Origin of the sequence: Streptomyces sp. ISL-96 (genome assembly GCF_018614035.1) — a bacterium.
Classification (GTDB): domain Bacteria; phylum Actinomycetota; class Actinomycetes; order Streptomycetales; family Streptomycetaceae; genus Streptomyces.
In genome coordinates this window covers 1-90,992 of sequence record NZ_JAGGPA010000048.1, presented here as the reverse complement: position 1 = coordinate 90,992, position 90,992 = coordinate 1, and the positions used below count along the sequence as shown (strand labels likewise).

Below are 90,992 nucleotides of genomic sequence, written 5' to 3'. Positions count from 1 at the left end.
CGAATTAACCAACAGCGTCCGTATCGGTCCGGGGCCTTCGCGCTTGCCGCACTGTCAGTGGGGTCTGATAGGAATTTGGCTGTGAGCAGGAACGATGAGCGGTCCGACGAGCAGCCCGGGGGCGGGGCCGGGGTGCCGGAGCAGCTTGCGCTCATTCGGGAGAGTGTGCGGAAGGCGAAGGTTCCGAAGGCCAAGCCGCGGACGTGGCGGGGGGCGCCGCTCGCCAAGGAGCTGCCCGTTGCCCGGGTGTTGGTCAACAAGGGTGTGCTGCATCTCGACCAGTACTTCGACTACGCCGTGACGGAGGAGCTGGACGCCGTCGCGCAGCCGGGGGTGCGGGTGCGGGTGCGGTTCGGGGCGGGGGCGCACAACGTGCGGGGCGGCCGCCGTGAGGGCGGCGGGATGATCGACGGATTCCTCGTCGAGCGCCGGGCCGAGTCCGACTACGCAGGGCCGCTGGCCGCGCTCGCCTATGTGGTGTCCCCCGAGCCGGTGCTCAGTCCGGAGCTGCTGGCGCTCTCGCGGGCGATCGCCGACCGGTACGCGGGGAGCCTCGCCGACGTACTGCAGCTGGCTGTTCCGCCGAGGAACGGGCCGGCCGAGGCGAAGCCTTCGCCCGAGCCGCTGCCGCCGCCGGATGTGCCGGGGGCCGGGACGTGGGAACGGTATGCGCACGGGCCCGCGTTTCTGCGGGAGCTGGCGGGGGGCGGGGCGCCGCGGGCCGTGTGGAACGCGTTGCCGGGGCCGCACTGGCCGGACGAGCTGGCGCGTGCGGTGGCCGCGACGCTCGCCTCCGGGCGGGGCGCGCTGGTTGTGGTGCCGGACGGGCGGAGCGCGGCCCGGGTGGACGCCGCGCTCACCGCGCTGGTGGGGAAGGGGCACCACACGCTGCTCACCGCAGACGCCGGGCCGCAGAAGCGCTACCGGCAGTGGCTGGCCGCGCGGCGGGGGTCGGTGCGGGCGGTGGTGGGGACGCGGGCCGCGATGTTCGCGCCGGTGGCGGACCTGGGGCTGGTGGTGGTGTGGGACGACGGGGATTCGAGTCACGCCGACGATCACGCGCCGTTTCCGCATGTGCGGGAGGTGCTGGAGCTGCGGGCGCAGCACAGTAAGTGCGGATTTCTGCTGGGGGCTGTCAGTTGCACGGTTGAGGCGGCCCAGCTCGTGGAGAGCAAGTGGGCCGTGCCGCTGCGCGCGGGTCGCGAGCAGGTGCGGGCCGCGGCGCCGCTGATTCGTACGGTGGGCGATGAGGAGGTGGCCCGGGACGGGGCGGCACGGGCCGCGCGGCTGCCGAGTCTGGCGTGGCAGACGGTGCGGGACGGGCTCAAGTCCGGGCCGGTGCTGGTGCAGGTGCCTCGGCGTGGGTACGTACCGAGTCTGGCCTGCGAGCGGTGTCGTACGCCGGCGAGGTGCCGGCACTGCGCGGGGCCGCTCGAAGCGGCCGACCAGCAGGAACTGCACTGCGGGTGGTGCGGCCGGGACGCGGCGGGGTGGCGGTGCGGCGAGTGCGGGAGTGTCCGGCTGCGGGCCCGGGTGGTCGGGGCGCGGCGTACGGCGGAGGAGCTGGGGCGGGCGTTTCCGGCTGTCCCGGTGCGTACGTCCGGGCGCGACCATGTGCTGGAGAGCGTGCCGGGGGTACCGGCGCTCGTCGTGAGTACGCCGGGAGCCGAGCCGGTGGCCGAGGGCGGTTACGCGGCAGCGCTGCTGCTGGACGGCTGGGCCATGCTCGGGCGGCAGGACCTGCGCGCCGGGGAGGAGGCCCTGCGACGCTGGATAAGCGCCTCGGCGCTGGTCAGGGGGCAGGGGGAGGGCGGCGGCACGGTCGTCGTGGTCGCCGAGCCGACGCTGCGGCCCGTGCAGGCGCTGGTGCGGTGGGATCCCGTGGGGCATGCGCAGCGGGAGCTGGCGGAGCGGGCCGAGCTGGGCTTTCCGCCGGTGTCGCGGATGGCGGCGGTGAGTGGGCGTCCCGAGGCGATCGCCGCGTTCTTGGCGAGCGCGGAGCTGCCGGGCGAGGTTGAGGTGCTGGGCCCTGTGCCGTTGCCCGTCGCGGAGCCCGGTCGGCCTCGCCGGCCGGGCGATCCCCCGGTGGGCGAGGTGTGGGAACGGGCGCTGCTGAGGGTTCCGCCGGGCAGTGGGGCGGCTCTCGCTGCGGCGCTGAAGGCCGCGCAGGCGGCGCGGATGGCTCGTGGCGGGGGCGGCGACTTGGTGCGGATCAGGATCGATCCGCCGGACATCGGCTGAGGGGGCTGGTGCGGCTCGGCGGGTGCGGGTTGCCTGCGGCGCTGTTCCCCTACCCGCCCTTTCCCGAAACTGGGGGCAAGCCCCCAGACCCCCCGGGGCGCCCTACGGGCGTGTCCTCAAACGCCGGACGGGCTGGATTTTGGTGCGCTTGGGGCTAAGCCCTCAGCTCGGCTGAGCCCCCTGGGCAACTTCAGCCCCTCCGGCGTTTGAGGACCGGGGGTTGGGCAGCGCCCCAGTTCGGGAGGCTTGGCCGTCCCGTTGTGGCGCCGTTTCGGCGTGGTGGCGGGACGGCCGGGCGAGGGTCAGCCGTTGCGGGGGCCCGGGAAGGCGTTCGGGCGGATCTCCTCGCGCAGGGAATGGGCGGCGGCCGTCGGCTGCGGCGGCATGGACCGGGTGGCGGGCACGGACGGCACCGGGGATGGGACGGGAAGAGTGCGGGTAGCGGTTGCCGTCTCGACCGCCGGGAGTTCGGCCTCGGCAGGCGTACCGGTCTGCGTCGCCGCCCGCCGCGCGCCGTAACGGCGGTGCACCGCCTGCTTGGTCACCCCGAGCGCCGAACCGACCGCGTCCCAGGAGAAGCCGAGCGATCGGTCGAAGTCCACGGCGGCGGTCACCAGCGTCTCGACGCTGTCCCGCAGCTCCTGCGCGAGGCGGACGGTCGGCGCCGGGGCCCGGCCGTAGACGACGAAGCCCGTGGAAGGGCCGGAGCGACGCGGGCGGTAGACGTTGCCGAGCTGGGCGGTCAGGGTCCGCAGGGCGTCCACCTGCCGGCGGACCCGCTCGATGTCCCGTACCAACAGATGCAGGCTGGCCCGTGCTTGGGCGTCGTGGGTTGCGTGGTCGGCCATGAACAAGCCTCTCGAACCGGCGTGAAAGAAGGGGCGGAAGAAGGGAAAAGAGCCGCGTGTGCGGGCCGTTTTGGTCAATCTCTCTTGACCAACGCGTCACCCGGTACCGGGGTCACGCTGCTGGGGGCGTATGTGCATCTGCGCGGGGCGCGCGGATGGGCGTACGCCCCCTGGAGCCATGGCCTTCGGAGGCCCATAGACTGGTGCGCCTCCTGCCCGCCGCCACCCGTTCCGCCCCCTTCCTGCCCGAGAGGCCCGCGCCACCGATGAAGCTCGTCTTCGCAGGCACCCCCGAGGTCGCCGTACCCGCCCTGGACGCCCTGATCGCCTCCGGCCGGCATGAAGTTGCCGCTGTCGTCACCCGGCCCGACGCCCCCGCCGGGCGTGGCCGCAGGCTCGTCGCCAGCCCCGTCGCCGCGCGGGCGGAAGAGGCCGGGATCGAGGTGCTCAAGCCGGTCAGGCCGCGCGACGAGAACTTCCTCGCGCGGCTGCGCGAGATCGCGCCGGACTGCTGCCCCGTCGTCGCGTACGGCGCGCTGCTGCCCAAGACAGCCCTCGACATCCCGGCCAAGGGGTGGGTCAATCTGCACTTCTCCCTGCTGCCGGCCTGGCGCGGCGCCGCCCCCGTCCAGCACGCGATCCTCGCGGGCGACGAGGTCACGGGTGCCTCGACGTTCCTGATCGAGGAGGGGCTCGACTCCGGGCCGGTGTACGGAGTGGTGACTGAGCGGGTACGGCCCACCGACACCAGTGGTGACCTCCTCACCCGGCTCGCCTTCGCCGGCTCCGGGCTGCTCGCCGCCACCATGGACGGCATCGAGGACGGCACGCTGCACGCCGTACCGCAGCCCACCGAGGGCATCACGCTCGCACCCAAGATCCGCGTCGAGGACGCGCAGGTCGACTGGACGGCTCCCGCACTGCGCGTCGACCGTGTCGTGCGCGGCTGCACGCCCGCTCCCGGCGCCTGGACGCTGTTCCGCGGCGAGCGGCTCAAGCTGGTCGCGGTGAAGCCGCTGCCGGAGCGGGCGGACCTGGGCCTGGCTCCCGGCGAGCTGGCCGCGGCGAAGAAGAACGTGTACGTCGGGACCGGATCGCATCCTGTCGAGCTGCTCTGGGTGCAGCCGCAGGGCAAGAAGCCGATGCTCGCGGCCGACTGGGCGCGCGGCGTGCGCATCGCCCCGGGCGAACACCTGGGCTCGGCGGACGTACGCTGAGAGGGTTCGTCCCCCTCTCAAGCGGAGCACCTTTTTCGTGAGTGACCAGCCAAGCAGCAGTGCAGCCAAGCGACCCGCCAAGCGTCCGGCCAAGCCGCACCGGCGTCCCCAGAAGGACCCGGTCCGCTTCCTCGCGTTCGAGGCGCTGCGCGCCGTCGACGAGCGCGACGCGTACGCGAACCTCGTCCTGCCACCGCTGCTGAAGAAGGCCCGTGCCAAGGGCACCTTCGACGAGCGCGACGCGGCGCTCGCGACCGAGCTGGTGTACGGGACGCTGCGCCGCCAGGGCACCTACGACGCGGTCATCAGGGCCTGCATCGACCGGCCGCTGCGCGAGGTGGACCCGCCGGTGCTCGACGTACTGGCGCTCGGCGCGCACCAGCTGCTCGGCACCCGCATCCCCACGCACGCCGCCGTCTCCGCGAGCGTGGAGCTGGCGCGCGTGGTGCTCGGTGAGGGGCGCGCGAAGTTCGTCAACGCTGTGCTGCGGAAGATCTCCAAGCAGGATCTGGACGCCTGGGTGGAGCAGGTCGCTCCGCCGTACGACGACGACGCCGAGGAACACCTGTCCGTCGTCCACTCGCACCCGCGCTGGATCGTCTCCGCGCTCTGGGACGCTCTGGGCGGCGGCCGCGCCGGCATCGAGGACCTGCTGGAGGCCGACAACGAGCGGCCCGAGGTGACGCTCGTCGCCCGCCCCGGCCGCTCCACCGCCGACGAGCTGCTGGATGTCCTGGGCGAGGATTCGGGGCTGCCGGGCCGCTGGTCTCCGTACGCCGTACGCCTGACCGAGGGCGGCGAGCCGGGGGCCATCGCCGCCGTTTCCGAGGGCCGCGCCGGCGTCCAGGACGAGGGCAGCCAGCTGGTCGCCATCGCCCTGGCCAACGCGCCCGTCGACGGGCGCGACGAGCGCTGGCTGGACGGCTGCGCCGGGCCCGGCGGCAAGGCAGCCATGCTGGCCGGGCTCGCCGCTCAGCGCGGCGCCGCGCTGCTGGCCGCCGAAAAGCAGCCGCACCGGGCGCGTCTTGTCGAGCGGGCGCTGGTGGGCAACCCCGGCCCGTACCAGGTGATCGCCGCTGACGGCCTGAACCCGCCGTGGCTCCCGGGCTCGTTCGACCGGGTCCTGATGGACGTCCCGTGTTCGGGGCTCGGCGCACTGCGCCGCCGCCCGGAGGCGCGCTGGCGCCGCCGCGCCGAGGACCTGGAGGGCTTCGCTCCGCTCCAGCGGGGGTTGTTGAGGGAGGCGCTGAACGCTGTCCGCGTGGGCGGAGTGGTGGGGTACGCGACCTGCTCGCCGCACCTCGCCGAGACCCGGATCGTCGTCGACGACGTACTCAAGGGGCGCGGTGGGCACGCGCCGGTCGAGGCCGAGTGGATCGACGCCAGGCCGCTGATGCCCGGCGTCCCGGCGCTGGGCGACGGCCCCGACGTACAGCTGTGGCCGCACATGCACGGCACGGACGCGATGTACCTGGCCCTGCTGCGCCGGACCGCCTAGCCACCACCAGTGACGGACCGCGGTGCGAACTGTCGGAGGATGTGGCGACCACACCTGCGCCAACTGCCTTGCGCGCGCGCCGAATCGTCACCGATTGCGTGGACTGTACTGATCCCGGGCGCCTCTGGTACGTACCCAGGGGCCTACCGAGGGCAGGAAGAGCCCCGGAACATGGCAGGCTTGGCCCATGGCTGTTCAGATCAATCCCAGTATTCTCTCCGCAGACTTCTCCCGCCTGGCGGAGGAGGCGAAGGCCGTCGAGGGCGCCGACTGGCTCCACGTCGACGTGATGGACAACCACTTCGTGCCCAACCTGACGCTGGGCGTACCCATCGTGGAATCTCTCAGCCGGGCGACGGACATCCCCCTCGACTGCCACCTGATGATCGAGGACGCCGATCGCTGGGCCCCGCAGTACGTCGAGGCGGGCGCCGGATCGGTTACCTTCCACGCCGAGGCGTGCGCCGCCCCCGTCCGGACGGCGCGCGAGATCCGTGCCAAGGGCGCCCGCGCATCGATGGCGCTGAAGCCGGCCACGCCCATCGAGCCGTACGAGGACCTGCTCCCCGAGCTCGACATGCTGCTGATCATGACGGTGGAGCCGGGCTTCGGCGGCCAGGCGTTCCTCGACATCATGCTGCCCAAGATCCGCCGTACCCGTGAGCTGATCTCCAAGCACGGCCTGGAGCTGTGGCTCCAGGTCGACGGCGGCGTATCGGCGTCGACCATCGAGCGCTGCGCCGAGGCGGGCGCGGACGTCTTCGTCGCCGGCTCCGCCGTCTACGGGACGGACGACCCGGCCGCCGCGGTGCGCATGCTGCGCAGCCAGGCGACCGAGGCCACCGCCGGTGCCGGCTGGGCATGCGACCACTGAGCCACGGCTCGGTGAACGCCGCCCTTCGGGGCTGATCAAGGTCTCGGTGATCTGACAGGATGAACAGCGAGCCCAGAGTGTGAACAGCAGTGAGGAGAACGCGGTGTCTGCAATGTCGGCGGGCCGGTCAGCCCTGCGGATGGGACCCGCAGAGCTGGTCCAGGCGGCGGCCATGGCCCGCCGCTTCTACCTGGAGGGCAAGTCCAAGATCCAGATCGCCGAGGAGTTCGGCGTCAGCCGTTTCAAGGTGGCCAGGGTCCTGGAGACGGCCCTGGAGCGCGATCTCGTACGCATCGAGATCAGGGTGCCCGCCGAGCTGGACGCGGAGCGCTCCGACGCGCTGCGTGCCCGCTACGGCCTGCGGCACGCGGTCGTCGTCGAATCCCCGGCCGACGCCACCGAGGACGCCCTCCCTGGCTCTCCCGGCTTCGCCGGGAGCGCGCCCACCGACCCGGAGAACCTGGGCGAGGTCGCGGCCGACCTCCTCGGCGAACTGGTGAACGAGGGCGATGTGCTGGGCCTGGCCTGGGGCCGGTCCACCATCCACATGGCCGCCGCGTTGCACCAGCTGCCGCCCTGCACGGTCGTACAGCTGACAGGTGTGTACGACGCCGGGACGGCGGAGCGCGGCTCGGTCGAGGCCGTACGCCGCGCCGCTCAGGTGTCCGGCGGTGAGGCGCACCCGATCTACGCGCCGATGCTGCTGCCCGACCCGGCCACTGCCGCCGCGCTGCGCAACCAGACCGGCATCGCGCGGGCCTTCGAGTACTTCGACAAGGTGACCGTCGCGGCCGTCTCCATCGGCTCGTGGGAGCCGGGCATTTCGACGGTGTACGACATGCTCTCGGACGAGGAGCGCGCGCACTACGCGTCGCTCGGTGTCGCCGCCGAGATGTCCGCGCACCTCTTCGACGCGCAGGGCCGCCGGGTCGGGCGTGACCTGGGCGAGCGCTGCATCACCGTCGAGGCGGACCGGTTGCGACGTATCCCCGAGGTGGTGGCGATCGCGGGCGGACTGCGCAAGGCGTCCGCCATCGACGCCGTGCTGAGATCCGGGCTGGTGACCAGCCTGGTCACGGACACCGCGGCGGCCGACTATCTGCTCAGCGAGACGGGCACGGCGCCGCGGCCGGCGCTGGACCGGGCCGACCCCGACGACTGATTCCGTTTGGATGATCTGACGAGTGCACCCGCCGCGGCCTGGATGTTCGGCCCGGAGGGTGTATCGGCATGGGCATGGGACACTGAAGTACGTGCGTTTTTCCCCGGCTGAAATGCCCGGGGGCCAACTCCGAACGACTGGGATGTTCAGCACGTGCGTTTCCTCAACGATCTGAAGCCGCCGTACGACCTCACGTACGACGACGTATTCATGGTGCCGAGCCGCTCGGCCGTCGGTTCCCGCCAGGGCGTGGACCTCGCGGCCCCCGACGGCACCGGCACCACCATCCCGCTGGTCGTCGCGAACATGACCGCGATCGCCGGCCGCCGGATGGCCGAGACCGTGGCCCGGCGCGGCGGGCTCGTCGTCATTCCGCAGGACATCCCGATCGAGGTCGTCACCGAGGTCGTCTCCTGGGTCAAGTCGCGCCACCTGGTGCTCGACACCCCGATCGTCCTGGCCCCCTCGCAGACCGTCGCCGACGCGCTGTCGCTGCTGCCCAAGCGGGCGCACGGCGCGGGCGTCGTCGTGGACGCAGACCGTCGCCCCATCGGCGTCGTCACCGACCACGACCTGACCGGCGTCGACCGCTTCACGCAGCTGTCCGAGGTCATGACCAGGGACCTGGTCCTGCTCGATGCCGACATCGACCCGCGCGAGGCCTTCAACCGGCTCGACGCCGTCAACCACAAGTACGCCCCCGCCGTCGACAAGGACGGCCGTCTCGCCGGTGTCCTGACGCGCAAGGGCGCCCTGCGCGCGACCCTCTACACCCCCGCCACCGACGCCAGGGGCAAGCTGCGCATCGCGGCAGCTGTCGGCACCAACGGCGACGTCGCGGGCAAGGCCAAGCAGCTTCTCGACGCCGGTGTGGACACGCTCGTCGTGGACACCGCGCACGGTCACCAGGAGTCGATGATCGCCGCGGTCAAGGCCGTGCGCGGGCTCGACCCGCAGGTCCCGATCGTCGCGGGCAACATCGTCGCCGCCGAGGGCGTGCGCGACCTCATCGAGGCCGGCGCGGACATCATCAAGGTCGGTGTGGGCCCCGGCGCCATGTGCACCACCCGAATGATGACCGGCGTGGGCCGCCCGCAGTTCTCCGCCGTCATGGAGTGCGCGGCCGAGGCGAAGAAGTTCGGCAAGCACGTCTGGGCCGACGGCGGTGTCCGTCACCCCCGCGACGTCGCGATGGCGCTTGCCGCCGGCGCGTCCAACGTCATGGTCGGCTCCTGGTTCGCCGGTACGTACGAGTCGCCCGGCGACCTCCAGCACTCGGCCGACGGCCGGGCGTACAAGGAGTCGTTCGGCATGGCGTCCGCCCGCGCCGTACGCAACCGTACGAGCGAGGAGTCGGCGTACGACCGGGCCCGGAAGGCGTTGTTCGAGGAGGGCATTTCCACCTCGCGCATGTTCCTCGACCCGACCCGTCCGGGCGTCGAGGACCTGATCGACTCGATCATCGCGGGCGTCCGTTCCTCGTGCACGTACGCCGGTGCCGGCTCGCTGGGGGAGTTCGCCGAGAAGGCGATCGTCGGTGTGCAGAGCGCCGCCGGTTACGCCGAGGGCAAGCCGCTGCACGCCAGCTGGAGCTGACGGCTCCGGAACGCTCCAACCCTGGCCGGTCCCGCTTCCGCGGGGACCGGCCAGGGATTTTTCGGGGGTGTCCCGGCTAGAGTCCCGGGTACGACACGACGAGGGGGGAACCTGTGGCGCAGGTCAACATCAGTCTCGATGCGGAACTGGTGGTGGAGGTGATGGTGCTGGCCGGGGTGGGCTCGCCCCAGGACGCCATCGAGGCCGTCGTACGCGACTACATCGCCCGTGGCCATCGCACAGAGGCGCGAGCCGAGCTCAAGGACCAGAGCCGGCGGGACGCCGGGACGAAGCCGCCGGAGCCGCAGGGCTGAGCCCTTCCTGACCGTTGAGTGCCCCACGTCGTGATGGTGTGACGAAACGCGCCTCCCGCAGGGCGGCGGCGACCGCGTCGGCCATCAGGGCGTGGCCCGCGTCGTTGGGGTGCAGGCCGTCCGTCAGGTGTTCCGGGGTGAGGATGCCCAGGCCGGGGAGCAGTGCCAGCCGGTCGTCGCCCGCCGCGATGCCGGCCAGGACGGCCTCCTCCAGGGCGGTGCGCAGGGCGGCGAGGGTGGCGCCGAGGGCGTTGGGGGTCCGCTCGGCCTCGGGGCGCAGGACGGGGGAGAGGACCAGCATCGGGGTGTCCGGATGCCCCCGGCGTACGAGGGTGATGAAGGCCCGCACGGTCTCGTACAGCAGCGGAGCCGAGAACGGGGTGCGGGACCAGCAGTTGGTGCCGAAGGCGAGGGTCAGGAGATCGCCGGGCAAGCCTGCGAGCTGCTGGGCGACGGCGAGTTCGCCGCGGCCGGCTCCTGCCTGGCCGAGGTTCACCGCGTCCAGGCCGAGTGTACGGCCGGCCACAGCGGGCCACGCGTGGGCGGGGCGGGTGGACCACCAGCCCTCGGTGATGGAGTCGCCGTACACCAGCCAGCGGGGCTGCGGCGGGGCAGGGGAGATGGGGCCGCCGACCGGACGCAGCCCGAGGATCTCGGGGCACTGGCTCTCCGGTGGATGGACCGTGAACCGGCCCGGGCCGTCCGGCAGGCCGATCCGTACGACCGTCTCCCGCGCCGGATCCTCGGTCACTTCCGACACGAGGGCTCCGTCGTGCCACAGCGCGAAGGTGTGCGCGAGGTCGCGCAGGGCGTCGGCGGGGCCGGGCAGGGCGGCGCGGTAGCGGAGGTCGACGGCGGTGGCGCCGCGGGCCGTGAATTCCAGCCGTACGCCGACGGGGACGGCGCAGCGCTCCACGATGTCCCACGGCAGCCGGTCCAGGTCCGCGGGGTCGGCGCGCACGGCCCGGCGTCCGTCGCGCCAGGCGACGCCGCGCAGGAAGGGGGCGGGGTCCAGCCATCCGTCGATCATGATTCGCCTCCGGTCGTCGGGTGCGGGTGCGGCGTACTCCGGAACGGACAAAAGGGATATCGAAAGGGGAGGCGCAACAAAGAGCCATCTGTCGCGGTTGTGCGCAATGATCGTCCGTCGGTACGCAAGGTTGCTGCATTACGCATGCGAACGCGCACCTCGTAGGCTTCGCGCTGTACGTGGAGTGGCGGGGACCGCCTGCTCGGCGGTTCCCAAGCTCCGGGTTATTTTTTTACGCCCCGAGCGGACCGCTGCGGTCGCCGCCTTCCCGATCGGCAGCGATAAGGAGCCACCCCAGTGTTGGACGCAGCGCCACCCGTCACCCCCCAACCGGAATCCGAGCGTCCGAATCTCGGCAACCGGCTGATGCGGCGCAAGCCCGTCGAGCAGCTCGTCGCGGAGAGCGGCCAGGGCGAAGGCGGTGCACTCCGCCGCTCGCTCACCATGTGGCAGCTCACGATGATCAGCATCGGAGCCACGCTCGGCACCGGAATCTTCGTCGTACTCGGTGAAGCTACGCCGCTGGCCGGTCCCGCCGTCGCGATCTCGTTCGTCATCGCCGGACTCACCGCCCTCTTCTCGGCCCTCTCGTACGCGGAGCTGGCTGGTTCCATACCGGTCTCCGGTTCCTCGTACTCCTACTCGTACGCGACCATGGGCGAAGTCGTCGCATGGATCTGCGGCTGGTGCCTGGTCCTGGAGTACGGCGTCTCCGTCGCGGCCGTGGCCGTCGGCTGGGGCGAGTACCTCAACGAACTGCTCGACGGCACGCTCGGCTTCACGATCCCAGAGAGCGTTTCCGCCCCGCTGGGCGAGGGTGGCTACATCAACCTCCCGGCCCTCGTCGTGGTGCTGCTCGCCATGGTCTTCCTGATGGGCGGCGCCAAGGAGAGCGCCCGCGTCAACACGATCATGGTCATGATCAAGATCACCACGCTGGTCCTCTTCTGCGTCATCGGCTTCATGGGCATCAAGGCGGGCAACTACACCCCGCTCGCCCCGCTCGGTGTCACCGGAATCAGCGCCGCCGCGGCGACCTTGTTCTTCTCGTACATCGGATTCGACGCAGCCTCCACCGCCGGTGAGGAAGCCAAGAACCCGAAGAAGGACCTGCCGCGCGCGATCATGCTGTCGCTGCTGATCGTCACTGTTCTCTACTGCCTCGTCGCCCTGGTCGCCGTCGGCGCCATGCCGTGGCAGGACTTCGAGGGCACGGAAGCCGCGCTCGCCCAGATCATGAAGGACGTCACGGGCCACAGCTTCTGGGGCGTCGTCCTCGCGGCCGGTGCGGTTGTCGCTATCGCGAGCGTTGTCTTCGCGGTGCTGTACGGGCAGACCCGCATCCTCTTCGCGATGTCGCGCGACGGCCTCGTTCCCAAGGTCTTCGCCAAGATCGACACGCGTACGGGGACGCCGAAGGCGAATGTCGTGATCGTCTCGCTGTTCTGCGGCGTGCTGGCGGCCACCATTCCGCTCGGTGAGCTCGCCAACGCGACCAGCATCGGCACGCTCTTCGCGTTCGCTCTGGTGAATGTCGCGGTCGTTATCCTGCGGTACAAGCGGCCCGACATGGCACGGACCTTCCGGGTCTCGCTGTTCCCGGTCACTCCGGTGCTCGGATTCGCCTTCTGCGCCTACATGATGTTCAGCCTCCCGGGCGTCACTTGGGCTGTTTTCGGTGGCTGGATGGTCGCCGGGCTCGTGTTCTACTTCTTCTACGGCCTTCGCCGCTCCAGTCTGGCCACCGCAGAGAAGTGATCCACGCGCAGTGCGACTGAACGAACTCGACGAACGCATCGTCCACGCCCTCGCTGAGGATGCCCGCCGCTCCTACGCGGACATCGGCTCCGAGGTCGGGCTCTCCGCCCCCGCCGTCAAACGGCGGGTGGACCGGCTGCGCGCCGAGGGAGCGATCACCGGGTTCACCGTACGGGTGGACCCGGCGGCGCTCGGCTGGGAGACCGAGGGGTTCATCGAGATGTACTGCCGCCACAACACGTCGCCGGAGGACATCCGGCGGGGGTTGTCGCGGTATCCGGAGGTGGTGTCCGCGTCTACCGTCACCGGTGACGCGGACGCCGTCGTTCAGATCTTCGCGTCCGACATGCGGCACTTCGAGCGGGTGCTGGAGCGGATCGCGGGGGAACCGTTCGTTGAGCGCACCAAGTCGGTGCTGGTGCTGTCGCCGCTGCTGAGGCGGTTCTCGTCGGGCGCGCCGGCGTAGGGCTGCGCGCCTGCGGCGGGCTTTCCCCTACCCGCCCCTTCCCGCTGTGACATTCTGCGGCTCCGCCGCGTGAGGGGCGCTGCCCCAGGCCCCGGTCCTGAAACGCCGGACGGGCTGAAGTGGCCAGGGGCGGCGGCTGGGGCTCCGCCCCCCCCACAGGGCCTACCGACCGTATGACCGCAGACCCATCGGCGTACGCGCAATGAATCGCCGCCACCCGCGCTGATTGCGCAACAGATCGGCGGTCGGTCCGCAACGGTCGCGTCTTGTCCCGGTGCGGGAGCGGAACGTACCGTCATTACGTCTCCCCGAAGTCCCCTCCCCACCTGCCCGAGGTCAGCCATGCCGCCGTTGCGCACCGCACTGCTCCAGAGCTCCGGCCGTCCCGGCTCCGTCGACGCGAACCTCAAGGTTCTCGACGAGGCCGCCGGCCGTGCGGCGGCCGCCGGTGCCGGGCTGGTGGTCTGCCCGGAGATGTTTCTGACCGGGTACGCCATCGGGGCCGACGTGCACCGGCTGGCCGAGCCCGCCGACGGAGAGGCCGCCGACGCCGTCGCGGACATCGCCGTACGCCACGGACTGGCCGTCCACTACGGCTACCCGGAGCGCGACGGGCAGGACGGGGATGTCGTGTACAACTCCGCCCAGCTCATCGGGCCCGACGGCACGCGACTCGCGAACTACCGCAAGACGCACCTCTTCGGCGGCTTCGAGCAGGAGTGGTTCACCCCGGGCCAGGACACGGTCGTACAGGCTGAGCTCGGCGGGCTGACCATCGGCCTCATGATCTGTTACGACGTCGAATTCCCGGAGAACGTCCGTGCCCACGCGATCGCGGGCACCGACCTGCTGCTGGTGCCCACCGCACAGATGCACCCGTTCCAGTTCGTGGCCGAGTCCGTGGTCCCGGTGCGGGCCTTCGAGAATCAGATGTACGTCGCCTACGTGAACCGGACCGGCCCCGAGGGCGACTTCGAGTTCGTCGGGCTCAGCTGCCTGGCCGGTCCGGACGGGGCCTCCCGCGCCCGCGCCGGCCGCGGCGAGGAGCTGGTGTTCGGCGACGCCGACCCCGAGTTCCTGCGGGCCTCGCGCGAGAACAACCCGTACCTGCGCGACCGCCGCCCCGGGCTGTACACCTCGCTCGCCTGACGCCGCCCCCCCGCTTCGCCCCTTTCTTTCGTTTTCGCAAGGAGTCCGACCCCATGACGTCCACGGTGCCCACCGCCGTCCAGCACACCGACGCGCAGCCGCCGATCACCATGTTCGGGCCGGACTTCCCTTACGCGTACGACGACTTCCTCGCGCACCCGGCCGGCCTCGGCCAGATACCGGCGACCGAGCACGGCACCGAGGTCGCGGTCATCGGCGGCGGGCTCTCGGGCATCATCGCGGCGTACGAGCTCATGAAGATGGGCCTCAAGCCCGTCGTGTACGAGGCCGACCAGATCGGCGGCCGGCTGCGCACCGTCGGCTTCGAGGGCTGCGACGAGTCGCTGACCGCCGAGATGGGCGCGATGCGCTTCCCGCCGTCCTCCACGGCGCTCCAGCACTACATCGACCTGGTGGGACTGGAGACCAAGGCGTTTCCCAACCCGCTGGCGCCCGAGACCCCGTCGACCGTCGTCGACCTCAAGGGCGAGTCGCACTACGCCGTCACCGTCGACGACCTCCCGCAGGTCTACCGCGACGTCATGAACGCCTGGAACGCCTGCCTCGAGGAGGGCGCCGACTTCTCCGACATGAACCAGGCCATGCGGGAGCGCGACGTACCGCGCATCCGTGAGATCTGGGCCAAGCTCGTCGAGAAGCTCGACAACCAGACCTTCTACGGCTTCCTCTGCGAGTCGGAGGCATTCAAGTCCTTCCGGCACCGCGAGATCTTCGGCCAGGTCGGGTTCGGGACCGGAGGCTGGGACACCGACTTCCCGAACTCCATTCTTGAGATCCTGCGGGTCGTCTACACCGAGGCCGACGACCACCACCGCGGCATCGTCGGCGGCAGCCAGCAGCTGCCCGTCCGGCTGTGGGAGCGCGAGCCGCAGAAGCTCGTGCACTGGCCGCTCGGTACGTCGCTGAAGTCGCTCCACGAGGGCGAGCCCAAGCCCGCCGTGACGCGGATGCACCGTACGGCCGGCAACCGGATCACCGTCACCGACGCCTCCGGTGACATCCGGACGTACCAGGCGGCGATCTTCACCGCGCAGTCCTGGATGCTGCTCTCCAAGATCACCTGCGACGACTCGCTGTTCCCCATCGACCACTGGACGGCGATGGAGCGCACTCACTACATGGAGTCGTCCAAGCTGTTCGTGCCCGTCGACCGGCCGTTCTGGCTGGACAAGGACGAGGAGACCGGCCGCGACGTCATGTCGATGACGCTGACGGACCGGATGACGCGCGGTACGTACCTGCTGGACGACGGCCCGGACAAGCCGGCCACCATCTGCCTCTCGTACACCTGGTGCGACGACAGCCTCAAGTGGCTGCCGCTGTCCGCGAACGAGCGGATGGAGGTCATGCTGAAGTCCCTCGGCGAGATCTACCCGAAGGTCGACATCCGCCGTCACATCATCGGCAACCCGGTGACCGTGTCGTGGGAGAACGAGCCGTACTTCATGGGCGCGTTCAAGGCGAACCTGCCCGGCCACTACCGCTACCAGCGCCGCCTCTTCACCCACTTCATGCAGGACAGCCTCCCCGAGGACAAGCGCGGCATCTTCCTTGCGGGCGACGACATCTCCTGGACGGCCGGGTGGGCCGAGGGCGCCGTACAGACCGCGCTGAACGCGGTGTGGGGCGTCATGCACCACTTCGGCGGTACGACCGACCCGACGAACCCGGGTCCCGGCGACCTCTACGACGAGATCGCCCCGGTCGAGCTGCCGGAGGACTGAGCGGCTACCGGAAAACGTGCCGCTCGGGGCCGGTCGCGATCCGGCCGGCCCCGGGCGGTCATCAACAGCCCTGCCCGGTCATTCCCCCAGGCGGTCGGGGGATCAGCCGCCCGTCGTACGATCGCGCCGGTCGTACGATCAGCCGTCGCCGGGCAGCGGCGTCAGCAGCATCCGTCCGACCAGGCCCACCCCGGCGTCCAGCCGCTCCGTGAACTCCTCGGTCAGCTCCGGCAGTTCGCGCAGTCGCCACAGGAGCCGGGCGGCGGACCAGGCGGCGTCGCGGGCCCGCTCAAGGCTCCACGAGCCGAGCAGATGCGTCAGCGGATCCGCGATCTCCAGCAGATCGGGCCCCGGCATCAACTCCTCGCGGATACGCTCCTCCAGCGCCACGAGCGTGTCGCCCACCCGGTCGAAGTCCCCCTCCAGATCGGCCGGCCGGCAGCCGAGCGCATGGCAGGTGTCGACCACGGCCAGCGCCAGATCATGCCCGATGTGCGCGTTGATCCCGGCGAGGGCGAACTGCAGCGGGCGTACGCCCGGATGGCGCCGGTACTGCAGCAGAGGCCGCCAGCAGGCGGGCCCCCGCCGCCCCGCCGACGAGGCGTCGACGGCGGCCAGGTAGCGCTCGGCGAAGAGCACGTCGAGGGTGGCGGCGGTGCGGGCGTCCGGGAACAGGCCGCCGTCGATACGCCGGTCGATCTCCTCGGTGACCGCCAGATAGACCCGGTTGAAGACCGCGAGCCCGTCCGACGGCGGCCAGCCGCAGCGGAAGGAACGCATCCGCGCCACAACAGTGTCGACCGAGGTCCGGGAGCGGTCCGTCTGAGCTGGGAAGTGCTCGATCTGCGCCATACGGGCAGCGTCGCAGCCCTAGGCTTTTCACCGGGTGCCGAAGGCCCGGGCTTCCCCACAACGGGGGAATGCGCGGTGTCGCGGGCGCCGGGGGATGGGCCATTCGGGGGGAGTGCCTAGGGTGCCAGGCTTACGTGCGCAGCGCCGGATCGAGCGCGCCGAGCGGCGGCGCGCCAAGCGCCGCAACGCCATGGTCGTCGCGGCTTCGGCGGTCGTCGCCGTCGGTACGGTGACGGGCGTGATGTCCGCGGTGGCGGGCGAGGGGGACCACCGGAACACCGCACGGCCCGAGACGACCAGAACGCCGGCTCCGGCGCCGCTGCCCGCGCGGCCGAGCCCTTCGCCGACGCCGACGCCGACGCCGACGCCGACGCCTTCGACGAAGGCGCCGGCGTCGCGCCCGGCCTCGCCCTCGCCCTCGTCCTGGTCGCCTTCGCCGTCGAAACCCACGAAGAAGCCGACGTCCCGGCCGCAGGCCTCAACACCTTCCGGCGCCGCCCTCTACCGGCACCCCGAGTCCCAGGTGCTCGACTGGGTCAGGGCCAACCGCGACGACCCGAGGCACCCGCTCATCAAGTCCCGGATAGCCGACCGGCCCGCCGCCGTCTGGTTCGCGGCGTACAACCCGGGCGCCGTCACCGCGCAGGTCAGATCCGTCACTTCGGCCGCTGCGGGGGCGGGACGGGTCCCGGTTCTGGTGCCGTACGCGATACCCGACCGGGACTGCGGAGGCGCGTCCCGGGGCGGTGCGCCGGACCTCGTGGCGTACGACGACTGGATCGGCGACTTCGCGGCGGGGCTCGGCAGCGGCGAGGTGATCGTCATCCTGGAGCCCGACGCGATCGCGCTCGCCGACTGCCTCTCGGCGGGTGAGCGCGAGGCGCGTTTCGCCTCACTCGCACGTGCGGGCCGCACCCTGCACGCCGCCAATCCCAGGGCCAAGGTCTATTTCGACGCGGGCCACTCCGGCTGGCACTCCGCCGGGAAGCAGGCTGCCGCCCTGCGCGCGGCGGGCGCCAGGTCGAGCAGCGACGGCATCTTCACCAACGTGTCCAACTTCCACCGCACCGCCGATGAGGCGGCCTACGCCCGGCGCGTGCTCGCCGCGCTCGGCGGTCCGGCAGGGCTCGGCGCGGTCATCGACACCAGCAGGAACGGCAACGGGCCGCCGGCCGCCGGGCAGTGGTGCGACCCGGCGGGCCGGGCCCTCGGCCGGTCACCGACGACCCGGACCGGCGAGGCCGGGGTCGACGCCTACCTGTGGATCAAGCTGCCGGGGGAGTCCGACGGCTGCAAGGGCGCGGCGGGTACGTTCACACCGGACTACGCCTACCAACTGGCGCGGGGCGACTGACGCATCCGCGGTTGTACGACGGTTTCGACGCGGGCGCGCGCCCCTACTCCTTCGTCACTGCCGCCCGGGCGCGCGCGTCGCTTCCGCCGGCGACCGAGACGCGGCCCGCGCCGCGCAGTACCCCCGCCCCCACCACCAGGCCGAAGGCCAGCACCGTCACCACCCCGAACGACACCACCAGCGACGTCGCGTCGGCCACCGCTCCGATCGCCGACGGGGCGATCAGCCCGGACGTGTACGTGATCGTCGCGACGCCCGCGATCGCCTGGCTCGGGTTCGGCCCACTGCGCCCCGCCGCCGCGAACGCCAGCGGAACGACCACCGCGACGCCGAGCCCGATCAGTGCGAAGCCGGTCATCGCGAGCGCCGGATGGGGCGCCGCGACGACCAGTGCGCCGCCGGCCGTCGCCGCGGCCCCGCCCACGCGGACCGTACGTACCGGACCGAACCGGTCGACCACGCGGTCTCCGGCCAGCCGCGCCACCGCCATCGTCAGCGCGAACGCAGTGGTCGACGCGGCGGCGGCACCCGCCGACGTGTCGAGAACCTCCCGCAGATAGACCGCCGACCAGTCCAGGCTCGCCCCCTCGGCGAAGACCGCGCAGAACCCGATCGCGCCGATCACCAGCGCCGACTTCGGCGGCAGCGCGAACCGCGGCGGGGCCTCCGCCTCCGCCGCGCCGCGCAGGTCGAGGACGCCCTGGCAGGCGGCCAGCCCGAGCACGGTCAGCGCCGCCGCGGCCAGCGCGTGGTGCAGCCGCGCGTCACTGCCGAGGTGCGCGGCGACCGTACCCGCCGCCGAGCCGATCAACGCGCCCGCACTCCACATGCCGTGCAGCCCGGACATGATCGACTTGTCGAGCCGGTTCTCGACCTCGACGCCGAGCGCGTTCATCGCCACGTCCGACATGCCCGCCGTCGCTCCGAACACGCAGAGCGCGCCGCACAGCGTCAGCAGATTCGGGGCCAGCGCGGGCAGCGCCAGTGCGAGCGTCCACAGCGCCAGCAGCCCGCGCAGCGCGCCCCGAGCCCCGAACCGGTGGCTGATCGCGCCGGCCAGCGGCATGGCCACCGACGCGCCGATCGCCGGAAAGGCCAGGGCCAGGCCGAGCTGACCCGCACTGACGCCCGTGTGGTCCACGATCCACGGGATACGGGTCGCGAAACTGCCGGTGACGGCGCCGTGCACACAGAAGACAGCGGCCACGGCGTACCGCGCCCGCTTCAACTGCCCCTGACTGAAGACCATTTCGCCCGACATCCGTCGCGCCCTCCCCGTTCGTCCGTCACGTCCAGCGTGCCGGAGTAAACTATCAGGAACCCTGCCTGATAAATCTAGTGATTAAATCCGAAATCTGAGAGGATCCGTGGCATGCCCGCATCACCGAGCACCGCCCGGGCCATCAACGACCGATCCGCCCTGAAGCTGCTCCAGGACGAGGGCCCGTTGACGGCAGGACAGCTCAAAACGCTGACCGGACTCTCCCGCCCGTCCGTCGCCGACCTGGTCGAACGGCTCCAGGGCGCAGGCCTGATCACGGTGGTGGGGGAGTCCGGGGCGCAGCGCCGAGGACCCAATGCCCGGCTGTACGGGATCGTCGCGGACCGCGCGCACCTCGCCGCGCTGGATGTACGAACCCAGGGCGTCTCCGTCGTCGTGGCCGACCTGCTCGGCACGACCCTCGCCGAGGCGACCCTGCCGATCGACGGCGACGCGACCGGCACCGAGCCCGCCGTTGAGCAGGCGGTGGCGCTCCTGGAACGCACGGTCCGCGACGCCGGCGCGCGGCGCCTGCACAGCGTCGGGATCGGCGCGCCCGGCCTGATCGACCCGGCCACCGGGGAACTCCGCCACACCACTGGGCTCCCCGCCTGGCACCGCAGACTGGTCACCGCCCTCCAGGACCGCCTCCCCGCCACGGTGCTCGTGGAGAACGAGACCAACCTCGCCGCCGTCGCGGAACAGCGGCTCGGCGCGGCCCGGGACCGCGACACCTTCGTACTGCTCTGGCTGGGCCACAGCGTCGGCGCGGCCCTCGTGCTCGACGGCAGGCTGCGCCGCGGGGCGTCGGGTGGCGCGGGCGAGATCGGGTTCCTGCCGGTGCCGGGGACCGTGGGGCTGCCGTCGGCGACGGACTGCGGCGGCGGGTTCCACTCGCTGGTCGGCGGCGCCGCGATCGGTGAACTCGCCGCGCGGCACGGCATCACGACGGCCGGGGACACCTCTGCCGCCGCCGGTGTACGGGCGGCCCTCGCGGCGGGACGGCGCGGCGAGCCGTTCCTCGACGCCCTCGCGACGCACCTGGCCGTCGGCGCGGCGGCCGTCACCGCCGTCCTCGACCCCGGCTGTGTCGTCCTGGGCGGCGAGAGTGGCCACGCGGGCGGCGCGGCCCTCGCGGCCCGGGTCGCCGACCGGCTGGCCGCGATGTCACCGCTGCGCACGGAGGTGCGGGCAGGGGAACTGGGCGACGCGGCGGTACTTCAGGGCGCGCTGCTCGCGGCGCGGGACGCGGCCCAGGACGACGTATTCGCGCCGCAGAGTTGAGTTGAGAAGTTTCCGGCCTCGGAGCTGAGAAGTATGGACCCGGCGGCGGGAAGGGCCGGTCACCGCCGCCGGGCGTTCGATCGGGGGGCTGGTCAGCAGGCTCCGAGGTCCTGCCAGACGCCCCACTCCCCGGTACTACCCGGCTCTTCGCCCTTGGTCCACCACTTGGACTTCCAGTGGTGTGACTTGTGGGAGACCGTCGTACCGCTTCCGTACTCCGAGGAAGCGCTCCAGGCGGCTGCCGTGCACGGCCCGCCCGGGCTCGGCGTGGGGCTGGGATCAAGACCCGGACCGGGACCCGCCCCCGGGTCCACCACCGTCGTACCGCGCGCCAAGTCCCCTGCCAGGGCGTAGGACTGGCCGCTGAAGGTCACCGTCCAGTTGGACGGGGTCGACGTCGGCAGGTAGTAGACGAAGTCCAGCTCCACCGAGGCGCCGGGCGCCAGCGTCTACCACGCGTGATTGGTCGTGAGTGTGATCCAGGTGGGTGCTCATCCGGCCTGCAGCGGCGTTGGGCGACGGGGTGTGTCCGGCCGGTAGGGGGGAACGGGAGTTCCTGGGGCGAATGGGTGACCTTGTGGCGGGCCGCTCGTTGGTTGTGGTGGCAACGTGCGGCGGCCGGAGGGGGGTGAGTGGGTTGCGGGAGTTGGCGGCTTCGTTCGTGGTGCGGGGCCCTTCGGGTGTGGCGGTCCGGGACCGACTGCGTGTGTCGGATGCGGATGCGGCGGTGCTGGGTGAGGTCGGGGCGTTCCTCGGTTCGCTGGCCTCGGGTGATCTCGCCGCCCGCGTCCGTCAGGGACTGGGCCACGACGCGTCCTCGTGGGCGGTGCGGAAGCGGGAACTGACCGGCCGGTCGTCGTCGCGGTGGGCGGGCAGCATCACCAAGGCCACCCATGACCAGTGGGCGCTGGCCAGGCGTGGGCAGGGTGCGCACGTTGTTTCGCTGCGGGCGGGGATCGCGGCGATCGAGGCGCGGTTGGCAAGGCCGTTGGGGGCGAAGTCGAACAAGCGGGAAGGTGTCCCGCGCGGTTACGGTTCGCGCGCCGAGTGGCATGCCAAGTCCCGCCGCCTGCACGCGCTCAAGACGCGCCTTGCGGCAGTCGAGGCCGACCGGGCCGCGGGCCGGGTTCACGTCGTACGTGGTGGGAAGCGTTTGGCGAACACCCGCCACCACCTCGATCAGGCCCGGCTCGACGTTCCCGGGTGGCGGGCGCGGTGGGATGCGGCGCGGATGTTCCTGGCAGCGGACGGTGAGACGGGCAGGCGCTTCGGCAACGAGACGATCCGGATCACCGACACCGGACAGATCGCGGTCAAACTCCCCGCCCCACTGGGCCACTTGGCTAACGCCCCGCGCGGTCGCTACGTCCTGGATGCCACCGCGGCCTTCCCGCATCGGGGAGCGGAGTGGCGTGACCGGATCAGCATGAATCGAGCGGTCGCCTACCGCATCCACCATGACGTGGACAGAGGGCGCTGGTATGTGACCGCGTCCTGGCAGCGCGCGTCCGCCCCTACTCTCCCGCTGGAGGCAACCTTGACGCGGGGAATGGTGGGGGTGGACATGAATGACGATCACCTGGCCGCCTGGTGCCTCGACGTCCACGGCAACCCGGTCGGTGACCCGCAGCGCTTCTTCTACGACCTGTCGGGCAATGCCGCGCACCGCGACGCGCAGATCCGCCACGCTCTGACCCGGCTGCTGCACTTCGCTCAACGCCGCGGGGCGGCAGTGATTGGTATCGAGGATCTCGATTTCACCGACGGCAAAAGCCGGGAGAAGCACGGCCGCAACAAGCGGTTCCGCCGCCTGATTTCCCGCTTCCCTACGGCGAAACTTAAGGCCCGGCTGGTGTCGATGGCCGCCGAACAGGGCATGACGATCGTCGCGGCCGACCCGGCCTACACCAGCAAGTGGGGCGCCCAGCACTGGCAGAAGCCCTTACGGACGCCCCGCCGAAAGCCGTCCCGCCACGATGCCGCCAGCATCGCGGTCGGGCGACGCGCTCAGGGATACCTGATCCGGCGACGGACGGCACCGCCCCCGCAGCACCAGAGTGATACTGCGGGGCATCGGACCGCCCAGGCCCGACCGGAGATCTCAGGGCGTGAGGGAATCCACCCACCCGCCACGGACCGGCTCCCCAGAGGGCCGTCGCCGAGCGGGACGAGAAAGCGGAGACCCAGCACGCCCAACACCGTTCGGGGCGCGCCACTGACCATGAGTCCTGGCAACAGGACGCACTTAAAACTCAGTGTTCAGGAACTGTAGTTTGAGTCTCCGAGCGGGGACTGGCCGCAGCCCAGGCCGATGTCGATCGCCTTGGGTTCGCGTTGCGGGCAGACTTAAGAGGACTAGACCAGCGCGTCAATAGGTATGGACCAATCTCCTGTGAGCTGGCCCACAGGAAATCGGGTGCATGGCGCTCGGCCGGGCATGGCACACTGACCGTGTACCAGCAGCAGCGCACTCCGGGGTCGGTGTAATTCCGAACCGGCGGTTATAGTCCGCGACCCGGTCACCTCCAGTGACCGGTTGAACAGGTGAAATTCCTGTACCGACGGTGAAAGTCCGGATGGGAGGCAGTGCGCGGCGGGCCGTCACAGGTCATGGGTACGCCGCTGTCGGCAGTGTTCGGCTCGTCCTCCCAAGGGCGAACCCTCTGTTCCGGCTACGGCGTCCCGTACCCGTTGGCGTTTTCTTCCCGCTCTCTGTCGTCATCGACAGCCCCGGAGTCCGTGCCCGAAGAGGCAGGAGGACCCGGTGGCCACCGCAGCCGAAGCAGCCACGACCGACGCGAACGCCATGCGTCGCGCGATCGCGCTTGCCGCACGCGGACTCGGCTCCACCAGCCCCAACCCGGTCGTCGGGTGCGTCGTTCTCGACGCCGCCGGCCAGGTCGCGGGCGCCGGATTCCACCAGCGCGCGGGCGGCCCGCACGCCGAGGTGCACGCCCTGCGGGAAGCGGGGGAGCGGGCGCGCGGCGGTACGGCGTACGTCACCCTCGAACCCTGCAACCACACCGGCCGCACCGGCCCCTGCGCCCAGGCCCTCGTCGCCGCCGGAATCACCCGCGTCGTGTACGCCGTGAGCGACCCGAACCCGCAGGCCACCGGCGGCGCGGACACCCTGCGCGCGGCCGGAATCCAGGTCGGGCAGGGCCTGCTCGCGGACGAGGCGGAGGCGGGCAACATCGCCTGGCTGACGTCCGTACGCCTCGGCCGCCCGTACGTCCGGTGGAAGTACGCCGCGACGCTCGACGGCCGTATCGCCGCGGCCGACTCCACCAGCCGCTGGATCAGCTCCGCCGAGTCCCGCGCCGACGTGCACCGGCTGCGCGCCGAGGCGGACGCCGTGATCGTCGGCTCCGGCACGATGCGCGCCGACGACCCGCACCTCGCGGTGCGCGGCATCAACGGCGTAACCCAGCCCCTGCGTGTGGTCGTCGACACCAACGCCACCGCCGTCAAGCCCGGCGCCCGCGTCCTCGACGACGCCGCGCCCACGCTGATCGCGGTCGCCGAGAACGTCGAGAACTCTGCCACCGCGCACCTGACCGAAGCGGACGCGGAAGTCGTACGGCTGCCACGCGCCGCCGCCGGTCTCGACATCCCCGCGCTGCTCGCCGCCCTGCACGCCCGGGGCGTCCGCTCCGTACTCCTGGAAGGCGGGCCGACGCTCGCCGGCGCCTTCGTCGCCGCCGGCGCGGTGGACGCGGTCACCGGCTACCTCGCCCCCGTACTGCTCGGTGCGGGCCCCGCGGCCCTCTCCGACGCCGGAATCACCACCATCACCGAGGCGTTGCGGCTCCACATCAGCGAGAGCGTCCGCATCGGCCCGGATCTGCGCATCACCGCTGTCCCCGCCACCCCCGTATCGAAGGAGCACTGAGTGTTCACCGGAATCGTCGAAGAGCTGGGTGAGGTCACCGCCGTCGAGAACCTCGGTGACGCCTCCCGTTTCCGACTGCGCGGGCCCCTCGTCACCGAGGACGCCAAGCACGGCGACTCGATCGCCGTCAACGGCGTCTGCCTCACCGTCGTGGACTTCGGGGACGGTGAGTTCACCGCCGACGTGATGGCCGAAACGCTCACCCGCTCCAGCCTCGGTGCCCTCACCGTCGGCTCCCGCGTGAACCTCGAACGCCCCATGGCGCTCGGCGGCCGCCTCGGCGGGCACCTCGTCCAGGGGCACGTGGACGGCACGGGCACGATCATCGCCCGCGAGCCGTCCGAGCACTGGGAGATCGTCAAGGTCTCGCTCCCCACGGACCTCGCTCGTTACGTCGTGGAGAAGGGCTCCATCACCGTCGACGGCGTGAGCCTCACCGTCGTCGAGGCCGCGGACGACTACTTCACCATCAGCCTCATCCCCACCACTCTCGCCCTCACCACCCTCGGCATCAAGCAGGCGGGGGACCAGGTCAACCTGGAAGTGGACGTACTCGCCAAGTACGTCGAGCGGCTGCTGGGCGCGGACAGCAAGGAGACCGTGAAGTGAGCGCCGTGTCCTGGCTCAACACCGAGGCCTTCACGGCCTTCGACCAGCACATCCTGTGGTCCGACATGATCGGCAACACCATCGGCCTGATCGCCCTCGCGCTCGGCTGGCGCCGCTCCATATGGACCTGGCCCGCCCAGTTGATCTCCGGCGTCATCCTCGTCGCCGCGTACCTCTCCGCGAACCTCAGCGGCGGTGTCGGCAAGCAGCTGCTGGTCATCGGCGTCGCCCTGTGGGGCTGGCGGCAGTGGCAGCTCGGCAAGCAGCAGGCCCAGGACGGCTCGGTCGCCGTCCGCTTCGCCACCTGGCGCGAGCGCGGACTGCTCGCGGCCGGAGCGGTCGTCGGCACGCTGGCCGTCGGCGGCCTCTTCACCCTGTACCCGTCGCTGTCCTGGAGCCCCTGGGCCGACGCGTACATCTTCGTCGGCACGCTCGTCGCGATGGTCGCCCAGGCGCGCGGCCTGGTCGAGTTCTGGTTCGCCTGGCTGCTGGTCGACCTGGTGGGCGTACCCCTCGCCTTCAGCAGCGGCCTGGCCTTCTCCGGTCTTGTGTACGTCGTCTACTTCGCCCTCGTCCTCTGGGGTGCCTACGACTGGTGGCAGCGTTCGCGCACGAGCGTGAAGCCCGCCATGGAAGGAGCAGCAGCATGAGCGCCCTGCCCACCTGGTACAGCACCGACAACGCCGAGGACCTGGCCCTCGACCCCGTCGAACTCGCCATCCGCGACATCGCGGCCGGCCGCCCCGTGGTCGTCGTCGACGACGAGAACCGGGAGAACGAGGGCGACCTCGTCATCGCCGCCGAGATGGCGACGCCCGAGATCGTCGCGTTCATGATGAGCGAGTGCCGCGGCCTGATCTGCGCACCCATGGAGGGCGACGAGCTGGAGCGGCTCGAACTCCCCCAGATGGTCGAGAACAACACCGAGTCGATGAGTACGGCCTTCACCGTCTCCGTCGACGCCTCCGCCGAGCACGGCGTCACCACCGGCATCTCGGCCGCCGACCGCGCCGCGACGCTGCGCCTGCTGGCGAGCGGCCGCTCCACCGCGAGCGACTTCGTACGCCCCGGCCACATCTTCCCGCTTCGTGCCAAGCCCGGCGGCGTACTCGTCCGCAACGGCCACACCGAGGCCGCCGTTGACCTCGCCCGGCTCGCGGGCCTGCGCCCGGCCGGAGCGATCGTCGAGATCGCCGGCGAGGACGGCGTCATGCTGCGGCTGCCCGAACTGATCCCGTTCGCCCGCAAGCACGGCCTGACGATCATCTCCATCGAGGACCTGATCGCCTACCGCCGTACCTCCGACCCGAAGGTCCGCCGCGAGGCCACCGTCCAGCTCCCCACGTCCTTCGGGGACTTCACGGCGTACGGCTACCGCTCGACCGTCGACGGCGTCGAGCACGTCGCGCTCGTGCACGGCGAGATCGGCGACGGCGACGACGTCCTCGTGCGGATGCACTCCGAGTGCCTGACCGGCGACATCTTCCACTCGCAGCGCTGCGACTGCGGTCCGCAGCTGGAAGCGTCCATGCAGCGCATCACCGAGACCGGCCGCGGCGTCGTCGTCTATCTGCGCGGCCACGAGGGGCGCGGCATCGGACTGCTGTCCAAGCTGCGGGCGTACGAACTCCAGGAGCTCGGCCGCGACACCCTCGACGCCAACCTGGAGCTGGGCCTGCCCGCCGACGCCCGCGACTACGCGGCCGGCGCGCAGATCCTCGAAGACCTCGGCGTACACAGCGTCAGGCTGATGACGAACAACCCCGAGAAGACGGCCGCGCTCGTACGGCACGGCCTGACCGTCATCGGACGCGAGCCCATGCCCGTCAAGGCGGGCGAGCACAACCTCCGGTACCTGCGGACCAAGCGGGACCGGATGGGGCACGACCTTCCGTGGCTGGACGGCACCTCAGCCTCCACCTGCGGCAACCAGTAACTCCGTAACAAACCTCGAAGGAGAGAACGCGTGAGCGGCAAGGGCGCACCCGAACTGAGCGTGAAGAACTGCGGCGACCTCCGGGTGGCGGTGATCGCGGCCCAGTGGCACGAGAAGGTCATGGACGGCCTCGTCAACGGCGCGCTGCGCGCCCTCCACGAGCTGGGCATCGACGAGCCGACCGTCCTGCGGGTCCCCGGCAGCTTCGAGCTCCCCGTCGTCGCCAAGGTCCTCGCGGGCCGCGGCTACGACGCGATCGTCGCCCTGGGCGTCGTCATCCGCGGCGGAACCCCCCACTTCGAGTACGTGTGCCAGGGCGTCACCAACGGCCTGGCCCAGGTCTCCGTCGACACCGGCGTCCCCATCGGCTTCGGCGTCCTGACCTGCGACACCGAGGAGCAGGCCCTGGACCGGGCGGGAATCGAAGGCTCGAACGAGGACAAGGGCCACGAGGCGGTCACCGCCGCCGTCGCCACCGCTACCACGCTGCGCACGGTCGCCGAACCCTGGCGCTGAGTGGCAGCGGGCAACCCCGTACTCTTAGGACCATCATGGCCAACAAAACCTTCGAAGAGCTCTTCGCGGAGCTCCAGCTCAAGGCCGCCAACGGCGACCCCTCCACCTCCCGCACCGCCGAGCTGGTGGACAAGGGTGTGCACACGATCGGCAAGAAGATCGTCGAGGAGGCCGCCGAGGTCTGGATGGCCGCCGAGTACGAGGGCAAGGAAGCCGCCGCCGAGGAGATCTCGCAGCTGCTGTACCACGTCCAGGTGATGATGGTCGCCCGCGGGATCTCGCTCGACGACGTCTACGCCCACCTCTGAGCTGCACCCCTTTCTTCTCGTTTACGTACGATTACTCTCACCGCACAGAAGGAACCAGACCTCATGCTGCGCATCGCCATCCCGAACAAGGGCTCCCTCTCCGGACCTGCGTCGGAGATGCTCCATGAGGCCGGTTACCAGCAGCGCAAGGAGTCGAAAGAGCTCCGCCTCGTCGACCCCGAGAACGAGGTCGAGTTCTTCTACCTGCGGCCCCGCGACATCGCGATCTACGTGAGCTCCGGCCGCCTCGACATCGGCATCACCGGGCGTGACCTGCTGCTCGACTCCGGCGCGAACGCCGAGGAGATCCTTCAGCTCGGCTTCGCCCGATCCACCTTCCGTTACGCCACCAAGCCCGGCACCGCGACCGGTGTCAAGGACTTCGGCGGCATGACGGTGGCCACCTCCTACGAGGGCATCGTCGCCAAGCACCTCGCCGACGAGGGCATCGACGCCGCCGTCGTCCACCTGGACGGCGCGGTCGAGACCGCCATCGAGCTGGGCGTCGCGCAGGTCATCGCCGACGTCGTCGAGACCGGCACCAGCCTGCGCAACGCGGGCCTCGAAGTGATCGGCGAGCCGATCATGAAGTCCGAGGCGGTCGTCATCCGGCGTACGGGCGTCTCCGCCGAGGAGGCCGTCGACCCGAAGGTGGCGCAGTTCCTGCGGCGTCTCCAGGGCGTCCTGGTCGCCCGCAGCTACGTGATGATGGACTACGACTGCCGCGCCGAGCACCTCGAAGCGGCCGTCGCCCTCACCCCGGGCCTGGAGTCGCCGACCATCTCGCCGCTGCACAACGAGGGCTGGGTCGCCGTCCGCTCGATGGTCCCGGCCAAGGAGTCCCAGCGCGTCATGGACGACCTGTACGAGCTCGGCGCCCGCGCCATCCTCACCACGGCCATCCACGCCTGCCGCCTCTGAACCACCGAGCCACCGAGCCTTTCGAAGGAACGCGACCGCCGTGTCACAGCCCGAACTCCCCACCCTGCCGGTCACCTTCCGGCCGACCCGCACCCGGGCCGTCCTCCTGACCGTCGGAGTGGCGATGTTCGGCGTCATCACCGCGGTCGCCCTGCTCCTCGAAACGCTCAGCGCCGGGGAGCGGGTCAGCTTCATCTTCACCGCGCTGCTGCTCTTCGGCGTACTGCTGCTGCTGAGCCGCCCCAAGGTCGTCGCCGACGAGGCCGGTGTCACCGTGGTCAACCTGACCACCAAGCGCAGGCTGGAGTGGGCCGAGATCGTACGGGTCAACCTGCGCCCCGGTGACGCCTGGGTCTTCCTCGACCTCAGCGACGGCACCAGCCTCCCGGCCCTCGGCATCCAGCCCGGTGTCGCCAAGCAGCAGGCCATCCGCGACGCCCGCGCCCTGCGCGCCCTCGCGGAATCCCGCGGCACCGGCCCACACACCGGCTGAGCCCCTGCCCGACCGGGCACGGTCCCGTTTACTCTGTGGAAGGCGGCGCCGAGGGCGCCGCGCTCCGCACTCAGGGCGCTCCATCGGCCCGCGGAGTACCTGCGACCCGAGGAGTGACTCCCTCCAGCAATGGACGGATCGTCCGGCAATACCTGCGCCGCCCCTTGTTCTGATTTCTCCGAGGCGGCGGCATGACCATCCCCCTCCTGCTGCTCGCCGCGGCATTCCTCCTGATCCTCGCCAACGGTTTCTTCGTGGCCGCCGAATTCGGCCTGGTCACCGTCGAGAAGCAGGACGCCGAGCGCGCCGCCGCCGAAGGCGACCGGCGGGCCCGCACCGTCGTATCAGCGCTGCGCGAGCTGTCCTTCCAGCTCTCCGGAACCCAGCTCGGCATCACCATCACCTCGCTGGTGGTCGGCATGCTGGCCCAGCCCGCGCTGGCCCACCTGCTGTCCGGTCCCTTCACGGCAGTCGGCATACCCGAAGGGGCTGTCCCCGGCGTCTCCGTCATGGTCGGCATGCTGCTCGCATCCGCCGTCCAGATGGTGATCGGCGAGCTCGTCCCGAAGAACTGGGCCGTCTCCCGCCCGTTGCAGGTCGCGCGCTTCGTCGCCGGACCGCAGCACCTCTTCTCCACCGTCTTCCGCCCGGTTATCTCCCTGCTCAACGCGGTCGCCAACCGGCTCGTACGGATGCTGGGCGTCGAGCCCACCGACGAGCTGGCCTCCGCCCGCACCCCGGGCGAACTCGTCTCGCTCGCCCATCACTCGGCGCGGGCCGGCGCCCTCGAACAGGACACCGCCGATCTGTTCGTACGGACGCTCTCCCTCGGCGGACTCACCGCGCAGCACGTCATGACGCCGCGCGTGAAGGTCAGCGCCCTCCAGTCCTCCGCGACCGCCGCCGACGTACTCAACCTCACCCGTGCCACCGGCCTCTCGCGCTTCCCCGTCTACCGGGAGCGCATCGACGAGATCGTCGGCATGGTCCACCTCAAGGACGCGCTCGCCGTGCCGGTGCACGAACGCCTGCGGACCCCGGTGACCAGGGTCGCCGTACCGCCGCTGAGGGTCCCGGAGACCCTGCCCGTGCAGCAGCTCCTCGACCGGCTGCGCAGCGAGCAGCCCATCGCCGTGGTCGTCGACGAATACGGCGGTACGGCCGGGGTGGTCACCCTGGAGGACATCGTCGAGGAGCTCGTCGGAGAGGTCAGGGACGAGCACGACGAGGGCGCCCAGCGGCCGGAACTGGCCGCCGCGCCCGCCGAGGACGGCCATCCGGCCTGGGACGCGGACGGCAGCTGCCGGGTCCTCACCCTGCGCCGCATAGGCCTCGAAGTACCCGAGGGGCCGTACGAAACCGTGGCCGGGCTCGTCGCCGACCTGCTGGGGCGCATCCCCGCTCCCGGCGACCGCGCCGAACTGCCCGGCTGGCGGCTGTCCGTACGGCAGGTGCATCGCTACCGCGCGGAGCGGGTGCGCTTCGTCCGTACCGCGCGAGTTGCCCCGGAGGTTGTGCGATGAGCGTTCTCCAACTGCTGTTTGCCCTGCTCCTCGTGCTCGCGAACGGCTTCTTCGTCGGCGCCGAGTTCGCGCTCGTCTCCGTACGCCGCAGCCAGATCGAACCACTCGCGGCCCAGGGCTCCGCGCGCGCCAGGCAGGTGCTGCACGGCCTGGAGAATCTGCCGCAGATGATGGCGGCGGCCCAGTTCGGCATCACCGTCTGCTCCCTGACGCTCGGCGCGGTCGCGGAGCCGACCGTGGCGCACCTGCTGGAGCCGGTCTTCCACGCCGTGCACCTGCCCGAAGGGCTGATCCATCCACTGGGGTACGTGATCGCGCTCGCCGTGGTCGTCTTCCTGCACCTGGTCATCGGCGAGATGGTTCCCAAGAACCTCGCCATGGCCGCCCCGGAGAAGACCGCGCTGTGGCTCAGCCCCGGCCTTGTCGGTTTCGCCCGGCTGTGCCGTCCGGTGACGGCCGGGCTCGGCGCGTGCGCGCGGGTGGTGCTGCGGCTCTTCGGCGTCGAGGCCAGGGACGAGGTCGAGGCCGTCTTCACCAGCGAACAGCTCAACCGGCTCGTTGAGGACTCCGGCCAGGCCGGGCTGCTGGAGCCGGGGGAGCAGGAGCGGCTGGAGGACGCACTGGAGCTCGGCAGCCTGCCGGTCACCGACGTGCTGCTCGACCGGGCGTCGCTCGTGACCGTGAAGCCGTCGGTCACCCCTCGGGAGATCGAGGAGCTGACGGTGCGCACCGGCTACTCGCGCTTCCCGGTGTGCGCCGACGGCGGGGCCTTCATGGGCTACGTCCACGTCAAGGACGTACTCGACCTGGAGGAGCGGGAACGGGCGGTTCCGCAGCAGGTCTGGCGCCCGATGGCGACGCTGAGCGCCGAACTGCCCCTGGACGACGCCCTGTCCGTGATGCGCCGCGCGGCGACGCATCTGGCGCAGGTCGCGGACGGGGCGGGGCGGGTGCTCGGGCTGGTGGCGCTGGAGGACGTACTGGAAATGCTGGTGGGCGAGGTGCGCGATCCCGCTCACCGGGTGGTGGTGCCGCAGCTGTCCCGGGACACGGCGCCGGCGGCGGCAGCGGACGAAGCGGCGGCTCTGGTGGGGTGACAGGGGGGACCGTCCGCGCTTTCAGAGCGCGGGCGGTTCCTGTCGGCCGCGGTTCGCCGGTCCGCGCCCCGAAAGGACCTCGCCGTACGCCTGCATCAGGTCGGGCAGGCGCAGCGTCGAGAGGTCGTCGCGGGTGGGGGTGGCGGCGTAACCGGAGAGCCTGAGGTCGCGGTACGCGCAGCTCTTCTCGTACAGCGTGCGCAGGAAACGGCCGTTGCCCAGCTCGTCGATCCAGCCCTGGTCGACGACGTGCCCGCTGATGCTGCGCAGCTCGTCCACCGCCTCTTCGTCCCACGCGTCGCCGTTCTCGGCGGCCAGCACCTCGCCTATGGCCGTCAGCTCCAGCGGCCGGTAGCTGGGGAAGTCGACGCGGGTCGTGAAGCGGGACGAGAGGCCCGGATTGACGGCGAGCAGGCGGTCCATGCCCTCCGGGTAGCCGGCGAGGATCACGACGAGGTGGTCCCGGTTGTCCTCGGCGCGCTTGAGGAGCACCTGGAGGGCTTCGTCGCCGTACGCGTCACCTTTGCTGTACCCGGAGTTGGAAAGGCTGTAGGCCTCGTCGACGAAGAGCACCCCACCGATCGCCGAGTCGATCAGCTCGTTCGCCTTGACGGCGGTCTGCCCGAGGAACTCACCGACCAGATCGGCTCGTTGGGCCTCCACCAGATGGTCGCCGCCGAGCAGCCCGAGGGCGTAGAAGACCCGTCCCAGGATGCGCGCGACCGTGGTCTTGCCGGTACCCGAAGGGCCGGAGAAGACGAAATGACGCTTCGGCGGCTGTACGGGAAGGCCCTGCCCGGCCCGCAGCCTGGCCATGTTCAGCTGCGCCGACAGGGCTTTGACCTGGCGCTTCACCGGTTCGAGGCCGACCATACGCTCCAGCTCCGCCAGCGCCTCGGCGAGCAGCGCCGGATCGGAGGGACCGGCCGGAAAGGCCTGAGGCGCGCCGGGCCGCGGCGGAGTCGTCGTTTTCTCCCGTACGCCGCTGTCCCCGGCCGCCGGCACCGCGCCGCCGCCGAGCGGCGGCTGGCCTCCGCCGCCCAGCAGCAGGTCCCGGCCGCCCTCCGGAACCTCGGGGCCCGCCAGGCTCTCCGTATCACCCGCCGCGTCGGCCGCGTCCTGGCCGATCCCCGCCAGCGATACGGCGGCGAAGCCGGCGGAGTCCTCGTACCCGTCGCCCTCGGCGATCGCCGCGAGCCGCGCCGAGGTGTCCATGAAGGCCGGATCCACCCGGTGCACGGCCCGGTAGAGCGGCAGCGCGGCCGCGCTGCGCCCGGTGCCCTCGTGCGCGCGGGCCAGCCAGTAGCGCAGCTCCTTGCGCTGCGGCTGCTCACTGCGGCAGCGCATCAGGGCGGCCGACAGCATCGGCTCGGCCTGCCCGTACATCTCCAGCCGCACCCGCGCCATGCCGCCGAAGAGCCCGGTCTCGATGCCGAGCAGCGGGTCGTCGACGAGCGGATCCGTGTGCCGTACGAGCTGCTCCCAGTCCTTGACCAGGTACGCCCGGCACGCGTGCAGGAACCGCACCTGCGGATCGGCGTCCACCGGCGGCAGTCCGGCGAGCGCCCGGTCGAGCTCGGGCACATGGCGGCCGTCGAGCCAGTGGGAGGCGTGCGCGAGCAGCAGGTCGCGCGGCTTCTCCAGGACGGGCTGGACCCACCAGCCCAGCCAGTACCACGAGTTGAGGGTGCGGCGGTGGCGGGCGCGCTGCTCGCCGAAGCGCTCGCGGTGGCGGTACATGCGCAGCAGGGCGGTGGTGGTGTCGATGCGCAGGGCGTGGAGCCCGAGCCAGCCGTCGGCCATGCCGGGATCCATCCGTACGGCGGCCCTGAATTCCTCTTCGGCCTGCGGATAGGCGCCCATCGTGTACGCGTCGACGCCACGCAGCCAGGCGAGGTCGGCCGGGGCATTGATGCCCTGCGTACCGAATTCCGTCACGTCCCCCACAGACCGTGCCCTCCGTGATGTGCCGGCCGGGCGTGCGCCCGTCGACTGTCCTCGGAACCGCTTTGTCGCGGACGGGAATTGACCGCACCGTAAGGCATCGTACCCGTGCGGGTGGCACAGACCTAAGGGTGGCGCAGGCCCGGCAGCGACAGTGACCGAGGGTGAGCGGACGGGGTCCCCCGACGCCCGTCGAGGGGCGCTCTGGGCAGAACGAAGCCCCCGATCACGGGGGAACAACCGGGGGCTTCGCGTCTGCGGGGCTTCGAAAAGCCGCACATTGAGAACGTAAGACCTGTACGCCCCCTGGGTCAAGCGGAGTTGAGGCACTTGCGAGGGAGGTTTTCAAGCCGTTTCTGAGGGTCGGGGCAGGTAGTCACGCATCGTGACGGTTTGGTTCGGTCGTGCTGTCGAGGCCGGCCCCGGGAGCCACTCGTACCCCTCCTGACACTGCCGTACCAGCAGCTCCGCATACGGCCGCGAGGGGTCCGCAGCGAAATGGCGTATCTCCGCCGCTGTCCATCCGTCCCAGAAGCCGGCCTGCGCCGGCCCGTCCCTGCGCCGCCCGCGCGCCCAGGACTCGTCCGCACCCATCTCCATCCAGAGCAGCCGCGCGAGATCCGGCCGTACGGCGGCCCGCCCGGCCCCGACCCCTTCGATGAGCACGACGGGCGCGGCGGCGAGTGGCTGCGCGGGCCCGAAGCGGCGCAGCGTCCAGTCGTACGGGGCGTACCGCGCGCTCTCCCCGCGCGAGAGCGGCCCCGTCACCTGCTCGCGCAGCCGTCCGGTCCACTCGAAGAGCTCGTCGTGGGTGGCCAGATCGTCGAGGTGCAGTACGGGCGCCCCGCCGAGCACGGCCGCCAGTCGCGCGGCGAAGGTGCTCTTGCCGGACCCGGCATGCCCGTCGACGGCGACGAGCCGCACGGGGCCGCAGGAGGGCGGCAGCGCGCGCAGGGACTGGGCCAGCAGATCGAGACGACGTTCCACGCCTCCACCTTAGGTCGCGCGCGGCGGGGCTTTGCCTGGGGCTCCGCCCCGGACCCCGCTCCTCAAACGCCGGAGGCTCCGCAGGACAGGGCCCAGCGCCGCGCCACCGGTCCACACCAATATTGGTCGGAGCGACGCGGTCCGAAGTGCTGGCAGAAGCCCGCCGCCACCAGCCATAGTTGGCCCACTGTCGTGCACCTGCCCGCGCCATCCGCATCCGACCCGGGGGCCATGACCATGACCAGACCCACGTCACGCCGCACCGTACTGACCGCCGCGATCGCCGCAGCGGTCGGCGTGGGCACGGCATCAGCCGCCCCTGCCGTCGCCGCCCCGACCCGCCTCGTGGACAACCGCTTCTGGTCCTCCTACCCGGACTGGCGCTCCGGCACCGCCGCCGGAACAAGGCCCGTGGCAGGCCGCAGGCCCGGACTGGTCATGGCGACCCCGTCGGGCCGCACCGACTACGCCGACCCGCACACCGGCACCACCTCCACCTGGGAGAGCGCCACCTGGACCTCACCCGTCCACCGCTCCACAGTTCCGGCGGCCGAGGTCATCGCCTCCTGGAACGCCCACACCCCCGCCGGCACCTGGCTCGCGGTCGAGCTGCACGGCACGTACGCGGACGGCACGACGACACCCTGGTACGTCATGGGCCGCTGGGCGGCGGGCGACGCCGACATCAAGCGCACCTCCGTCGACGGCCAGAGTGACGGCCGCAGCAGCATCTGGACCGACACGTTCTCCATGAACAGCACAGCCGGCGCCCTGCGCCTCGCCTCGTACCAACTGAGGCTGACCCTCCACCGCAAGCCCGGCACGACGCTGACCCCCACGGTCTGGCGCCTCGGTGCGATGGCCTCCGACATCCCGGACCGCTTCACCGTGCCGGCCTCGCAGCCCGGCGTATCCCGTGAGCTCGTCGTCCCGCGCTACTCGCAGAACACGCACATCGGCCAGTACCCCGAGTACGACAACGGCGGCGAGGCCTGGTGCAGCCCCACCTCCTCGCAGATGGTCATCGAGTACTGGGGCCGCAAGCCCACCGCCGCCGACCTGGCCTGGGTCGACCCGGCCTTCGCGGACCCGCAGGTCTGCCACGCGGCGCGCTTCACGTTCGACTACCAGTACGACGGGTGCGGCAACTGGCCCTTCAACGCCGCGTACGCCGCGACGTACAAGGACATGAGCGCCGTCGTCACCCGCCTCCACTCGCTCACCGACCTGGAGACGCTGGTCCGCGTGGGAATCCCGGCCATAACGTCGCAGTCCTTCCTCAAGGAGGAGCTGACGGGCGCGGGCTACGGCACGGCAGGCCACCTCATGACCGTCATCGGGTTCACGCCCGACGGCGACGTGATCGCGAACGACCCCGCCTCGCCGAGCAACGAGGCAGTGCGCCGCGTCTACAGGCGCCGCGAGTGGGAGAACATCTGGCTGCGTACGAAGCGCTACAACGCCAACGGAAAGGTCACATCCGGCACGGGCGGCGTCTGCTACATCTACTGGCCCGCTCATCCCACCCCCGCCCAGCGACGCGCGCTCGCAGCGGTCGGCATCCGCTGAGCCCACCCGGCGCTCTCCTCAACCCCCGGGATCACGATGCCTCCAGGGTCAGCCCGTCCGTGACGATCACGTCCGAGGTCACCAGAGCCTGTTCGGCGCTGACATCGGTCATGAAGACGAACGGCGGCACCACGGGTGGCACCGGCAGGCCGTCCGGGGTGAAGGTGAGGCAGAGAATCCCCTCCAGGCAGCCGCTGAACTTGGTGAGGTAGAGCGTCACGTTGCCGCTCAGGTCCAGGGTGTCGGCCCCCAGGGCGAGTTCGTCGCGGCCGTCGCGGGTCCTCAGGCGGTAGTCGGTGAGGGAGGCGGACCGCATCTTCAGCACCATCGCCTTCACCGGCCCGTCGGCGGTCGGCACCTCCCGTACCCCCGCGATCAGGAACCCGTGCGGTGCGAAGAGCGTCGTGGTGACGGTCGGCGGCGTACGCGGTGCGACGACGGACCCGGGCTCCGGCGCCTTGCCGACGACCGGGCCCGGGCCGAGCGCCGCCAGCAGGACGACCGGGAGCGCGGCCGCGAGGGTACGCGGCCCCTGCCCGTCCCGCAGCGGCGAGACATCCTCCCGCGCCCCGTCTTGTGCGGACTGTACGGGCGTCCAGCCGAACCCCATCGCGCTGCCCGCGATCCCCAGCCCCATCCCGACCACGAAACCGCCGAGATTGGTCGCGGCGAAGGACAGCACGGACAGCAGCAGAGCATTGATGCTCACGTAGTGGCGGGTATGCGGCAGGAACCAGAGGAACAGCCCCGCCGTGATCAGCGCGAGCCCGATCCCGATCGCAGCCAGCCCGCCGAGGCCGAGGCTCACCAGCACCGTCAGCGGCGACAGCGGCACCAGCAGCAGCTCGGTCCCGCCGAGCATCAGCAGCAGCCCGCCCCAGAAGGGCCGGGTCCGCCGCCAGCCCCGCAGGCGGCGCCGCTTGTCCGGATACGGCAGCCGCTCTTCCAGCCATCCCCGTGCCGGACGGCGGGTCCGGAGCGCGCGGGTCCCGAGCACGCGGGTCAGAAGCACTTCTTGCCGTCCAGGCTCACGTCGATGCTGAGCCCCTTCAGCCGGAAATTCCCGCCGGTCGCGGACCAGGCGTGCGACTTCACGCCCGCGACCTCGATGTCCCCGGCCTGGAGGCCGAACTTCCCGACCTCGCCCTTGACCCCGGGCACCTCGTCCAGCGTCGACGCGTCCCGGCCGATCTGCGCGGTGCCGAAGCGGGCGTTTCCGACGAGATCCTCGGCGTCGATGACCAGACTGCTGGCCGTCACCTCACCGGCCTTCCCTCCCGCCGTGAGCTTGAAGACGACCTTCCCGACCGGCGTGCCGACCTCCGCGGCCTGGCAGATGTCGCTGAGCCGGGCGTCGCCGATGCCGAGCAGGGCGACGGGATGCCCCTTGCCGTCCGCCGACCGGTCGGTTTGTACGTAACTGGACAGGCCCTGGCTCGTCAGTTTCCCCGACGCCACCTGGAAGCTCGTCCCCGATACGGCGAACGACGCGGCCAGCGCGCCCTGGCCCATCATCGACGCCATCACTCCGACCGCGAGGACCGCCGGCACGGCGACGACCGCCGTCTTCTTCCATGCCGTTCTGCCCTCGGTAGGCGGCGACTGCTGCTGTTGCTTGGCTGCGCTCACTTGTTCCTCCCGTACGTCGTTGCGGTGCGCAGGGGAAGTGCGTGGCCGATCGCCTACAGGACGACGCAGGAAGGGAGTTGGCGCAGGTCTGCCATACTGCGGAGATCCTGTGGCAGTTGGAGACTAGGGCCGGTATTGAATATTAGTCAACAGCGTGGTTCCACCGAGCGATCGCAGGTGCGCCGCGCCGAACTCATCGCGACCGGGCGGAAGTTGTTCGCCGACACGTCGTACGACGCCCTGTCGATGGACGACATCGCCCGGCACGCGGGCGTCGCCAAGGGCTTGATCTACTACTACTTCAAGAGCAAACGCGGCTACTACCTCGCCATCGTCGAGGAGTCGGTCGCCGACCTCGTCGCGCGGGCGGGCAGCGAGCCGGACCTCCCGACCGCCGAGCGGGTCCAGCGCACCATCGACGGCTATCTGCGCTACGCCCAGCACCACCAGGCGGCGTACCGCACGATCGTCACCGGCGGCGTCGGCTTCGACACCGAGGTGCAGGCCATCCGGGACGCGGTGCGCGAGGAGCTGATCGCCACCATCGCGGAGGGCGCGTACGGCCGCCGCGACATCCCTGTCGTCGCCCGATTGGCCCTGATCGGCTGGATGACCGGGGTCGAGGGAGTCACGCTGGACTGGCTGAGCCACCAGGAGCTCGACCGCGACGCCGTCCGCGCCCTGCTCACCGGGCTGCTGCGCGCCACGCTCCGTACGATCGAGGAACTGGAACCGAGCTGCCCGGCGCCGTCCACAACCCAGTGACGGCACCCAGTGACGGCACCCAGTGACGGCACCCCGTGACGGAAGGCATTCCATCGGGCATACTCATCCCGCCACAGCCGCTGGCCAGCGACTTCCGTGATCCGGAGGGATGCCGGCGGCCAGGCAGTGAGACCGGCGGCGCCGCCACACCCTGCGCGCGCGCCCGCCGCAGCGCCCGACAGGGAGGAGAGCGCCGCAATGTCCGACCGCGCCCCGCAGCCGGTGGAACGTCAGCTGCCCACCGAGGAGTCCCGGGACCTGCTCGCGCTCGTGCGCGAAATGATCCAGCGGGAGATCGCGCCCACGGCCGCAGCCGAGGAGGACGCCGGGCACTTCCCGCGCGAGATCTTCGCGCTGCTCTCCGAATCCGGTCTGCTCGGTCTGCCGTACGACGCCGAGTACGGCGGCGGAGACCAGCCGTACGAGGTGTATCTCCAGGTACTCGAAGAGCTCGCCGCCGCCCGCCTCACGGTCGGCCTCGGCGTCAGCGTCCACAGCCTCGCCTGCCACGCCCTCGCCGGTTACGGCACCAAGGAGCAGCGGGCAACGCACCTGCCCGCCATGCTCGGCGGCGGCCTGCTCGGCGCCTACTGCCTCTCGGAGCCCGCCTCCGGATCCGACGCGGCCTCGCTGCGCACCAAGGCCGTGCGCGACGGCGACGACTGGGTCATCACCGGTACGAAGGCCTGGATCACCCACGGCGGAATCGCCGACTTCTACACCGTCCTCGCCCGTACGGGCCGTGAGGGCGCCCGCGGCATCACGGCCTTCCTGGTGCCGGGCGACGCCGAGGGGCTGAACGCCGCGGCGCCCGAGAAGAAGATGGGCATGAAGGGCTCGCCCACCGCCCAGCTCAACTTCGACGGCGTACGGATCCCGGACTCGCGCCGCATCGGCGAGGAGGGGCAGGGCTTCGCGATAGCGCTGTCCGCGCTCGACTCGGGCCGCCTCGGCATCGCGGCCTGCGCGGTCGGCGTCGCCCAGGCGGCGCTGGACGAGGCCGCCTCGTACGCCACCGGAAGGCAGCAGTTCGGCCGGCCGATCGCCGACTTCCAGGGCCTGCGCTTCATGCTCGCCGACATGGCCACCCAGATCGAGGCCGGCCGGTCGCTGTACCTGGCGGCTGCGCGCCTGCGGGACGCCGGGCGGCCGTTCTCGCGGGAGGCCGCGATGGCGAAGCTGTTCTGCACGGACGCGGCGATGCGCGTGACGACCGACGCCGTCCAGGTGCTCGGCGGCTACGGCTACACGCTGGACTTCCCCGTCGAGCGCTTCATGCGCGAGGCGAAGGTGCTCCAGATCGTCGAGGGTACGAACCAGATTCAGCGCATGGTCATCGCACGCCATCTCCTGGGTCCCGAGACCCGCTGAACCGGCTCCCCTCAGGCCACGCCGGGGACGCCACGAGCCGGGCCCATTCCGGGTCGCGGCGTCCCGGCAGGGTCCGGCCGTGGCTGTGCCACTGGCGCAGAAGGGCGCGGTAGAGGGGCGGATCCGAGGGATGCGGAACCGATTCTGCCGGAGCGGAGGGCGGATAAAGGAGACGTCGGCGTCCGTCGCCGACCGGGGTGTACTGCAGGGTCATATCGGGCCAACAGCCGCAAGGCCGCCGGAGTTATCGCCGACCTCATTCGGGCGTCCGTTCGCGCGGTGAACGGGGCCGGCCGGGGCGTGACGCGCGTATGGCCCTGAGCACGGTTTCTGACGTACCGTCAAAAACCCCGCCGGGGGCCGCACCGCTACGTCCGTGCCCAGGAGGACCGCCGTGGCCGAGGACCGCCCCATCGCGCTTGACGAGTACCCGATCCACCAGGCCCCGCTGTCGATGAAGCACGTCGCCACGGGGGACCGCAACGCCTATGACCGGTGCATCTTCCACCTCGTGGACCACTCCGGCCGCGCCCTTCTCATCGCAGGGCTCGGCGTCTACCCCAACACCGGTGTGATCGACGCCTACGCGACTGTGCGCATCGGAGACCGCCTGCACGCCGTGCGCGCTTCCGACGCACTCACCGACGACCGTATGAACCTGTCCGTAGGTCCTCTGCGGATCACCGTCGACGAGCCGCTGCGGCGTTTCACCCTGCACTGCGACGCCGACCCCGCCGACCCGGACTCCCTCTCGTACGACGTCACCTGGACCGCGGACTTCCCCGCCGTCTGGGAGCCGCACCACGTCCAGCGGCGCGGCGACCGCCTGATGCTCGAAGGCCGCCGCTTCGTCCAGGCAGGCGGTTGTACGGGCGTGATCCGCGCCGGGGGAGAGGAGATACGGCCGGCCGCGGGGGAGTGGACCGGCACCCGAGACCGCAGCTGGGGCGTACGGCCGATCCCGGGCGAGGACGGCGGCCGGGCCGCCGAGGAGCACCGCCCCGAGGGCTTCCACTGGCTCTGGATCCCGGCCCGCTTCGACGACCGCTTCCTGATGGTGATCGCCCAGGAGGACGCCGACGGGCACCGCGGCCTGAACGAGGCGCTGCTCGTGCGCGAGGGCGAGCGCGACGTCCAACTCGGCTGGCCGCAGGCCGACATCACCTACCGCACCGGCACCCGACACCCCGAGCGCGCCGTCATCCACCTCGCCGGCCCCGACCGCAAGCCGCTGGAGCTCGGCGTCGAGATCCTGAACTCCTCGCCGCTGGCCGTCGGCGCCGGCTACCCGCCCGCGACGGACTGGCAGCACGGCAGCTGGCAGGGGCGCGGCTGGACGGACCGGCGTACGTACGACCTCTCCGACCCCGCAGCGCACCCCATGGCCGCGTACGGCGTCACCGACCACGCCGCCCGCTTCACCCTCGACGGGCGGACCGGCCACGGCATCTTCGAGCACGGCACCTTCGGCCGCCACGACCCGAGCGGCTTCACCGGCTACGAATCGGTCGCCCCCTGAACGCCCCTGAACGTCACCCTCCTGACAGGAGTACGGCATGGCAACCGCACCCCGCCCCCGCACCACCACCCGCGACCCCGAAGAGCTCGGCCGGCGCCTGGCCGCCTGGCTCGGCGCGCGGCTGCCCGGCGCGCGCGTCAGCGGCGTCAACGCGCCCGCCTCCAACGGCATGTCGAGCGAGACGCTGCTCTTCGACCTGGCCCACCCGTCCGCCCCCGTGTCGGCCTGCGCCCTGCGACTGGCCGCCGACCCCGCCGCGTACAGCGTCTTCCCGGTCTACGACATGGCCCGCCAGCACCGCGTCATGAGCCTCGTCGCCGAGCACACGAGCGTCCCCGTGCCACGCGTCCTGTGGCTGGAGGAGGACCCCGGACCGCTCGGGGCGCCCTTCTTCGTCATGGAACGCGCCGACGGCCGCGTACCGCCCGACGTCATGCCCTATACGTACGAGGGCAATTGGCTCCACTCCGCCACCGACGCCGAACGCGAGCGCCTCCAGGACGCGACGCTCACGGTCCTCGCGCGCCTGCACGACGAATTCCCGCCGAAGGAAGCGGAGTTCCTGATGGCGCAGGGCACGGGCAGCCCCCTGCGCCGCCACGTGGCCGCCCAACGGACGTACTACGAATGGGTCGTGGACGGCGTAGCACGGTCACCGCTCATCGAGACCGCCTTCGACTGGCTCGACGCGCACTGGCCCGACGACACCGGCCCGGCCGTGCTGAGCTGGGGCGACGCCCGTATCGGCAACATCATTTACGACGGCTTCGAGCCCGCCGCCGTACTCGACTGGGAAATGGCGTCCTACGGACCGCGCGAACTCGACCTGGGCTGGGCGGTGTACCTCCACCGCTTCTTCCAGGACCTGACGGTGAGCTTCGGCCAGAGCGGCCTGCCGGACTTCCTGCGGCGCGAGGCCGTCGAGCGGCGTTACGCCGAACTCACCGGCCACACACCGCGGGACATGGAGTTCCACACGCTGTACGCCGCCCTGCGGCACGCCATCGTGATGCTGCGCATCGCCTACCGGCAGGTGCACTTCGGTGAGGTCCGGGTCCCGGAGAACCCGGACGCGATGATTCTGCACCGGGCGTCACTGGAGGCGATGGTGCGCGGAACGTACTGGGCGGCTGCCTGAGCCGGGGCCCTGCCCCGGCCCCCGAAGCTCCGTCGGCCGCCCCTACGCGGCGCGTCGCAACTGCGACGCCTTGAGCGGGCGCGAGCCCGGACCGCCGACGTGCGAGAACGGCTGCGTCCGCCAGTCGAGTCCCTGAGGGAGCGTCAACAGCAGGGCTGTTTCCTGCTCCTGGACCTCCAGGGTCTCGTCGGCGGGCTTGGCGTCCGCCGCCGGGCGCCCGGTGCCCGCGCACGCCGTGAGCCCGAACGGGTTCCAGGGGGTGGGGCACTTGGCGTGCTCGGGCAGGACGGTCTCGTCCGCCAGCAACGCGATCGGCTGGGCACAGTCCGGGCAGATCACTCGGAACATCTCAAAGGTGTCGTACGCGTCGAGATCGTCGAAGTCGTCCTCGCCGACGGATGCGGGTTCGACAGGATCCGGTTCACTGCGTCCGGTGCGCTTCAGGTTCTGCATGGAGACACTCCCCCTCGGGTGGGCCGACAAGGCGCTGCGGCCTCGACCACAGCAAGCACTTCCCGCCACGCACGCGTGGTAATCGCGCCTGCCCGACGGACACGGTCGTAGGCCTGTGGCGTTCGTCACATGCCCCTCGCAGATGCCCCTCCGAGAGGCCTGCGGCTGTTCGGGAGGCTCTCCGGGGCAATAGGTTGATCCGCTATGGAGGAGCTGGATCGTCAGATCGTGGATTTGCTCGTCAAGGACGGGCGGATGAGTTACACCGACCTGGGCAAGGCCACTGGCCTGTCCACCTCGGCCGTGCACCAGCGCGTGCGCAGGCTGGAGCAGCGGGGCGTCATCCGGGGCTATGCCGCGGTGGTGGACCCCGAGGCCGTCGGGTTGCCGCTCACCGCTTTCATCTCGGTGAAACCGTTCGATCCCAGCGCCCCCGACGACATCTCGGAACGGCTCGCGGGCGTTCCCGAGATCGAGGCGTGCCACAGCGTGGCGGGCGAGGAGAACTACATCCTCAAGGTGCGCGTCGCCACCCCGCTCGAACTGGAGCACCTGCTGACCCGGATCCGTTCCCTGGCCGGCGTGTCCACGCGTACGACCGTGGTCCTGTCCACGCCGTACGAGGCCCGCCCGCCGCAGGTCTGACCCCACCCGGAGGACCGCCCGCCCGGCCCCCGCGCACGGAACGTCGCGCGCGAGGGGCGAGACTGTTCACCATGACCGAGCACAACGCCCCCACCCCTCAGGCCGCCGGACACCGCACTGTGCTGCTGCGTGGCGGAGAGGTCCACAGCCCCGCCGACCCCTTCGCCACCGCGATGGTCGTCGAACGCGGACATGTCGCCTGGGTGGGCTCCGAAGGCGCGGCCGACGCCTTCGCCTCCGGGGTCGACGAGGTGATCGACCTCGAAGGGGCACTGGTCACCCCCGCCTTCACGGACGCACACGTGCACACCACGTCCACCGGCCTCGCGCTCACCGGCCTCGACCTCTCCGGCGCGCGGAGCCTCGCCGGTGCGCTGGAGCTCGTACGGGCGCACGCCGCCGCGGCCCCGGCGGGCCGGATCCTCCTCGGGCACGGCTGGGACGCCACGCGCTGGCCCGAACAGCGGCCCCCGTCCCGCGCCGAATTCGACGAGGCGGCCGGCGGCCGGCCGCTGTACCTGCCCCGGATCGACGTCCACTCGGCCGTCGTCACCACCGCCCTCCTGGACCTCGTCCCCGGCATCACCGGCCTGGCGGGCTACCACCCGGACGCCCCGCTCACCGCCGCCGCCCATCACGCGGTACGGGGCGCGGCGCACAGCGCCGTCACCCCGGCGCAGCGCGCCGAAGCGCAGCGCGCGGCGCTCGCGCACGCCGCCTCGCTCGGTATCGGTACGGTCCACGAGTGCGCGGGACCCGGCATCTCCGACGAGGAGGACTTCACCGGCCTGCTGAAGCTGGCGGCGGAGCGTCCCGGCCCGCGCGTCTTCGGCTACTGGGCCGAGCAGGTCGCGAGTGCGAAGGACGCCGAACGTATTCGCGAACTGGGCGCGGCAGGCGCCGCCGGCGACCTCTTCGTCGACGGATCGTTCGGCTCGCACACCGCCTGCCTGCACGAGCCGTACGCCGACGCTGCCCACACCGGCGCGGCCTACCTCGACACGGCGGCCGTCGCCGCCCATGTCGTCGCCTGCACCGAAGCAGGACTCCAGGCCGGCTTCCACGCCATCGGCGACGCCGCCGTCACCTCGGTCGTCGACGGCGTGCGCGCCGCCGCCGAGAAGGTCGGCCCCGCCCGGATCCGCGCCGCTCGACACCGCGTCGAGCACGCCGAGATGCTGACCCCCGCCACGATCGCCGCCTTCGCCGAATTCGGCCTGACCGCGTCCGTGCAGCCGGCCTTCGACGCGGCCTGGGGCGACGAGGACGGGATGTACGCACAGCGCCTGGGCGCCGAGCGGGCCCGTACCCTCAACCCGTACGCCGCCCTGCTGCGCGCCGGTGTGCCGCTGGCCTTCGGCTCCGACAGCCCGGTCACCCCGCTCGACCCGTGGGGGACGGTCCGCGCGGCGGCCTTCCACCGCACGCCCGAGCACCGGATCTCCGTACGCGCCGCCTTCACCGCCCACACGCGCGGCGGCTGGCGTGCGGTTGGCCGCGACGACGCGGGCACGCTCGTACCGGGCGCCCCCGCCGACTACGCGCTCTGGCGCGCCGACGAGCTCGTCGTACAGGCGCCCGACGACCGGGTCGCCCGCTGGTCGACCGACCCGCGCTCGGGCACGCCCGGGCTGCCGGATCTCACGCCCGGCGCCGACCTCCCCGTCTGTCTGCGGACCGTGGTCTTCGGACAAACTGTTTACGTGAGACCGAACGAGTGATGTGCGCGGGCCGCGTACGGCCGATCGGTGTTCGCGAGAGGTCTCGTGTCACCTGCGTACCTTCGGCACTGACCTGGTGATTTGAGTAAACTCCCCAGGTCAAAGGGCTATTGACAGAAAGCGGCCACCGGCGGGTAGGTTCGGCGAGTCCACCGCAGGACGTCCGACCGGCAAACCTCCACGCAGTCGCCGAACGCCGCTGGGTCATGGGGTGGTGTGCCGCACCGGCGCACCAGCACTCGGAGCCAGGTTCAGCGCCCGCGCCTCGGGGGCGAGGGAAGGTTTCAGCCGAGCGGCAGGTGGGACCCGGGTGGGGCCCGGACGTTCAGTAGACAACGGCTCTCGGCCGACCCGCAGCCGGCGGGCCCGGGGCCGGCCCGAAGGACACCGGGCCCCGATCCGCAGATCGCAGAAACGACTTGTCGCTTCCTCGGGAGACATCCGTGCAGGCGCGCCGACCACGCTCGCTATGGTGGGGCAACTGTGTACGGACATTAAGGGGAAGTAGTGAACGACGGCGGTCAGAGGCGTTACGGCCCGCTCGGCAGAACCTTGGTGATCATTCCGACCTACAACGAGGCCGAGAACATCAAGCCGATCGTCTCCCGGGTGCGTGCCGCGGTGCCCGACGCGCACGTCCTGGTCGCCGACGACAACAGCCCCGACGGCACCGGCAAGGTCGCCGACGAGATCGCGGCCGTCGACGACCAGGTCCACGTCCTGCACCGCAAGGGCAAGGAAGGGCTCGGCGCGGCCTATCTGGCGGGCTTCCGCTGGGGCATCGAGCACGACTACGGCGTACTCGTGGAGATGGACGCGGACGGCTCGCACCAGCCCGAGGAGCTTCCCCGCCTGCTGACCGCCCTCAAGGGCGCCGACCTGGTCCTCGGCTCGCGCTGGGTGCCGGGCGGACGCGTCGTCAACTGGCCCAAGCACCGGGAGATGCTCTCCCGCGGCGGCAGCACCTACTCGCGGATCCTGCTCGGCGTACCCATCCGCGACGTCACGGGCGGCTTCCGGGCCTTCCGCGCCCAGACGCTGGAAGGTCTCGGTCTGGAAGACGTGGCGTCCCAGGGGTACTGCTTCCAGGTCGACCTCGCCCGCCGCGCGGTCGAAGCCGGCTACAACGTCGTCGAAGTGCCCATCACCTTCGTCGAGCGGGAGCTGGGCGACAGCAAGATGAGCCGTGACATCGTCGTCGAGGCGCTGTGGCGCGTGACGGCCTGGGGCGTCGGCTCCCGGGCGAACAAGCTGCTGGGGCGCAAGCCCTCCTGACCGGACCTTTACGCCGTCCAGGCGCCCGTACAGGCACACTGGGGGCATGACGACCGGCTCACCGCCCCCGCCCCCGACCGTTCCCCAGCGTCCCAAGCGCTCGCGCGCACGCACGTTCGTACCTCTTGGCATCGCCGCCTGGCTGGTGCTCGAGATCTGGCTGCTGACCGTCGTGGCCGGCGCCGCAGGCGGCTTCACGGTCTTCCTGCTGCTGGTCGCGGGCTTCGTGCTCGGCGCCGTGGTCATCAAGCGGGCGGGCCGCCGGGCGTTCAAGAACCTCACCGAGACGCTTCAGCGGCAGCAGGCGGGCGAGACGTCCGCCCAGCGGCAGGGGAGCAGCGGCAATGGCTTCCTGATGCTCGGCGGCCTGCTGCTGATGCTGCCCGGGATGATCTCGGACGTGGCGGGGCTGCTGCTCCTCGTACCGCCCGTACGGTCGTTCCTCGGAAGGTACGCCGAGCGTTCCCTGGAACGCAGGATGAGCGCGGCCGGCGCCGGCAGACTGGGCGACGCCTTCCAGCAGGCTCGTATTCACCGCCCGGACGGCAAGGTCGTACAGGGTGAGGTCATCAGGGACGACGGCCCGCCCGCGGGGCGGCGCGACGACGGCCCGCGGCCGCCGCTGACGCCCTGAGTCCGGTTCCCCCGTTCCCATGGCATGACAAGAGCCGCGGGGGTGTGACACAGACTCGCTGTGTCACACCCCCGCGGCTCTTGCTGTCGTGCTGACTGCCGTCAGGCGCAACGCCGGAGCGTTACGCGGACTTGCGGCTGTCCCGCGGATGCACCGCGATGTTCATGGCGCCGGATCGCAGTACCGCGAGCCTTTCGGCCAGGACCTCTTCGAGCTCCTCGCGGGTGCGCCGTTCCATGAGCATGTCCCAGTGCGTACGCGCGGGCTTGCCCTTCTTCTCCTCAGGCCCGTCGCCGTCCACCAGGAGTGCCGTGGCGCCGCACGCCTTGCACTCCCACTCCGGCGGAATTTCGGCCTCTACCGAGAACGGCATCTCAAATCGATGTCCGTTCGGGCATGCGTACTCCACCGCCTGGCGCGGGGCCAGATCGATGCCGCGGTCGGTCTCGTAGCTTGTAACCACGAGTCGCGTGCCGCGGAGAGCTCGCTCACTCATGAATCGTGCCTCCCGGGCTTGTCGCCCACAGGACAGGTGTCGCTGTCGTCGTCATCCGGTCAACGTCCGGTCGGCGGTAAAGATTCCCGTTGCGGGTCATGCGTCGCCCGTCGTGCCGCTGCTTTTCCCAAAAAGTTGGGTACCCACCAGTGCCCGGTTTGTCACTTCTGGCAGCAGATGTCACCCAGCGTTGTCGATATCCGAGCGCGCAGTAACGGTCCGCCTGGCAGGCCAAAGGCGTACACTACCGGCCTTTCACTTCAAGGTCTAAATCCGCTCCGGTACGGGGTTTCCCGCAGCCTCCACAGCCTGCCGTACGGGCACCCGTACGAGGAGGGCGAATCCCAGTGCGAAGAAGGCCACGAGCGAGATGATCGCGTCCCGATAACTGCCGGTCAGCTGGTACGCGAGGCCGAAAACCAGTGGCCCCAGCCAGCTCATGCCCCGGTCGCTCATCTCGTACACCGAGAAGTACTCCGCCTCTTTGCCGCGCGGCACCAGATGCGAGAAGAGGGAGCGGGACAGGGCTTGGCTGCCGCCGAGAACCAGGCCGATGGCCGAGGCCAGGGCGTAGAACCAGACGGGCTCCCCGGCAGGCAGGAAGTAGCCCGCGCCGATCGTCAGTGTCCATGCGGCGAGCGAGCCGAGGATGGTGCGCTTGGCGCCGAACCGCTGGGCCAGCCGGCCCATGCCGAGCGCCCCCGCCACCGCGAGCACCTGGACGAGCAGGATGGCGGTGATGAGGGTCGTCTGGTCGAGACCCAGTTCCTCGGACCCGTAGACCGACGCCTGCGAGATCACTGTCTGGACGCCGTCGTTGTAGACCAGATAGGCCAGCAGGAAGGAGAGCGTCAGGGGATGGCGGCGCATGTCCTTGACGGTCGCGACCAGCTGCCGCCAGCCCGCGCCGACCCTGCCCGCGTCCTCCTCACCGCGCGCAGCCACCCGCCGGTCGCGCAGCCGGCGCAGCGGTACGAGCGTGAAGGCGCCCCACCACAGGCCCGCCGAGGCCAGACAGATCCGTACGGCCGTGGACTCCGAGACCCCGAAACTCTCGTGACCGGAATAGAGGACCAGGTTGAGGACGAGCACGAAGGCGCCGGAGGTGTAGCCGAACGCCCAGCCGCGCGAGGACACCCTGTCGCGCTCGTGCGGCTCCGCGATCTGGGGGAGATAGGCGTTGTAGAGCACCATCGAGACGGACTGGGCGGCGTTGGCGACGATCAGCAGGAACGCGCCCAGCAGATAGCGGTCCCCGTCCAGGAAGAACATGCCCGCCGTCGCGGCCGCTCCGGTGTACGCCGCCGCGGCGAGCAGCGGCTTCTTCCGGCCCGTACGGTCGGCCACCGCGCCCACCAGGGGCATGACCAGGACGGCCACCACGACGGACAGGGAGACGGCGTACGCGAACACCGATCCCGCCCGCACCGGGATGCCCAGCGGGTGGACGAAGCCGTCCGCGTCCGCCGCGGCCTTCGCGACCGTGGTCAGGTACGGGCCGAGGAAAACGGTGAGCACGCTCGTCGAGTAGACGGAGCACGCGAAATCGTAGAAGTACCAGCCGCGTTGTTCGCGCCTGCGGCCCGCCGCCCTGTCGGGGCCGCCCGCCTCGTCCGTGCCGTCCGTACGGTCCACGGTGCCAGCGCTCACCGCGCGCCCCCTCGCTCGTCCCCGTGCCGTCGCGGGTCACGGGGCGGACGCGGAGACCGGTCGGTCAAGCCGGTCAAAGCCAAGTACCCCGCTCCGTCAGCACCGTACGCAACGTCTCGATGTGATCCGTCATGATGCCATCCACACCGAGATCGAGAAGCGCTGCCATCCGGTCCGCATCGTTGACCGTCCACACGTGGACCTGCAGGCCGAGCGCGTGTGCGGTGCGTACGAAGCGGTGATCGACGACCCTGATGCCGTTCTGGACCTCCGGAACCTGGGCGCACACCGCGCTGCGGCGCATCGCGGCGGGTATGGAGCGCGCACGCAGCCACAGCCCCAGGACGCCCGCCGTACCGAAGGAAGTGGCGAGACGGGGACCCGCCAGGCGCTGAGCCCTGGCCACCCGGTTCTCGTTGAACGACCCGACGCACACCCGGTCCCACGCGCCGGTCCTGCGGATCAGGTCGACCAGCGGCCCGAGAGCCGGCTCGGCCTTGACATCGACGTTCCAGCGCGCGTCGGGAAACTCTTCCAGCAGCTCCTCGAAGAGGGGCAGTGGTTCCTTCCCCGCCACCAGGGCACGGCTGACGTCGTTCCAGGGAAGCGCCGAAATGCGGCCCCGCGCGTCCGTCACCCGGTCGAGGGTCGCGTCGTGGAACGCTACGAGACGGCCGTCCGCCGTGGCGTGCACGTCCGTCTCGAAGTAGCGGTATCCGGCCTCGTCGGCGCGCCGGAACGCCGCCGCTGTGTTCTCCAGGCCGTCGGCCGCTCCGCCGCGATGGGCGAAGGCGAGCGGCGCGGGATGGTCGAGATAGGGATGGCGTACGCGATTCACCGGGCGATTATCGCGGCTTGTGGTGTACCGGCGGCGACGACCGTACTGCGGGCGTCCGGCGCGGGGACGGCGAAGACGCGCAGGAAGAACTGGGCCAGCGGTCCGATGGCGAGGGCGTAGACGACGGTGCCCGCACCGAGCGAGCCGCCCAGGGCGAAGCCGGTGGCGACGACCGCCACTTCCAGGGTGGTGCGTACGAGCCGGATGGAGCGCCCGGTGACGCGGTTCAGTCCGGTCATCAGCCCGTCGCGCGGACCGGGACCGAACCGGGCGGCGATGTACAGGCCCGTCGCCGCGCCGTTCAGCACGATGCCCACGATCATCAGGGGGATCTGCGCGGCCAGGCCGTGCACGCCGGGTACGACCGCGAGCGTGCCGTCCATCGCGATGCCGATCACCACGACATTGGAGACGGTGCCGAGCCCCGGCCGCTGTTTGATCGGAATCCACAGCAACAGCACCACGGCGCCGACGATGATCGAGACCACGCCGATCGTCAGCCCGGTCTTCGCGGCGAGGCCCTGGTGCAGCACTCCCCATGGTTCGAGCCCCAGGCCGGCGCGCACCAGCACCGCCGAACTCACTCCGTACAGCACGAGACCGATGTACAGCTGCGACAGCCGACGGGTGAGTTGCCTGGACACATGCGCTCCTCGACTGGAAGTGGTGGCGTTACTGGACCGCCGCATGACACTCTGTGGCTTGGCAGGAGATGCCATCCATGGCCAATTCGAGTTAGGTGGACTGGAAATTATGGCGCAGTGGACTTCGGCGGTGGGGGCAGCTCAGCTCGCCAGGCAGCTCAACGCCCAGCAGCCGCGCCCGGCCGGCCCCGGCACGCGCAAGCCGCCGGCCTACCGCGCCCTCGCCGACGGCATAAGGCTGCTGGTTCTCGAAGGCCGGGTGCCGGTCGCCGCGCGGCTTCCCGCCGAGCGCGAGCTGGCGGTGGCCCTGGCCGTCAGCCGTACGACCGTGGCCGCGGCGTACGAGGCCCTGCGCGCCGAGGGCTTCCTGGAGTCGCGCAGGGGAGCCGGCAGCTGGACCGCCGTTCCCGCGGGCAACCCGCTGCCCGCACGCGGCCTCGAACCCCTGCCGCCCGAATCCCTCGGTTCGGTGATCGACCTGGGCTGCGCCGCGCTGCCCGCGCCCGAGCCGTGGCTCACCAGAGGCGTCCAGGGCGCGCTGGAGGAGCTGCCGCCGTACGCGCACACCCACGGCGACTACCCGGCGGGCCTGCCCGCCCTGCGTCAGATGCTCGCCGACCGGTACACGGCGCGCGGCATTCCCACCATGCCCGAGCAGATCATGGTCACCACGGGGGCGATGGGCGCGATCGACGCGATCTGCCATCTCTTCGCGGGGCGCGGCGAACGGATCGCCGTCGAGTCACCGTCGTACGCCAACATCCTTCAGCTGATGCGCGAGGCGGGCGCCCGGCTCGTTCCCGTAGCGATGGCCGAGGGGCTCACCGGCTGGGATCTGCCGCGCTGGCGACAGGTCCTGCGCGACGCCGCCCCTCGACTCGCGTACGTCGTCGCCGACTTCCACAATCCGACCGGCGCGCTGGCCGACGAGGACCAGCGGCGCGGGCTCGTCGACGCGGCGCGCTCGGCCGGGACCGTACTCGTGGTGGACGAGACCATGACCGAGCTGTATCTGGACGCGGATGTCGACATGCCGCGGCCGGTCTGCGCCTTCGACCCGTCGGGCAGCACGGTCCTGACGGTGGGCTCCGCGAGCAAGGCCTTCTGGGCGGGCATGCGCATCGGCTGGGTGCGGGCGGCGCCCGATGTGATCCGCAGCCTCGTGGCTGCACGCGCGTACGCGGACCTCGGTACGCCCGTCCTGGAACAGCTCGCCATCAACTGGCTGATGAGCACGGGCGGCTGGGAACAGGCCGTCGAGATCCGTCGCACCCAGGCACGCGAGAACCGCGACGCGCTGGTGGCGGCGGTGCGCAGGGAGCTGCCGGACTGGGAGTTCGACGTACCGAGCGGAGGGCTGACGCTCTGGGTCCGTACCGGAGGCCTGTCGGGTTCGCGGCTCGCCGAGATGGGTGAGCGCGTCGGTGTACGGGTCCCTTCCGGGCCGCGCTTCGGGGTCGACGGGGCCTTCGAGGGGTACGTGCGGCTGCCGTTCACTGTCGGCGGCCCGGTGGCGGACGAGGCCGCGGTGCGGCTCGCGGCGGCCGCGAGGCTGGTCGAGAGCGGAGTGAGCAACGGCGCCGAGGCCCCGCGGACGTTTGTCGCCTGACGGGGTGTCGGGCCCTTCCTGAACGCTCCCTTGTCAGCCCTCGGCCGGCACCGGCTCCGGTTCCTGCGCAGGGGGCTGGATCCGGGGCTGTACCCCGGTGTCTCCACCCGTGGGAAGAACGAGCTCGGGAAGCAGCTCGATGACGGCCTGCCGGTGTGCCTCGCTCGTCGCGTCGTCGTACGGATCGGGCGTCGCCGGAACCTGGAGCCGCATCACGGGACCCGTACCGAGCCGTACGTAACCGCGGCCCGGCGGGGTGTCGCGTGTGGGTGTGGTGTGCGGCGGTTCCCCCAGCACGAATTCGATCTGCCCGGGAACGGCCGCACCGAGCGCCACGCGCGCGCGTGTGTGGGACCGTACGGTCTCGCTGAGAGCGTCCATGGCGTCGAACTGCTCGGCCACCACGACGGTCACATTCGCCGCCCTGCCGTGCCGCAGTGGCACCTGGAGCAGTTGCTGGGGATCGGTGCGCCCGTCGGCGGCCGCCAGATGACCGAACACACTCGGCCGGTCCAGCAGGATCCACAGCGGGCGTTTCGTGTCTTCCGGGGTGGGGTGCCCGGCCTGCCGGGCGCGGTTCGCGGCGATCAGCCGCCGCTCGGTCTCGTGCGCGGCCCATTCCAGGCTTGCGAGCGCTCCCGGGAGGCTGCATTCGACCGCCAGGACGCCGCTCCTTCCCGTGAGGCACGCGTACTCGCCGGTGCCGCTGCCTTCGACGATCACCACGTCGCCGTGCTGAAGGGCCTGCAGAGCGATCGAGCGCAGCAGGCTGCTCGTGCCGCTTCCGGGCTGCCCCACGGCGAGCAGATGCGGTTCTGTGGAACGCGTCCCCGTCCGCCAGATCACCGGAGGGGCGTCGTACGTCCTGTCGCCCTCCATGACGGGCACGGTCCGCTGCACCGCGTCGGCGTCGGTGAAGCCCAGCACCGTCTCGCCGGGCGCGGTGACGAAACGCTGGGCGGCGATGGACGTGGGCAGCGGGGGCAGCACCGTCATGACGAGCTGGTTGCCCTCCTCGTCCCACTCGAAGTGGTACTCGCGGCCGCGGCCCGACTTGGCGTGCAACAACTGCTCGATGCGCGCGCGGGACGAGGCCTCGCCATCGGTGAAGTACGCCGGGTAGCGCACCAGGAGACGGACGAGCCGGCCGTCGTCGAAGTCGTACTCGGGGAACGCCTTGTCCCATTCACCGCCGTGGGTGAACAGCGGGCTGGGGTGCTCGGCCACCGAGAAGTACGGCACCAGGGCCTCGTAGAGGGCCCTGAGCCGGTCGCTCTCGGCCTCGGTGGGGCCGCTCTGCGCGGCGGTGCGTTCCCGTCCTTTCCAGGCGGCCGCGGCCATCACCGTGATCAGGGCGAGCAGCGGCCCGTACGGGATGAGCGCGACCACCAGGACAACGGCCGCCACCACGAACAGCGCGGGACCACGCCTGTCCTTGGGCGTATCGGTCCATTTGCGCCGGCCGGCGGCGGCCAGCTGCCGCAGACCACGGGTGATGGTGATCAGCGGGTGGAGAACGTCGGTGGCGCTGTCGGCTGCGGTGCGCGCGATCTCGCGGCTGCGGGTGATCGAGGCACTGCCGCTGCTCAGAATGCGAGGGAGTTGACGAGGTCGCCGGGCCACTTCGGTCTCCTGGGGGTGTTGAGCGGTTACGGCAGGTCAGAGCTTGATCCCGCCCAGAAGACCGGCGAGGCTCGCGCCTCCGGCCTTGATGCTCGGTGCAATGGCTGTGCCCGCGAGGTAGAAGCCGAACAGTGCGCAGACGAGGGCGTGCGACGCCTTGAGGCCGTCTTTCCGGAAGAAGAGAAAGACGATGATGCCGAGAAGCACGACGCCTGAGATGGACAGGATCATGAGGTTCTCCTGGTTGAGGGGACAGTCACCATGAGTTCTTCCAGGCTCACAGGATGTATCTATACGGCAAAAGGTGCAAATGGGTTACTTTTCAGGTTTTTCACTGGAGTGGCCGATGTGGCTCGCTTCGGGTCGGCTCGCCCTGATCTTTGCCGCCGCCGGGCCGCGTCATGTCGGCGAGCGGGCAGTACCCTGACGATTCACTCGTTCGGCGCTGGTGCCGTACGTACAGGTCACAGCAGTGAACGGCAGTGGAAGGCGGTCCGTCCGATGAGCGAAACCCCGGATCCCGAGGTGGTCGAACTGGCCGGCAAGGTCTTCGACCTGGCGCGCCAGGGAGAGACCGAGGCGCTCGCCGCGTACGTCGACGCGGGCGTGCCCGCGAACCTCACCAACGACCGGGGCGACACCCTCGTGATGCTCGCCGCCTATCACGGCCACGCCGCCGCCGTGGAGGCCCTGTTGAGCCGTGGGGCCGACCCCGACCGGGCCAACGACCGCGGCCAGACGCCGCTCGCCGGCGCGGTCTTCAAGGGCGAGGAAGCGGTGGCCCGCGCCCTGGTCGAGGGAGGCGCCGACCCGGCCGCCGGAACGCCGTCCGCGGTGGACACCGCCCGCATGTTCGACAAGAAGAACCTGCTGGAGCTCTTCGGGGCCCAGTGACCGGGTCGCCGTAAATGTGGTCGCGTCGGCGAAATGGCTGGGTCATCATGACGTCGGATTCACATGCACGTGATGCGGGCAGAAGTTGCCGGATCACGGGGAATGTGAGCGGGCCCACTCCGGGCCACCGACGAGAGGCAGAGGAAGATGGTCTACAGCGAGCAAGAGTCGACGGCGTACGCCCGGACATGTTGCCGCGCGGCCTAGACACGGCACGTATCCCGGTTGCGTCGACAGCTTGATGTGAGGCTTTTTTCCATGTTCGATCCAGTCATAGCGCCGAGCGGTACGCTGCTCGGCCTCCTGCAGAGGGGCCGCGGCGACGGCACACTGCACGCGCTCGCCGCGCCCCGCCCCGAAGCGCTCGCGGCTCTCAACCACTGCGTTCTCGACGACCCCCGCCACGACTGGCAGGTCGAGAACCGCTCGCTCTACTACGCGCGCCTTTACCTGGATCTCAACGGCGGGCTCGAAGCGATCGAGCAACACCTCTTCGACCCGGAGGACCTCGTCGACGACGACGAGGGCAGGACCGGCCTGGCGCTCGCCGTGCTGGGCCACCTCGCCTCGTACGGCAGGGACGACGCTCTCGTACTGCTGCGCAGGTACGCCAGGACCGGCGCCAACTGGGCGTGGGCCCTCGACGAGCTCGCCCTGCGCGACGACGACGCCGGACTGCGCGGCCTCGCCGCGGCCGTCCTCGCCCGGTTCCCCGGCACCCCGGAGGGCGAGGCCGAGCTGTCCGCCGCCGTACGGGACGCCTTCGAGCCGCGACCCTGGCGGCTGTGGTCCGAGGACCCGCGCGAAAGCATCGGTGCCCGCGTGCGGGCGGCCGGTGAACAGGGCTCCTTCCACCGCTGGCAGCGGCAGATGCGGCCGACGGGGCCACGCCCCGGCTGGAGCGTCCAGGCCGTGTTCGACTGGGCCCAGCAGGGCCTCGACCGCGGTACGCCGCTCCATGTGCCGGCCGCCAGGTGTCTGACCGCCGTTGCCGGACCCGCGGACCGGTCCGCCATCGTCGAGACCGCGCGCGGCGGCCAGGACGGCGCGCGCTGCACAGCGCTGCACTACCTCGCCGAAGCGCGGGACCCCGTCGTGCTCGACCTCATCGAAGCGGCGGCGCAGAGCCCTTCCCGTACCGTCGCGGACGCCGCGGTCGCCGCCTTCGAGCGGATGTGCGGCGCCGACGCGGTGGACCGCGCGCGGGGCTGGGTGCATCGGCCCGACGCCCTCGGTGCGTCGGCGGCCGGCGTGCTCGCCTGCCGGGGCGCGGCGCAGGACGCCCCGCTCGTGCTCGGTGCACTGCGGGAGACCGTACGGGCGGACGGGCCGGACGCACCGCTCCTGTGGAACCTCGTGGACGGGGCGGGGCGACTCGGCATCTGCGCCGCGGCGCCCGTACTGCGCCACGTCTACCGGGAGACGGCCTCCTCGCACCTGCGCGGCCGCGCGGCGCGCGCCCTGGCCGCCACCGACCCCTCGTACGCCACCGGCTTCGCTGTCGAGTGCCTGTGGGACTGCGAGGAAACGACCAGAGAAGTGGCCGCGCGGCATGCCGAGACCGGCGACGCGCGCGTGGCGGAGCGACTGCGGCGGCTCGCCGCCGACCCGGCCGAGGAGGCCGAGGTCCAGACCGCCGTACGCAGCAGGATCGGGCCGGACGCGCCCGCTGTCTGAGCGGGCGAGAGGGCGGCGCGTGGCGGGCACGGGGGCCAGCCGCTCGCAGGACGTTCCACGCCCGCATCGTCCACCGACATGACGCCGGAAGCCCAGCCGGCCCCGTGGACGCGGTTGGGGTGTGTCCTGAGCTCCCCCAAAACCACCCAGCCCGTCCGGCGTTTGAGGACCGGGGTCTGGGGCGGAGCCCCAGTTACGGGAAGGGGCGGGGTGGGGAAAGGACTCTCCGGACCCGGCCCGGCCCCGGCCCCGAGCGCGCCATGCGGTTCGCGGCATCGGGGGACTCCTCCGAAGGGCTCGCGACCGGCGCGCCACCGGGGCACGAACCCGAGCAACCCCCGCCCCTTGCCAGAATGGGGAAATGAGCGGGCGCTGGGAATTCTGGATCGACCGTGGCGGCACCTTCACCGACGTAGTGGGACGACGGCCCGACGGGCGGCTCGTCACCCGCAAACTGCTCTCGCACAACCCGGAGCGCTACCGGGACGCGGCCGTCGCCGGAATCCGGCTGATGCTGGAGCTCGGGCCCGACGACCCGGTCCCGGCCGACCGGATCAACACCGTGAAGATGGGCACGACGGTCGCCACCAACGCGCTCCTGGAGCGGCGCGGGGAGCCGACCGTACTGGTCATCACCGAAGGCTTCAAAGACGCCCTGCGCATCGCCTACCAGAACCGCCCCCGCCTCTTCGACCGCCACATCGTGCTGCCCGAGGCGGTGTACGAGCGTGTCGTGGAGGTCCCGGAACGGATCGACGCGCACGGAGTGACCGTACGGCCGCTGGACCTCGCGGCCGTCACCGAGAAACTGCGCTCCGCGCGGAGCGACGGTTTCCGCAGCGCCGCCGTCGTGCTGATGCACGGCTACCGTCATCCCGCGCACGAGTCCGCAGTCGCCGCCGTGGCGCGTGAACTCGGGTTCACCCAGGTGAGCTGTTCGCACGAGGTCAGCCCGCTGATCAAGCTGGTGCCGCGCGGTGACACGACCGTCGTGGACGCGTACCTCTCGCCGATCCTTCGCCGGTACGTCGACGAGGTCGCCGAGGAACTGCGAGGCGTGCGCCTGATGTTCATGCAGTCCAACGGCGGACTGCGCGAGGCCGCACACTTCCGCGGAAAGGACGCCGTGCTTTCGGGCCCCGCGGGTGGCGTCGTAGGAATGGCGCGTACATCCCAGCAGGCCGGGTTCGATCGTGTCATCGGCTTCGACATGGGCGGCACGTCCACCGATGTGTCGCACTACGCCGGCACGTTCGAAAGGGACTTCGGTACGCAGGTCGCGGGCGTACGCATGCGCGCTCCGATGATGAACATCCACACCGTCGCGGCGGGCGGCGGCTCGGTGCTGCACTTCGACGGCCAGCGCTACCGCGTCGGTCCCGACTCGGCGGGCGCCGTCCCTGGGCCCGCCTGCTACCGGCGCGGCGGCCCCCTCACGGTCACCGACGCCAATGTCATGCTCGGGCGCGTCCAGCCGGACCACTTCCCCGCCGTCTTCGGACCGCACGGCGACCAGCCCCTGGACGCCGGGACAGTGCACCGCCGGTTCGCGCGGCTCGCCGACGACGTCGCGGAAGCGACCGGTGTACGGCGCAGCCCCGAGGAGGTCGCGTCGGGGTTCCTCGACATCGCTGTGCTCAACATGGCGAACGCCGTCAAGAAGATCTCCGTACAGCGTGGTCACGACATCACCCGCTACGCCCTCACCAGCTTCGGCGGCGCGGGCGGACAGCACGCGTGCGCGGTCGCCGACGCGCTGGGCGTCAACACGGTCGTCGTGCCGCCGCTGGCCGGCGTGCTTTCCGCGTACGGCATCGGGCTGGCCGACGCCACCGCCATGCGCGAGCAGTCGGTCGAGGCGCGCCTCGACGAGGGGACGCTCGGGCGCGTACGGGAACTGTGCGACCGGCTGGCCGGACGTACCCGCGAGGAACTGCGCGCCGACGGCATCGCGGACACGGCGATCAGCACCCACGCGCGCGTGCTGATCCGGTACGCAGGTACGGACTCGAGCCTCCCGGTGGCCCTGAGCAGCGTCCAGGACATGACCGAGTCCTTCGAAGCGGACCACCGCGCGCGGTACGCCTTCACCATGGACAAGCCGCTGGTGGTGGAAGCCGTCTCGGTCGAGGCCGTGGGCGTGGCGGGACCGAGCGTTCACGGGAACGTCACGCAAGGGCGCACGCACACGGGAACATTGAGGCCCCGTTCGACGGTACGGATGTTCACCGAGGGGCGCCGGCAGGACACCCCGCTGTACCGGCGCGACGACCTGCGGCTCACAGACACCGTCGAAGGACCCGCCGTCATCGCCGAGGACGACGCCACCACCGTCGTCGACCCCGGCTGGCAGGCGTCCGCCGGAGAACGGGGGCATCTGCTGCTCACGCGCGTGCGCCCGCGTCCCGGCACGACGGCGGTCGGCACGGACGTGGACCCCGTCATGCTGGAGGTGTTCAACAACCTCTTCATGGCCATCGCCGAGCAGATGGGCGTACGCCTCGAAAACACCGCCCACTCCGTCAACATCAAGGAGCGGCTGGACTTCTCCTGCGCACTCTTCGACGCGGACGGCAATCTCATCGCGAACGCCCCGCACATTCCCGTACACCTGGGTTCGATGGGGGAGTCCATCAAGGAGGTGCTGCGGCGCAATAAGGGGGCCATGCGCCCCGGGGACGTGTACGCCATCAACGACCCGTACCACGGCGGCACACACCTGCCCGACGTCACCGTGGTGACACCCGTATTCGACGCCGACGGCGGGCCGTTGCGCTTTCTGGTGGCCTCGCGCGGACACCATGCCGAGATCGGCGGCATCACCCCCGGCTCCATGCCCGCCTTCAGCCGTACCGTGCACGAAGAGGGGGTCCTTTTCGACAACTGGCTTCTCGTGAGGGACGGCAGGCTGCGTGAGGACGAGACGCGTCAACTGCTTGCCACCGCCGCGTACCCGTCGCGAGATCCGGACACCAACCTGGCCGACCTGCGCGCGCAGATCGCCGCCAACGAGAAGGGCATCGCCGAACTGCGGCGCATGGTGGACCAGTTCGGACTCGATGTGGTCCAGGCGTACATGCGGCACGTGCAGGACAACGCCGAGGAATCCGTGCGCCGTATCGTCGCCGGACTGCGGGACGGCGAGTACCGCTACGAGACGGACAGCGGAGCCGTCATCCAGGTCGCCCTGCGCGTGGACCGCGAGACACGCAGCGCGGTGCTGGATTTCACCGGTACGGCGCCTCAGCAGGCGGGGAACTTCAACGCCCCCAAGTCGGTGGTCATGGCGGCCGTTCTGTACGTCTTCAGGACGCTCGTCGCCGACGACATCCCTCTCAACAGTGGCTGCCTCGAACCGCTGGAGGTGCGGGTCCCTGAGGGCTCCATGCTCGCGCCCGCCTATCCGGCGGCGACCGTCGCGGGCAACGTTGAGACTTCGCAGGCGGTGACCGGCGCCCTGTACGCCGCGCTCGGCGTCCAGGCCGAGGGCTCGGGAACCATGAACAACGTCACTTTCGGCAATGACCGCGTGCAGTACTACGAGACCGTGGCGAGCGGCTCGGGGGCGGGCGACGGATTCGACGGGGCCGACGCCGTGCAGACCCATATGACCAACTCGCGCCTCACCGACCCCGAAGTGCTGGAGTGGCGTTACCCGGTGCGCCTGGACGGCTTCTCCGTACGGGAGGGCAGTGGGGGAGCCGGCCGGTGGCGGGGCGGCTGCGGGGTGGTGCGCAGGATCCGGTTCCTGGAACCCATGACGGTGGCGCTGCTCTCCGGCCACCGACGCGTCCCGCCGTACGGCATGGCGGGCGGCGGGCCCGGAGCGACCGGCAGCAACCTCGTCGAGCGCGCCGACGGTACGGTCACGCCGCTGGAGGGCTGCGACACGGCCGAAGTCGGGCCGGGGGACGTCCTGGTGATCCGGACGCCCGGCGGGGGCGGATACGGCGCCCCTGGCGGCTCCTGAGGGGTTCTGAGGGCTCTCAGCGCCTTCCCGCGGGGACGAAACGGATCGGCGTACCGGGCGCGGCCTGCGCCGCCGCGGCGAGACCGGACTCCTTGACCACCGCGATCACCGGATATCCGCCCGTGGTGGGGTGGTCGGCCAGGAAAACCACAGGACGCCCGTCCGGCGGCACCTGCACCGCGCCGAGCACCATGCCCTCGCTGGGAAGTTCACCGCACACGGCGCGCTCCAGAGGGGGGCCGTCCGTGCGCAGCCCGATGCGGTTGCTCTCGGAGGAGACCCGGTAGACCGCTGTGGCCAAGGTGTGCAGCGACCGTGCGGTGAACCAGTCCGTACGCGGTCCGGGACCGAACCGCAGCACCAGTTCGCGCGGGGGCCCCTGCCAGGGCACGGCATCGGCGTACACCGGTGTCCCCGTCTCGCCGCCCAGCGGCAGCACCGCACCGTCGGTCAGGGGCGCGGGACCCAGTCCGGACAGCAGATCGGTGGAGCGGCTGCCCAGCACGGGTTCGCAGGCGATCCCTCCGGCGAACGCGACATAGCTCCGTACACCGTCCGTCACCTGCCCCACCTCCAGTACCGCTCCCGCCGCCACGCGCACCGGTGCGCCCCAGGCGGCGGGGCGGCCGTCCACGGTGACCGGGCACGGCGCACCGGTGACTGCCACGGTCACGGCACAACGCGGCCGCAGCGCACAGCCGTTCAGAGTCGTCTCCAGGACGGCCGCCTCCGCGTGATTGCCCACCAGCCGGTTCGCGAGCTCGCTCGCGGGCCTGTCCAGCGCGCCCGAGCGCGGCACCCCCAGGTGAGCGTGACCGGACCGCCCCTGGTCCTGTACGGACGTCAGAGCACCCGCCCGTACCACCGCGAAAGCCCGGTCCGTCACAGCTCCTCCGGTACGAAGCGCACCCGCGCGCCCGGCGTGAGCAGAGCGGCGGGCACGCGCGCGTGGTCCCACAACACGGCCCGCGTGGAGCCGATGAGCTGCCAGCCACCGGGGGACGAGCGCGGGTACACCCCCGTGTACGCGCCGGCCAGGGCGACGGCGCCCGCCGGCACCGCTGTGCGCGGCGTGGCCCTGCGCGGCACGGCGTACCGCTCGGCGAGACCGGTCAGATAGCCGAACCCGGGAGCGAACCCGCAAAACGCCACCCGGAAGCCGGTCCCCGAATGGATCCGGCCCACCTCGCCGCGGGGCACGCCCCACAGCTCGGCCACCGCCGCGAGATCGGGACCGTCGTAACGCACCGGGATCTCGATCGCGCGCTGGACGCCGGGCGACAGCGGCGGAATCTCCCAGCCGGCCAGGTGCTCCGCGAAGCGCCCGGGATCGTCGAGGCCGTCGAGCAGCACGGTGCGCGCCGCGGGCACGATCTCCCGCACGGCGGGGAGCGTGCCCGCCGCCCGGCGCCGCAGCAGTTCCGCGTGGAGCGCCTCCACCTCCTCGCCGCTGCCGAGTTCCACCAGGAGAGCGCGGTCACCGGCGGGCAGTGCCCGCATGGTGCTCATACGAAGGCCTCCACCCGGACGCCCGCGGCCTCCAGACGTTCCCGTACGCGGCGGGCCAGGCCGACGGCTCCCGGAGTGTCACCGTGCAGGCACAGTGAGCGGGCACGCACGCCTACTGGGCGGCCGCAGTGCGAAGTGACGACGCCGAACCGGGCCATGGAGAGGGAGCGTTCAACGACCGTTCCCGGGTCCGTGACAACGGCGTTCTCCTGTCCGCGCGGAACCAGCGTCCCTTCCGGCGTGTACGCGCGATCCGCGAACGCCTCGGTGACGACCGGCAGCCCGGCCTTCGCGGCAATGTCCAGGAAGCGCGATCCGGGCAGTCCCAGGACCGGCCGTTCGCCGCCGGCGAGCAGTACACCGTCGACGACAGCGGTGGCCTGTTCCTCGTCGTGCACCACACGGTTGTAGAGCGCGCCGTGCGGTTTGACGTACGAGACGTGCGATCCGGCCGCTCGCGCGAACACCTCCAGTGCGCCTATCTGGTAGGCGACTTCGGCGGCGAGTTCGTCCGAAGGGACGTCCATAGAGCGCCGCCCGAAGCCGGCCAGATCGCGGTACGACACCTGGGCACCGATCCGCACCCCGCGCTCGGCCGCGAGGTCGCAGACGCGGCGCATGGTCGCCGCGTCACCGGCGTGGAAGCCGCAGGCGACGTTGGCGCTGGTGACGACGGACAGCAGCTGTTCGTCGTCGGTCAGCCGCCAGCGTCCGAAGCCCTCCCCGAGGTCGGCGTTGAGATCGATCGAAACCGAGGTCATGTACGGATCCGTCTCCTGTCAGGCCACGCGGAACTGTTCGTCGCGGGCATCGGTGATGAACATCTGGCCCGGTGCGTGGGTGATCGCGAAGGGCGGCCGTGAGGCCATGACCGCAGCCTGCAGTGTCACCCCGCACGCCCAGAACACGGGAATGTCGCCCGGCTGCGCGTCCACCGGATCGCCGAAGTCCGGCCGCCCGAGGTCCGCGATGCCGAGGCCGCCCGGCTCACCGCAGTGCACCGGACTGCCGTGTACGTCGGGCAGCAGGGCGCTCTCCCGGACCGCAGCGGCGAGATGGTCCGGGGGAACAGGGCGCATGGACACCACCATCGGGCCATGCAGCCGTCCCGCCGGACGGCACGGGCGGCTCGTCGTGTACATCGAGACATTGCGCCCCTGTTCGATGTGACGCATCGGCACACCGGCTTCCGACAGGGCCGTCTCGAAGGTGAAGCTGCACCCGATGAGGAAGGACACCAGATCCGTGCGCCAGTGGCCGGTCACCTCGGTGGGCTCGTCGACGAGTTCACCGTGCTGCCAGACCCGGTAGCCGGGCAGGTCGGTGCGCAGATCGGCGCCCGGTGCCAGCGGCGTGCTCCAGGACCCGGCGTCGGTCACGTCCAGCACCGGGCAGGGCTTCGGATTGTGCTGGCAGAAGAGCAGCACTTCGTACGCCCAGTCCGCGGGCACCGACAGGAGGTTCGCCTGCGCGTGTCCGGGCGCCCAGCCGGCGGTGGTCGACCTGGTCCCCGCACGGAACAGCTCGCGCGCTTCCCGGGAGCTCTCGCCCGTCGTTCCCCTGTGCGTCGCCGTGACGTTCACTGGAGCTCCCTTCCGCGCGTCTCGGGCAGCCCGAACAGTGCCAGTACGGCGAGCCCGTAACCGACCGCGCCGAAGATCAGCGCCCCTCCGACTCCCCAGCTGCCCGCCAGGAAGCCGACGAGGGTCGGGAAGAACGCGCCCACGGCACGGCCCGTGTTGTACGTGAACCCCTGACCGGTCCCGCGAACCGCCGTCGGATAGAGCTCACTGAGGAACGAACCGAAACCGCTGAAAATGGCCGACATACAGAACCCCAGGGGGAAGCCCAGGACGAGCACCACACTGTTCGCCCCGGAGGGGATGTTCGTGTAGGCGGCGATGCAGGCCGCCGACAGGAACGCGAAGAGCGCGATGTTCTTCTTGCGGCCCAGTTTGTCGGTGAGGTAGCCACCCGTGAGGTAGCCGATGAAGGCACCCGAGATGAGGAACGTCAGATAGCCGCCCGTGCCGACGACGGTAAGCCCACGCTCCGTCTTGAGGTAGGTGGGCACCCACGTGGCGAGCGTGTAATAGCCGCCCTGCACACCGGTGGAGAGCAGTACTGCGAAGAGTGTGGTGCGCAGCAGGTCCTTCTTGAAGATGGCCGTGAAGGAGCCCTTGTCGCTGCTCGCGAGACGCCGCTGTGTCGCTTCCGGTGCGTCGCTGACGTGGCGGCGTACCCAGATCACCAGAAGCGCCGGAAGAGCGCCGGTCCAGAACATCACGCGCCAGGCCGTGTCCGGGTCCAGGAACTGGAAGACCACCGTGTAGACGATGACCGCGAGCGCCCAGCCGATCGCCCAGGAACTCTGGATGGCGCCGAGCGTACGGCCGCGGTGCTTGGCCGAGGAGTACTCGGCGACCAGGATCGCGCCGACCGCCCACTCGCCGCCGAAACCGAGCCCCTGGAGCGCGCGGAAGACAAGCAGCGTCTCGTAGTTGGGTGCGAACCCGCACAGGACGGTGAACAGCGCGTACGTGATCACCGTGATCATCAGCGCCTTCACCCGGCCTATGCGGTCGGCGGCGATGCCCGCGATGGCGCCGCCGATCGCGGAGACGACCAGAGTGACGGTCGTGAGGAGGCCGGTCTGCCCTGTGCTGAGGCTGAAGTACGCGGAGATCGCGACCATGCTCAGCGGCAGGGTGAAGAAGTCGTAGGAGTCGAGGGCGTATCCGCCGAACGCTCCGCCGAAGGCGCGGCGGCCGCGCGGTCCAAGCGCGCGCAGCCAGGCTAACGCACCGCTGTCGTCAGGGAGTTCGTCCTGTTTCGGCTGTGCCTGAGTGGTACTCATCTGCACCTCGCAGCAGGGAGGAGGGTGGAGGAGTGCGCTGGAGACCGTGCGGTGACGCCAAGGTAGGGGATTGTTGAACGATCCGACAAGAGTCATGTCGGGTCGTTCTTGCTTCTACGATGAACACCGCGCGCCCGGCGATAGCGGCCGGTGCGGGGAGCTGAGGGAGAGAGGCGCTGTGAGGACCACGGAGTCCGAGGCCGGCGGGCTGGCCGACGACCGCCCGCTGCTGGGCCGCACCAGCACGGCGGAGCGAGTCGCGGACATCCTCCGCACCCGCATCGCCGAGGGCTACTTCCCGCCGGGGGAGCGCCTTTCGGAGGACAGCATCGGCAAGGCGCTCGGCGTCTCGCGCAACACGCTGCGCGAGGCGTTCCGGCTGCTGACCCACGAGCGGCTGCTCGTTCACCAGCTCAACCGCGGAGTCTTCGTCCGTGTCCTCGCCGTAGAGGACGTAGAGGACATTTACCGCATCAGGCGACTGATCGAATGCGCTGTCGTCCGCGGACTCGGCACGCCGCCCTTCCCTCTCGACGGCCTCGACAAGGCCGTCCGCAACGGCGAGCGGGCCGCGGCTCAAGGGGAGTGGAAGGGTGTATCGACGGCCAACATCCACTTCCACCGCGAACTCGTCGCCCTCGCCGCCAGCCCGCGCACCGACGAGCTGATGCGCAGCGTCCTGGCCGAACTGCGCCTCGCGTTCCACGTGGTGGCCGATCCGCGTCAGCTGCACGAGCCTTATCTCGTACGGAATCGGCAGATTCTGGAATGTCTGCGCACGGGCGACAATACGGCCGGCGAAAGGTTGCTCGCCGGCTATCTCGACGACTCGCGCACTCAGCTCGTCGAGGTGTACGCACGCCACATCGAGACCGGGAACTGGGAGACATGAGGGGCTTGTCGCCCCGCTGACCCGGTCCTGCGCGTGCGGTCGCTTCTGCGCCGTTTCGACCGTTGTCAGTGCGAGGACCTAATCTGTGCCACGTGACTTCGCCTGCATCGACGGAATTCGTTCCGCCCCAGCTCAGCGCGGGGCCGCGGCCCGCACAGGGCCCGGCCGCCGACGAGGGGCTCGCGCGGCGGCTCCGCGCGCTCGCCTGCACGGCGCCGCTGCACGATCTCGACGTACGCAAGGCGAATCTCGCGGGTGAGTACTCGGGCTACGCGATGGCGGAAATCGCGCTCGCCGCGATCGACCTGGTCACACTCAACATGGACTTCGACACGGGCGCAGACCACGAGCAGATAGTGGCCAGGCTGCTTCCGCGCGTCGCCGCCCAGGCGCCGCGCCGCCCGCTCGCCGAGCATGAGCGCGTCGCCCGCTGGGTGCTGGAGAACCTGATCAACGTCGGAAGCGTGGACCGCGGCTTCCGTGCGGTTTATGGCACTTTCGGCCCCGACGGTGCTTATGTGCGCAGGGACTACGACTTCAAGCTCATCGAGGAGGTTCCCGGGTACGGCGGCAACGTCTATCTGCGGACCACCGACGAGGCGGTCAACGTCCTCGTCGGCGCCCTCGACACGGACGTTACCAGCGCGCAGATCGCCGCCGAGGTCAAGCTCGAAGTCCTGATCAGCCGGGGCCGGCTCGCCGACGCCCAGCTCGCCGCCGAACAGGCCCGCTACCGGACCGTGCAGTACGCCGAGACGCTCCGCAGGACACTGGAGGCGACCCGGCGCAACGTGCGCGCCGTCGACTGGCTCAACTCCGTGCCCGACATGATCGCCGAGGCGCTCGACCACGTCGCCGACCGGTACCGGCACGAGAACGCGATCCTCACCAACATCCGCAAGGCGCGCGACGAGGCCGAAGAGCCGGAGCACAAGCGACGCGCGGCCGAGCTCGTCGACATCGTCAAGGACTGCATCCGCAGGCACACGCAGCTCCAGTCCCGGCTGCTGGACGCGGGACCGCTGTTCCGCGCGGAGCAGGACCGCCAGGCCTTCGCCGCGCCCACGGCGCGGACGGGACTCGACCTGTACGGCCAGCTCGTCGCACCGCTGCTGCCCCTGCCGGTCGAGCAGGCGATCCGGGTCACCGACGCCTTCTTCGCGCGCGGCACCGGGCTGCGCACGCCCGTGTCGGTACGCGTCGGGGACCTCGTCGACATACTGCTGACGCCGCCGGTGGAGCGGGATCATCTGGGCGCCGAGATGGAGGAGCCCGACCTGATCGCCACCCCCGACGACAGCCGGTTCAGCGAGGAACAGCTGGCGAGCGCGATGGAGCTGCTCGACCTGCCGCACGACGCGCCGCGCAGGCTGTCCGGGCTGCTGGCCGAGGCACGTGACCGCGACCCGGAGCTTCCGTACCTCGTCGCGCTGCTCGCGGTCCACGCGGCGAGCCCGCCGGTCGGCACGGCGTACCGGCAGGGCGAGAAGCGGTTGCTGTTCGCGGTTGACGACGGTACCGAGCTCGACGACCCGGAGTTCGGCGGCGCCGACCTGATAGTGGGCATGGCCCTGTTGGACGCCGCCGGGATGACCGCGGACCGGACGGAGGCGGCATGACCGCGACCGCCCCTGCGACAGCACACACCGGCGGCCCCGCGCCGCATTCCCGTGCGCCGCACGGGCGGCCGCCGGGTGGTGAAGGTGCTGCCCTTGCCGGGATTCCGGGCGCTCCACGCGCGGGGCGCGCCATCCCGTCCGTACCTGAAACCAAGAACTTCCGTACCGAGGAGCAGCAGCCGTGAGCGACCACCACGCAGAGCACACCGACGCGTGGACCGAGCGAGCCGACAGCGACGCAACAGCAACCGCAACAGCAACCGCAACAGCAACCGCAGCGGCCACGGCCGAGCCCGCCGAGTCCGCCGAGGTGTCCGCGACCGCTCCCTCGCCCGCCGCGCACGGCACCGTCACGCCCGCCGACGCGGCCGACGCCGCCCGGCTCGTGTCCTTCGGGCTCCAGCCCAAGCTGCTGCCCGCCCGCGACATGGAATACGCCGACCTCCTGCGCCGCTACCGCGAAGAGCCCGCCTTCGCACGGCTCGCCGACGCCGTCGCGACCGGGCTCGGGCTCATCGTCCTGGAAGTCTCCACGCGCGCCGGCATGGCCGTCACCGCCGCAGAGGACTCCGTCTTCGCCGTACGCATGGGCGACTACGCCCGGCGTGCCTCCGCCGACTCCGCCGACCGGTTCCTGCACGGTCTCGCCCACCTCGCCGTCGCCGCGCTGGCCTTCCCCCGCCCGGAAGACCTCGCCGACGACGGCTACATCGGCCGCATAACGGTCAACGGCGTCGACGCCTTCGTCCGCCAGGCCTGCCGCCGCCTGGAGGAGCGGGCCGACGAGCAGGGCGAGAACACCGACCCGGCCACCGAGGCCCCCGGCCTCGAAGCAGCCTGGCGCATCTACGCCCGCCGCAGCGCGACCGGCGCCACCAAGGACGCGCGGCGGCTCGCCGGTTCCACCACCGGCATCGTCGGCAAGGCCGTTGCCTTCCTCACCGACTCCGGTTTCCTGCACCGCACGGGTGACGACGCGGGAGGGGCGTACCGCACCACCGCCCGCTACCAGTTGCAGGTCCGCGACATGGCGGGCAGCGCCGCCATGGCCGAGCTGCTGGAGCTGGGCGTGGTGCCGGTGACCGACGGCAGCGCCACGCTCGTGCCGCCGTCGGACGCCGACGACCTCGAACTGACCGCCGAGGCCGGCCTGCCCTTCCACGCCTGACCCACGGCCGGGCCGGCCCACCAGCCGACCGGCCGAGCAGCCGCCCCACACCTGCCGCTCCACTTCACGACTTACGACGAGAGTCCGCCGCCATGTACGAGTTGTCCCGGGTCCGCCTCTACTCCATCGGGCCCGCCGGAGCGCGCTACGCCGACACCGTGCTTGACCTGCGCGGAGTCGGCGAGCCCGTGCCCAACCCCGCGCCCGCCCAGGCGGAGTTCTTCGAGGACGAGCCGGTCGGCCCGCCGCGCAGGCCCGCGCCCGCCGGCGTGCTCTTCCTGGAGAACGGCGGCGGCAAGTCCGTCCTGCTCAAGCTGATCTTCTCGGTGATGCTGCCGGGCCACCGCAACACGCTCGGCGGCGCGAGTTCCGGCGTACTGCGCAAATTCCTGCTCGCCGACGACTGCGGTCACGTCGCGCTGGAATGGCAGCACACGCTCACCGGTGAATGCGTGGTCGTCGGCAAGGTGAGCGAGTGGCGCGGGCGGCAGGTGTCCAACGACCCGCGGAAGTTCGCCGAGGCGTGGTATTCCTTCCGCCCCGGCCCCGGCCTCAGCCTCGACTCGCTGCCGGTCGCCGAGTCCACCGCCGTACGCCCGTACGGCGAGGGCGTTTCGGGCGCGAAGGGCCGCCGCCGCACCATGAAGGGCTTCCGCGACGCGATCACCGACGCGGGCAAGGCGTACCCGCACCTGGACATCCACTGGGAGGAGATCCACGACCGCTGGAACGAACACCTCGGTGACCTGGGCCTCGACCCCGAACTCTTCCGCTATCAGCGCGAGATGAACGCCGACGAGGGTGAGGCGGCCGGCCTCTTCGCGGTCAAGAAGGACTCGGACTTCACCGACCTGCTGCTGCGCGCCGTCACCGACACCAGGGACACCGACGGCCTCGCCGACCTCGTCCACGGCTTCGGCAACAAACTCGGCCGCCGGGCCGAACTCACCGCCGAGCGGGACTTCACGGCGGGCTCCGTCGACCTCCTCGGCCGCATCGTCGACGCCGCCGGGACACGCGTGCGAGCCCGCGACGTCCACGCGGCCGCCGAGCGCAGGACCCGTACGCTCGCCCGCAGGCTCTCGGCACGGGCCGGCGAGGAGCGCGGCCGCACCGCCGAGCTCGCGCAGCAGGTCACGGTCACCGCGCACACCGTCACCGAGGCCGAGCAGGCCCGCAGCCGCAGCTCCCTGATCGCCAGCGAACTCGCCTACCGGCACGCCTCGCTGGCCCTCACCGCAGCCGAAAAGGCGGCAGGCGCGCAGCGCCGCGAGCTCGCCGACGCCCGCACACTGCACGCCGCCTGGCAGGCCGCCGAGGCCGTACTGCGCCACCGCGCCGCCGCGGACCGCGCCGCGCGCGTCGCCGTGGCCATCCGCGAGGCCGAGCGGGACGCGGCCCCGGCGCTGGCCGCCCGTGCCACGGCCGCAGGTGAGCTCGTACGAGCCCTGCACGCGGCGGCCGAGGACGGCGAGCGGGTCGCCGCCGAGGAGGAAGAGCGCTCGGCCACCCTTCAGGAGGCGGGCGAGGCAGCGCACCGCGACGCCACCACGGCCGCCACACAGGCACAGCGCGCCCGCAGCGAGGCCGGGCACCTGCGCCAGCGCCTCTCCGAGGTCGAACAGGAAACGGCGGAGGCGGTACGCGCCGGCTGGCTCGACGACACGGCCCCGGACGCCGACCCGGCGCGCGCGGCGCTGGCCGCGACCGACGCGGAGAAGACGGCGGTCGCCGCGTGGGACACCGCGCGCGAAGCCGCCCGTGCGGCGGGCGACCGGGCGAAGGAGGCCGCCGGCGCCGAGGCCCGCGCGGAACTGGCGGCCGCACGCGCGGCGGACGCCGCGCAGGGTGCGGAGCACGCGTACGAAGCGGAGCGCCGCGCGGCGGAGTCGCTGGCAGCGGAGGACCGGCTGGCGGAACTGCTCAGCCTGCCGTCGCCCTTGCCGCCCGCCGCCAAGGGCGTGCCGCAGCCCCGCCGAGCGGTGGCCGCGACGGACGGCACACCCGGCGCGCGAACCGTCGCCGCCGACGGCCACCCCGCGCGCCAAGGCGTGCACGCCGCCGTCGAGGAGCCGGCGGAGGGCGACGACCGTGGTGCGGCCGGTCACGGCAGCGCGGCCGACGGCGCAGCCACCCGCACAGCAACACGCACCGACACCTCCGGCCGGTCCGCCGCGTCGGCGCAAGCCGTCCGCAGCCCCCGCCGCAGCGCCGAAGGCCCCCTCACCGTCGAGGAGCTCGACCGTAACGCCGAGGACCTCCTCGTCCTCCTGGACCAGGGCATCACCTCCGCCGAACGGCAGCTCTTCGAGCTGCGCACCGCCGCCGCCGACGACTCACGCATCCTCGGCGCGCTCGGCGACGGAGGGCTGCTGCCGCCCGGCCCCGATGTCCTGGCCACCGTCGAGTTCCTCGGCGAGCACGGCATCCCCGCCCTGCCGGGCTGGCGTTACCTCGCGCAGGCCGTCGCCCCCGCCGACCACGCCGCCGTGCTCGCCGCCCGGCCCGAGCTGGTCGACGGCGTGGTCATCACCGACCCCGACGCGCACACCAGGGCGCGCGAAGCCCTCGCCGGCGCCGCCCTGCTGCCCCGCTCGGCCGTCGCCGTCGGCACCGCCGCCGCACTCCTGGCGCCCGTACCGCCGCCCGGCGACGCCGGATCCGAGCGCGCCGACGTCTTCCTCGTACCGCCGAACCCGGCCATGCACGACGAGCACGCGGCCGACGAGGAACGCCAGGCGCTGCGGGTGCGGGCCATAGCTCGCGACGAGGAGATCCGCAGGCTCGCCGCCCGGCTGGCCGGCGACCGTACGCTCGCCGCCCGCCTCGGTTCGTGGCGCGCCGACTGCCCGCCCGGCATGCTCGCCGAACTGGCCGAGGCGGCCAGGACGGCGGGCGAAGCGGCCGAGGCGGCCGAAGCCGTGCTCGCCGAGGCCCGTACGGTGCGCGCCGAGGCCGACGAGGCCGCGGCCGAAGCCGCCCGGGTCAGGGACGAGCGGCAGGACGCCGCCCAGCGCGCCCGCCGCGTCGCCGACGCCCTCGCAGGCCTCGCCCACCGGCTGCGAGAGCGCGCCGCCTGGCAGGTGAAGGTGCGCGAACTGACCGAGGAAGCCGCAGAGCTGGAGGCCAGGGCCACGGTGTTCCTGGAGCGCGCCAAGGCCGCCGACGAGGACCGCCGCGCCGCCCAGCGCACCGCCGACGACGCCCACAGGACCGCGCGCACGCTGCGCGCCGAGCGGGCCGAGATCGCCGGCGCGCCCGAGACGCTGCCGGAGCCGGACAAGGACGCACCGCGCGTCGCCCTGCCCGCGCTGCGGGAGGCGTACCGTGCCGCGTCCCAGCTGTACGAGAAGGTCGGCGTCGGCGCCGACCTGCGCGCCGAGCAGGCGAGGGCCGAGAGCGACGAGAGCGCCGCCCTCGCCGAGCTCAACCGGCTCAGCAACAAGGTCCGCACCAGGGCCGCCCAGATGCTGGAGGGCACGGACGGTGCCGACGGCCCGTCCCGCCAGGCCGCGGTGGCGCGCGCCGAATCGCTCGTACAGATGCTGGAGTCGAGGGCCTCCGCCGCGAGCGAGCAGCTCGGCAGGCTCCGCGGCGAGGCCGAGCGCCTCGCCCCCGAGGACGGCACCGCGCACACCGAGCTGCCCGACGAACTCGTACCGGACGACGCGGAGCACGCGCAGACGCTCCTGCGCACCGCCACTTCCGAGCTCGCCGCCCGCACCGACGCGCTCGACTCAGCCCGCGCCGCCCACGCCGAGCTGCTGCGGGCACACCGCGCGGCCGAGGACGCGGCGGGCGGTTTCGACGAGACGGCGGCGCTGCTGCGCGACCTGCTCAGGGACCACCACCAGGAGGACGAGGGTGCGGAAGATCCCGACCCGTACCCCGGCAGCCTGGAGGAGGCACGGCAGTCGGCGGCCGACTCCCGCCGCTCGCTGCGCGCGTGCGCGGCCGAACTGTCCGCGGCCGAGTCCGCGGTGCGCGAGGCGAGCGACGTACTCGTACGGCATGCCAACTCCACGCGGTACGAGCAGGTACGCACCCCCGCGCGCCAGCAGATCCGCGAGCTGCCGGCCGCCTCGCTGCCCGAGCACGCGGCTGCGTGGGCGGCGGCCTTCGAGCCCCGGCTGCGGGTACTGACCGACGAGCTGGCGCAGCTGGAGCGCAACCGCGACAGCATCGTCGACCGGCTCCGGGGCCTCGTCGAGTCGGCCCTGGCGACGCTCCGCTCGGCCCAGCGGCTCTCCCAGCTGCCGGAAGGCCTCGGGGAGTGGTCCGGCCAGGAATTCCTGCGCCTCCGCTTCGAGGAGCCGGACCAGGCGACCCTCGTCGAACGGCTCGGCGAGGTCATCGACGAGGCGACCAGCGCCGCCGTCAAGAAGAACTCCGACCTGCGCAGGGACGGAATGTCACTGCTCCTGCGGGGTGTTCAGGCCGCGCTGCAGCCGAAGGGCATCTCGGTCGAGATCCTCAAGCCGGACGCCGTGCTGCGCGCCGAGCGGGTGCCGGTCGGGCAGATGGGCGACGTCTTCTCGGGCGGCCAGCTGCTCACGGCCGCGATCGCGCTGTACTGCACCATGGCTGCGCTGCGCAGCAACGACCGGGGCCGCGACAAGCACCGGCACGCCGGCACGCTGTTCCTCGACAACCCCATCGGCCGCGCCAACGCCACCTACCTGCTGGAGCTCCAGCGGGCGGTGTCCGACGCGCTCGGCGTGCAGCTGCTCTATACGACGGGGCTGTTCGACACGACCGCGCTCGCCGAGTTCCCACTGGTCATCCGGCTGCGCAACGACGCCGACCTCCGGGCGGGGCTGAAGTACATCAGCGTGGAGGAGCACCTGCGGCCGGGGCTGCCGCAACAGGACCCGGACGGCGAGACGGTGCACGGCGAGATCACGGCGACGCGGATGTTCAAGCGCTCGTCGGCGGCGCCGGCCGAGTAGCGGCGAGCCCGCGCGGGGCGCGGGGGCGCAGGCCCCGGCGCCCCGCCGCGGCCGCAGCGCCTCAGGCCTGGGAGAGCCGGCCCGTACTCCGCCGGGTCCCTTCCTCCCGTTGCCGTATCCGGGCGGACCTGCGGGCCGCCCTCCGCGCTTTGCGCCGCTCGCGGCGCAGTTGGCGCGCCGTACTGCTCGGCACGGACACCACGCCGTGTCGCTGGTTCCACACCTGGCGGGTGACCCATACGTCCAGCACGCCCCAGGTGGCGAGCACCGTGCTGCCCACGCTGCTCAGCACCATCGGGAAGGCCAGCCAGGATCCCGCGAGCGTGCACAAGTAGGCCACCATCGCCTGAATGATCGTCAGCGACGTGAGGATGACGGCGCGGACGGCCGCGGTACGGACCGGATCGGGCAACCGTGGCCGTACCGCCGGCTCCTCGACCCACAACTGTCGCTGAGTCCCGGACGCCTCGAACTCACGCGGCTCCTCAGCGATTTCGAACGCTACGGGCGCCGCGGACGACACCGTACGGCGCTCTTCCGTGTCCATCAGACCTTCACTCCCCACCGCCGCCTGGCGTGCCTCTCAACTCGGAGGCGAACCTCCGCCTTCACGAGTGGCTGCCCGCCTTGCGCCCCTTTACGCCGTTCCCGGCGGGCCGAATGCGCCGCGTCCGGCCTCATTCGGTCCGCTCCCCGTACAGCAGGACGAATGGCCGGCTCCGAAGATTCCCGCGGAACGAAGAATTCCAGCCATCTGCCCCGAAAGGGCGACGGGCGTACGCACAGGTGTCCTTTGCCACACTGGCGCCCGCCAACTCCTCGAATTCCATGACAACTCATGATCAACGCACCTCAGCACGGCTGAAAATCGTCCGGACGTGCCTTCGAGTTGCGCGAGGGACAGTAGTAGGCTCACGCCGTTTATTGACCGAACACCACCTCCGCCCGGCGGAGGCCGAGCTGGGGGAGGCCATGCGCTTTCGCGGGAAGTCCATCCGCAGGAAGATCGTGGCGTTGCTGCTGGTGCCGCTCGTGTCCCTCACCTCGCTGTGGGGATTCGCCACCGTGCTCACCGGCCGTGAGGCCAACCAGCTGCTGGACGTGGCCTACATCGTCGAGCAGATGGGCTATCCCATCGAGGACACGGTCAGGGACATCCAGCGGGAGCGCCGCCAGACGCTGATCTATCTCGCGGACCCGCGCGCCTCCGACGCCCTCACCACCCTCCGCCGCGAGCGCGCGGCCACCGACGACGCCGTCGCGAAGATCAAGGCACGCGCCCAGGACCCCGGCGTACGTGACGACCTGCGCCCCCCGGCGGCGAAGCGCCTGGCCTCCCTCCTCCAGGCGTTCGAAGGCATCGAACCCCTCCGTCGCTCCGTCGAGAACAGCACCGTCACCCGCCGCCAGGCCCTCGACCAGTACAACCGGCTCGTCGACCCCTGCTACTCCTTCCTCATGACCCTCCACGCCCTCGAAGACGTGGAGATGGACAAGCAGGGGCGCGCCCTGGTCGGCATCACCCGCGCGCGAGAGACGCTCTCCCGCGAGGACGCGCTCATCGCGTCCGGCCTCGTCGCCGGCCAGTTCAGCGCGCCAGAGCTGCGCGAGATCTCGGCCCTGGCCGCGAACCGCGAACTGCTGTACGACGTCAACCTCGAAATCCTCCCCGCCGCCGAGCGCGACGCCTTCGCGGCCTACTGGGACAGCCCGGCCACCCAGGCCCTGCGTACAGCGGAGGAACGTCTCATCACCGCGGGCGCCACCCGGAGCCCGCGCGCCGTCACCGCCAAGAGCTGGAACGAGGCCGCGACGGGCGTGCTCGACCATCTCGCCCGCGAGGGCAACGAGGCGGGCAGCCGTTACCAGGACCGTGTCGGGCCCGTCGCCTTCGGCGTCCTCATCAAGGCGGGCGTCGCCGGCGTACTGGGATTCCTCGCCCTGATCGTCTCGCTGTTCCTCTCCGTGCGCATCGGCCGCAGCCTCATACGCGACCTCACCCGGCTCCGCAAGGAAGCCCACGAAATCTCCGGCGTCCGGCTGCCCAGCGTCATGCGCAGGCTCGCCGCCGGCGAGGAGGTCGACGTGGAGACCGAGGCTCCGCGACTGGAGTACGACAGGGACGAGGTCGGCCAGGTCGGCCAGGCCCTGAACACCCTTCAGCGCGCCGCCGTCGAATCCGCCGTCAAGCAGGCCGACATGCGCCGCGGCGTCTCCGAGGTCTTCGTCAACCTGGCCCGTCGCAATCAGGTCCTGCTCCACCGCCAGCTCACGCTCCTGGACACCATGGAGCGCCGTACCGAGGACACCGAGGAGCTGGCCGACCTCTTCCGTCTCGACCACCTCACCACCCGTATGCGCCGCCATGCGGAGGGCCTCGTCATCCTCTCCGGCGCGGCCCCGTCCCGGCAGTGGCGCAAGCCCGTCCAGCTCATGGACGTCGTACGGGCAGCCGTCGCGGAGGTCGAGGACTACGAGCGCATCGAGGTACGCCGCCTGGCGCGCATCGGGGTCGGCGGCCCGGCGGTCGCCGACGTCACCCACCTGATCGCCGAACTCCTCGAAAACGCCACGGTGTTCTCACCCCCGCACACCGCTGTTCAGGTGCACGGCGAGCGGGTCGCCAACGGCTTCACCCTCGAAATCCACGACCGCGGCCTCGGCATGACACCCGAAGCACTCCTGGACGCCAACCTGCGGCTCGCCGAGACACCTGAATTCGAGCTGTCGGACACCGACCGGCTGGGCCTTTTCGTAGTCAGCCGGCTCGCCCAGCGCCAGAACGTCCGCGTCTCACTCCAGCCGTCGCCGTACGGCGGAACCACCGCGGTCGTCTTCATTCCGGCCGCCCTTCTCACGGACGCACCCGAAACGAACGGCACCGGCTTCCGGCTCGACCGCAAGCATTCCGCCGGCGTGGGAGGAACCGGAGAGGCGGGGGAGAGCGGACGCCGCAAGTCCCTGACGACGTTCTCACGCCTGCCCGCCGAACTTGCCGCACAGGCGGTACTGGACGGACCTGTCGAACTCGAGCCGCCACTGGGAGCACTGGGCCTGGAGGAGGCCTCGCTCGGCGGCTTCGCCGACGACACTGAGAGCGAGCGCGGCGGACTCTTCCATGCCCGCGAGCGTTCCCGGGAACGCTCGCGCGGCCGTGCCCGAGAAGCAGCCGGTGAGCAACACCAGCAGGCGTCCGACCACGTTCCCGGGAACGGCGAGAGCGTGCGCCCCGGTGCGCCCGTTTCCCCTCTTCCGCTGCCCCGCCGCACTACACCGACCCTGGTCGCCGACAACGGCCGCCGTGTCAGCGGCCGGGGGCACAATCCAACCGAACAACCCGCAGCACCTTCCGAAGCAGCCGCCACCGCACCCCACACTTCACCCGCACGGGAAACCGCACCGGCGGACGAGGCTTCCGGCCTCCCGCTGGGCGGACTGCCCCGCCGCGTCCGCCAGGCCAGTCTCGCGCCGCAATTGCGCGAGGCCGCCACAGCCCGTACCGAACCCGCGAACGACGCACCGGCCACCGTGCAGGAGGCCGAGCGCGAGGCGGCGGAAGTACGCAGCCGGATGGCCTCGCTCCAACGCGGCTGGCAACGCGGCCGCCGCGAGAACGCCGAGGACGAGCCCGGCCCCGGCGGAACAGCACCAGGAACCAGATCAGAGAGGGACGGTCGATGACCGCACCGAAGGCCACAGCACACGACACCACCGGCCGCGGCTCCGGGGAGCTCAACTGGCTCCTCGACGAGCTCGTCGACCGCGTCGCCAGCATCCGCAAGGCCCTGGTGCTCTCCAGCGACGGGCTTGCCACCGGCACGTCCAAGAACCTGACGCGCGAGGACGGCGAACACCTCGCCGCCGTCGCCTCGGGCTTCCACAGCCTCGCCAAGGGCGTCGGCCGCCACTTCGACGCGGGCAGCGTCCGGCAGACCGTCGTAGAGCTGGACGACGCCTTCCTGTTCGTCACCGCGGCGGGCGACGGCAGTTGCCTCGCCGTGCTGTCGGACTCCGACTCCGATGTTGGACAGGTGGCGTACGAGATGACGCTGATGGTAAAGCGGGTCGGCGTCCACCTGAAGACCGCGCCACGCTCCGGTCTGCCCGCCGGAGGGTGAGTGGGCTGACATGAGCGAAGCAGGTCAGCAGGGTTCGCCGCACTGGTTCGACGACGACGCGGGCCCCGTAGTACGCCCGTACGCGATGACGCGTGGCCGTACGAGCAGCGCGAGCCGGCACCGGCTCGACCTGATCGCGCTGGTCGTCCCCGAACCCGCGGCCGACGATCCCGGGCGCGACCAGACGCTCGCTCCCGAGCACGTCGAAATCGTTGAACTCTGCAGTGAGACGCCGCAGTCGATCGCCGAGCTCGCGGCGGGCCTCGACCTCCCCGTAGGGGTGGTCAGAGTGCTCGTCGGCGACCTCGTCGAGGACGAGCTGGTACACGTGACCCGACCCGTACCTCCGGCCGAGCTGCCGGACGAAAGCATCCTTCGCGAGGTAATCAATGGTCTTCGGGCGCTCTAGCCGCAAGAAGCGACCGATCGAACCGGTGACGCTCAAAATCCTCGTCGCGGGTGGCTTCGGGGTGGGCAAGACCACCCTGGTGGGCGCGGTCAGCGAGATCAGACCGCTGCGCACCGAGGAGGTGCTCACCGAGGCGGGCCGCCCCGTCGACGACACCGACGGCGTCGAGAGCAAGAACACCACCACCGTGGCCATGGACTTCGGGCGGATCACGCTCCGCGAGGACCTGGTGCTCTACCTCTTCGGTACGCCCGGCCAGGACCGGTTCTGGTTCCTGTGGGACGAACTGGCACAGGGGGCACTCGGAGCGGTCGTGCTCGCCGACACCCGCCGCCTGGAGGACTGCTTCGCCGGCATCGACTACTTCGAGCGCCGGGGCATTCCCTTCACCGTGGCCGTCAACTGCTTCGAAGGAGCCGACCGTTATCCGCCGGAGACGGTGCGCGCGGCACTCGACCTCGACGAGGGCGTTCCCCTGCTGCTGTGCGACGCGCGGGACCGCGAGACCGTCAAGGCAGTGCTCATAGCGGTCGTCGAGCACGCACTGGCCCGCTCGGCGGACCGGCGCCAGACGGCGGCCACCTGACCCTTCGGCCCGTACGACGCGACCCGGGCGGCCCGTACCCGTACCCCCACCGACAGGGATACAAGTCCGAGCCGCGGTCGTAGGGATCGCGCCGCGACTCGCTCAGCCGCCCTTGCCGCCTTCTTCCTCCCAGCCGAAGCTCCGCTCCACGGCCTTGCGCCAGTTGTGGTACTCCCGCTCGCGCTCCCGCTCCGCCATCCGCGGCGTCCACTCGACGTCCCGCCGCCAGTGCGACTTCAGCTCGTCCAGATCCGACCACACGCCGGTCGCCAGCCCGGCGGCGTACGCCGCGCCCAGGCAGGTCGTCTCGGAGATCCTCGGTCGCACGACCGGAACTCCCAGCACGTCGGCCTGGTGCTGCATCAGCAGGTTGTTCTTGGTCATGCCACCGTCCACCTTGAGCGTGGTGATGGCCACGCCCGAGTCCTGGAACATCGCGTCGACGACCTCCCTGGTCTGCCAGCTGGTCGCCTCCAGCACCGCTCGCGCCAGATGCGCCTTGGTGACGTACCTGGTGAGACCCGTGACCACACCGCGGGCGTCGGCACGCCAGTAGGGCGCGTACAGTCCGGAGAAGGCCGGCACGATGTACGCCCCGCCGTTGTCGTCGACGCTTCCCGCGAGCGTCTCGATCTCGTCCGCGGAACGGATGATCCCCAGCTGGTCCCTGAACCACTGCACCAGCGCCCCGGTGATCGCGATCGACCCCTCCAGGCAGTAGACCGGCGCCTCGCCGCCGATCTTGTAGCCCATGGTGGTCAGGAGCCCGTTCTTCGAAGGAACCGGCCGGCTACCGGTGTTGAGCAACAGGAAACTGCCCGTCCCGTACGTGTTCTTCGCGGTGCCCACGTCGTAACAGGCCTGCCCGAACACAGCGGCCTGCTGGTCACCCAGCGCGGAGGCCACGGGCACACCCGAGAGCTGCCCGACGGCCGTCCCGTACACCTCGGCCGACGACCTGATCTCCGGCAGTACGGCCTCGGGGACATTCATCGCGGACAGGATCGCCGGGGCCCACTGGAGCGTTCGCAGGTCCATCAGCATGGTGCGCCCCGCGTTCGTCACATCCGTGACGTGTACGCCACCCTCCGTGCCGCCGGTGAGGTTCCAGATCAGCCACGAGTCGATCGTCCCGAAGGCGATCTCTCCCCGCTCCGCGCGCGTGCGCAGCCCGGGAACGTTGTCGAGCAGCCAGGCCACCTTCGGACCGGAGAAGTAGCTGGCGAGCGGCAGACCGGTCGCCTCCCTGAACCGGTCCTGACCGTCCGCGCCGCCCAGCTCGTCGCAGAGGGCGGCGGTACGCGTGTCCTGCCAGACGATCGCGTTGTGCACCGGCTTGCCCGTCGCCCGGTCCCACAGCACCGTCGTCTCGCGCTGGTTGGTGATGCCCAGAGCGCTGAGCTGCCCGGCGCGCAGACCGGCCTTGGCCAGCGCGCCCGCGACCACCGCCCGAACCTTGGACCAGATTTCGGTCGCGTCGTGCTCGACCCACCCCGGCTTGGGAAAGATCTGGCGGTGTTCACGCTGGTCGACGGCGACGATTGAACCGCCGTGATCGAAGATGATGCAGCGGCTGGACGTGGTGCCCTGGTCGATAGCGGCGACGTATTTCTCGGCTTGCGCGGCTTGTTCCGTCACGACGTCCCCTCGTCTGCGTTCAGAAGGCTGCGTTGCAGATCAGGCCCGATAGGGCCCCGCCGATCAGCATTGACGGGCCCTCGCCCCGAGCCGGAGCCCTGGTTCTGAAGTGCGCAGTGCGTTTCCCATGGCTGCTGAGCCGGAGGCAGGCGTCCCAGCTCCCCACCCGGCGTACGTGACGAGCATGGTTCACCGGTGGTGAGGGAGCGTCAAGGACATGGACAGCAACCGCTGGCCGGGAGCATCAGGGCAGGAGCGGGGTCAGCGGTTGTTCTCCGCGAGCCACTTCGAGGCGGTCTCCGCGAGCTCCCGGTCGCGGCCGGCGAGCATCATCCGGATCATCTGTACGTCGCCGCGCAGCGACCAGGCCGGATGCGCGAAGGTGGCCGGGTTGTTCTTCTCGATCAGGAAATGCGCCGGCCAGGCGGCGCCGTACCCGATGAGCGGCAGCGCGGCGGCGTACCGCTTCCGGCCGCGCGCCAGGCCGTACACGCTGACCGCGAGGCCGGTGAGCGTTCCTGTGAGGTGCACCCACCGGGTCGCGGCCCTGGAGTGCATGGCGACGTAGTAGGGCCAGAATTCTTCGTACGAATGGAAAGTCCGCTTCTCCATACGCGCACGGTAATGGCTGAGCGGACAACCGGATACGGCCGCGTCAGTGCCCGGCGACCGACCGGCGGGCGACGGGGAAGTCGAAGTAGGTGTTGGGGAAGGGCTCCGGCTTGTACGTGAAGTGCCACCACTCCTCGGCGAGATTCACGAAACCGAGCTCACTGAGCAGTCCCTTCAGCAGCTGCCTGTTGGCGCGCTGGGACCCCTGGATGCGCGGGTCTTCCGTGTGGGACAGCGTGTCGAAGCAGTCATAACCGGTCCCCATGTCGACTGAATTGTCAGGGAAGCGCTCATCCTTGGGCGCGTAGCAGGGCACCAGCCGTTCGCCGGGGACGTACGGCCGAGTGGCCTTCGCGGGAAGCTTCACGATCGTCAGGTCAACGGTGCTGCCCCTGCTGTGCCCGGACCTCTCCGCGATGTAACCGTCCGCGAACAGCCGCGACTTGTCGACATGGGGATAGAACTCCGCCTTCATCGCCTCGTCGTCGAGATCCTTCGCCCACCGTACGAAGTGGTCTACGGCCCGCTGCGGCCGGTAGCAGTCGTACACCTTGAGCGAATAGCCGCGCCGCAGCAGCTTCGTCTGAGCCTCGTGCAAGGCGTTCGCCGCGGGCCTGGTGAGAATGCAGAGCGGCTGGCGATAGCCGTCCACGGGTACGCCCACGAAATTGTGCGCGGTGGTGTAGCGCATCTCCTGAATGATCGTCGCGTCGACGGCCCGCAGCGACACGAACTCCCTCGGCGCCTTCGGTTCTGGCTTCGCCTGCGCCGTGGGCGAGGCGGTCGTGACGGTGAGGAGGGTGACGGCGGTGGTGGCCAGGGCGCGCACTGCGGTGGCAAGTCGTGTCATGGGTCCTCCATCTATCAGGTCAACGGCCCGTGACGGAAGGGCGATCGGATACAGTCCGCGCGTGTCCGCACCCTCGAAGAAGCCCGTCAAGGACTCCCACTGCTCCAGCTGCGGAGCGCCCTTCCGGCCCGCCGGTGACTGGCCTCGCACCTGCCCCGTCTGCGGGGACACGGCCTATCGCAATCCACTGCCCGTCGCCGTGGCCCTGCAGCCCGTACGCGACGCACAGGGCGGCGGACTCGTCGTCATCACCCGTGCCATAGAACCGCAGCTCGGCGAAACCGCGCTGCCCGGCGGCTTCATCGACCACGGCGAGGACTGGCAGCACGCGGTCGTACGCGAACTCAGCGAGGAAACAGGCATCGAAGCCGCGGCGGGACAGGTACGCCTCGCCGACGCGCTCAGCTCCCCGGCCGGCCACCTGCTCCTCTTCGGACTGCTGCCCGAACGCGCCGCCGCCGGCCTTCCGCCGTCCGCCCCCACCACCGAAACGACTGGCTGGCACGTCCTTCGAGAGCCCGCCGAGCTGGCCTTCCCCCTCCACACCGAAGCGGTACGCCGATGGTTCTCGGGAAGCTACAGCCACACGTAACGAGCGTTCCCGGGTACGTCGACTAGCGCCCCCGCACCCGCACCGGGAGCCCGACCTCTCCGCCGCCCTCCCGCTCCACGAGCACACGGCCACCGCTCACCCGCGTGGTGAACCGCTCGATCTCCGCCCGCCCCCAGCCGTCGCCCGCGTCCCTCACCACCAGCCCTCCTCCGCCGCGCCCGGCAGCCGGGGCCCACACCTCGAGCGCCGGCCCACCGTCGTCACCGCGAACGGGAATCACGGCGCCGGCCCGAGCCAGCACAGGGATACGCGACAGGGGTGCCTCAAGCAGCACCTGGCCCGGTCCTTCGTACGCCTCGCCGGTCGCCGTGTCGTACCACCGTCCGCGCGGCAGACGCACCGCTCTGCGGTCCGCGCCGCGCTCCAGCACGGGAGCGACCAACAGACAGTCTCCGAGCAGGAAAGCGTCCGCGCAGTCCCGCAGCGCCCGGTCCTCAGGCGCACCCCACCACACAGGACGCACATACGGCGCACCGGTGAGGCGCGCCAGATGGGACAGCGTCACTAAATACGGCCGCAGCCGTTCACGCTCGGCGAGAGCGGCCCTCGCGTGTGCGAGCACCTGCGGACCGAACTCCCACGGCTCCCTCGGGCCCGTGGCGACAGCTCCCTGCGTCCGGAACAGCGGCAGATGGGCGCCCAGTTGAAACCAGCGCACATACAGCTCAGGTGAGAGCGTGCCGCCGAACCCTCCGACATTCGTTCCCGAGTACGGCACCCCGCACAACCCGAGACCGAGCACCAGAGAGAGCGAGGCACGCAGCCCCGGCCAGCCCGCCGGCACATCCCCGGAACAGATGCCGCCGTACCTCTGCACGCCGGCCCAGCCGGAACGCGAGAACAGAAACGGCCGTTCCCGGGAACGCGCCTTTTGCAGCCCCTCGAAACCGGAACGCGCCATCCCCAAGCCGTAGACATTGCGCGCCTCCCGGTGATCGCCACCGCGGCCCTCCAGGTCGTGCCGTGCGGAGCGCGGCAAGTCCTCAGCACCGAAGGGAGCGAAGGCCGCCGGCTCGTTCAGTTCGTGCCAGACACCGGAGAAGCCCTGAGTGAGCCGCTCTTCGTACCGCGCTGCCCACCAGGCCCGCACACCCGGATCGGTGAAGTCCGGATACACACTCTCCCCGGACCGGAGAACTCCGCGCACCTCGTTCCCCCGTACGTCCCGTACGAACGCCCCCGCGGCCGTTCCGCTCTCATAGAGCGCGTTCCCGGACTCAGCCCGGACGGCCGGACCGAGGATCGAAACCAGCCGCACGCCCGACTCCCTCAGATCCGTGGCAAGCCGGGCAAGTTCCGGAGGCCCCTCGCGGCCGCCCAGGTCCAGATGCAACGCGGCCAGCGGCAACCCCCGCTCCTCATAGCCGGCGACCACCTGCCGCACCTCCCGTCCGCTTCCGGGCCCCCGCCGTGCGTGCTGTGGCCCCAGCGCCCAGGACGGAGGAAGCGCGGGCGCACCCGTGAGCGCGGTCCAGCCCCGCAGCACACGCGCCGGCGTCCCGGCCACCACCCAGCACCGCAGCGGCCCGCCATCCATGCGCAGCTCACTCGTGCCCGGCCGGTCATGGCCCGACCCGGCACCCTCCTCGCCCTCCCGAAGCGTGACCCGCCCCTCCCACGTGTTGTCGTGGAAGACGAGATGTGTGCCGGCGTCCGACACGACCAGCTGCACCGGCATGGTGACGGCGAGCGGCTCGTCGACCGCCGCCAAGCTCCCGCCGGGACCGCTGTTCCACAAGGGGTACGCGCCACTCCGCAGCCGGAACCCCGAAGACCGCCCGCCCAGACCAAAGAACCGCGCGTCCGCCGGCACCTCACTGCGCTGCAGCCAGCGCGCACGCCCTCCCTCGACCGGCTCCCACCAGCGCGGCGGCAAGTCCCGGCGGAGCACCACGCCGCCCGGCGTACGCACCTCCACACCGCCGTGCCGCGACACGGCGACCGTGAGCCGCTCCGACACCACCTGCCAGCCGCCGTCCTTGTCGGGCTCCAGCTCCGCCCTGGGATCGGGCTCGGGGCACGCGCCGACGAGCGCGTACGAAGGCTCCGGATCCGCGCCGTCCCATCCCCAGAACACCGCCCCGCCCGCCGCCACCATCACCCGCAGCTCGGAACGGGCGAAGCGCATCACCCCGCCGCCCGGCTGCGGCTCCGCCCCCGTCACCGCCCCGGGGACCCTGGCCCGCTCCGCACCCCGCTGCCGCAGCCCCCAGGCATCCGTACGACGCCGCCGCCACGCGGCGCGCGCGAAGCGCAGCCCCTGCACCGTGCCGACCAGTTTCACCGAGCGCACCAGGTCACGACCGTCCATACGGCTCACCCTGCCACCCGGCCGGACACGCACGGGGGTCGTTCAACTTCCGTTCACCCGTGGTGTGCGCACATGACCCGATACCCGACTGTGGGGGGCCCGCCCTGGTGTGCGGGACGATCACATGGCATCGTCCCTGTCAGCCGCCTCGTGCGCACACCCTTCGCACGTGCGCGCGACACACGCACACCACGCGTACAGCCCGGGAGCCGCCCCATGTCCTCAGCAGCGAACACCGCGCCCCTCTGGCAGCCGGACGCGGACCGCATCGCCGCCGCCGCTGTCACCCGCTTCCAGAGCTGGGCGGCCGAGCGGTACGGAGCACCCGCCGAGGGCGGGTACGCGGCGCTGCACCGCTGGTCGGTCGACGAGCTCGACACCTTCTGGAAGGCCGTCGCCGACTGGTTCGACGTGCGCTTCTCCACCCCGTACGAAACGGTCCTCGCGAGCCGTTCCATGCCGGGCGCCCGGTGGTTCCCGGGAGCCACCCTCAACTACGCCGAACACGCCCTGCGAACGGCAGAAGACCCTTCCCGCGCAGACGACCCGGCCCTCCTGCACGTCGACGAAACCCACCAGCCCACCCCGGTGACCTGGTCCGAGCTGCGCCGCCAGGTGGGCTCACTCGCCGCCGAACTGCGCGCCCTCGGCGTACGCCCCGGAGACCGCGTCAGCGGCTACCTCCCCAACATCCCCCAGGCCACCATCGCCCTGCTCGCCACCGCAGCCGTCGGCGGAGTCTGGACCTCCTGCGCCCCCGACTTCGGCGCCCGCAGCGTCCTCGACCGCTTCCAGCAGGTCGAGCCCGTCGTCCTGTTCGCCGTAGACGGCTACCGCTACGGCGGCAAGGAACACAACCGCACGGACACCGTCGCGGAACTCCGCCGCGAGCTGCCCACCCTCCGCGCCGTGGTCCACATCCCGCTCGTCGGTACCGAGGCCCCCGAAGGCGCCGTCGACTGGTCGGCCCTCACCTCCGCGGACACGGAACCGGTCTTCGAGCAGGTGCCCTTCGAGCACCCCCTGTGGGTCCTGTACTCCTCCGGCACGACCGGCCTCCCCAAGGCGATCGTGCAGTCCCAGGGCGGCATCCTCCTGGAGCACTTCAAGCAGATCGGCCTGCATTGCGACCTCGGTCCCCAGGACCGCTTCTTCTGGTACACCTCCACCGGCTGGATGATGTGGAACTTCCTTGTCTCCGGCCTCCTCACGGGCACCACGGTCGTCCTGTACGACGGAAGCCCCGGCTATCCCGAGACCGGCGCCCAGTGGCGCGTCGCCGAACTCACCGGGGCCACCCTCTTCGGCACCTCGGCCGCGTACGTCATGGCCTGCGCTAAGGCGGAGGTCCACCCCGCCCGTGACTACGACCTCTCCCGCATCAAATGCGTAGCCACCACCGGCTCCCCGCTCCCGCCCGATGGATTCCGGTGGCTCCACGACGAGGTCGCGTCCGATCTCTGGATCGCCTCCGTCAGCGGCGGCACGGACGTCTGCAGCTGCTTCGCCGGCGCGGTCCCGACCCTTCCCGTGCACATCGGAGAGCTCCAGGCCGCCTGCCTCGGCACCGACCTCCAGGCGTGGGACCCCCAGGGCAAGCCGCTCACCAACGAGGTGGGCGAACTGGTGGTCACCAACCCCATGCCGTCCATGCCGGTCCACTTCTGGAACGACCCCGACGGCAGCCGCTACCACGACAGCTACTTCGACACATACCCCGGCGTATGGCGGCACGGAGACTGGATCACCATCACCGACCACGGCTCGGTGATCATCCACGGCCGCTCCGACTCCACCCTCAACCGGCAGGGCGTCCGTATGGGCTCGGCCGACATCTACGAGGTGGTCGAGCGCCTTCCCGAGATCAGGGAGTCCCTCGTCATCGGTCTCGAAGAGCCCGACGGCGGCTACTGGATGCCGCTCTTCGTCCACCTCGCCGAGGGCGCCACCCTCGATGACACCCTGCGCACCCGCATCAAGCAGGCCATCCGCACCGAGCTGTCCCCGCGCCACGTCCCCGACGAGATCATCGAGGTCCACGGCGTCCCGCACACCCTCACCGGCAAGCGCATCGAGGTGCCCGTAAAGCGGCTCCTCCAGGGAACCCCTCTCGCCAAGGCAGTCAACCCCGGCTCGGTGGACAACCTGGATCTCCTGAGCTTCTACGAATCCCTCGCCCGCACCCGCCGCTGAGGCATTCACGGTGAGTGCGTTGTCAGTGCAGTCAGTTACGGTGAGTGAGCAATGGCCGACTGCGCTCAGGGGGAATCATGGCGCGCACCAAGTCCACGAAGCACCACAAGAACAAGGCCCTGCGCCGTACGCTCCGCCGCGAAGTGCCCAGCACCGTAGGCCTGCTGGCCGACGAGCACGACTTCGCATCCATGACCGGCTACGGCACCTTCGCCTTCGACGACCACACGGCCTACCTCCAGGAGGTCGACGGGCTGCTCCGGGCCCTCGCGGCCCAGGGCGTGCACACCACCGTCGCGCTCTTCGACCCCGAAGACTTCCTGGAGTTCTGCCGCACCACCGGAATCGACCCGGACACGGCGGAGAGCCGCACCCGCTTCACCGCGGAAGTCGCGGTTGGCGGCGCCTGCGTCCCGTACACCGGCCAGCCCATCGACAGCCTCGTGCCCATGCTGATCAACGAAGCGGTTCGCCAGGCCACTTGGGAGTACGCGACCCTGCTCCTGGCCCGGCTCGGCAACTGCGCCGAGTGCGGCGAGGACATCGGCCGCGAGGCTCTCGACAGGGCGGCGCGACTGATCACGCGCCTGCTCGAACTGGCCGGCCCGGGCAGTCACCACCTTGTCTGCAGCGTCCCGGCCGAGGAGGAACAACTCCTCGCCGTGCTCCACGCGGAGTGCACCGCGAGCGAGCCGGTCCGCCTGACCGAGGCCGAGGGTGCCGAGTTCGTGACGGTCCTCGCGGCGGGCATCGCCGTGGAAAGCACTGGGGGAGTAGTACTGAGGACCACCGAGCCCGGAGCCCCGGACCGGCTCCACGGCTGGCGGCTCCACCGGGGCCGCCTGGTCGCACTCACCGCGGGCGAGGTATTCAGCGCCTACTGCACGGACGCGGACACCGGCGACCCCGTATCCCCCGAGCCCGATGTCGAATACTGCCCGGGCTTCCACATCGAAGAGCCCGACATCCACCAGTGAACGCTCGATGGGCCCCCGGCCACATGGCCGGGAGCCCATCGACCCCACACAAAAAGCAGTCCGGGACTACTCGCCGGACAGCACCGCCTGCGCGGCCGACCGCGCCTCGTCGGCGGTGTCCGTGGCACGCGCCGCCGCGGCAGCGCGCTCGCACTGGGCCAGCGTGTGCTTCGCCAGCGTCGCGCGGACATAAGGAATGGCCTTCGCGCCCATCGACAGGGAGGTGACACCCAGACCCGTCAGTACACAGGCGAGCAGCGGATCGGCCGCGGCCTCACCACACACGCCACAGCTCTTGCCCTCGGCCTTGGCAGCTTCGGCCGATTCCGCCACCAGGTCGAGCAGAGCGGGCTGCCACGGATCCTGGAGCCGCGACACCGCACCGACCTGCCGGTCCGCGGCGAACGTGTACTGAGCCAGGTCGTTCGTCCCCAGCGAAAGGAACTCGACCTCCTGCAGAATCGAGCGCGCCCGCAGCGCGGCGGACGGAATCTCGACCATCGCGCCGAACTTCGCCTGCAGCCCGGCCGCCCGGCACGCGTCCGCGAATGCCTTGGCGTCCGTACGGTCCGCGACCATCGGAGCCATGACCTCGAGGTACACCGGCAGCCCCTTGACGGCCTTCGCCAGCGCGGTGAGCTGCGTACGCAGCACGTCGGGGTGCTCGAGCAGCGACCGCAGCCCCCGCACACCGAGCGCCGGATTCGGCTCCTCGGCCGGTGTCAGGAACTCGAGCGGCTTGTCAGCGCCCGCGTCCAGCACCCGCACGACCACACGGCCCTCGGGGAACGCCTCGAGAACCTTGCGGTAGGCCTCGACCTGCTTCTCCTCCGACGGCGCCTGCTTGCTGTCGTCGAGGAAGAGGAACTCCGTACGGAACAGACCGACACCCTCAGCACCGGCCTCGACCGCGGCCGGCACATCGGCGGGACCGCCGATGTTGGCAAGCAGCGGCACCTTGTGACCGTCGGACGTCGCACCAGGACCTGTCGACGCCGAGAGCGCGGCCCTGCGTACGGCGGCAGCGGCCTCAAGCTCGGCACGCTTGTCCGCAGTGGGCTCGACAAAGATCTCGCCCGTACTGCCGTCCACCGCGATCACCGTGCCCTCGGCCAGCTCGCCGGCGCCCGGAAGAGCCACCACTGCGGGCACACCAAGAGCCCGCGCCAGAATCGCGCTGTGGCTGGTCGGCCCGCCCTCTTCGGTAACGAAGCCGAGAACCAACGTGGGGTCGAGCAGCGCCGTGTCGGCGGGAGCCAGATCCCGCGCGATCAGTACATACGGCTCGTCACTGTCCGGCACGCCCGGCATCGGCACGCCCAGCAGACGGGCGACGATACGATTCCGCACGTCATCCAGGTCCGCGACACGGCCGGCCAGGTACTCGCCGGCATTGGCGAGCAGAGCCCGGTACGCCGCGAAAGCGTCGTACACCCCACGCTCGGCTGTGCTGCCGACGGCAATGCGCCGGTCCACATCCGCCATGAGCTCGGGATCCTGCGCCATCATGGCCTGCGCCTCGAGCACATGCTGTGCCTCGCCGCCGGCCAGGTTGCCGCGCGCAATCAGGTCGGCTGCCACAGCTTCCACGGCCTGGCGGGCACGCCCCTGTTCGCGCTCCGCCTCCTCCGCGGGAATCTGCTTGGCCGGCGGCTCGAGAACCGCCGTGCCCATGTGCCGAACCTCGCCGATCGCCACACCGTGGCTCACGCCGACGCCTCGCAGCGTTGTCTCCATTTCACCGTCTCCGATAGTTGCGGCGAGACCCTGTCCAGTCCCCCCGCGATGGATGTCGTACCCGCGGTCGCCCCTACGGCGCCGGCGTCACTGCCAGCTAAAGAGCTCATCCCCGGGCTTCACTTCGCCGTCCTCCCTGACGTCGGCAAGGGAGTCGGCCGTGGCCTCGAGCGCCACGACCGGGCACACCGGCGACTTGCCGGCTTCTTCGACGGCTGCCGGGTTCCACCGTACGATCGCCTGTCCGCGCGTCACCGTGTCCCCCTTGTTCACGAGCAGCTCGAAGCCTTCACCGTTGAGCTGCACCGTGTCGATACCCAGGTGCGTCAGAACGCCGTGCCCGTCACCGTCGACGACCACATACGCGTGCGGGTGCAGGGAGACGATGACACCGTCAACGGGAGCGACAGCCTCCGACGGCTCACGCACGGGGTCGATAGCGGTGCCCGGACCGACCATCGCGCCGGAGAACACCGGGTCGGGGACTGCGGCCAGTGCGATGGCGCGTCCAGCAAGAGGGGACGTCACGCTGGTCATGGGGCCTCCCAGGGGTGGAGAGTTCGTGTGCCGCCGTCACTACCTGTCCAGGACGGCGTACTTTTCAGTAGGGTAAGTCACTAGAAGTCCCGGTTCCGCACGAGAGTTGCCGCTTGGCGGACCTAGGGGTGCACCGGCAATGGTTTGCCTCGTCTGCCGGAGCGATGTATCCTCGTAGTCCTGCTTGAGACCAGCACCCACCGCGTTGGGGGTCAGCGGCTCGGTAGCTTCTGACAGGTCTAGACCCTAACCCTAATCTGAAATTCTGCATGTCCGCGGAACGATGGTCAGGGAAGCGGAAAAGCACTGATAGAGTCGGAACCGCTGGAAAGGGAAACGCGAAAGCGAAGAACTGGAAAGCACCGAGGAAGTCGGACACGAAAGAGTCTGATAGAGTCGGGAACACGAAATACCGAACGAAA

At 71.1% G+C, this 90,992-nt stretch carries 75 protein-coding genes, 1 pseudogene and 1 riboswitch; of the genes and pseudogenes, 48 read left to right on the top strand and 28 right to left on the bottom strand.

The window, feature by feature from the left end; all coding sequences use genetic code 11:
* Window positions 1-81: 81 nt before the first annotated feature.
* A complete protein-coding gene (locus J7E96_RS27785) occupies window positions 82-2,241 on the top strand; it encodes a primosomal protein N' (protein ID WP_215135018.1) in 2,160 nt (719 codons plus the stop codon).
* Between the two features lie 302 nt (window positions 2,242-2,543).
* Here J7E96_RS27785 and J7E96_RS27780 read toward each other — a convergent pair whose 3' ends face one another.
* Window positions 2,544-3,089, bottom strand: coding sequence for a hypothetical protein (locus J7E96_RS27780; RefSeq protein WP_215135016.1), 546 nt, complete (start codon window positions 3,087-3,089; stop codon window positions 2,544-2,546).
* A 266-nt stretch (window positions 3,090-3,355) separates the two neighbouring features.
* Here J7E96_RS27780 and fmt point away from each other — a divergent pair, with 266 nt between their 5' ends.
* The 6 genes from fmt to J7E96_RS27750 all read left to right on the top strand — a co-directional run bounded on the left by fmt (window position 3,356) and on the right by J7E96_RS27750 (window position 9,750).
* A complete protein-coding gene (gene fmt, locus J7E96_RS27775; RefSeq protein WP_215135030.1) occupies window positions 3,356-4,306 on the top strand; it encodes a methionyl-tRNA formyltransferase in 951 nt (316 codons plus the stop codon).
* A 37-nt stretch (window positions 4,307-4,343) separates the two neighbouring features.
* Window positions 4,344-5,804 (top strand): RsmB/NOP family class I SAM-dependent RNA methyltransferase, encoded by a 1,461-nt coding sequence (locus tag J7E96_RS27770; RefSeq protein ID WP_215135014.1) that lies wholly within the window; start codon window positions 4,344-4,346, stop codon window positions 5,802-5,804.
* A gap of 187 nt (window positions 5,805-5,991) precedes the next feature.
* Window positions 5,992-6,678 (top strand): ribulose-phosphate 3-epimerase, encoded by a 687-nt coding sequence (gene rpe / locus J7E96_RS27765; protein WP_215135012.1) that lies wholly within the window; start codon window positions 5,992-5,994, stop codon window positions 6,676-6,678.
* Between the two features lie 79 nt (window positions 6,679-6,757).
* Entirely contained in the window at window positions 6,758-7,840 is a 1,083-nt protein-coding gene (locus tag J7E96_RS27760) for a sugar-binding transcriptional regulator (RefSeq protein WP_215135010.1), read from the top strand.
* Between the two features lie 153 nt (window positions 7,841-7,993).
* On the top strand, window positions 7,994-9,436 hold the full coding sequence (locus tag J7E96_RS27755) for a GuaB1 family IMP dehydrogenase-related protein (RefSeq protein ID WP_215135008.1): 1,443 nt from the start codon (window positions 7,994-7,996) through the stop codon (window positions 9,434-9,436).
* 113 nt (window positions 9,437-9,549) lie between these two features.
* On the top strand, window positions 9,550-9,750 hold the full coding sequence (locus tag J7E96_RS27750; RefSeq protein ID WP_215135006.1) for a type II toxin-antitoxin system VapB family antitoxin: 201 nt from the start codon (window positions 9,550-9,552) through the stop codon (window positions 9,748-9,750).
* Here J7E96_RS27750 and J7E96_RS27745 read toward each other — a convergent pair.
* Window positions 9,695-10,780, bottom strand: a complete 1,086-nt coding sequence (locus J7E96_RS27745; protein ID WP_215135004.1) for a GDSL-type esterase/lipase family protein — start codon at window positions 10,778-10,780, stop codon at window positions 9,695-9,697. The two genes, J7E96_RS27750 and J7E96_RS27745, sit on opposite strands and share 56 nt — an antisense overlap.
* Window positions 10,781-11,146: 366 nt before the next feature.
* Between J7E96_RS27745 and J7E96_RS27740 the strand changes: the two genes are divergently transcribed.
* The 4 genes from J7E96_RS27740 (at window position 11,147) to J7E96_RS27725 (ending at window position 15,898) form a co-directional block, all read left to right on the top strand.
* The gene (locus tag J7E96_RS27740) at window positions 11,147-12,538 is read left to right on the top strand and encodes an amino acid permease (protein WP_251070540.1); all 1,392 of its coding nucleotides are present in this window, start codon (window positions 11,147-11,149) and stop codon (window positions 12,536-12,538) included.
* Window positions 12,539-12,548: 10 nt separating this feature from the next.
* On the top strand, window positions 12,549-13,004 hold the full coding sequence (locus J7E96_RS27735) for an Lrp/AsnC family transcriptional regulator (RefSeq protein WP_215135000.1): 456 nt from the start codon (window positions 12,549-12,551) through the stop codon (window positions 13,002-13,004).
* A 342-nt stretch (window positions 13,005-13,346) separates the two neighbouring features.
* Window positions 13,347-14,153 (top strand): carbon-nitrogen hydrolase family protein, encoded by an 807-nt coding sequence (locus tag J7E96_RS27730; RefSeq protein WP_215134998.1) that lies wholly within the window; start codon window positions 13,347-13,349, stop codon window positions 14,151-14,153.
* Between the two features lie 53 nt (window positions 14,154-14,206).
* Window positions 14,207-15,898, top strand: a complete 1,692-nt coding sequence (locus J7E96_RS27725; protein ID WP_215134996.1) for an NAD(P)/FAD-dependent oxidoreductase — start codon at window positions 14,207-14,209, stop codon at window positions 15,896-15,898.
* Between the two features lie 138 nt (window positions 15,899-16,036).
* Here J7E96_RS27725 and J7E96_RS27720 read toward each other — a convergent pair whose 3' ends face one another.
* On the bottom strand, window positions 16,037-16,750 hold the full coding sequence (locus J7E96_RS27720; RefSeq protein WP_215134994.1) for a DUF5995 family protein: 714 nt from the start codon (window positions 16,748-16,750) through the stop codon (window positions 16,037-16,039).
* 121 nt (window positions 16,751-16,871) lie between these two features.
* Between J7E96_RS27720 and J7E96_RS27715 the strand changes: the two genes are divergently transcribed.
* Window positions 16,872-18,104, top strand: a complete 1,233-nt coding sequence (locus tag J7E96_RS27715) for a glycoside hydrolase family 6 protein (protein WP_308296167.1) — start codon at window positions 16,872-16,874, stop codon at window positions 18,102-18,104.
* 43 nt (window positions 18,105-18,147) lie between these two features.
* Here the strand turns inward: J7E96_RS27715 and J7E96_RS27710 are convergent, their stop codons facing one another.
* The gene (locus J7E96_RS27710; RefSeq protein WP_215134992.1) at window positions 18,148-19,365 is read right to left on the bottom strand and encodes an MFS transporter; all 1,218 of its coding nucleotides are present in this window, start codon (window positions 19,363-19,365) and stop codon (window positions 18,148-18,150) included.
* 111 nt (window positions 19,366-19,476) lie between these two features.
* Here J7E96_RS27710 and J7E96_RS27705 point away from each other — a divergent pair, with 111 nt between their 5' ends.
* The gene (locus J7E96_RS27705) at window positions 19,477-20,649 is read left to right on the top strand and encodes an ROK family transcriptional regulator (protein ID WP_215134990.1); all 1,173 of its coding nucleotides are present in this window, start codon (window positions 19,477-19,479) and stop codon (window positions 20,647-20,649) included.
* Window positions 20,650-20,741: 92 nt separating this feature from the next.
* On the opposite strand, the pseudogene J7E96_RS27700 reads toward J7E96_RS27705, so the two are convergent.
* Window positions 20,742-21,098, bottom strand: a pseudogene (locus J7E96_RS27700) (chitinase C-terminal domain-containing protein); the annotation flags it as partial.
* Between the two features lie 179 nt (window positions 21,099-21,277).
* Here J7E96_RS27700 and J7E96_RS27695 point away from each other — a divergent pair.
* The 11 genes from J7E96_RS27695 to J7E96_RS27645 all read left to right on the top strand — a co-directional run bounded on the left by J7E96_RS27695 (window position 21,278) and on the right by J7E96_RS27645 (window position 31,944).
* The gene (locus tag J7E96_RS27695) at window positions 21,278-22,921 is read left to right on the top strand and encodes a transposase (RefSeq protein WP_308296166.1); all 1,644 of its coding nucleotides are present in this window, start codon (window positions 21,278-21,280) and stop codon (window positions 22,919-22,921) included.
* A 191-nt stretch (window positions 22,922-23,112) separates the two neighbouring features.
* A riboswitch (FMN riboswitch) is annotated at window positions 23,113-23,243 on the top strand.
* 212 nt (window positions 23,244-23,455) lie between these two features.
* Window positions 23,456-24,541 (top strand): bifunctional diaminohydroxyphosphoribosylaminopyrimidine deaminase/5-amino-6-(5-phosphoribosylamino)uracil reductase RibD, encoded by a 1,086-nt coding sequence (ribD, locus tag J7E96_RS27690; protein ID WP_215135025.1) that lies wholly within the window; start codon window positions 23,456-23,458, stop codon window positions 24,539-24,541.
* Complete coding sequence (locus J7E96_RS27685; RefSeq protein WP_215134988.1) at window positions 24,542-25,150, top strand: riboflavin synthase; 609 nt, start codon at window positions 24,542-24,544, stop codon at window positions 25,148-25,150.
* A complete protein-coding gene (locus J7E96_RS27680) occupies window positions 25,147-25,800 on the top strand; it encodes a nicotinamide mononucleotide transporter family protein (RefSeq protein ID WP_215134986.1) in 654 nt (217 codons plus the stop codon). Before J7E96_RS27685 ends, J7E96_RS27680 begins: the two co-directional genes overlap by 4 nt.
* Window positions 25,797-27,086: a bifunctional 3,4-dihydroxy-2-butanone-4-phosphate synthase/GTP cyclohydrolase II gene (locus tag J7E96_RS27675; protein ID WP_215134984.1), complete on the top strand. Its 1,290-nt coding sequence runs from the start codon at window positions 25,797-25,799 to the stop codon at window positions 27,084-27,086. Before J7E96_RS27680 ends, J7E96_RS27675 begins: the two co-directional genes overlap by 4 nt.
* A gap of 30 nt (window positions 27,087-27,116) precedes the next feature.
* The gene (gene ribH / locus J7E96_RS27670; RefSeq protein WP_215134982.1) at window positions 27,117-27,602 is read left to right on the top strand and encodes a 6,7-dimethyl-8-ribityllumazine synthase; all 486 of its coding nucleotides are present in this window, start codon (window positions 27,117-27,119) and stop codon (window positions 27,600-27,602) included.
* Window positions 27,603-27,637: 35 nt separating this feature from the next.
* The gene (locus J7E96_RS27665; RefSeq protein WP_215134980.1) at window positions 27,638-27,910 is read left to right on the top strand and encodes a phosphoribosyl-ATP diphosphatase; all 273 of its coding nucleotides are present in this window, start codon (window positions 27,638-27,640) and stop codon (window positions 27,908-27,910) included.
* Between the two features lie 63 nt (window positions 27,911-27,973).
* Window positions 27,974-28,831 (top strand): ATP phosphoribosyltransferase, encoded by an 858-nt coding sequence (gene hisG / locus J7E96_RS27660; RefSeq protein WP_069929748.1) that lies wholly within the window; start codon window positions 27,974-27,976, stop codon window positions 28,829-28,831.
* A gap of 40 nt (window positions 28,832-28,871) precedes the next feature.
* Window positions 28,872-29,324: a PH domain-containing protein gene (locus J7E96_RS27655; protein ID WP_215134978.1), complete on the top strand. Its 453-nt coding sequence runs from the start codon at window positions 28,872-28,874 to the stop codon at window positions 29,322-29,324.
* A 191-nt stretch (window positions 29,325-29,515) separates the two neighbouring features.
* Window positions 29,516-30,847 (top strand): hemolysin family protein, encoded by a 1,332-nt coding sequence (locus J7E96_RS27650; protein ID WP_215134976.1) that lies wholly within the window; start codon window positions 29,516-29,518, stop codon window positions 30,845-30,847.
* The gene (locus tag J7E96_RS27645; RefSeq protein WP_215134974.1) at window positions 30,844-31,944 is read left to right on the top strand and encodes a hemolysin family protein; all 1,101 of its coding nucleotides are present in this window, start codon (window positions 30,844-30,846) and stop codon (window positions 31,942-31,944) included. The genes J7E96_RS27650 and J7E96_RS27645 overlap by 4 nt, the downstream gene beginning before the upstream one ends.
* Before the next feature lie 21 nt (window positions 31,945-31,965).
* Here the strand turns inward: J7E96_RS27645 and J7E96_RS27640 are convergent, their stop codons facing one another.
* A complete protein-coding gene (locus J7E96_RS27640) occupies window positions 31,966-33,891 on the bottom strand; it encodes an AAA family ATPase (protein WP_215134972.1) in 1,926 nt (641 codons plus the stop codon).
* 342 nt (window positions 33,892-34,233) lie between these two features.
* Window positions 34,234-34,875: a uridine kinase gene (locus J7E96_RS27635; protein WP_215134970.1), complete on the bottom strand. Its 642-nt coding sequence runs from the start codon at window positions 34,873-34,875 to the stop codon at window positions 34,234-34,236.
* Window positions 34,876-35,112: 237 nt separating this feature from the next.
* On the opposite strand from J7E96_RS27635, the gene J7E96_RS27630 reads away from it, so the two are divergent.
* Window positions 35,113-36,444 (top strand): peptidase C39 family protein, encoded by a 1,332-nt coding sequence (locus tag J7E96_RS27630; RefSeq protein ID WP_215134968.1) that lies wholly within the window; start codon window positions 35,113-35,115, stop codon window positions 36,442-36,444.
* 31 nt (window positions 36,445-36,475) lie between these two features.
* Here J7E96_RS27630 and J7E96_RS27625 read toward each other — a convergent pair whose 3' ends face one another.
* On the bottom strand, window positions 36,476-37,456 hold the full coding sequence (locus J7E96_RS27625; RefSeq protein WP_308296164.1) for a DUF6114 domain-containing protein: 981 nt from the start codon (window positions 37,454-37,456) through the stop codon (window positions 36,476-36,478).
* Entirely contained in the window at window positions 37,447-37,968 is a 522-nt protein-coding gene (locus J7E96_RS27620) for a DUF6230 family protein (protein WP_251070532.1), read from the bottom strand. The genes J7E96_RS27625 and J7E96_RS27620 overlap by 10 nt, the downstream gene beginning before the upstream one ends.
* Window positions 37,969-38,208: 240 nt before the next feature.
* Between J7E96_RS27620 and J7E96_RS27615 the strand changes: the two genes are divergently transcribed.
* From J7E96_RS27615 to J7E96_RS27600, 4 genes are all read left to right on the top strand, one after another.
* Entirely contained in the window at window positions 38,209-38,838 is a 630-nt protein-coding gene (locus J7E96_RS27615; RefSeq protein WP_215134964.1) for a TetR/AcrR family transcriptional regulator, read from the top strand.
* A gap of 198 nt (window positions 38,839-39,036) precedes the next feature.
* On the top strand, window positions 39,037-40,209 hold the full coding sequence (locus J7E96_RS27610) for an acyl-CoA dehydrogenase family protein (RefSeq protein WP_215134961.1): 1,173 nt from the start codon (window positions 39,037-39,039) through the stop codon (window positions 40,207-40,209).
* A gap of 394 nt (window positions 40,210-40,603) precedes the next feature.
* Entirely contained in the window at window positions 40,604-41,728 is a 1,125-nt protein-coding gene (locus J7E96_RS27605) for a hypothetical protein (protein WP_215134959.1), read from the top strand.
* Between the two features lie 37 nt (window positions 41,729-41,765).
* On the top strand, window positions 41,766-42,866 hold the full coding sequence (locus J7E96_RS27600; RefSeq protein WP_215134957.1) for a phosphotransferase family protein: 1,101 nt from the start codon (window positions 41,766-41,768) through the stop codon (window positions 42,864-42,866).
* A 42-nt stretch (window positions 42,867-42,908) separates the two neighbouring features.
* On the opposite strand, the gene J7E96_RS27595 is transcribed toward J7E96_RS27600, so the two are convergent.
* A complete protein-coding gene (locus J7E96_RS27595) occupies window positions 42,909-43,319 on the bottom strand; it encodes a hypothetical protein (protein WP_215134955.1) in 411 nt (136 codons plus the stop codon).
* 204 nt (window positions 43,320-43,523) lie between these two features.
* Here J7E96_RS27595 and J7E96_RS27590 point away from each other — a divergent pair, with 204 nt between their 5' ends.
* The 4 genes from J7E96_RS27590 to fxsA all read left to right on the top strand — a co-directional run bounded on the left by J7E96_RS27590 (window position 43,524) and on the right by fxsA (window position 47,594).
* Complete coding sequence (locus tag J7E96_RS27590) at window positions 43,524-43,964, top strand: Lrp/AsnC family transcriptional regulator (RefSeq protein WP_028814025.1); 441 nt, start codon at window positions 43,524-43,526, stop codon at window positions 43,962-43,964.
* Window positions 43,965-44,035: 71 nt separating this feature from the next.
* Window positions 44,036-45,685 (top strand): amidohydrolase, encoded by a 1,650-nt coding sequence (locus J7E96_RS27585; RefSeq protein WP_215134953.1) that lies wholly within the window; start codon window positions 44,036-44,038, stop codon window positions 45,683-45,685.
* 507 nt (window positions 45,686-46,192) lie between these two features.
* The gene (locus J7E96_RS27580; RefSeq protein ID WP_215134951.1) at window positions 46,193-46,960 is read left to right on the top strand and encodes a polyprenol monophosphomannose synthase; all 768 of its coding nucleotides are present in this window, start codon (window positions 46,193-46,195) and stop codon (window positions 46,958-46,960) included.
* 46 nt (window positions 46,961-47,006) lie between these two features.
* Window positions 47,007-47,594: an FxsA family membrane protein gene (fxsA, locus tag J7E96_RS27575; RefSeq protein WP_215134949.1), complete on the top strand. Its 588-nt coding sequence runs from the start codon at window positions 47,007-47,009 to the stop codon at window positions 47,592-47,594.
* Window positions 47,595-47,715: 121 nt separating this feature from the next.
* Here the strand turns inward: fxsA and J7E96_RS27570 are convergent, their stop codons facing one another.
* From J7E96_RS27570 to J7E96_RS27555, 4 genes are all read right to left on the bottom strand, one after another.
* The gene (locus J7E96_RS27570) at window positions 47,716-48,090 is read right to left on the bottom strand and encodes an RNA polymerase-binding protein RbpA (protein ID WP_014044757.1); all 375 of its coding nucleotides are present in this window, start codon (window positions 48,088-48,090) and stop codon (window positions 47,716-47,718) included.
* 267 nt (window positions 48,091-48,357) lie between these two features.
* Window positions 48,358-49,740 carry an MFS transporter gene (locus J7E96_RS27565; RefSeq protein WP_215134947.1) on the bottom strand — a complete coding sequence of 461 codons (1,383 nt, stop codon included), beginning with the start codon at window positions 49,738-49,740 and terminating at the stop codon, window positions 48,358-48,360.
* 73 nt (window positions 49,741-49,813) lie between these two features.
* Entirely contained in the window at window positions 49,814-50,578 is a 765-nt protein-coding gene (locus J7E96_RS27560) for a glycerophosphodiester phosphodiesterase family protein (protein WP_215134945.1), read from the bottom strand.
* Window positions 50,575-51,267, bottom strand: coding sequence for a YitT family protein (locus tag J7E96_RS27555; RefSeq protein WP_215134943.1), 693 nt, complete (start codon window positions 51,265-51,267; stop codon window positions 50,575-50,577). The genes J7E96_RS27560 and J7E96_RS27555 overlap by 4 nt, the downstream gene beginning before the upstream one ends.
* A gap of 64 nt (window positions 51,268-51,331) precedes the next feature.
* Here J7E96_RS27555 and J7E96_RS27550 point away from each other — a divergent pair, with 64 nt between their 5' ends.
* A complete protein-coding gene (locus J7E96_RS27550) occupies window positions 51,332-52,831 on the top strand; it encodes a PLP-dependent aminotransferase family protein (protein ID WP_215134941.1) in 1,500 nt (499 codons plus the stop codon).
* Between the two features lie 33 nt (window positions 52,832-52,864).
* On the opposite strand, the gene J7E96_RS27545 is transcribed toward J7E96_RS27550, so the two are convergent.
* The gene (locus J7E96_RS27545) at window positions 52,865-54,454 is read right to left on the bottom strand and encodes a hypothetical protein (RefSeq protein ID WP_215134939.1); all 1,590 of its coding nucleotides are present in this window, start codon (window positions 54,452-54,454) and stop codon (window positions 52,865-52,867) included.
* Between the two features lie 36 nt (window positions 54,455-54,490).
* Complete coding sequence (locus tag J7E96_RS27540) at window positions 54,491-54,685, bottom strand: hypothetical protein (protein WP_215134937.1); 195 nt, start codon at window positions 54,683-54,685, stop codon at window positions 54,491-54,493.
* Between the two features lie 270 nt (window positions 54,686-54,955).
* Between J7E96_RS27540 and J7E96_RS27535 the strand changes: the two genes are divergently transcribed.
* The 3 genes from J7E96_RS27535 to J7E96_RS27525 all read left to right on the top strand — a co-directional run bounded on the left by J7E96_RS27535 (window position 54,956) and on the right by J7E96_RS27525 (window position 60,995).
* Entirely contained in the window at window positions 54,956-55,348 is a 393-nt protein-coding gene (locus J7E96_RS27535; protein WP_215134935.1) for an ankyrin repeat domain-containing protein, read from the top strand.
* Window positions 55,349-55,606: 258 nt separating this feature from the next.
* Window positions 55,607-57,025, top strand: a complete 1,419-nt coding sequence (locus J7E96_RS27530; protein WP_215134934.1) for a HEAT repeat domain-containing protein — start codon at window positions 55,607-55,609, stop codon at window positions 57,023-57,025.
* A 361-nt stretch (window positions 57,026-57,386) separates the two neighbouring features.
* Window positions 57,387-60,995, top strand: coding sequence for a hydantoinase B/oxoprolinase family protein (locus J7E96_RS27525; RefSeq protein WP_215134932.1), 3,609 nt, complete (start codon window positions 57,387-57,389; stop codon window positions 60,993-60,995).
* Window positions 60,996-61,011: 16 nt separating this feature from the next.
* On the opposite strand, the gene J7E96_RS27520 is transcribed toward J7E96_RS27525, so the two are convergent.
* The 5 genes from J7E96_RS27520 to J7E96_RS27500 are packed head-to-tail and all read right to left on the bottom strand — an operon-like array spanning window position 61,012 to window position 65,361.
* Window positions 61,012-61,881: a biotin-dependent carboxyltransferase family protein gene (locus J7E96_RS27520; protein ID WP_215134930.1), complete on the bottom strand. Its 870-nt coding sequence runs from the start codon at window positions 61,879-61,881 to the stop codon at window positions 61,012-61,014.
* Window positions 61,878-62,495: an allophanate hydrolase subunit 1 gene (locus J7E96_RS27515; RefSeq protein ID WP_215135020.1), complete on the bottom strand. Its 618-nt coding sequence runs from the start codon at window positions 62,493-62,495 to the stop codon at window positions 61,878-61,880. Before J7E96_RS27515 ends, J7E96_RS27520 begins: the two co-directional genes overlap by 4 nt.
* Before the next feature lie 5 nt (window positions 62,496-62,500).
* Window positions 62,501-63,265: a LamB/YcsF family protein gene (locus J7E96_RS27510; protein WP_215134928.1), complete on the bottom strand. Its 765-nt coding sequence runs from the start codon at window positions 63,263-63,265 to the stop codon at window positions 62,501-62,503.
* Between the two features lie 18 nt (window positions 63,266-63,283).
* The gene (locus tag J7E96_RS27505) at window positions 63,284-64,087 is read right to left on the bottom strand and encodes a putative hydro-lyase (protein ID WP_215134926.1); all 804 of its coding nucleotides are present in this window, start codon (window positions 64,085-64,087) and stop codon (window positions 63,284-63,286) included.
* Window positions 64,084-65,361 carry an MFS transporter gene (locus J7E96_RS27500; protein ID WP_215134924.1) on the bottom strand — a complete coding sequence of 426 codons (1,278 nt, stop codon included), beginning with the start codon at window positions 65,359-65,361 and terminating at the stop codon, window positions 64,084-64,086. The genes J7E96_RS27505 and J7E96_RS27500 overlap by 4 nt, the downstream gene beginning before the upstream one ends.
* Before the next feature lie 178 nt (window positions 65,362-65,539).
* On the opposite strand from J7E96_RS27500, the gene J7E96_RS27495 reads away from it, so the two are divergent.
* The 4 genes from J7E96_RS27495 to J7E96_RS27480 all read left to right on the top strand — a co-directional run bounded on the left by J7E96_RS27495 (window position 65,540) and on the right by J7E96_RS27480 (window position 73,989).
* Window positions 65,540-66,253, top strand: a complete 714-nt coding sequence (locus J7E96_RS27495; RefSeq protein WP_308296163.1) for a GntR family transcriptional regulator — start codon at window positions 65,540-65,542, stop codon at window positions 66,251-66,253.
* A gap of 92 nt (window positions 66,254-66,345) precedes the next feature.
* The gene (locus tag J7E96_RS27490; protein ID WP_215134920.1) at window positions 66,346-67,872 is read left to right on the top strand and encodes a hypothetical protein; all 1,527 of its coding nucleotides are present in this window, start codon (window positions 66,346-66,348) and stop codon (window positions 67,870-67,872) included.
* 181 nt (window positions 67,873-68,053) lie between these two features.
* Window positions 68,054-69,040: a hypothetical protein gene (locus J7E96_RS27485; RefSeq protein ID WP_215134918.1), complete on the top strand. Its 987-nt coding sequence runs from the start codon at window positions 68,054-68,056 to the stop codon at window positions 69,038-69,040.
* Window positions 69,041-69,132: 92 nt separating this feature from the next.
* The gene (locus J7E96_RS27480) at window positions 69,133-73,989 is read left to right on the top strand and encodes a hypothetical protein (protein ID WP_215134916.1); all 4,857 of its coding nucleotides are present in this window, start codon (window positions 69,133-69,135) and stop codon (window positions 73,987-73,989) included.
* Window positions 73,990-74,050: 61 nt separating this feature from the next.
* Here J7E96_RS27480 and J7E96_RS27475 read toward each other — a convergent pair whose 3' ends face one another.
* Window positions 74,051-74,536 (bottom strand): hypothetical protein, encoded by a 486-nt coding sequence (locus J7E96_RS27475; protein ID WP_215134914.1) that lies wholly within the window; start codon window positions 74,534-74,536, stop codon window positions 74,051-74,053.
* A 425-nt stretch (window positions 74,537-74,961) separates the two neighbouring features.
* On the opposite strand from J7E96_RS27475, the gene J7E96_RS27470 reads away from it, so the two are divergent.
* Genes J7E96_RS27470 through J7E96_RS27455 form a run of 4 tightly spaced genes read left to right on the top strand, consistent with a single transcriptional unit; the run spans window position 74,962 to window position 79,102 of the window.
* A complete protein-coding gene (locus J7E96_RS27470; RefSeq protein ID WP_215134912.1) occupies window positions 74,962-77,670 on the top strand; it encodes a nitrate- and nitrite sensing domain-containing protein in 2,709 nt (902 codons plus the stop codon).
* The gene (locus J7E96_RS27465; protein WP_215134910.1) at window positions 77,667-78,107 is read left to right on the top strand and encodes a roadblock/LC7 domain-containing protein; all 441 of its coding nucleotides are present in this window, start codon (window positions 77,667-77,669) and stop codon (window positions 78,105-78,107) included. The genes J7E96_RS27470 and J7E96_RS27465 overlap by 4 nt, the downstream gene beginning before the upstream one ends.
* 10 nt (window positions 78,108-78,117) lie before the next feature.
* Window positions 78,118-78,516 (top strand): DUF742 domain-containing protein, encoded by a 399-nt coding sequence (locus J7E96_RS27460; protein WP_093801939.1) that lies wholly within the window; start codon window positions 78,118-78,120, stop codon window positions 78,514-78,516.
* Entirely contained in the window at window positions 78,497-79,102 is a 606-nt protein-coding gene (locus tag J7E96_RS27455; RefSeq protein ID WP_215134908.1) for an ATP/GTP-binding protein, read from the top strand. Before J7E96_RS27460 ends, J7E96_RS27455 begins: the two co-directional genes overlap by 20 nt.
* A gap of 102 nt (window positions 79,103-79,204) precedes the next feature.
* On the opposite strand, the gene glpK is transcribed toward J7E96_RS27455, so the two are convergent.
* The 3 genes from glpK to J7E96_RS27440 form a co-directional block, all read right to left on the bottom strand.
* Window positions 79,205-80,740, bottom strand: coding sequence for a glycerol kinase GlpK (gene glpK, locus J7E96_RS27450; protein WP_215134906.1), 1,536 nt, complete (start codon window positions 80,738-80,740; stop codon window positions 79,205-79,207).
* 261 nt (window positions 80,741-81,001) lie between these two features.
* Entirely contained in the window at window positions 81,002-81,352 is a 351-nt protein-coding gene (locus J7E96_RS27445) for a DUF962 domain-containing protein (RefSeq protein WP_215134904.1), read from the bottom strand.
* A 43-nt stretch (window positions 81,353-81,395) separates the two neighbouring features.
* Window positions 81,396-82,202 carry a M15 family metallopeptidase gene (locus J7E96_RS27440; protein ID WP_215134902.1) on the bottom strand — a complete coding sequence of 269 codons (807 nt, stop codon included), beginning with the start codon at window positions 82,200-82,202 and terminating at the stop codon, window positions 81,396-81,398.
* A gap of 61 nt (window positions 82,203-82,263) precedes the next feature.
* On the opposite strand from J7E96_RS27440, the gene J7E96_RS27435 reads away from it, so the two are divergent.
* Complete coding sequence (locus J7E96_RS27435) at window positions 82,264-82,794, top strand: NUDIX domain-containing protein (RefSeq protein WP_308296162.1); 531 nt, start codon at window positions 82,264-82,266, stop codon at window positions 82,792-82,794.
* A 22-nt stretch (window positions 82,795-82,816) separates the two neighbouring features.
* Here J7E96_RS27435 and J7E96_RS27430 read toward each other — a convergent pair whose 3' ends face one another.
* Window positions 82,817-85,126 carry a glycoside hydrolase family 31 protein gene (locus J7E96_RS27430; RefSeq protein ID WP_215134898.1) on the bottom strand — a complete coding sequence of 770 codons (2,310 nt, stop codon included), beginning with the start codon at window positions 85,124-85,126 and terminating at the stop codon, window positions 82,817-82,819.
* Between the two features lie 216 nt (window positions 85,127-85,342).
* Here J7E96_RS27430 and J7E96_RS27425 point away from each other — a divergent pair, with 216 nt between their 5' ends.
* Both J7E96_RS27425 and J7E96_RS27420 read left to right on the top strand, forming a co-directional pair.
* Window positions 85,343-87,319 carry an acetoacetate--CoA ligase gene (locus J7E96_RS27425; protein WP_215134896.1) on the top strand — a complete coding sequence of 659 codons (1,977 nt, stop codon included), beginning with the start codon at window positions 85,343-85,345 and terminating at the stop codon, window positions 87,317-87,319.
* 77 nt (window positions 87,320-87,396) lie between these two features.
* Window positions 87,397-88,296, top strand: a complete 900-nt coding sequence (locus tag J7E96_RS27420; protein ID WP_215134894.1) for a hypothetical protein — start codon at window positions 87,397-87,399, stop codon at window positions 88,294-88,296.
* A 66-nt stretch (window positions 88,297-88,362) separates the two neighbouring features.
* On the opposite strand, the gene ptsP is transcribed toward J7E96_RS27420, so the two are convergent.
* Both ptsP and J7E96_RS27410 read right to left on the bottom strand, forming a co-directional pair.
* A complete protein-coding gene (ptsP, locus tag J7E96_RS27415; protein ID WP_215134892.1) occupies window positions 88,363-90,033 on the bottom strand; it encodes a phosphoenolpyruvate--protein phosphotransferase in 1,671 nt (556 codons plus the stop codon).
* An 87-nt stretch (window positions 90,034-90,120) separates the two neighbouring features.
* On the bottom strand, window positions 90,121-90,570 hold the full coding sequence (locus J7E96_RS27410) for a PTS glucose transporter subunit IIA (protein ID WP_215134890.1): 450 nt from the start codon (window positions 90,568-90,570) through the stop codon (window positions 90,121-90,123).
* Between the last annotated feature and the right edge of the window lie 422 nt (window positions 90,571-90,992).

Coding starts and splice junctions, on each gene's coding strand:
- fmt (WP_215135030.1), top strand. CDS start 3,356: ATGAAGCTCGTCTTCGCAGGCACCCCCGAGGTCGCCGTACCCGCCCTG.
- J7E96_RS27480 (WP_215134916.1), top strand. CDS start 69,133: ATGTACGAGTTGTCCCGGGTCCGCCTCTACTCCATCGGGCCCGCCGGA.
- J7E96_RS27645 (WP_215134974.1), top strand. CDS start 30,844: ATGAGCGTTCTCCAACTGCTGTTTGCCCTGCTCCTCGTGCTCGCGAAC.
- J7E96_RS27600 (WP_215134957.1), top strand. CDS start 41,766: ATGGCAACCGCACCCCGCCCCCGCACCACCACCCGCGACCCCGAAGAG.
- J7E96_RS27745 (WP_215135004.1), bottom strand. CDS start 10,780: ATGATCGACGGATGGCTGGACCCCGCCCCCTTCCTGCGCGGCGTCGCC.
- J7E96_RS27510 (WP_215134928.1), bottom strand. CDS start 63,265: ATGACCTCGGTTTCGATCGATCTCAACGCCGACCTCGGGGAGGGCTTC.
- J7E96_RS27650 (WP_215134976.1), top strand. CDS start 29,516: ATGACCATCCCCCTCCTGCTGCTCGCCGCGGCATTCCTCCTGATCCTC.
- J7E96_RS27525 (WP_215134932.1), top strand. CDS start 57,387: ATGAGCGGGCGCTGGGAATTCTGGATCGACCGTGGCGGCACCTTCACC.
- J7E96_RS27610 (WP_215134961.1), top strand. CDS start 39,037: ATGTCCGACCGCGCCCCGCAGCCGGTGGAACGTCAGCTGCCCACCGAG.
- J7E96_RS27595 (WP_215134955.1), bottom strand. CDS start 43,319: ATGCAGAACCTGAAGCGCACCGGACGCAGTGAACCGGATCCTGTCGAA.
- J7E96_RS27730 (WP_215134998.1), top strand. CDS start 13,347: ATGCCGCCGTTGCGCACCGCACTGCTCCAGAGCTCCGGCCGTCCCGGC.
- ptsP (WP_215134892.1), bottom strand. CDS start 90,033: ATGGAGACAACGCTGCGAGGCGTCGGCGTGAGCCACGGTGTGGCGATC.
- J7E96_RS27720 (WP_215134994.1), bottom strand. CDS start 16,750: ATGGCGCAGATCGAGCACTTCCCAGCTCAGACGGACCGCTCCCGGACC.
- J7E96_RS27515 (WP_215135020.1), bottom strand. CDS start 62,495: ATGCGGGCACTGCCCGCCGGTGACCGCGCTCTCCTGGTGGAACTCGGC.
- J7E96_RS27455 (WP_215134908.1), top strand. CDS start 78,497: ATGGTCTTCGGGCGCTCTAGCCGCAAGAAGCGACCGATCGAACCGGTG.
- J7E96_RS27780 (WP_215135016.1), bottom strand. CDS start 3,089: ATGGCCGACCACGCAACCCACGACGCCCAAGCACGGGCCAGCCTGCAT.
- J7E96_RS27475 (WP_215134914.1), bottom strand. CDS start 74,536: ATGGACACGGAAGAGCGCCGTACGGTGTCGTCCGCGGCGCCCGTAGCG.
- J7E96_RS27590 (WP_028814025.1), top strand. CDS start 43,524: ATGGAGGAGCTGGATCGTCAGATCGTGGATTTGCTCGTCAAGGACGGG.
- J7E96_RS27740 (WP_251070540.1), top strand. CDS start 11,147: ATGCGGCGCAAGCCCGTCGAGCAGCTCGTCGCGGAGAGCGGCCAGGGC.
- J7E96_RS27465 (WP_215134910.1), top strand. CDS start 77,667: ATGACCGCACCGAAGGCCACAGCACACGACACCACCGGCCGCGGCTCC.
- ribD (WP_215135025.1), top strand. CDS start 23,456: ATGCGTCGCGCGATCGCGCTTGCCGCACGCGGACTCGGCTCCACCAGC.
- J7E96_RS27420 (WP_215134894.1), top strand. CDS start 87,397: ATGGCGCGCACCAAGTCCACGAAGCACCACAAGAACAAGGCCCTGCGC.
- J7E96_RS27705 (WP_215134990.1), top strand. CDS start 19,477: ATGCCCGCATCACCGAGCACCGCCCGGGCCATCAACGACCGATCCGCC.
- J7E96_RS27710 (WP_215134992.1), bottom strand. CDS start 19,365: ATGTCGGGCGAAATGGTCTTCAGTCAGGGGCAGTTGAAGCGGGCGCGG.
- J7E96_RS27555 (WP_215134943.1), bottom strand. CDS start 51,267: ATGCGGCGGTCCAGTAACGCCACCACTTCCAGTCGAGGAGCGCATGTG.
- J7E96_RS27570 (WP_014044757.1), bottom strand. CDS start 48,090: ATGAGTGAGCGAGCTCTCCGCGGCACGCGACTCGTGGTTACAAGCTAC.
- J7E96_RS27535 (WP_215134935.1), top strand. CDS start 54,956: ATGAGCGAAACCCCGGATCCCGAGGTGGTCGAACTGGCCGGCAAGGTC.
- J7E96_RS27630 (WP_215134968.1), top strand. CDS start 35,113: ATGACCAGACCCACGTCACGCCGCACCGTACTGACCGCCGCGATCGCC.
- J7E96_RS27620 (WP_251070532.1), bottom strand. CDS start 37,968: ATGGCGTCGATGATGGGCCAGGGCGCGCTGGCCGCGTCGTTCGCCGTA.
- rpe (WP_215135012.1), top strand. CDS start 5,992: ATGGCTGTTCAGATCAATCCCAGTATTCTCTCCGCAGACTTCTCCCGC.
- J7E96_RS27440 (WP_215134902.1), bottom strand. CDS start 82,202: ATGACACGACTTGCCACCGCAGTGCGCGCCCTGGCCACCACCGCCGTC.
- J7E96_RS27470 (WP_215134912.1), top strand. CDS start 74,962: ATGCGCTTTCGCGGGAAGTCCATCCGCAGGAAGATCGTGGCGTTGCTG.
- J7E96_RS27460 (WP_093801939.1), top strand. CDS start 78,118: ATGAGCGAAGCAGGTCAGCAGGGTTCGCCGCACTGGTTCGACGACGAC.
- J7E96_RS27425 (WP_215134896.1), top strand. CDS start 85,343: ATGTCCTCAGCAGCGAACACCGCGCCCCTCTGGCAGCCGGACGCGGAC.
- J7E96_RS27430 (WP_215134898.1), bottom strand. CDS start 85,126: ATGGACGGTCGTGACCTGGTGCGCTCGGTGAAACTGGTCGGCACGGTG.
- J7E96_RS27530 (WP_215134934.1), top strand. CDS start 55,607: ATGTTCGATCCAGTCATAGCGCCGAGCGGTACGCTGCTCGGCCTCCTG.
- J7E96_RS27585 (WP_215134953.1), top strand. CDS start 44,036: ATGACCGAGCACAACGCCCCCACCCCTCAGGCCGCCGGACACCGCACT.
- fxsA (WP_215134949.1), top strand. CDS start 47,007: ATGACGACCGGCTCACCGCCCCCGCCCCCGACCGTTCCCCAGCGTCCC.
- J7E96_RS27665 (WP_215134980.1), top strand. CDS start 27,638: ATGGCCAACAAAACCTTCGAAGAGCTCTTCGCGGAGCTCCAGCTCAAG.
- J7E96_RS27540 (WP_215134937.1), bottom strand. CDS start 54,685: ATGATCCTGTCCATCTCAGGCGTCGTGCTTCTCGGCATCATCGTCTTT.
- J7E96_RS27410 (WP_215134890.1), bottom strand. CDS start 90,570: ATGACCAGCGTGACGTCCCCTCTTGCTGGACGCGCCATCGCACTGGCC.
- J7E96_RS27500 (WP_215134924.1), bottom strand. CDS start 65,361: ATGAGTACCACTCAGGCACAGCCGAAACAGGACGAACTCCCTGACGAC.
- J7E96_RS27675 (WP_215134984.1), top strand. CDS start 25,797: ATGAGCGCCCTGCCCACCTGGTACAGCACCGACAACGCCGAGGACCTG.
- hisG (WP_069929748.1), top strand. CDS start 27,974: ATGCTGCGCATCGCCATCCCGAACAAGGGCTCCCTCTCCGGACCTGCG.
- J7E96_RS27725 (WP_215134996.1), top strand. CDS start 14,207: ATGACGTCCACGGTGCCCACCGCCGTCCAGCACACCGACGCGCAGCCG.
- J7E96_RS27445 (WP_215134904.1), bottom strand. CDS start 81,352: ATGGAGAAGCGGACTTTCCATTCGTACGAAGAATTCTGGCCCTACTAC.
- J7E96_RS27550 (WP_215134941.1), top strand. CDS start 51,332: ATGGCGCAGTGGACTTCGGCGGTGGGGGCAGCTCAGCTCGCCAGGCAG.